102 protein-coding genes and 1 pseudogene (1 of these 103 cut by a window edge) are annotated in these 112,952 nt (G+C 73.4%); 51 read left to right on the top strand and 52 right to left on the bottom strand.

Annotation, left to right across the window (positions count from 1 at the left end):
- Nucleotides 1-853, bottom strand: the 5' portion of a protein-coding gene (locus ACFYSC_RS28550) for an MFS transporter (protein ID WP_389967837.1). Its footprint begins 380 nt before the window's first position; 853 of the gene's 1,233 nt are visible here — the first part of the coding sequence; the start codon lies at nt 851-853; the stop codon falls past the left edge of the window.
- Between the two features lie 85 nt (nt 854-938).
- On the opposite strand from ACFYSC_RS28550, the gene ACFYSC_RS28545 reads away from it, so the two are divergent.
- From ACFYSC_RS28545 to ACFYSC_RS28535, 3 genes are all read left to right on the top strand, one after another.
- Complete coding sequence (locus tag ACFYSC_RS28545) at nt 939-1,406, top strand: winged helix-turn-helix transcriptional regulator (RefSeq protein ID WP_389967835.1); 468 nt, start codon at nt 939-941, stop codon at nt 1,404-1,406.
- A 156-nt stretch (nt 1,407-1,562) separates the two neighbouring features.
- Nucleotides 1,563-2,726: a serine/threonine protein phosphatase gene (locus ACFYSC_RS28540; RefSeq protein WP_389967833.1), complete on the top strand. Its 1,164-nt coding sequence runs from the start codon at nt 1,563-1,565 to the stop codon at nt 2,724-2,726.
- A gap of 36 nt (nt 2,727-2,762) precedes the next feature.
- On the top strand, nt 2,763-4,982 hold the full coding sequence (locus ACFYSC_RS28535; protein WP_389967831.1) for an ATP-dependent RecD-like DNA helicase: 2,220 nt from the start codon (nt 2,763-2,765) through the stop codon (nt 4,980-4,982).
- 9 nt (nt 4,983-4,991) lie between these two features.
- Here ACFYSC_RS28535 and ACFYSC_RS28530 read toward each other — a convergent pair whose 3' ends face one another.
- Nucleotides 4,992-5,519 (bottom strand): MarR family winged helix-turn-helix transcriptional regulator, encoded by a 528-nt coding sequence (locus ACFYSC_RS28530; protein WP_389967829.1) that lies wholly within the window; start codon nt 5,517-5,519, stop codon nt 4,992-4,994.
- A gap of 108 nt (nt 5,520-5,627) precedes the next feature.
- On the opposite strand from ACFYSC_RS28530, the gene ACFYSC_RS28525 reads away from it, so the two are divergent.
- Nucleotides 5,628-6,854 (top strand): amidohydrolase family protein, encoded by a 1,227-nt coding sequence (locus tag ACFYSC_RS28525; RefSeq protein WP_389967827.1) that lies wholly within the window; start codon nt 5,628-5,630, stop codon nt 6,852-6,854.
- 59 nt (nt 6,855-6,913) lie between these two features.
- Here ACFYSC_RS28525 and ACFYSC_RS28520 read toward each other — a convergent pair whose 3' ends face one another.
- Nucleotides 6,914-7,684: a phosphotransferase gene (locus ACFYSC_RS28520; RefSeq protein ID WP_389967825.1), complete on the bottom strand. Its 771-nt coding sequence runs from the start codon at nt 7,682-7,684 to the stop codon at nt 6,914-6,916.
- 205 nt (nt 7,685-7,889) lie between these two features.
- Nucleotides 7,890-8,783: a LysR family transcriptional regulator gene (locus ACFYSC_RS28515; protein ID WP_389967823.1), complete on the bottom strand. Its 894-nt coding sequence runs from the start codon at nt 8,781-8,783 to the stop codon at nt 7,890-7,892.
- Between the two features lie 81 nt (nt 8,784-8,864).
- Between ACFYSC_RS28515 and ACFYSC_RS28510 the strand changes: the two genes are divergently transcribed.
- The gene (locus ACFYSC_RS28510; protein WP_389967821.1) at nt 8,865-10,112 is read left to right on the top strand and encodes an MFS transporter; all 1,248 of its coding nucleotides are present in this window, start codon (nt 8,865-8,867) and stop codon (nt 10,110-10,112) included.
- Nucleotides 10,113-10,900: 788 nt separating this feature from the next.
- Here ACFYSC_RS28510 and ACFYSC_RS28505 read toward each other — a convergent pair.
- Nucleotides 10,901-11,491, bottom strand: a complete 591-nt coding sequence (locus ACFYSC_RS28505; protein ID WP_389967819.1) for a DinB family protein — start codon at nt 11,489-11,491, stop codon at nt 10,901-10,903.
- On the opposite strand from ACFYSC_RS28505, the gene ACFYSC_RS28500 reads away from it, so the two are divergent.
- Entirely contained in the window at nt 11,490-11,624 is a 135-nt protein-coding gene (locus ACFYSC_RS28500; protein WP_389967817.1) for a hypothetical protein, read from the top strand. The genes ACFYSC_RS28505 and ACFYSC_RS28500 overlap by 2 nt on opposite strands.
- 64 nt (nt 11,625-11,688) lie before the next feature.
- Here ACFYSC_RS28500 and ACFYSC_RS28495 read toward each other — a convergent pair whose 3' ends face one another.
- Nucleotides 11,689-12,402 (bottom strand): ArsR/SmtB family transcription factor, encoded by a 714-nt coding sequence (locus ACFYSC_RS28495; protein ID WP_389967815.1) that lies wholly within the window; start codon nt 12,400-12,402, stop codon nt 11,689-11,691.
- A 358-nt stretch (nt 12,403-12,760) separates the two neighbouring features.
- Between ACFYSC_RS28495 and ACFYSC_RS28490 the strand changes: the two genes are divergently transcribed.
- Nucleotides 12,761-14,077, top strand: a complete 1,317-nt coding sequence (locus ACFYSC_RS28490; protein ID WP_389967813.1) for a tetratricopeptide repeat protein — start codon at nt 12,761-12,763, stop codon at nt 14,075-14,077.
- A 270-nt stretch (nt 14,078-14,347) separates the two neighbouring features.
- Here ACFYSC_RS28490 and ACFYSC_RS28485 read toward each other — a convergent pair whose 3' ends face one another.
- Nucleotides 14,348-14,890 (bottom strand): DUF6194 family protein, encoded by a 543-nt coding sequence (locus ACFYSC_RS28485; protein WP_389967811.1) that lies wholly within the window; start codon nt 14,888-14,890, stop codon nt 14,348-14,350.
- Nucleotides 14,891-14,977: 87 nt separating this feature from the next.
- Between ACFYSC_RS28485 and ACFYSC_RS28480 the strand changes: the two genes are divergently transcribed.
- Both ACFYSC_RS28480 and ACFYSC_RS28475 read left to right on the top strand, forming a co-directional pair.
- Nucleotides 14,978-15,685, top strand: coding sequence for a MerR family transcriptional regulator (locus tag ACFYSC_RS28480; RefSeq protein ID WP_389967809.1), 708 nt, complete (start codon nt 14,978-14,980; stop codon nt 15,683-15,685).
- Between the two features lie 108 nt (nt 15,686-15,793).
- The gene (locus tag ACFYSC_RS28475; RefSeq protein ID WP_389967807.1) at nt 15,794-16,219 is read left to right on the top strand and encodes a peptidase inhibitor family I36 protein; all 426 of its coding nucleotides are present in this window, start codon (nt 15,794-15,796) and stop codon (nt 16,217-16,219) included.
- A gap of 150 nt (nt 16,220-16,369) precedes the next feature.
- Here ACFYSC_RS28475 and ACFYSC_RS28470 read toward each other — a convergent pair whose 3' ends face one another.
- From ACFYSC_RS28470 to ACFYSC_RS28455, 4 genes are all read right to left on the bottom strand, one after another.
- A complete protein-coding gene (locus tag ACFYSC_RS28470; protein WP_389967805.1) occupies nt 16,370-17,365 on the bottom strand; it encodes a helix-turn-helix domain-containing protein in 996 nt (331 codons plus the stop codon).
- A gap of 235 nt (nt 17,366-17,600) precedes the next feature.
- Nucleotides 17,601-17,927, bottom strand: a complete 327-nt coding sequence (locus ACFYSC_RS28465) for an STAS domain-containing protein (RefSeq protein ID WP_389967803.1) — start codon at nt 17,925-17,927, stop codon at nt 17,601-17,603.
- Between the two features lie 6 nt (nt 17,928-17,933).
- A complete protein-coding gene (locus tag ACFYSC_RS28460) occupies nt 17,934-18,989 on the bottom strand; it encodes a B12-binding domain-containing protein (RefSeq protein ID WP_389967801.1) in 1,056 nt (351 codons plus the stop codon).
- Entirely contained in the window at nt 18,986-20,740 is a 1,755-nt protein-coding gene (locus ACFYSC_RS28455) for a PP2C family protein-serine/threonine phosphatase (RefSeq protein WP_389967799.1), read from the bottom strand. The genes ACFYSC_RS28460 and ACFYSC_RS28455 overlap by 4 nt, the downstream gene beginning before the upstream one ends.
- 314 nt (nt 20,741-21,054) lie before the next feature.
- On the opposite strand from ACFYSC_RS28455, the gene ACFYSC_RS28450 reads away from it, so the two are divergent.
- Complete coding sequence (locus ACFYSC_RS28450; protein WP_389967797.1) at nt 21,055-22,275, top strand: Ig-like domain-containing protein; 1,221 nt, start codon at nt 21,055-21,057, stop codon at nt 22,273-22,275.
- Between the two features lie 359 nt (nt 22,276-22,634).
- Here ACFYSC_RS28450 and ACFYSC_RS28445 read toward each other — a convergent pair whose 3' ends face one another.
- On the bottom strand, nt 22,635-23,600 hold the full coding sequence (locus tag ACFYSC_RS28445) for a radical SAM protein (RefSeq protein ID WP_389967795.1): 966 nt from the start codon (nt 23,598-23,600) through the stop codon (nt 22,635-22,637).
- Nucleotides 23,601-23,607: 7 nt separating this feature from the next.
- On the opposite strand from ACFYSC_RS28445, the gene ACFYSC_RS28440 reads away from it, so the two are divergent.
- A complete protein-coding gene (locus tag ACFYSC_RS28440; protein ID WP_389967793.1) occupies nt 23,608-24,276 on the top strand; it encodes a GNAT family N-acetyltransferase in 669 nt (222 codons plus the stop codon).
- Between the two features lie 14 nt (nt 24,277-24,290).
- A complete protein-coding gene (locus ACFYSC_RS28435; protein ID WP_389967791.1) occupies nt 24,291-24,608 on the top strand; it encodes a DUF952 domain-containing protein in 318 nt (105 codons plus the stop codon).
- 178 nt (nt 24,609-24,786) lie between these two features.
- Here the strand turns inward: ACFYSC_RS28435 and ACFYSC_RS28430 are convergent, their stop codons facing one another.
- Nucleotides 24,787-25,059, bottom strand: coding sequence for a hypothetical protein (locus tag ACFYSC_RS28430; RefSeq protein ID WP_389967789.1), 273 nt, complete (start codon nt 25,057-25,059; stop codon nt 24,787-24,789).
- A 130-nt stretch (nt 25,060-25,189) separates the two neighbouring features.
- Here ACFYSC_RS28430 and ACFYSC_RS28425 point away from each other — a divergent pair, with 130 nt between their 5' ends.
- From ACFYSC_RS28425 to ACFYSC_RS28415, 3 genes are all read left to right on the top strand, one after another.
- Nucleotides 25,190-25,447: a hypothetical protein gene (locus tag ACFYSC_RS28425; protein ID WP_362937959.1), complete on the top strand. Its 258-nt coding sequence runs from the start codon at nt 25,190-25,192 to the stop codon at nt 25,445-25,447.
- A 370-nt stretch (nt 25,448-25,817) separates the two neighbouring features.
- Nucleotides 25,818-28,694 carry an ATP-binding protein gene (locus ACFYSC_RS28420; protein WP_389967787.1) on the top strand — a complete coding sequence of 959 codons (2,877 nt, stop codon included), beginning with the start codon at nt 25,818-25,820 and terminating at the stop codon, nt 28,692-28,694.
- Nucleotides 28,695-28,911: 217 nt separating this feature from the next.
- Nucleotides 28,912-32,721, top strand: coding sequence for a S8 family serine peptidase (locus ACFYSC_RS28415; protein ID WP_389967786.1), 3,810 nt, complete (start codon nt 28,912-28,914; stop codon nt 32,719-32,721).
- A gap of 451 nt (nt 32,722-33,172) precedes the next feature.
- Here ACFYSC_RS28415 and ACFYSC_RS28410 read toward each other — a convergent pair whose 3' ends face one another.
- Both ACFYSC_RS28410 and ACFYSC_RS28405 read right to left on the bottom strand, forming a co-directional pair.
- Nucleotides 33,173-34,408 carry an epoxide hydrolase family protein gene (locus ACFYSC_RS28410; protein ID WP_389967784.1) on the bottom strand — a complete coding sequence of 412 codons (1,236 nt, stop codon included), beginning with the start codon at nt 34,406-34,408 and terminating at the stop codon, nt 33,173-33,175.
- Nucleotides 34,409-34,858: 450 nt separating this feature from the next.
- A complete protein-coding gene (locus ACFYSC_RS28405) occupies nt 34,859-35,878 on the bottom strand; it encodes a tyrosine-type recombinase/integrase (protein WP_389967782.1) in 1,020 nt (339 codons plus the stop codon).
- A gap of 1,018 nt (nt 35,879-36,896) precedes the next feature.
- On the opposite strand from ACFYSC_RS28405, the gene ACFYSC_RS28400 reads away from it, so the two are divergent.
- Nucleotides 36,897-37,370, top strand: coding sequence for a hypothetical protein (locus ACFYSC_RS28400; RefSeq protein ID WP_389967780.1), 474 nt, complete (start codon nt 36,897-36,899; stop codon nt 37,368-37,370).
- Nucleotides 37,371-37,432: 62 nt separating this feature from the next.
- Here ACFYSC_RS28400 and ACFYSC_RS28395 read toward each other — a convergent pair whose 3' ends face one another.
- Nucleotides 37,433-37,906, bottom strand: a complete 474-nt coding sequence (locus ACFYSC_RS28395) for a hypothetical protein (protein ID WP_389967778.1) — start codon at nt 37,904-37,906, stop codon at nt 37,433-37,435.
- 407 nt (nt 37,907-38,313) lie between these two features.
- On the opposite strand from ACFYSC_RS28395, the gene ACFYSC_RS28390 reads away from it, so the two are divergent.
- Nucleotides 38,314-39,456, top strand: coding sequence for a tyrosine-type recombinase/integrase (locus ACFYSC_RS28390; RefSeq protein ID WP_389967776.1), 1,143 nt, complete (start codon nt 38,314-38,316; stop codon nt 39,454-39,456).
- A gap of 85 nt (nt 39,457-39,541) precedes the next feature.
- Here ACFYSC_RS28390 and ACFYSC_RS28385 read toward each other — a convergent pair whose 3' ends face one another.
- The 4 genes from ACFYSC_RS28385 to ACFYSC_RS28370 all read right to left on the bottom strand — a co-directional run bounded on the left by ACFYSC_RS28385 (nt 39,542) and on the right by ACFYSC_RS28370 (nt 46,300).
- A complete protein-coding gene (locus tag ACFYSC_RS28385) occupies nt 39,542-40,576 on the bottom strand; it encodes a DUF4037 domain-containing protein (protein ID WP_389967774.1) in 1,035 nt (344 codons plus the stop codon).
- Nucleotides 40,577-40,649: 73 nt separating this feature from the next.
- Nucleotides 40,650-41,426 carry a GNAT family N-acetyltransferase gene (locus ACFYSC_RS28380; RefSeq protein ID WP_389967772.1) on the bottom strand — a complete coding sequence of 259 codons (777 nt, stop codon included), beginning with the start codon at nt 41,424-41,426 and terminating at the stop codon, nt 40,650-40,652.
- Nucleotides 41,423-42,853: an adenylosuccinate lyase gene (gene purB, locus ACFYSC_RS28375; protein WP_389967770.1), complete on the bottom strand. Its 1,431-nt coding sequence runs from the start codon at nt 42,851-42,853 to the stop codon at nt 41,423-41,425. Before purB ends, ACFYSC_RS28380 begins: the two co-directional genes overlap by 4 nt.
- Before the next feature lie 156 nt (nt 42,854-43,009).
- Nucleotides 43,010-46,300: an efflux RND transporter permease subunit gene (locus ACFYSC_RS28370; RefSeq protein ID WP_389967768.1), complete on the bottom strand. Its 3,291-nt coding sequence runs from the start codon at nt 46,298-46,300 to the stop codon at nt 43,010-43,012.
- Nucleotides 46,301-46,426: 126 nt separating this feature from the next.
- Here ACFYSC_RS28370 and ACFYSC_RS28365 point away from each other — a divergent pair, with 126 nt between their 5' ends.
- The 10 genes from ACFYSC_RS28365 to ACFYSC_RS28320 all read left to right on the top strand — a co-directional run bounded on the left by ACFYSC_RS28365 (nt 46,427) and on the right by ACFYSC_RS28320 (nt 53,517).
- Nucleotides 46,427-46,885 carry a MarR family winged helix-turn-helix transcriptional regulator gene (locus ACFYSC_RS28365; protein ID WP_389967767.1) on the top strand — a complete coding sequence of 153 codons (459 nt, stop codon included), beginning with the start codon at nt 46,427-46,429 and terminating at the stop codon, nt 46,883-46,885.
- A gap of 40 nt (nt 46,886-46,925) precedes the next feature.
- Nucleotides 46,926-47,723 carry an SDR family NAD(P)-dependent oxidoreductase gene (locus ACFYSC_RS28360; protein ID WP_389967765.1) on the top strand — a complete coding sequence of 266 codons (798 nt, stop codon included), beginning with the start codon at nt 46,926-46,928 and terminating at the stop codon, nt 47,721-47,723.
- Between the two features lie 310 nt (nt 47,724-48,033).
- Nucleotides 48,034-49,212: a glutamate--cysteine ligase gene (locus ACFYSC_RS28355; protein ID WP_389967763.1), complete on the top strand. Its 1,179-nt coding sequence runs from the start codon at nt 48,034-48,036 to the stop codon at nt 49,210-49,212.
- 256 nt (nt 49,213-49,468) lie between these two features.
- The gene (locus tag ACFYSC_RS28350) at nt 49,469-50,011 is read left to right on the top strand and encodes a helix-turn-helix domain-containing protein (protein ID WP_389967761.1); all 543 of its coding nucleotides are present in this window, start codon (nt 49,469-49,471) and stop codon (nt 50,009-50,011) included.
- Nucleotides 50,012-50,014: 3 nt separating this feature from the next.
- Nucleotides 50,015-50,377: a hypothetical protein gene (locus tag ACFYSC_RS28345; protein ID WP_389967759.1), complete on the top strand. Its 363-nt coding sequence runs from the start codon at nt 50,015-50,017 to the stop codon at nt 50,375-50,377.
- Nucleotides 50,374-51,267, top strand: coding sequence for an ABC transporter ATP-binding protein (locus tag ACFYSC_RS28340; protein WP_389967757.1), 894 nt, complete (start codon nt 50,374-50,376; stop codon nt 51,265-51,267). Before ACFYSC_RS28345 ends, ACFYSC_RS28340 begins: the two co-directional genes overlap by 4 nt.
- Nucleotides 51,264-52,061 (top strand): ABC transporter permease, encoded by a 798-nt coding sequence (locus ACFYSC_RS28335; protein ID WP_389967755.1) that lies wholly within the window; start codon nt 51,264-51,266, stop codon nt 52,059-52,061. Before ACFYSC_RS28340 ends, ACFYSC_RS28335 begins: the two co-directional genes overlap by 4 nt.
- 243 nt (nt 52,062-52,304) lie before the next feature.
- The gene (locus ACFYSC_RS28330) at nt 52,305-52,583 is read left to right on the top strand and encodes a hypothetical protein (protein WP_362938005.1); all 279 of its coding nucleotides are present in this window, start codon (nt 52,305-52,307) and stop codon (nt 52,581-52,583) included.
- Nucleotides 52,580-53,026 carry a hypothetical protein gene (locus ACFYSC_RS28325; RefSeq protein ID WP_362938008.1) on the top strand — a complete coding sequence of 149 codons (447 nt, stop codon included), beginning with the start codon at nt 52,580-52,582 and terminating at the stop codon, nt 53,024-53,026. The genes ACFYSC_RS28330 and ACFYSC_RS28325 overlap by 4 nt, the downstream gene beginning before the upstream one ends.
- Entirely contained in the window at nt 52,954-53,517 is a 564-nt protein-coding gene (locus ACFYSC_RS28320; protein WP_389967752.1) for a MarR family winged helix-turn-helix transcriptional regulator, read from the top strand. The genes ACFYSC_RS28325 and ACFYSC_RS28320 overlap by 73 nt, the downstream gene beginning before the upstream one ends.
- A gap of 70 nt (nt 53,518-53,587) precedes the next feature.
- Here ACFYSC_RS28320 and ACFYSC_RS28315 read toward each other — a convergent pair whose 3' ends face one another.
- Nucleotides 53,588-54,253, bottom strand: a complete 666-nt coding sequence (locus tag ACFYSC_RS28315; protein WP_389967751.1) for a LysE family translocator — start codon at nt 54,251-54,253, stop codon at nt 53,588-53,590.
- Between the two features lie 126 nt (nt 54,254-54,379).
- On the opposite strand from ACFYSC_RS28315, the gene ACFYSC_RS28310 reads away from it, so the two are divergent.
- Nucleotides 54,380-55,549, top strand: coding sequence for an NAD(P)/FAD-dependent oxidoreductase (locus ACFYSC_RS28310; protein WP_389967749.1), 1,170 nt, complete (start codon nt 54,380-54,382; stop codon nt 55,547-55,549).
- Between the two features lie 95 nt (nt 55,550-55,644).
- Here the strand turns inward: ACFYSC_RS28310 and ACFYSC_RS28305 are convergent, their stop codons facing one another.
- From ACFYSC_RS28305 to ACFYSC_RS28295, 3 genes are all read right to left on the bottom strand, one after another.
- Nucleotides 55,645-56,748 (bottom strand): winged helix DNA-binding domain-containing protein, encoded by a 1,104-nt coding sequence (locus ACFYSC_RS28305; RefSeq protein ID WP_389967747.1) that lies wholly within the window; start codon nt 56,746-56,748, stop codon nt 55,645-55,647.
- An 84-nt stretch (nt 56,749-56,832) separates the two neighbouring features.
- Nucleotides 56,833-57,375, bottom strand: coding sequence for an MOSC domain-containing protein (locus tag ACFYSC_RS28300; RefSeq protein WP_389967745.1), 543 nt, complete (start codon nt 57,373-57,375; stop codon nt 56,833-56,835).
- Nucleotides 57,376-57,453: 78 nt separating this feature from the next.
- Complete coding sequence (locus tag ACFYSC_RS28295; RefSeq protein WP_389967744.1) at nt 57,454-57,987, bottom strand: GNAT family N-acetyltransferase; 534 nt, start codon at nt 57,985-57,987, stop codon at nt 57,454-57,456.
- 594 nt (nt 57,988-58,581) lie between these two features.
- Here ACFYSC_RS28295 and ACFYSC_RS28290 point away from each other — a divergent pair.
- The 3 genes and pseudogenes from ACFYSC_RS28290 to ACFYSC_RS28280 all read left to right on the top strand — a co-directional run bounded on the left by ACFYSC_RS28290 (nt 58,582) and on the right by ACFYSC_RS28280 (nt 64,435).
- Nucleotides 58,582-59,229 (top strand): lysophospholipid acyltransferase family protein, encoded by a 648-nt coding sequence (locus tag ACFYSC_RS28290; RefSeq protein ID WP_389967743.1) that lies wholly within the window; start codon nt 58,582-58,584, stop codon nt 59,227-59,229.
- A gap of 159 nt (nt 59,230-59,388) precedes the next feature.
- Entirely contained in the window at nt 59,389-61,020 is a 1,632-nt protein-coding gene (locus tag ACFYSC_RS28285; protein ID WP_389967742.1) for a penicillin-binding transpeptidase domain-containing protein, read from the top strand.
- Nucleotides 61,021-61,280: 260 nt separating this feature from the next.
- A pseudogene (locus ACFYSC_RS28280) lies at nt 61,281-64,435 on the top strand (Tn3 family transposase).
- A 118-nt stretch (nt 64,436-64,553) separates the two neighbouring features.
- On the opposite strand, the gene ACFYSC_RS28275 reads toward ACFYSC_RS28280, so the two are convergent.
- A complete protein-coding gene (locus ACFYSC_RS28275) occupies nt 64,554-65,192 on the bottom strand; it encodes a response regulator transcription factor (protein WP_357705956.1) in 639 nt (212 codons plus the stop codon).
- Nucleotides 65,193-65,508: 316 nt separating this feature from the next.
- Entirely contained in the window at nt 65,509-66,636 is a 1,128-nt protein-coding gene (locus ACFYSC_RS28270; RefSeq protein ID WP_389967741.1) for a sensor histidine kinase, read from the bottom strand.
- Nucleotides 66,637-66,801: 165 nt separating this feature from the next.
- Here ACFYSC_RS28270 and ACFYSC_RS28265 point away from each other — a divergent pair, with 165 nt between their 5' ends.
- From ACFYSC_RS28265 to ACFYSC_RS28250, 4 genes are all read left to right on the top strand, one after another.
- Nucleotides 66,802-68,271, top strand: coding sequence for an alpha/beta fold hydrolase (locus ACFYSC_RS28265; RefSeq protein ID WP_389967738.1), 1,470 nt, complete (start codon nt 66,802-66,804; stop codon nt 68,269-68,271).
- A complete protein-coding gene (locus ACFYSC_RS28260) occupies nt 68,268-69,227 on the top strand; it encodes an ATP-binding cassette domain-containing protein (protein ID WP_389967737.1) in 960 nt (319 codons plus the stop codon). The genes ACFYSC_RS28265 and ACFYSC_RS28260 overlap by 4 nt, the downstream gene beginning before the upstream one ends.
- Nucleotides 69,224-69,976, top strand: coding sequence for an ABC transporter permease subunit (locus tag ACFYSC_RS28255; protein ID WP_357705952.1), 753 nt, complete (start codon nt 69,224-69,226; stop codon nt 69,974-69,976). Before ACFYSC_RS28260 ends, ACFYSC_RS28255 begins: the two co-directional genes overlap by 4 nt.
- 285 nt (nt 69,977-70,261) lie before the next feature.
- The gene (locus ACFYSC_RS28250) at nt 70,262-70,846 is read left to right on the top strand and encodes a recombinase family protein (protein ID WP_389967734.1); all 585 of its coding nucleotides are present in this window, start codon (nt 70,262-70,264) and stop codon (nt 70,844-70,846) included.
- A gap of 146 nt (nt 70,847-70,992) precedes the next feature.
- On the opposite strand, the gene ACFYSC_RS28245 is transcribed toward ACFYSC_RS28250, so the two are convergent.
- Nucleotides 70,993-71,361, bottom strand: coding sequence for a VOC family protein (locus tag ACFYSC_RS28245; protein WP_389967732.1), 369 nt, complete (start codon nt 71,359-71,361; stop codon nt 70,993-70,995).
- Nucleotides 71,362-71,394: 33 nt separating this feature from the next.
- Complete coding sequence (locus ACFYSC_RS28240; protein ID WP_389967730.1) at nt 71,395-72,168, bottom strand: oxidoreductase; 774 nt, start codon at nt 72,166-72,168, stop codon at nt 71,395-71,397.
- A gap of 80 nt (nt 72,169-72,248) precedes the next feature.
- On the opposite strand from ACFYSC_RS28240, the gene ACFYSC_RS28235 reads away from it, so the two are divergent.
- Nucleotides 72,249-72,827: a TetR/AcrR family transcriptional regulator gene (locus ACFYSC_RS28235; RefSeq protein ID WP_389967728.1), complete on the top strand. Its 579-nt coding sequence runs from the start codon at nt 72,249-72,251 to the stop codon at nt 72,825-72,827.
- A gap of 220 nt (nt 72,828-73,047) precedes the next feature.
- On the opposite strand, the gene ACFYSC_RS28230 is transcribed toward ACFYSC_RS28235, so the two are convergent.
- Nucleotides 73,048-74,601, bottom strand: coding sequence for an MDR family MFS transporter (locus tag ACFYSC_RS28230; RefSeq protein ID WP_389967898.1), 1,554 nt, complete (start codon nt 74,599-74,601; stop codon nt 73,048-73,050).
- A gap of 149 nt (nt 74,602-74,750) precedes the next feature.
- Here ACFYSC_RS28230 and ACFYSC_RS28225 point away from each other — a divergent pair, with 149 nt between their 5' ends.
- Complete coding sequence (locus tag ACFYSC_RS28225; RefSeq protein WP_389967726.1) at nt 74,751-75,344, top strand: TetR/AcrR family transcriptional regulator; 594 nt, start codon at nt 74,751-74,753, stop codon at nt 75,342-75,344.
- A gap of 78 nt (nt 75,345-75,422) precedes the next feature.
- Here the strand turns inward: ACFYSC_RS28225 and ACFYSC_RS28220 are convergent, their stop codons facing one another.
- Both ACFYSC_RS28220 and ACFYSC_RS28215 read right to left on the bottom strand, forming a co-directional pair.
- Nucleotides 75,423-75,701, bottom strand: a complete 279-nt coding sequence (locus tag ACFYSC_RS28220) for a DUF3040 domain-containing protein (protein ID WP_389967724.1) — start codon at nt 75,699-75,701, stop codon at nt 75,423-75,425.
- A gap of 93 nt (nt 75,702-75,794) precedes the next feature.
- Nucleotides 75,795-76,832, bottom strand: a complete 1,038-nt coding sequence (locus tag ACFYSC_RS28215) for a helix-turn-helix transcriptional regulator (protein WP_389967722.1) — start codon at nt 76,830-76,832, stop codon at nt 75,795-75,797.
- 90 nt (nt 76,833-76,922) lie between these two features.
- Between ACFYSC_RS28215 and ACFYSC_RS28210 the strand changes: the two genes are divergently transcribed.
- Both ACFYSC_RS28210 and ACFYSC_RS28205 read left to right on the top strand, forming a co-directional pair.
- Nucleotides 76,923-77,675 carry an alpha/beta fold hydrolase gene (locus ACFYSC_RS28210; RefSeq protein ID WP_389967720.1) on the top strand — a complete coding sequence of 251 codons (753 nt, stop codon included), beginning with the start codon at nt 76,923-76,925 and terminating at the stop codon, nt 77,673-77,675.
- 213 nt (nt 77,676-77,888) lie between these two features.
- The gene (locus tag ACFYSC_RS28205; protein WP_389967718.1) at nt 77,889-78,383 is read left to right on the top strand and encodes an FBP domain-containing protein; all 495 of its coding nucleotides are present in this window, start codon (nt 77,889-77,891) and stop codon (nt 78,381-78,383) included.
- A gap of 19 nt (nt 78,384-78,402) precedes the next feature.
- Here ACFYSC_RS28205 and ACFYSC_RS28200 read toward each other — a convergent pair whose 3' ends face one another.
- Complete coding sequence (locus ACFYSC_RS28200; protein ID WP_389967716.1) at nt 78,403-79,338, bottom strand: GDSL-type esterase/lipase family protein; 936 nt, start codon at nt 79,336-79,338, stop codon at nt 78,403-78,405.
- Nucleotides 79,339-79,517: 179 nt separating this feature from the next.
- Here ACFYSC_RS28200 and ACFYSC_RS28195 point away from each other — a divergent pair, with 179 nt between their 5' ends.
- The gene (locus ACFYSC_RS28195) at nt 79,518-80,747 is read left to right on the top strand and encodes an isochorismate synthase MenF (protein WP_389967714.1); all 1,230 of its coding nucleotides are present in this window, start codon (nt 79,518-79,520) and stop codon (nt 80,745-80,747) included.
- 38 nt (nt 80,748-80,785) lie between these two features.
- Here ACFYSC_RS28195 and ACFYSC_RS28190 read toward each other — a convergent pair whose 3' ends face one another.
- Together ACFYSC_RS28190 and ACFYSC_RS28185 are read right to left on the bottom strand one after the other, a co-directional pair.
- Nucleotides 80,786-81,955, bottom strand: coding sequence for a sensor histidine kinase (locus ACFYSC_RS28190; RefSeq protein ID WP_389967712.1), 1,170 nt, complete (start codon nt 81,953-81,955; stop codon nt 80,786-80,788).
- Nucleotides 81,956-82,057: 102 nt separating this feature from the next.
- Nucleotides 82,058-82,696 (bottom strand): DedA family protein, encoded by a 639-nt coding sequence (locus ACFYSC_RS28185; RefSeq protein ID WP_389967709.1) that lies wholly within the window; start codon nt 82,694-82,696, stop codon nt 82,058-82,060.
- Between the two features lie 338 nt (nt 82,697-83,034).
- Between ACFYSC_RS28185 and ACFYSC_RS28180 the strand changes: the two genes are divergently transcribed.
- Nucleotides 83,035-84,039 (top strand): RNA polymerase subunit sigma-70, encoded by a 1,005-nt coding sequence (locus tag ACFYSC_RS28180; RefSeq protein WP_389967707.1) that lies wholly within the window; start codon nt 83,035-83,037, stop codon nt 84,037-84,039.
- A 327-nt stretch (nt 84,040-84,366) separates the two neighbouring features.
- Here the strand turns inward: ACFYSC_RS28180 and ACFYSC_RS28175 are convergent, their stop codons facing one another.
- Nucleotides 84,367-84,996, bottom strand: coding sequence for a YigZ family protein (locus ACFYSC_RS28175; RefSeq protein ID WP_389967705.1), 630 nt, complete (start codon nt 84,994-84,996; stop codon nt 84,367-84,369).
- A gap of 31 nt (nt 84,997-85,027) precedes the next feature.
- Complete coding sequence (locus ACFYSC_RS28170) at nt 85,028-85,504, bottom strand: MarR family winged helix-turn-helix transcriptional regulator (protein WP_389967703.1); 477 nt, start codon at nt 85,502-85,504, stop codon at nt 85,028-85,030.
- Nucleotides 85,505-85,570: 66 nt separating this feature from the next.
- Here ACFYSC_RS28170 and ACFYSC_RS28165 point away from each other — a divergent pair, with 66 nt between their 5' ends.
- Nucleotides 85,571-86,815, top strand: coding sequence for an FAD-dependent oxidoreductase (locus tag ACFYSC_RS28165; RefSeq protein ID WP_389967701.1), 1,245 nt, complete (start codon nt 85,571-85,573; stop codon nt 86,813-86,815).
- Between the two features lie 76 nt (nt 86,816-86,891).
- Here ACFYSC_RS28165 and ACFYSC_RS28160 read toward each other — a convergent pair whose 3' ends face one another.
- Nucleotides 86,892-87,752, bottom strand: coding sequence for an inositol monophosphatase family protein (locus ACFYSC_RS28160; protein ID WP_389967699.1), 861 nt, complete (start codon nt 87,750-87,752; stop codon nt 86,892-86,894).
- Nucleotides 87,753-87,875: 123 nt separating this feature from the next.
- Here ACFYSC_RS28160 and ACFYSC_RS28155 point away from each other — a divergent pair, with 123 nt between their 5' ends.
- Both ACFYSC_RS28155 and ACFYSC_RS28150 read left to right on the top strand, forming a co-directional pair.
- Nucleotides 87,876-88,616 (top strand): GntR family transcriptional regulator, encoded by a 741-nt coding sequence (locus tag ACFYSC_RS28155; protein ID WP_389967697.1) that lies wholly within the window; start codon nt 87,876-87,878, stop codon nt 88,614-88,616.
- Between the two features lie 166 nt (nt 88,617-88,782).
- On the top strand, nt 88,783-91,134 hold the full coding sequence (locus ACFYSC_RS28150; RefSeq protein ID WP_389967695.1) for an AAA family ATPase: 2,352 nt from the start codon (nt 88,783-88,785) through the stop codon (nt 91,132-91,134).
- A gap of 63 nt (nt 91,135-91,197) precedes the next feature.
- Here ACFYSC_RS28150 and clpB read toward each other — a convergent pair whose 3' ends face one another.
- From clpB to ACFYSC_RS28115, 7 genes are all read right to left on the bottom strand, one after another.
- Nucleotides 91,198-93,804, bottom strand: coding sequence for an ATP-dependent chaperone ClpB (gene clpB, locus ACFYSC_RS28145; protein ID WP_389967693.1), 2,607 nt, complete (start codon nt 93,802-93,804; stop codon nt 91,198-91,200).
- Nucleotides 93,786-94,106 (bottom strand): chaperone modulator CbpM, encoded by a 321-nt coding sequence (locus tag ACFYSC_RS28140; RefSeq protein ID WP_362944719.1) that lies wholly within the window; start codon nt 94,104-94,106, stop codon nt 93,786-93,788. The genes clpB and ACFYSC_RS28140 overlap by 19 nt, the downstream gene beginning before the upstream one ends.
- Nucleotides 94,103-95,095 (bottom strand): DnaJ C-terminal domain-containing protein, encoded by a 993-nt coding sequence (locus ACFYSC_RS28135; RefSeq protein ID WP_362944717.1) that lies wholly within the window; start codon nt 95,093-95,095, stop codon nt 94,103-94,105. Before ACFYSC_RS28135 ends, ACFYSC_RS28140 begins: the two co-directional genes overlap by 4 nt.
- Nucleotides 95,092-95,715 carry a nucleotide exchange factor GrpE gene (locus tag ACFYSC_RS28130; RefSeq protein ID WP_362944715.1) on the bottom strand — a complete coding sequence of 208 codons (624 nt, stop codon included), beginning with the start codon at nt 95,713-95,715 and terminating at the stop codon, nt 95,092-95,094. The genes ACFYSC_RS28135 and ACFYSC_RS28130 overlap by 4 nt, the downstream gene beginning before the upstream one ends.
- On the bottom strand, nt 95,708-97,627 hold the full coding sequence (gene dnaK / locus ACFYSC_RS28125; protein ID WP_362944713.1) for a molecular chaperone DnaK: 1,920 nt from the start codon (nt 97,625-97,627) through the stop codon (nt 95,708-95,710). Before dnaK ends, ACFYSC_RS28130 begins: the two co-directional genes overlap by 8 nt.
- A 291-nt stretch (nt 97,628-97,918) precedes the next feature.
- Nucleotides 97,919-98,524, bottom strand: coding sequence for a general stress protein (locus tag ACFYSC_RS28120; protein ID WP_362944711.1), 606 nt, complete (start codon nt 98,522-98,524; stop codon nt 97,919-97,921).
- A gap of 226 nt (nt 98,525-98,750) precedes the next feature.
- Complete coding sequence (locus ACFYSC_RS28115) at nt 98,751-99,296, bottom strand: helix-turn-helix domain-containing protein (protein ID WP_362944764.1); 546 nt, start codon at nt 99,294-99,296, stop codon at nt 98,751-98,753.
- Nucleotides 99,297-99,382: 86 nt separating this feature from the next.
- On the opposite strand from ACFYSC_RS28115, the gene ACFYSC_RS28110 reads away from it, so the two are divergent.
- A complete protein-coding gene (locus ACFYSC_RS28110) occupies nt 99,383-100,309 on the top strand; it encodes an SDR family NAD(P)-dependent oxidoreductase (RefSeq protein WP_389967689.1) in 927 nt (308 codons plus the stop codon).
- Between the two features lie 119 nt (nt 100,310-100,428).
- Here the strand turns inward: ACFYSC_RS28110 and ACFYSC_RS28105 are convergent, their stop codons facing one another.
- The 3 genes from ACFYSC_RS28105 to menB form a co-directional block, all read right to left on the bottom strand.
- Nucleotides 100,429-101,076: a DedA family protein gene (locus ACFYSC_RS28105; protein ID WP_389967687.1), complete on the bottom strand. Its 648-nt coding sequence runs from the start codon at nt 101,074-101,076 to the stop codon at nt 100,429-100,431.
- Nucleotides 101,077-101,263: 187 nt separating this feature from the next.
- A complete protein-coding gene (gene menD, locus ACFYSC_RS28100) occupies nt 101,264-102,922 on the bottom strand; it encodes a 2-succinyl-5-enolpyruvyl-6-hydroxy-3-cyclohexene-1-carboxylic-acid synthase (RefSeq protein ID WP_389967685.1) in 1,659 nt (552 codons plus the stop codon).
- 85 nt (nt 102,923-103,007) lie between these two features.
- Nucleotides 103,008-103,853, bottom strand: a complete 846-nt coding sequence (menB, locus tag ACFYSC_RS28095) for a 1,4-dihydroxy-2-naphthoyl-CoA synthase (RefSeq protein WP_362944758.1) — start codon at nt 103,851-103,853, stop codon at nt 103,008-103,010.
- Between the two features lie 131 nt (nt 103,854-103,984).
- Here menB and ACFYSC_RS28090 point away from each other — a divergent pair, with 131 nt between their 5' ends.
- The 3 genes from ACFYSC_RS28090 to ACFYSC_RS28080 all read left to right on the top strand — a co-directional run bounded on the left by ACFYSC_RS28090 (nt 103,985) and on the right by ACFYSC_RS28080 (nt 107,408).
- The gene (locus ACFYSC_RS28090) at nt 103,985-105,172 is read left to right on the top strand and encodes an AMP-binding protein (RefSeq protein WP_389967683.1); all 1,188 of its coding nucleotides are present in this window, start codon (nt 103,985-103,987) and stop codon (nt 105,170-105,172) included.
- Nucleotides 105,173-105,329: 157 nt separating this feature from the next.
- Nucleotides 105,330-105,701, top strand: a complete 372-nt coding sequence (locus ACFYSC_RS28085; protein ID WP_389967681.1) for a hypothetical protein — start codon at nt 105,330-105,332, stop codon at nt 105,699-105,701.
- A 270-nt stretch (nt 105,702-105,971) separates the two neighbouring features.
- The gene (locus ACFYSC_RS28080; RefSeq protein ID WP_389967679.1) at nt 105,972-107,408 is read left to right on the top strand and encodes an RNA polymerase sigma factor; all 1,437 of its coding nucleotides are present in this window, start codon (nt 105,972-105,974) and stop codon (nt 107,406-107,408) included.
- A gap of 98 nt (nt 107,409-107,506) precedes the next feature.
- Here ACFYSC_RS28080 and ACFYSC_RS28075 read toward each other — a convergent pair whose 3' ends face one another.
- From ACFYSC_RS28075 to ACFYSC_RS28065, 3 genes are all read right to left on the bottom strand, one after another.
- On the bottom strand, nt 107,507-108,367 hold the full coding sequence (locus ACFYSC_RS28075) for an SRPBCC family protein (RefSeq protein ID WP_389967677.1): 861 nt from the start codon (nt 108,365-108,367) through the stop codon (nt 107,507-107,509).
- Nucleotides 108,368-108,441: 74 nt separating this feature from the next.
- The gene (locus ACFYSC_RS28070) at nt 108,442-108,783 is read right to left on the bottom strand and encodes a metalloregulator ArsR/SmtB family transcription factor (RefSeq protein WP_362944683.1); all 342 of its coding nucleotides are present in this window, start codon (nt 108,781-108,783) and stop codon (nt 108,442-108,444) included.
- A 224-nt stretch (nt 108,784-109,007) separates the two neighbouring features.
- Nucleotides 109,008-109,406: a hypothetical protein gene (locus tag ACFYSC_RS28065; protein ID WP_362944681.1), complete on the bottom strand. Its 399-nt coding sequence runs from the start codon at nt 109,404-109,406 to the stop codon at nt 109,008-109,010.
- Between the two features lie 147 nt (nt 109,407-109,553).
- Between ACFYSC_RS28065 and ACFYSC_RS28060 the strand changes: the two genes are divergently transcribed.
- A complete protein-coding gene (locus tag ACFYSC_RS28060) occupies nt 109,554-110,141 on the top strand; it encodes a TetR/AcrR family transcriptional regulator C-terminal domain-containing protein (protein ID WP_389967674.1) in 588 nt (195 codons plus the stop codon).
- Between the two features lie 479 nt (nt 110,142-110,620).
- Nucleotides 110,621-110,812 (top strand): DUF5999 family protein, encoded by a 192-nt coding sequence (locus ACFYSC_RS28055; RefSeq protein ID WP_179823793.1) that lies wholly within the window; start codon nt 110,621-110,623, stop codon nt 110,810-110,812.
- A gap of 24 nt (nt 110,813-110,836) precedes the next feature.
- Here ACFYSC_RS28055 and ACFYSC_RS28050 read toward each other — a convergent pair whose 3' ends face one another.
- Nucleotides 110,837-111,442 (bottom strand): alpha/beta family hydrolase, encoded by a 606-nt coding sequence (locus ACFYSC_RS28050; RefSeq protein ID WP_362944754.1) that lies wholly within the window; start codon nt 111,440-111,442, stop codon nt 110,837-110,839.
- A 109-nt stretch (nt 111,443-111,551) separates the two neighbouring features.
- On the opposite strand from ACFYSC_RS28050, the gene ACFYSC_RS28045 reads away from it, so the two are divergent.
- On the top strand, nt 111,552-111,878 hold the full coding sequence (locus ACFYSC_RS28045; protein WP_389967672.1) for a hypothetical protein: 327 nt from the start codon (nt 111,552-111,554) through the stop codon (nt 111,876-111,878).
- Nucleotide 111,879: 1 nt separating this feature from the next.
- Here ACFYSC_RS28045 and ACFYSC_RS28040 read toward each other — a convergent pair whose 3' ends face one another.
- Entirely contained in the window at nt 111,880-112,659 is a 780-nt protein-coding gene (locus ACFYSC_RS28040; RefSeq protein ID WP_389967670.1) for a hypothetical protein, read from the bottom strand.
- Nucleotides 112,660-112,952 lie beyond the last annotated feature (293 nt).

Below are 112,952 nucleotides of genomic sequence, written 5' to 3'. Positions count from 1 at the left end.
AGGAGGCGGCGAGCAGGAGGAGCGCCCCGCCGGTCACGGCGTCCGCGGCCCCGGAGTCGGCCCGGCGACCCGCCCGGCCGGCGCCGAGGGCGCCGGCCAGCCCGGCGAGGCCGAACAGCCCGATCTGCGCCGTGCTCAGATGCCACGGGGCGGCCGCGAGCGGCAGCGCCAGGCCGCTCCACAGCGTCCCGAAGGAGGCGAACAGGAAGAACGCGATCAGCCCGCGCGAGAGGAACAGGCGCTCGCGGAACAGCCCGCCCAGCGACCTCAGCACCTGCCGGTAGGCGGGGCGGGCGGCGCGCGTGTCCGGCGGCAGGACTCTCACGGCGAGCAACCCCAGCGTCGCCAGGAGCACGGCGAGCACGGCGTACACGCCGCGCCAGCCCCACACCGCGGCCAGCGCGCCGGCCGCGACCCGCGCCCCGAGGATGCCGATGACGACGCCGGAGGTCACCGCGCCGAGGTCGCGGCCGCGTTCCCCGGGCGCGGACAGGGCGGCGGTGTAGGCGACCGCCGTCTGCACGACGACCGCGAACAGGCCCGCGACCACCAGGGCGGCGAGCAGCGTCCAGACGCCGGTGGCCGCCGCGGCCAGCGCCGCGCCCGCCGCGGTCAGCAGGAGGTGCCAAGCGATGAGCCTGCGCCGGTCGGCGACGTCGCCCAGCGGGACGAGGACGGCCAGCCCCGCCAGGTAGCCGAGCTGCCCGGCGGCGACGACCCATCCCAGGCGGGCCTGCGGCACGCCCAGGTCGTCCCCGATCCGGGCGAGAACCGGCTGCGCGGCGTAGACGCTCGCCACGGCGGCCGCGCTGAGCACGGCCAGCAGCGTCCTTCGGCCGACGGTCAGGCTCATCCGCCCCACACTCCATAAGTAGCAAATTGCAACCAATGGAGCGTAAGGCAGAATGGTTTCAATCAGCAACTCTCCGGGAGCCGCGATGACCCAGACCGCGATCGGCGCCGTCAGCGCCGAGGAGGTGACCTGGACCGACCCGGCCTGCCCGGTGGCGCGGACCCTCGACCTGGTCGGCGACCGCTGGAGCCTGCTCATCGTCCGCGACGCCATGGACGGCGCGCGGGCGTTCACCGACTTCCAGCAGCGCACCGGCATCGCCCGCAACATCCTCACCGACCGGCTCCGCCGGCTCGTCGAGCGAGGCGTCCTGGACCGGCGGGCCGCGCCGTCGGGCAGGCGGCGGCTCTACACGCTCACCCCCGCCGGGCGCGACCTGTTCACCGTCATCGTGGCCCTGCGCCAGTGGGGCGAGCGCCACGCCTTCGCCCCCGGCGAGAGTCACTCCGTCCTCGTCGGCGCGGACGGCCTGCCGCTCGCCGAGCTCCGGCCGGCCGGCCCGGGCGGCGAGCCCGCCGACGCCGGCACGACCACCGTGCGCAGGAACCCCTGACGCCGCCGGTCACGGCGAGTCCCCCCGGCCCGGCGCCGGAGGCCCCCGGCGGTGGCCGGATCCGCGTGCCGAGGCGGAGGACGACGGAAACGGGCGGCGGCGGTAACGTCTTCACCGGAACGGACAAGATCACGATCTCACCAGGAGGCGGGCACCATGGCGATCCCCGATGAGGATGACGGCGCCTCCCGCCGCGAGCGGCTGCGCCGCCACGGCGAGGTGACCGCCGCGCTGGCGCCGCTCGGCGGCCGGCGGCTCGGCGAACTGCTGGAAGGCGCCGGCCCCCTGGGCGCGGGCGTCGGCGGCGCCGCACTGCTGCTGGACGTCGGCGGCGTGCCGGTGTTCGTCAAACGCGTCCCTTTGACCGACGCCGAGTGCCGCCCGGAAAACGTCATGTCCACCGCCGACCTCTTCGGCCTGCCCGCGTTCTGCCAGTACGGCCTCGGCGCGCCCGGCTTCCCCGGACCGGGCTTCGGCGCCTGGCGCGAACTGGCCGCGCACACCATGGCGACCGGCCGGGTGCTCGCCGGCCACACCGGGGCGTTCCCCCTGCTGCACCACTGGCGGGTGCTGCCCGGAGCGCCGCCGCCGACCGCCGAGCACGACGACATCGACGCCGTCGTGGCCTACTGGCACGGCTCGCAGGCCGTGCGTGAGCGGCTGGAGGCGCTGAAACGCGCCCCGGCGAGCCTGGTGCTGTTCACCGAGTTCATCCCGCACACCCTCGACGCCTGGCTCGCCGCCCAGGTCGCCGCCGGACCCGAGGCCACCGCCGCGGCGTGCGCGATGCTGGAGTCGCAGATGCTCGGCGAGGTGGCCTCCATGAACGCCGCCGGCCTGATGCACTTCGACGCCCACTTCGCCAACCTCCTCACCGACGGCCGGCGCCTGTACCTCGCCGACTTCGGTCTGGCCACCAGCGCCCGGTTCGACCTGTCGCCCCAGGAGGCGGCCTTCCTGGAGCGCAACCGCACCCACGACGCCGGCTACGCCAGGATGCGCCTGGTCAACTGGCTGGTCAGCGACGTGTGCCAGGTGAGGGGGGAGCCGGGCAGGCCGCCGGAGCGGCGCAACGCCTTCATCCGGGCCTGCGCCGCCGACGGCGCCCTGCCCGCCCTGCCGGACGGCGCCGCCACGACGCTCCCGGACGGCGTCGCCGAGACGATCCTGCGCCACGCGCCCGTCGCCGCCGTCATGAACGACCTCTACTGGGAGCTGTTCGGCACCAGCAGGGCCACGCCCTACCCGGCCGAGCAGGTCGAGCGCGCGCTGCGCGCCGCACCCGCACCGGGCACGGCGGGCACGGGGCCGCGGCCCTAAACTGGCGCGCGACGATCCAGCACTGGAGGTGAGGCCGTGCAACCGGAGAAGAACGGTGCCCCCGGTACATCGATCTCGGCGGTGCTGGAGCGCATCACCTACGCCAACGAGGAGACCGGCTACACCATCGCCCGGGTCGCCACCGAACGCTCCGGCGACGACCTGCTCACCGTGGTCGGGCCGCTGCTGGGCGCCCAGCCGGGCGAATCGCTGCGCCTGACCGGCCGCTGGACCTCCCACCCCCGCTACGGCAGGCAGTTCGAGGTGTGGTCGTACGCCACCGTGCTGCCGGCCACCGTCCAGGGCATCCGCCGCTACCTGGGCTCCGGCCTGATCAAGGGCATCGGCCCGAAGATGGCCGAGCGCATCGTCGACCACTTCGGCACCGAGACCCTCACCGTCATCGAGACCACCCCCGAACGCCTGGTGGAGGTCCCGGGCCTGGGCCCCAAGCGCACCAAGATGATCGGCGCCGCCTGGGAGGAACAGAAGATCATCAAAGAGGTGATGATCTTCCTGCAGGGCGTCGGGGTGTCCACCTCCATCGCGGTGCGCATCTTCAAGCAGTACGGCGAGGCCTCCATCTCCGTGGTGAGGAGCGAGCCCTACCGGCTGGCCGACGACGTGTGGGGGATCGGCTTCAAGACCGCCGACACCATCGCCCAGGCCGTCGGCATCCCGCACGACAGCCCCGAACGCGTCAAGGCGGGCCTGCGCTACACGCTGTCGCAGGCCGCCGACGACGGCCACTGCTACCTGCCGGCGCCCAACCTCGTCGCCGACGCCGTCAAGATCCTTTCGGTGCCGGCCGAGCTGACCGCCTCCTGCCTGGAGGAACTCGTCAGCGAGGAGGGCGTGGTCCGCGAGGAGGTGCCCGCCGGCGACGGCGTCGTCCCGGCGGTCTACCTGCTGCCCTTCCACCGCGCCGAGCTGTCGCTGGCCTCCTCGCTGCGCTCCCTGCTGAACTCCTCCGCCGACCGGCTCGGCGCCTTCACCGGCGTCGACTGGGACGTCGCCCTGGAATGGCTGGGAAGGCGCACCGGCGCCGACCTGGCCCCCGAGCAGGCCCACGCCGTACGGCTGGCCCTGACCAACAAGGTCGCGGTGCTGACCGGCGGGCCCGGCTGCGGCAAGAGCTTCACCGTGCGCTCCATCGTCACCCTGGCCCGCGCCAAGAAGGCGAAGGTCGTCCTGGCCGCGCCCACCGGCCGGGCCGCCAAACGACTGTCGGAGCTGACCGGGCACGAGGCCACCACCGTGCACCGGCTGCTGCAGCTGCGCCCCGGAGGCGACGCCACCTTCGACCGCGACAACCCCCTGGACGCCGACCTCGTCGTCGTCGACGAGGCCTCCATGCTGGACCTGCTGCTGGCCAACAAGCTCGTCAAGGCCGTCGCCCCCGGCACCCACCTTCTGTTCGTCGGCGACGTCGACCAGCTGCCCTCCGTCGGCGCCGGCGAGGTATTGCGCGACCTTTTGGCCGCCGCCGAGGACGTCGTGCCCCGGGTGCGCCTGACCCACATCTTCCGCCAGGCCCAGGAGTCGGGCGTGGTCACCAACGCCCACCGGGTCAACTCCGGCCTGATGCCGGCCCTGGAGGGCATGGCCGACTTCTTCCTGTTCCCCTGCGAGGAGGCCGAGGAGATCGCGGCGCTGACCGTGGACGTGGTGGCCAACCGCATCCGGCGCCGCTTCGGCCTGGACCCGCGCCGCGACGTGCAGGTGCTGGCGCCCATGCACCGCGGCGCCGCCGGCGCCGGCAACCTCAACACCCTCCTGCAGGAGGCCCTGACCCCCTCCCGCGAGGGCATGCCCGAGCGCCGCTACGGCGGCCGCGTCTTCCGCGTCGGCGACAAGGTCACCCAGCTGCGCAACAACTACGACAAGGGCGCCGCGGGGGTGTTCAACGGCACCGTCGGCACGGTCGTCGACATCCGCCCCGACGACCACGGACTGACCGTGCTGACCGATGAGGACGAGCACGTCGAGTACGCCTTCGACGAGCTCGACGAACTCGCCCACGCCTACGCCGTCTCCATCCACCGCTCCCAGGGCAGCGAGTACCCGGCCGTGGTCATCCCGCTGGCCACCAGCGCCTGGATGATGCTGCAGCGCAACCTCCTCTACACCGCCATCACCCGCGCCAAGAGGCTCGTCGTCATCGTCGGCTCGCGCCGCGCACTGGGCCAGGCGGTGCGCACCCGCGGCGCCGGCCGCCGCCACACCAGCCTCACCCACCGGCTGCGCCCGGCCTGAGCGGGAGGCTCAGTCCCGCTCGGGCCGGACGCCCGTACCGTCCTCGGCGCTCTCGCCGTCCGTGCCGCCTTCGCCGCCTTCGCGGTCGCGCCGCCCGGCGGACCAGGCTCCGGCGTCCCGGCTGTAGCGGATCAGCGACCGGGCGAACCGCAGGCGCTCGGCCGGCTCCCACGCCGCGGTGATGTGTTCGAAGACCTCACGCTGCGCGGAGGCGAAGCGGCGGCGCTCGGCCTCGCCGGCGGCGGTGAGCTCCAGCACGGTGCGCCGCCCGTCGGCCTGGGAGACGGCCCGCCGCAGCAGCCCGTCGGCGATGCAGGCGGCGACCGTACGGCTGGCGACGGGCTGGGTGACCCCCATCTCCCCGGCCAGGCCGCCGACCGTCATCTCCCCGGCCGCGTCGGCGACCACGTTCAGGACGAGGTTGCGCGTGAGATCCGCGCGCCCGCCCGCGGTGCGCCGCCGCAGCCGCGACAGCGCGGGCCCGACCTGGTCGAGAAGGGCGTCTTCGGCCTCCGGGGACGGTGCGGAGCTGCTCATGCGGCCATCCTAGGGAACACCGGCCGCCACGCATACCCATACCATGAAGCATGCACATAGCTTTAGGTATATATTCGGGGTGTCCGTGCTCAAGGATCGAGGTAGACGATGTCCATGACCGCCATCACCGGCGCCCGGGTCTTCGACGGCGACAAGACGCTCGGCGTGACCACCGTGCTCATCGAGGACGGGCGGATCGCCCGCGTCGGCGGGCAGGCCCCGCCCGGCGCCGAGATCGTCGACGGCCGCGGGGCGACGCTGCTGCCCGGCCTGATCGACGCCCACGTCCACACCGGCCCGGGCACCCTGGCGCTGGCCCTGCGGTTCGGCGTGACCACCGAACTGGAGATGCAGGGCACCCACACCCGCGGCAACCGGGCCCGCATCAGCGACGACGACACCGTCGCCGACGTGCGCTCCAGCGGCTTCGCCATCACCCCGCCGGGCGGCCACCCCAGCGAGCTGTTCCCCGAGGGCTTCCGCCCCGGCCCGCCCGCGGGCACGAAACCGGCAGGGCCGCCCCCGCTCATGCCGTTCTCCACCACCCCGCAGGAAGCCGCCGCGTTCGTCCCCCGGCTCATCGAAAACGGCTCCGACTACATCAAGTTCATGGTCGACGACGGCAGCATCGAAGGCCACCCCGGCCTGCCCATGCTGGACCAGGCCACCCTGAACGCCGGCGTCGCCGAGGCAAAAAGGCACGGCGTGCTCACCGTCGCCCACACCCTGACCGCGCAGACCACCCGCATGGCCCTCGAGGCGGGCATCGACGGCCTGGCCCACCTGTTCATGGACCGCCCCCACACCGAGGAGATCATCGGCCTCATCAGGGACGCCGGCGTGTTCGTCGTCCCCTGCGTCGTGCTGAACGCCTCCATGATGGGCATCACCGGCGCCGCCCTCGCCGACGACCCGCGCGTCGCCTCCCGCCTGGACGCCGGCTGGGACGAGACCCTGCGCTCCTGCTACGGCCACCACCCCCAGGGCAGGATCGACGACGTCCTGGCCACCGTCAAAGCCCTCGATGAGGCCGGCGTGGACCTGCTGGCCGGCACCGACGCCGCCCTGCCCCTGCCCTTCCTCGGCGGCGTCGCCCACGGCGCCAGCCTCCACCACGAACTGCAGTACCTGGTCCGCGCCGGCCTCACCCCCGTCCAGGCCCTGCGCGCGGCCACAGCCACCCCCGCCCGCCGCTTCGGCCTCGACGACCGCGGACGCGTCGCCGAGGGCCTGCGCGCCGACCTCCTCCTCGTCGACGGCGACCCGGCCACCACCATCTCCGACACCCTCAACACCCGGGCCGTCTGGCGCCGCGGCTCCCGTCCGGCGGCCTGACCCCGCCCGCCGTCCCTTCCGGCCGGGCGGCCCGCCGGTGACGCCCCCCACCCGGGCGTCTACGCGTCCGGGAAGCGGGCCAGCTCGTCCACGGCCCTCTCCAGCGCGGCGTGGACACCACGTTCCAGCATGGTCTGATAGGCCGGGTCTCCTGCCGCCGCGATGCGCCGGATGCCCTGCGCCGAGGCGCTCACCCGCTGCCGGACGATGTCGACGAACCGCCCGGCCGGTCCGTTCCAGCCGTAGGCGTCGAGAAACAGCCGCAGCCTCCGGGGCCTGTCCGCGAACGCGGTGAAGCCCTCCGCCGCCACGACGTCGCGGGCGTGCAGCGGCACCCAGGCGAAGGCGGTGAAGGCGAGGTCCCACTCCGGTGTGACGGGAGCGGCGAAATCCCAGTCGAAGAAGCCGGTAAGGCGTCCATCGGCCCAGGCCGCGTTGTAGGGGGCCGCGTCGTTATGGCCGACGATCATGCCGGGCCGCCAGGTCCCTCCCTCGCGCCAGACCGCGTCCGCAGGAGGGACGAAGGTCGCCACGGCCGCGTGGAAGTCACGAAGCCAACGACCCACCTGGCAGAGCGCGTCCTCACCGTGCACCCAGCCGGGCCACGGCCGTACGGTCCCGACCGTTTCGCCGGGCAGGAAGGAGAGCACCTCCCGGCCTCGATCGTCGAATCCCAGCGCGCGCGGAGCCCCGTCGAACCCGGCGGCCTCCAGATGCCGCAGGAGCGCGTGCACGGAGGGCGTCCACGGACCGGCGACACGGCGGACGGTGTCCCCGGCCCGAACCGCTCCGCCGGTGTTCCCTCCGGGAAGGCGATGCTCTTCGATCACGGCTTCATCCTGACGTACGGCGTGACCGCGTTCCAGCCGGGCGGGGGCCGCCCGTCGGCCGGGCGGGCGGCCCCCGCCGCACCCGGCGGGAAAGGAGCCGCCCCCGCCACCGGCCTCACCACGCCGCAGGAGGCCCGCGCCCTGCGCGCCGCCCCGCCCCCGCCGCGGCCGCGCCGCCCGGCGGAGCGGGCTCCGGCGTCCCGGCTCAGCGGCCCCCGGCACCCTCCGCCGCCGCGGGATCGGCGCCGGCCAGCTCCAGGAACGCCGCGGCCGCCGGCGACGGCCGAAAGTCCCAGATCAGGTACTCGGCCCGCGTGGGGGCGTCGCGGAGCCGGACGACGCCCAGATCGGCGAACCGCGGCGCGTACGCGGCCGGCAGCATGCCCACCCCCAGGCCCTGCCGTACCAGGTCCACCATGAACTCCGCCGAGGACACCTCGAACGGCACCTCGCGTCGCACCCCCGCGGCCGCGAACGCCTCATCCGACTGCAGCCGCCCGGCGTGGCCGGCGCGGAAGTCGACGAACGGCTCATCGGCCAGGCCGCGCAGGTCCACCTCACCGCCCGCCAGCGGGTGCTCCGGCGCCACCACCGCGACCAGCTCGCCCGTGCCCAGCCGCAGGCCGCGCACCCCCCGGGGCCGCGCGCGCGGCGGCAGGCCGAGGAACGCCGCATCGAGGCCGCCCCTGCGGACCTGCTCGACGAGTTCCTCGCTGCCCGCCGAGACGAGCGTGATGTGCACCCGCGGGTGGCGCCGGCGGTAGTCCCGCAGCGCGGCCGGCAGGTCGACGGCCGTGACCGTGGGGATCGCACCGACGGCCAGCCGCCCGCGGATCTCCCCGCTCGCGGCCGCCACGTCGGCCCGCGCCCGCGCCGCGGCCTCCAGGCACGCCCGCGCCGCGGGCAGGAACGCCTCCCCGGCCGGCGTCAGCCGCACCCGCCGGCTGGTCCGCTCGAACAACCGGGCGCCCAGTTCCCGCTCCAGGGCGGCGACCTGGTGACTGAGCGCCGACTGCACCACATGGCAGCGCTCGGCCGCCCGGGTGAAGTTGCCGATCTCGGCGACCGCCACGACATACCTCAGCTGCTGCAACTCCACCCACCCATCATGAACCACGATCGATCACGATGAAAACCATGTGTTGGACTCATCGATCGGGTGTCGCGCACCCTTGACCCCATGACGCACACCCCGCGGCACGCCCCCGCCCCCGTCCCCGCTGTCGCGGCCCCCGCCCGGCTTCCCCGCTCCCTGCTGCTGCTGATGTCGGCGGCCACCGGCCTCGCGGTCGCCGGCAACCACTTCGCCCAGCCGCTGCTGGAGGTCATCGGCCGCCAGCTCGGGCTGAGCACCACCATGGCCGCGCTGATCGTGACCGCCGCCCAGGGCGGCTACGCCCTCGGCCTGATCCTCCTGGTCCCCCTGGGCGACCTGGCCGAACGCCGCCGCCTCAGCGTCGGCCTGCTCGCGGCCACCTCGGTGTTCCTCCTGGTGTCGGCCAGCGCGCCCAGCGGCGCGCTGCTGCTGGCCGGCACCGCGCTGACCGCGCTCACCTCGGTGGCCGCGCAGGTCGTCGTCCCCTACGCCGCCACCCTCGCCGCACCCGGCGAACGCGGCCGCGTCGTGGGCACCGTCATGACGGGACTGCTGCTCGGCGGCCTGCTGGCCCGCACCGCGGCCGGCACGGTCTCCGCACTCGGCGGCTGGCGGACGATCTACTGGCTCAACGCGGTCCTCGTCGCGATCGCCGCCGCCCTGCTGTGGCGGTTCCTGCCCCGCCTGCACACCCCCCTCGGGCTGTCGTATCCGGCGCTGCTGCGCTCGACGCTGGCGATGTTCCGCCACGAGCCGCTGCTGCGGTGGCGGGCCGGAATCGGCGCACTGTCGTTCGCCGCGTTCAGCGCGCTGTGGACGGCGCTGACCTTCCTGCTGACCGGCCCGCCGTACGGCTGGCACGAGGCGGCCGTCGGCGCCCTGGGCCTGGCCGGCATCGCCGGGGCGATCGCCACCCCGATCGCGGGCCGGCTGGCCGACCGCGGACGGGTGCAGCAGGTCAGCGGCATCGCCGCCGCGCTGCTGACGCTGTCGTGGCCCCTGATCGCCGCCGGGGCCCTGTCGCCCGTCCCGCTCGTCGCCGGGCTCGTGCTGTTCACCGCGGCCCAGCAGGCGCTGCTGAACGCCGGCCAGAACGTCATCTACGCCCTCGCCCCCGAAAACCGCAACCGGCTCAACTCCGCCCTCATGACCGCGTTCTTCCTCGGCGGCGCCGCCGGCCCGCCCCTGGCCTCACTCGCCTGGACCCACGCCGGCTGGAGCGGCGTCAGCCTGCTCGGCGCCGCCCTGTCGGCCGCGGCCCTCACGCTGTGGGCTCTGGAACGCCTCCGGGCGGCAGCCGGGCGGACAGGCTCCGACCGGCCCCGGGCCTGACCGCGGGGGTGCTGAACGAGATCCAGACGTCAGGAGGCAGGTCCGGCCGGCCTGGTACCCGTCTGCGTTCCTCAGCCCATGCGTCACCGGCGATCTTCGTGGCGACGCGACGCCAGAAGTGCACCGCGGCCGTGTCGGCGTCCTGAAACGCGACTTCCCACGAACTCGGGTGCCTGGCCACGATCTCCTGGACGGCGTGCAGCCCGATCCCCGCCCGCCGTGCGCCGCGCACCACGAAAAGCTGTTCAGCACGCGCGTCGGGCCGGTCGAACCGCGGACGAACGCGAAACCGGCAGGGCTGTCACCGCTCGTCAACAGGTACGGCGCCCAGTCGGGCTCGGAGAAGGCCATATGGAGCCGATCGTTGCGGAAGGTTCCGTCGGCGTCGGGCAGCAGACCATGGAACTCCGACATGTCATGGCGGAACATCAGCCACAGCCGCTCCACCACGGGACGGTCGGCGATACCTGCGAGGCGAACGGACACATCCGGCACGAGACTCCTTTGCAGGGGTGGTCAACTTTGCAGGGGTGGTCAACGAGCGAGCGCCGCATGCCCGGATCGGCGATGCCCGGTCCCGGGAGGACACCCGTATGATCAGCGCCGGTCCCGGATGAGCGGCCCCGGAGCATGAAAAAAGCCTCCCCGGCGGATGGTCGTATCCGGGCCGGGAAGGCTCACTGCTGACGGAGATCTCAGCAGGTGGGTGCGCGGACCCGCCCTTCACGTGCCCACGGGCACGAGTCCGGGCGCGGGGGAGCTGACGTGAGGCCGCCTGACATGCCCGGCTAAGCGTTGATCGACGCGGCCGACCTGGCGGCCTGCTCGACCTTCGCGCGGTAGGCCGCGCGGGCCTCCTCGTCGATCCGCCCCTCGTGTTCGGGGCGCAGCCCGGTCCGGCCGTCGAGTCCTTCGCGCAGGATGTCGGCGTGCCCGGCGTGCCGGGTGGACTCGACGAGGACATGGACCATGATGGCGAACAGGTTCGTGTGCCGGGCCGGCGTCGACTCCGGCCACCACGGCACGCGGCCGGGGGCGTCGAGGGGAAGGCCGTTGATCGTCGCATCCGAGTGTTCCCAGGTGCGCCGGTAGAACCCGATGATCTGTTCGCGGGTCTCGTCCCCGGCCGCCCACAGATCGCCACCGTCGGAGTCCTGCCACCGGGGCAGGGGTTCCGGGGACGGGCGGTCGAAGACCTCGCCGAAGTACCTGGCCTCGATGGTGGCCATGTGTTTGACCAGGCCGAGGAGGTTGGTCCCGGTCGCCGTCAGAGGCCGGCGGGCATCGTATTCGGACAAGCCGTCGAGTTTCCACAGCAGCGCCCCGCGGTCCCGCCGCAGTCTCTCGTGCAGGTTGTCCTTCGCGAATTCACCGATCATGCGGCGTGAGCCTACCCTCACCAGGGTTCGGTCCCCGGCCGCGCCGCTCGACGACGCCCTGGCGATCCCGGCACGGCGCAAGACCCGCCGCGAGTACGTGAACCGCGTCACCGCCCTCGGAACCCCGGCCTGACCACGATCATCTGCTCGGCGTCAACCGCCGTGCCGACGTTCCCCGAGCCGGCCTCCGCCTCCGCCTACGCCTCTTTCCCCGTCTCCAGCCCCAGCAGCTCCGCCAGGGCCCGCCGCCCGCCGCCGGTGACGCGCAGCGCCCGCCCCGAGCCGATCCGCACCACCCAGCCGCGCTCCAGCAGCGCCGAGCACAACGCCGCCCCCGCGGCGCCGGCCAGGTGGTGACGCCGCTCGGTCCAGTCCAGGCACGGCCGGGCCAGCGGCCGCCGCCCGGACCCCGGCAACCCCACCCCCAGACCGGTGACGAACCACTCCAGCCCCTCCCGGGTCAGGGCGAACCCGGCGTCCTGGCACAGCAGGCCCCGCGCGGTCAGCGCGTCGGTGACCGCCACCCCCAGCCGCCCGGCCAGATGGTCGTAGCAGGTGCGCGCCCCGGCCATCGCCCGCGCCGCGGCCGAGGCCCGTAACGTCACCGGCCGCCCCCCGCCCGGCCCGCCGGCGTGGGCGGCCAGGTCCTCGATGAGCTGGGCCACACCGGGATCGGCCAGCCGCACGTAGCGGTGACGGCCCTGACGCTCCTCGGCCAGCAACCCCGCCTCCACCAGCCGCGACAGGTGCTCACTGGCGGTGGAGGCGGCCACCCCGGCGCCGCGGGCCAGCTCCCCGGCGCTCCAGGCCCGCCCGTCCAGCAGCGCCAGGCAGAACCGCGCCCGGGTGGGATCGGCCAGCAGCGCGGCCAGTGCGGCGAGCGGGACGGGACCGGTGACGGTGACACTCATGCCCCCATCATCGACGGCCGGACGCCGTTACGGCGAACCCGCCCCCGCCGCCCGCCGCGACTTCCCGGCCGCCTCCGCACCGGCGCCGGCCGCGACCGTGACACGACCATGACACGACGCGGACGAACCGGGGACCCGGCCGCCCGACAGTGGACGGGACCGGCGACGGACGGCGGCGGACGGGGACGGACGGGGACGGGGACGGCGGGTCCCCGGCCGGGCGGCGAAGCCCGGCGGCATGCCGTGCGCGTCGCCGCCCGGCAACGGCCGGCCCCCGAACCGGCCCGGCCCGGCCGCCGCCGTGGCCGTCCGCCGGGCGCAGGACCCCGGCGAAAGCGATCACGAAAAGGAGAATGCCTTGGTCAACGACGGAGGATGGGATCGGCGCTCGGTGCTGCGGGGCGCCGCCGCACTGGCCGGTGCGGCCGCGGCCGTGCCGCTGCTGGGCAGCACGGCCGCGGCCGCCGCGACGACCGGAAGCGGCGACGCGGACGCGCTGTTCAAGGCCGGCAAGTTCGAGCAGGCCGCCCGCGCCTACGAGGAGATCCTGAAACAGGACCCCGCCAACCTGCACGCCGCGCGCCGGCGCGGCCACATCGCACTGCTGTCCAACCGGTTCCCCGACGCCGAGAAACACCTCAAAACCGCCGTCCAGCTGGCGCCCGGTGACAAGGAGGCCAACCGGCTCCTGGCCGACTGCTACATCCGGCAGGACAAGCTCTCCCTGTCGGCGCCGCACTGGCGGGCGGCCGGCGAGGAAAGCTACGCCACCTGGTTCGCGGCCTTCACCGGCGAGCCGTACCGGATCCACGGCGACACCGCGCGCCTGCCCTGGCAGCAGATGGACCCGATACCGCTGGTAGAGGCCTCGGTCAACGGCGGACCGGCGAAACGCTTCACCTTCTACACCGGCGCCCCCTACCTGCATGTCTCAGCGACGGTGGCCCGCGAGGCCGGGCTGAACCCCATCGTCAGCGAGAAGATCGACTACCTGGACGGCGTCGTCTGGGCGCACTACGGAGCGCTGGACTCACTCAGACTGGGCGGCATCGAACTACGCGACGTCCCCGTGAGCTGGTCGTCGACCGAGTCGGGCGCGGACGTCGACACCGACTCCGACGGCATGATCGGCATATGGGTCCTCTACCACCTGCTGACCACCTTCGACTACGCGGGCCGCCAGCTGATCCTGCGCCGCCGGACCCCCGAGACGGCCGCCGAGGCACGCGCCGCCGCCGCACGGGCGGGCGCCGGACCCCTGCCGATGTGGCTGACCCGTGAGAACTCGCTGCACAGCCGGGGCAGCCTCGCCGGCCTCACCGCCTCCGGCCCGCAGGTGGTGGGCACGCTCTTCGGCGGGCAGGGCGAGGTCGCCGCGGTCGTGCTCGGCGATACGTCCGAGCGGCTGCGGATCCGCACCGACCGCGACCGCCCGGTCGAGACCTTCGCCGGCAGCCACCCGGCCGTCGCCTACCCCTGCTACCCCAAGGAGATCCGCCTCGGCGACGCCACCGCCAGGGAGGTCTACTGCTACGCCAACCCGGACGCGCCGCTGGCCCCCAACGGGTTCGACGTGCCGGTCGCCTTCTTCCACTGCTTCCACAAACCCAGCACCGCCACCCTCGACTTCACCGACATGAACCTCTACTACATCGCCCGCGGCAAGGCCGCCTGAGCACCCCGACCGCACGCAGCGGCGCCTCCTGCCGGTTAGCCCCCCCGGGGGGAGGGGGAGGGAGGGCCGGTACGGCCTCCCCCTCGAGGAGGCCGTACCGGCAAAGAGCGGGAGCCACTCCCGATGCCGGCCACTGTCACCCGGCTCCCCGGCCCGGCCACGGCCGGTCCCGGCCCCGGCCCCGGCCCCGCGGCACGCCGGCCACCGCCGCCGGAGAGCCGGGCGACCCCGGGGCCGAGAGGTCCCTGCCCCCTCGGCCCCGGTGGCGGCTCACCCCGCCGCGGCGCGCCGCTCGTAGCGGGCGCGGGCCAGCCGGTGGGCCTGCGACAGCAGCTCCCGCAGCACCCGCGCGGTACGGGGACCCGGGTTCACCACCGCCAGCCACGACTGGGCCCCGTAGAGCGGGTGGGCGATCACGGTGTCCTCGGCGTCACCGCCACCGCCATCGCCGCCCGGGCCCTCACCCCCGCCGGACCGGGTCCCGCCGCCCGGTCCGGAGTCCGCCCCGGACCGGGCGGCGGGACCCGGCTCGCGCGGCGCGTGACCGCTCCAATGGACGAACGCCTCCCTGCCGGCGGCGACGTTCACCCGGAAGGCGCCCGGCCGCTCCAGGCGGGAGGTCTCGTCCTCGGGGTAGTTCTTCGTCACGATCGTCGCGAAGGGCTGGACGGTCGTCGGCACGACGCCGTCGGGGGAGTAGTAGAAGAACGCATCCCCCCAGACCAGCTCGGGGGTGCCGTCGCCGGGCTGCGGCCTGACGGCCAGGACGCCCTCCAGGCCGCTCACGAAGTCGATGATCTCATCCATGGTCATGCCTTCAAGCGTCACATTAAAGTGCTTGTGGAGACTTCACCGCATGCCACCAGGGGTTCCACGATGCCAAGCCGCGAATCACCCGAAATGCGTACCGTGGACGTCGCGCGGCGCTGCGGCTACTCCGTCCAGCAGGTGCGCAACCTCGAGCGCGACGGCGTGCTGCCCCCGGCGGCCCGCTCGGCCGCCGGCCACCGCCTCTACAGCGGCGTCCACCTCGCCTCGGCACTGGCCTACCGGGCCCTGGCCGCCGGCGCGGGCCCCGCCGAGGCCAGGAGAATCGTCCGGGCCGCCCACCGCTCACCCGCCTCGGAGGCGCTTGCCCTGCTCGACGCGGCGCACGCCCGGCTCGACGCCGAGCGCACCCGGCTGAGGCGGGCCCGCGAGGCCGCCCGGGAGATCTCCGCCGAACCGATCGGCGACGTGCGCGCCGGCGACGCGATGAGCGTCTCCGAACTCGCCGCCGCCCTGGGCGTGCGGGCCTCGACACTGCGGCACTGGGACGCCGAGGGCCTCGTCGTGCCCGACCGCGACCGCGCGGCGCGCCGCTACACCCCCGCCCAGGTCCGCGACGCCCGGATCGTCCACCAGCTGCGCGCCGCCGGATACCGCATCGCGCCGCTGCGGGCCCTGATGCCGCAGCTGCGTGAGCCGGGCGGCCGGCAGGACGTCACCGCCGCGCTGGACGCCCGCGACGCCGCCGTCACCGCCCGCTCCAGGGCCCTGCTCGACGGCGCGGCCGCGCTCGTCACCCTGGTCGCCCCCACCGGGACGCCGCGCACCCTGCCCGCGTGAAGTGCACGCGGACCGAAGGAGCGTGCACTCACGCGTAACGACAGACAGCACCGCGGCAGGCAGCCTTCGAAGGAAGCAGGAGAAACGTTCCGCAAAGGAGAACCGCCCATGTCGCAGCGAACGCAGGCCCGCTCCGCCCGCCGTCTTCCCCGCAACGGGGGAATCCACACGAAGGCCGTCACACCGAGGCGTCTGGCCGCCCTCGGCGCCGCGATCGCGCTGATACCCGTCCTGGCGGCCGGCCCGGCCCAGGCGTCCTCCGCCGGCGCCGCCCGCCACGCGGCGGCGGTCCGTGGCGTCCACGTCTACGACGACACCGGCTTCTCCGGCCCGAACACCTGGCTCAACGGGGACGTCGGCAAGTGCTACTACGTCGGGTCGGGCTGGAACGACAGGATCAACTCCGCCCGCACCGAAAGCAGCCGCCTGGTGGAGCTGTGGGACAACTACGACTGCACCGGGGGAGCGATCGTCGTCGACAGAAGCGGCTACGGATCCATCGGCAACTGGGTCAGCGCCTACCGCATCCGCTAGCCCGGGGATCGGCCGGCCTTCGAGGAGGATCGCACCCGGTCCTCCTCGAAGGCCGCAGAAGGCGCACCGCGCACCGGGGAGCGCGGCCGGGAGGGCGGCGCGGACAGGACGCGGGCCGCACCGCGGCACCGCCGCCGGTCTACCCGCCGGTCAGCCCGGCGGCCCTTCCGCGCGCACCGCGGCGCACCGCTGCCGGAACCGGCGCGGGGACACACCGTAGGCGCCGCGGAAGGCCTGGCTGAAGTGCTGGAGGTTGGTGAACCCCCACCGGGCCGCGATCGCGGTGATCGTGCGCTCGGCCAGCAACGGCTCAGCCAGGTCGCGCCGGCACCGCTCCAGGCGCCGCTCACGGATCCAGCCGGCGACGGTGTGCTCCTCATCGCGGAACAGTTGATGCAGGTAGCTCACCGAGATGTGATGGGCCGCGGCGACCGCGGCCGGGGTCAGACGGGCATCGCCCAGGTTCGCCAGGATGAACGCACGGATCCGGGCGAGCAACACGCGCCGCCGGCCGCCCGGAGGCACCGCGCCGCGGGCCTCCAGGGCGCCGGCCAGCGCGGCGGACACGACGTCGAGGGTCAGGGCGGAGACCCGCATCGCCTCGGCCGGGCTGAACTCTTCCAGGCGCCGGGCCAGCTGCAGCAGGAACTGCGAGGCCAGCGCGCCGACACCCCGATCACCCCGGATGCGCAGCGGGCCGAGCCCCCGCAGGTCCCGCTCGGGCAGCGCCAGCGCCGAACCCGGGAACTGCAGCGACAGCACCTGGCCGCCCGCGGGGCCCTCCGCCCCGAACCCGGTCAGGTAGGGGTGCGAGCTGTCACGGAGCATCAGGTCCCCGACCCGCAGATCCGCCTGCCGGCCGGCCTGCTCGGCGACGGCGTGACCGCGCACGACGCAGGTCACCAGAAAGGTCCCGGGATCGGACCGGCGGATCAGCCGGGGCGTGCGCCGGATCGTCAGCGACGGCGCGGTCAGCACGCTCACCTGAAGGGGCCCGAACCCGCCCAGAGCGACCCGCGCCTGGAACGCCCCTTCCAGACCCGGTTCGCAGTGCGCGTCCAGCGGCATCCACGTCTTCGCGCTCATCTCACGCCAGAAGGCGAACCGCTCCTCCACCGGGACCTCGGCGAAGCCGACCACGTCCATGGTTTCTCCCCATCGAAGCGCCGCTGCGGATCCGACCCAGCATCACCCGGCCAAGCCCCCGCGCACAACACCCGCCTGCGACGCCCGCCACGGCCGTCACGCGGAAAGGCCCGGCCGCGCCCACCCCGCCGGAGCCGATGACACCCGGCCACACGGCCACACCGGCAGCCGGCACCGTGGCCCACGACAGCCATCCACGACAGCCGGCCCGGCCGCCCCCCCGCCGGGGGGGCGCTCACACCGGCAGCTCGAAGATGTGATCCAGCGCCGTCACCTGGAACAGATGCCGCAGATACGACGTCAAAGCGACGATCCGCAGACCCGCCTCCTGCTCCCGCGCGACGTTGTAGACGTTGATCAAAGCGGCCAGGCCGGAGGAGTCGATGAAGTCGAGCCCCGACAGATCCAGGTCGAGCCGGCCCACCCCGCCGCCCAGCGCCTCCTGCGCCGCGGCGACCAGCTCGGCCGCGGTGTCGTAGTCCAGGTCGCCGGTGAGCGCCAGCAGCACGGCGCCCGGCTCGCGGCTTCGCACCTCGGTGCGCAGCGGGGTCTTCTCCAGCATCTGGCGTCAGTTCTCCAACTCGCTGTGGCCGCCGTCCGCGGCGGCGATACCGCACCGCAGGATACGGCGGGCCCGGGGAAAGTCTCGCAGCTCATCGTGGAACAGGCGCAAGCCGCCGCTCAGCGCCCGCCCCGGCACCCCCCGCGCCCCCAGCACCCCGGCCGTCCAGGACACGAACCCGGCGAACAACTCATCGTCATCGACGTACAGGGCCGCTCCCAAAAAGTCCAGGATGTGGGCCAGATCGTCGGCGGTGGCCTCCAGCTGCGCCGGATCGTAGGCCGCCATCGGCGGGAAGGCGGCCACCATCTCGCTCATCACCGTCTGCAGCAGCTGCGCCCGCCGCCGCGTCAGATGCGTGTACTCCTCATCGTCCAGGTGGGCCAGCGCCACCGCGGGGGAGGGGAACGACGGCAGGCACCCCTCGGCCAGCAGGTCGGCCGCGGCGTCGGCACTGGGCGCCCAGGCGTCGGCGCCCAGCAGCCGCGCGAACCGGCCGTCGGCGCCGAACCCCGCCCCGCCGGCCAGCACCGGCACCCCCACCGCCTGGCAGGCGCCGATCATGGCGTGCGCCCGCGGCAGCCGCAGCGCCAGCGCGCACCCCAGCGCCACCGCGTCCGGCCCCGTCTGATGCAGATGGGTGATCAGATGCGGGCCCGGCACCGACGCGCCCAAAAAGTCGACGTGCCAGCCGCGCAGCCGCAGCACCTCCGCCAGCAGCCGCGTGGGCAGCGCGTGGTACTCGCCGTCGGTGCAGGCCACCGTGATGCGCCCCAGGTGCGGCCGGGGCCGCACCCGCGCGGCGACCGCCGCCACCGCCCGCTCGCTGATCGCCGTGGCGGCGTGCTCACGCGCCACCGACCAGTCGTTGGCCGCCCACAGCTCACCCACCCGCCGCTGCGCCGGGGCGATGAGGTCCAGCAGCACCCGCTCGGCCGGCACCCCGGCCTCCAGCAGCTCCAGCACCACATCCACCGCGCCGAACTCGTCGGCGCGGCCGATGTGGCCGAAATAACGCTCACCCGCGGCCCGCAGACCGGGAAAGACGGCAGTGGTGCTCATCGCGGGCCCTCCGCTCGTACGGCCAGCAGAGCCCGGTCGTCCTGGACCCGCCCGGCCAGCCACTCGGTGCTCAGCTGCTCCAGCCGCTCCACCACCGCCGAGGCCGGCATGCCCGCGCACCCGGCCAGCGCCGCCTTCAGCCGCTGCCCGCCGTACATCTCCCGGCCCGACGGGCCGCCGAACGCCTCGGTGATGCCGTCGCTGTACAGCAGGCACACCTCACCCGGCGCCAGCTGCACGGTGACCGGCTCCAGCAGGATCCGGCGCATCGCCCCCAGCATCGAACCGCGGGAGACGACCTCGGTGACCGTGCCGTCGGCGCGCAGCACCAGCGGCGGCGGATGCCCGGCCACCGCCAGCTCCAGCCGCACCCCGCCGCCGCCGTCGGCGGCCAGGGAGCCCAGCACCAGCGTGACGAAGGAGTTCGGCACCGGCGAGGCCAGCAGGCAGCGGTTCAGCAGCTCCACCAGAGGCCCGGGCCGGCGCTCCAGCAGCGCCAGCGCCCGCAGCGACTGACGCACCTGCCCGGCCAGCACCGCCGCCCGCGGCCCCTTGCCGCACACGTCCCCCAGCATCAGCAGCGCCTCACCCCGCGCCGTACCGGCCGGCTCCCCGCCGGGTGCGGCGTCCTCGGGCGGGCAGACGTCGTAGAAGTCACCGCCGACCAGGCTGGTCTGCAGGGCCGCCCGCAGCGACCCCGCCAGCTCCGCCCCGGGCGGCTGCGGCAGATGCGGCGGCAGCAGCCCCCCGGTCAGGATCGCGTTCGTCGCCCCCTGCTCCTGGTACAGCGCCGCCGCCGAGATCGCCGCGCCCGCCCGGGAGGCGAAGACCCGCACCAGCGTCTCGGTCTCCTCATCGAACGGCTCACCGCCTGCGCCGCGGGCCAGGATCAGCGCCCCGGCCGGCACCCCGTTGCCCGGCAGCGGCGTCACCAGCAGGTGCGCGGCGGCGCCGAACCCCTCCGGCAGCAGCCACTGCGGCACCTGCGCCGGATCCAGCCACCGGCTGGGCACCGGCGGGAAACCCGCCAGCGCCTCGGTCAGGCCCGGCACCTGGGCGACCTCGGCCGCCCCGATGACCCCCTCCTGCAGGACCGGCCGGCCCGGCACCGACCGCAGCCACGGCGCCTGACGCCGCGCCGCGGGCGGCAGCACCACCATGGCGACGTCGGCCAGGAACGGCGAGGCCAGCTCCACCGCGGCGCGGGCGCAGCGGCGCGGATTGAGCGAGGAGGCCAGACGGCGCCCGGCCTCCAGCAGGAAACCGGTGCGCCGCCGCTCGGCCAGCAACGCCTCGGTGCGGTCACGCTCGACGGTGACGTCCCGCAGATACCAGGCGCGGTGGCCCATCCCGAAGGACTCGCGCCGCACCAGCAGCCGCCGCCCGCCGTGCACCGCCTCGCGGCCCTCGCCCTCGGGACATCCGGCATCGAACAGGCCGGCCTCCGTGGAGGCGGCCTCCGTCCCCGGCAGTACGGCCGGCAGCAGCCGCGCCGCCGCGGCGTTGCGCGCCACCACCGTCCCCGCGGCGTCGCACAGGACCACCCCTTCGCCGCAGGCGTCCACGACGGCGCGCAGCAGCGCCTCATCCGGCGCCCGCGCCGCGACGTCGTGGAAACCCCCCGGCGGATCGCCGCACACACCGGTGCGCAGGCCGCCACGGGCATCACCGTGCGCGTCGCCGTACAGGCCGGCGGAGGCCTCACCACCTGCGGCGCCGGCGCCCCGGCCGGCGGACCGAGCTGCGGTCATCACCCAGACCTTCCGACAGACCTTCCGAATCGAGCGGTCAAACCACCCTATCCTCCGCACCGTCCCGGCGGGCCCGCCGGCCACCCTCCGTCACCGACCGCCGCACCACCGCGGGCCCCTGTGCACCCCCGCGCACCGTCTCGGCCCCGTGCCCCCGTCACCGTACGGAGACGCCCGCCGCCCTCCACCGATCTTCTGACGGATCGTCGGCACGATATTGACTCCACGAAGTGACGTAAACGTGACCGAACTCGGCTGAACCAGGCAACCGTACTGCGCATCACCTACTAAAGTTTTGAACGCACCTTGCTGCTATGGGGGAGAAAGTCGTGCTAGACGTGGAACGCCGCAGCCTCCGGACGCCACTGGCCGCCATGGCCATGACGACCGCCGCCCTTCTGGCGACCTCCTGCTCCGGTGGAACGGCGGCGCCCGACCCCGCCGCCGAAGGACAGAAGGCACCCGCCAAAGAGACACCCGCCGGGGCCGCCATAAAGATCACCCCGGGACAGGGCAGCGGCACCGTCGCCCCGAACCGGAAGATCGTCGTCACCGCCGCCGGCGGCCCCCTCGAGGAGGTCACCGCCGAAAGCGACGGAAAACCCGTCGAAGGCACCTTCGACACCGGGCGCACCAAGTGGGTCTCCAAGCGGGCACTGAAGCCCTCCACCGCCTACACCGTCTCGGCCCGCGCCGGCGCCACCACCGCGCAGAGCAGCTTCACCACCCGCAAACCCAAGGTCGAACTGAAGGTCTCCGACGTCACCCCCGCCCTCAAGGGCGAGAAGGTCGGCATCGGCGCCCCCATCATCGTGACGTTCAACAACCCCGTCACCAACAAGGCCGCGGTGGAAAAGGCCCTGCACGTCGAATCCGAGAAACCCTCCCAGGGCGCCTGGCGCTGGACCAGCGACACCACCGTCATCTACCGCACCGCGAAATTCTGGCAGCCCCACCAGAAGGTCACCTTCCGCGCCGACATCACCGGCGTCCAGAGCGGCAAGGACGCCTACGGCGTCGAAGACTTCACCAAGACCATCCGGATCGGCGCCGCCCAGACCGCCGTCGTCAACGCCCGCACCCACAAGATGGTCGTCAAACGCGACGGCAAGGTCGTCAAGACCATGCTCATCAGCGCCGGCAACGGCTCCACCCGCGAATACACCACCACCAGCGGCGTCCACCTGACCATGGGCAAGGCCAACCCCGAACGGATGATCTCCCCGGGCCGCAAGAAGGGCGACCCCGGCTACTACGACCTCATGATCAACCACGCGGTGCGGTTCTCCAACAGCGGCGAATACGTCCACGCCCTCAACAACGTCTGGGCCCAGGGCCGCCAGAACGTCAGCCACGGCTGCATCAACGCCCGCCCCGACCAGGCCAAGTGGTTCTACGACCAGGTCCAGCGCGGAGACGTCATCACCATCACCGGCACCAGCCGCAAACTGGAATGGAACAACGGCTGGGGCTTCTGGCAGATGCCGTTCAGCCAGTGGAAGAAGGGCAGCGCCCTGACCGGCGCCGACAGCTGACCCCCCGCCCCCGCGCCGGCCAGACGACCACCGCAAGGCGCAGGCGGGGGAGAAGGACCCCTCCATCAGGGCCCCGCGCGCCGCACCGGCGCACGGGGCCCCGGCCTTTCCCCGCCCTCCCGAGCCCTCTGTACCCGTGTGCGAGCATCGGACGTACCGGCCGACGCGCCACCACCCCCGGCCCCGGCGCTCTCACCGGACGGGCGACGGGCGGCATACGGCGTGATGCCCGGCAGGGCCGCCCAGATCACCAGAGCAGACCAGGACGCGCCACCGGCGAAGCCGGGGGAGGGGAGGCGACCCCACCCGAGCGCCCGGCTCCCGGCACGTTCACCTCCGCCCCGGGGGAGCGCCGCATCTCACAGCAACGGCAGCTGCCGATGACCCGGCAACGCCAGCGGCAAAGGCTGCTCCGGCCGCTCGGCCCCCAGCCCGTAACGCGCCGCCAGCTGCAGCACCTGAGCCGTCACCGCCCGCACATACCCCTCCTCGGCGTCCGCACCCCGCGCGTACAGCTCGCCGTAACGCTCCACCAGCCGCGGATGACGCTCACCCAGCCACGCCAGATACCACTCCCGCGCCCCCCGCGGCAGCCGCAGCACCCGCGGCTCCACACTCACCGCCCCCGCCGCCGCGACCCGCCGCACCGTCGCCGCCAGCTGATCCGCCGAATCGGTCACCAGCGGCAGCACCGGCGCCATCGCCACCCCGCACGCCACCCCCCGCTCACCCAGCTCCGCCACCAGCTCCAGCCGCTTCTGCGCGCTCGGCGCCCCCGGCTCGGCCCACCGCCGCACCTGCTCGTCGACGAACGCGATCGACACCACCACCCCCGCCCCCGGCGCCCCCGCCAGAAGCCCGGCGTCCCGCAGCACCAGCGGGCTCTTGGTGAACACCGTGAACGGCGCCCCCGCCTCCCGCAACGCCGCCACCACCTGCGGCATCAGCCCGTAGACCTCCTCAGCGGGCTGGTAGCAGTCACCCCCCACCCCCACACTCACATGCTCGCCGTCCCACACCGAGGCCAGCTCCGCCCGCAACCGCCGCACGATGTCGGGCCGCACCACCACCGTCGAGTCGAACCCCGCCCCCGCATCCAGCCCCAGCCGCCGATGCGCGCCCCGCGCCGCGCAGTACCGGCACCCCAGCTCACACCCCCGGTACGGGCTCAGCGACCACCCGCCGCCCGAACGCTCCAGCGCCACCCGAGCCGGAGCCTCATAACACGTCAGATCCCCCAGGACACGCCGGACGGCGCTGCGCCCGATCCGCGGCCCGCCCCGCGGCGGCGGCTCCTCCAGCAACGCCGGCGACTCCCATCGCATCCGATCAGTGGAACACGCATTCGACACCACCCGCAAGTCGCCTCCGTCCCCTCCCGCCCCGCCGCCCGCGCAAATCCACTGGCCCGGCATCGCCCGCCACCCCTACGCTGAGCGGATGCTCAACCCCTCCTACCCGCTGCGCACCGAACGCCTCATCCTGCGCCCCTTCACCGAAGACGACCTGCAGGCCCTGCACGCCATCCACCGCCTGCCCGAAGTCGCCCGCCACCTGTACTGGGAACCCCACGACCTGGAGCAGACCCGCACCTCCCTGAAGAAGAAGATCACCTCCTCGGCCCTGACCGACGAGGGCCAGGCCCTCAGCCTGGCGGTGGAGCTGACCGCCACCGGCGAACTCATCGGCGACGCCACCCTGTTCTGGCACAGCCGCACCCACGAAAGCGGCGAGATCGGCTACATCTTCCACCCCGGCCACCACGGCAACGGCTACGCCACCGAAACCGCCCGCATGCTGCTGCACCTGGGCTTCGGCGAACTGGGCCTGCACCGCATCACCGGCCGCCTCGACGGCCGCAACCACGCCTCGGCCCGCGTCCTGGAACGCCTCGGCATGCGCCGCGAAGCCCACCTGGTGGAAAACGAGCTCGTCAAAGGCGAATGGACCGACGAGGTGATCTACGCGATGCTGCACCGCGAGTGGGACGCCCGGCCCTGAGGCAAGGAGACGCGATGACCATCCTGCACCTGGCCCTGGCCGCCGACTGGGACGCCGCCCGCCAGGCGGGGGAGTACCGCGTCTCCACCCTCGGCCGCACCCTGGAGGAGGAGGGCTTCATCCACGCCTGCGCCGACGAGGCCCAGCTGCACGCCGTCGCCCGCCGCCACTACCGCGACGTCACCGTCCCGCTGCTGCTGCTGACCATCGACCCCACGGGCCTGGACGTCCGCCTGGAGGTCCCCGCCGGCGCCCAGGAGGCCTTCCCCCACCTGTACGGGCCGCTGCCGCTCACCGCGGTCGTCTCCGCCGCCCCCTACAGCCGCCCCTGACCCCTGACCCCTGACCCCTCACCCGCCGCGCGCCGGCGGCCGGAACCGCAGGGCGGGGGCGGCCGGAACCACGATCCCGCCGCCCCCGCCCGCGCCTCGCCCCCCGGGGGAGGGGGGGGACACGCCCTCCCTCGGCGACGATCCGTCCGCCGTCCATCACCACCAGCCGGTCGCGCAACTACTCGGCCTCGTCCATGTAGTGCGTCGTCAGCACCAGCGTCACCCCCTGCCTCCGCAGGCGGAACAATCGCTCCCACAGCAGGTGACGCGCCTGCGGGTCCGGCCCCGTGGTCGGCTCGTCCAGCAGCACCAGCGCGGATCGCCCACCATTGGGACCCAGGAAACCGAACGCCTCACCCGGCGCCACGTCCAGATCGGTCCCATCGACCGCGGTGAAATCCCCGAAACGTTTGACCAGGCCCCGCGCGTGAATAAGAGACTGCACAGCCACGAACCCGGACCGTAACAAAAACCCCCGGCAACCCCGAAAGAACCGAACCCCCGCCCACCGGCCCGCCCCGGCGACCCCCCTCGACCCCCGAGCCCCCGAGCCCCCGGCGACCCACCCGCGAAGGACACCCATGTCGGACTCCCTGCTCATCCCTGCCGTGACGATCCTGCTCGCCCTCATCGCCATCGCTCTCATCATCTGGGCCGTCCGCATCACCCAGCGCCCCCGCAACGCCCTGCTGCACGGCGGCCTCAGCCCCGAACTCCTCGCCCGCGCCCTCGAACTCAAAACCACCGGCCACACCGACCAGGCCGTCTTCCTCGTCCGCGGCGAAACCGGCCTCAGCCACCGCGCCGCCACCCGCCTGGTCAGAAGGCTCAAGGCCTGAACGGCGACCCGGCGACCGGCCACGTCGACGAACCCCGCGGACCGATCACCCGCCGCACCCCCGGCGAAGCCCCCCGCGTGAGGTGAAGACCCCTCCACGGCACCAGCCCGCCACCCACCTCCGGGACGGAGAAAGGCACCCCGATCACCCGCCTTCCGGAAGGCGCGTTCGTGGACGTCCTGCTCGGCGGTCCCCTCCGGCGCTCACCGGCGAGCAGTGGCGCGAGGTCCTGGCCTTCACCCTCGCCGCCCAGGAGTCGGCCAGGACGGGCTGCGCGGCCACCCCCGCCGCGACGGCCGAGCCCAATGGGCCGGCCGCCAGGTAAGACAGACGTGACATCTCATGCGGGCGGCGCTTCAATGGCTCGATTATGGACGATGCCGAAATGGCGGTGGAGCGGGTGGTCTCGCCCGTCCTCGTCGGCCGGGACGCGGAGATGTGGCGGCTGCGGGCGGCGGTGCGGCGTCCCCCGGCCGTCGTCATGATCGAGGGCGAGGCCGGCATCGGTAAGACGCGGCTGGTCAGCGAACTGGCCGCCGAGCTGCGTGACCGCCCGCCACCCGCCGCCGAGCAGCCTGACCGGCCGCCGCTCGTCGGCGGGTGCCCGCAGATCCGGGAGCCGTTCCCGCTCGGGCCCGTCATCGAGGCGTTGCGCGGCGCGGCCGGGAGGTTGCCCGAGGGCGGACTGTCGCCGGTGACCGGCGCGCTGCGCCCGCTGCTGCCCGAGCTCGCCGCCGTCCTCCCGGCCGAGCCCGGCCCGCTGGACGACCCCGCCGGGCTGCGGCATCGCGTGTTCCGCGGGCTCGCGGAACTGCTCGCCGCACTCGGCCGGGCCGTCCTGGTGCTGGAGGATCTGCACTGGGCCGACGAGCAGACGGTCGAGTTCCTCGGCTACCTGCTCGCCGACCCGCCGCCCGGGCTCGTCCTCGTGCTCACGTTCCGCGGTGAGGAGGCCGGCCCCGGGCTGCGAGCGCTCACCGCGCGGTTACGTCCTGAGCTCGCCCATGCCCACCTCGTGCTGGCCCCGCTGGACGCCGCCCGGACGAACGAGCTGACGGCCTCGATCCTGGGCACCGCGCAGGTGTCGGACGAGTTCGCCGCCTACCTGTGCGAGCGTACGTCGGGCCTGCCGTACGCCATCCAGGAGCTGGTCGCGCTGCTGCGGGCCCGCGGCGTCCTGGTCCAGCGCGGTACCAGGTGGGCGCGCAAAACGCTCGACGCGCTGGGCGTACCGGCCGGGGTACGCGACTCCGTACTGGAACGGGTGCGCGGCCTGAGCGCGAACGCGCAGGCGGTGGCGGAGGCCGCGGCGGTGCTGCGGGTGGCCGTGCCGGTGCCCGATCTCGTGGCCACCTGCCGCGTACCGGAGCAGGACGCCCACGAGGGCCTGGACGAGCTTCTCGACCGCGGCCTGTTCGCCGAGCACGCCGGCATGGCGGGCTTCAGGCATGCGCTGGCCGTCCAGGCGGTGTACGGGAGCATCCCGCTGCCCAGACGCCAGGACCTGCACGTCCGCGCCGCCAAGGCGGTGGCGCGGCAAAATCCCACGCCGCTCGGCCAGATCGCCCACCACCACCGTCACGCCGGCCGGCACGACGCGTGGGTGGACGCCGCGGAGAAGGCGGCCGACCAGGCCGTGGCCCTCGCCAACGACGCGGAGGCCGAACGCCTGCTGGAGGCGGTCCTGCGGCACGCCCCCCTCGACCCGGAACGCGAGGGCAGGCTGGCGGCGAAACTGGGCTGGGCGGGCGGATACGCGCTGGGCGCCGACGAGCTCATCGGCCTGCTGCGCGCCGCCGCCGCCCGCCAGCCGCCCGGACCGGTGCGCGGCGAGCTGAACTACCTCATCGGGCTGAAGCTGGAGGCCGGAGGCGCCGCGCCGGAGCTCACCCGCGGGGCCATGATCGAGGCGGTCGCCGATCTCGCCGACCGCCCGGTGCTGGCCGCGTACGCGATGGCGGGCCTGGGCATGCCGAGAACCCCCGGTGTCCCGCTCGCCGAGCACCTGCGCTGGCTCGACCTGGCGCTCGAACGGCTGCCCGAGATCGCGGAGCCGGAGCGGCGCATCTCCGTGCTCGGCAAGGTCGCCATGGTGCTGACCCTCGTCGGCGACCCGCGCGGGGCGAGCCTGACCGGGCAGGTCGTGGCGCGGACCGGCGGCCGGCCGACGAACCGGTGGGAGGTGGTGGCCTACGACTCGATCGGCGAGGTCGCCTGCCTGGCCGGGCATCACGACACCGCGTACCGCCTGCTGGACGCCGCGCTGGCCAAGGCGGCCGAGCACGACGTCACCGGCCTGATCGAGTCCAGGTGCCGGTTGAACCTGGCGACTCTGGCGTACTGCCGGGGTTCCTGGGACGGCGTGGCGGACGAGCTCGAAGCGTTGCGAGTGCGTTTCGCCGACCTGCCCAGTTTCCGCCTCACCGCGGACACCGTGTCCGGCTGCCTGGCCCTCGCGCGCGGGCGGGCCGACGCCGCGCGGCTCGACGACCTGGTACGCGCGAACCTGGAGACGGGCGCGGCCGACGTGCTCGCGCTGCCGGTGAGCGCGCTGCTGCGGCTGGCCGCCGCACAGGACAGGGCAGGGGAGGCCGTGGCGCGTACCGGCGAGGCGTTCTCGTTGTGGGCGGCCAAGAGATTGTGGCCGGTGGGTGTTCGGGCGGTTCCCGCACTGGTCGAAGCCCTGATGGGGCTGGGCAGGGCCGATGAGGCCGGGGAGCTGGTGTCACGTCTCGAAGGCGAGCTCGCCGCGCTGGACGCGCCGCTCGCGCGGGCGGCGCTCGGCCATGCGCGGGGCCTCCTGTCCGCCGACGCCGTGCGCTTCATGGACGCGGCGGCGTCGTACGACCGGCTGGGGGCACCGTACGAGGCGGCACAGGCGCGCGAGCACGCGACCGGGCTGCTGCTCACCGCCGGTGACGAGCGGGGGGCGCCGATGCTGGAGGCCGCCCTGCACGCCTACGGCGGGCTCGGCGCCGCCTGGGACCTCGACCGGGCCGGCCGGCTGAGCAGGCGCTGGGGCCTGCCCGTACCGGCCCGGCATCGCGGCGGCCCGCGTGGTTACGGGTCCGCGCTCTCCCCCAGGGAGGACGCGGTGGCCAGGCTGGCCGCCACCGGCCTGACCAACAAGGAGATCGCCAAGGAGCTGTTCCTGTCGGCCAAGACCGTGGACAAGCACCTGGGGTCGGCCATGCGCAAGCTGGGCCTGCGGTCCCGCGCTGGGCTGGCGCACCGCCTCGACGCCTGACTATTGGGGTGTTTGCCCCATAGGTAGCCATCTATCGCTCCTGTGACGCTAGGCGCATGCCCGAAGAACCCGATCCGAAGGACGAGCACGACACTCCCCAGGACACCCCCGAGCCCGAGGCCGAACCCGAGGACGAACTCGAAGAGGGCTGGGTCGACGCATGAGGAAAGAGGCAGAACCCCCGATGCCAACCACCAGAAGGCGGCCGTGGCCGCGCGTGTCAGCGGCCGCGGCCGTAGCGGCACTGGCCTCGGGCCTGCTGACCCCGGCGACGGCCCTCGCCGCGCCCGACGAGGGCGACACCGGCGTCGTCACGCTCCCCGGCACCGCCGGCGGCGCATGGAACCTCACCCTGATCACCGGCGACACCGTCCACCTCACCAGAGACGCAGACGGGCGCTACACCGCGACCCCCGAGGCCGCCCGCCGCCCCGACGGTCACATCCCGCTGTTCCGCAGCGAGGCCGGACCGGAGGGCATCTTCGTGATCCCGGACGACGCCCAGCCCGCCCTCGACGCGGGCCTCCTGGACCTCAAGCTGTTCGACGTCCGCTACCTGGCCGAGAACGGCTACGCCGACGGCACGGCCGACCGCCTGCCGCTGATCGTCCAGTACCAGGGCGCCCGGAAGAGCGCCGCCCGCGCCCTGCCCGACAGCACCGCCACCCGATCCCTGCCGAGCATCCACGGCGCCGCGCTCACGGTCGACAAGGCGAAGGCGGACGACTTCTGGGCCACCCTGCGCGACTCGGCCAACGGCAGGACGAAGCTGGCCGGCGGCGTCGGCAAGGTCTGGCTGGACGCCAAGGTCAAGGCGGACCTGGCCGAGAGCGTGCCGCTGATCGGCGCCCCCGAGGCGTGGAAGGCCGGCTTCGACGGCTCCGGCACGACGGTCGCCGTACTGGACAGCGGCGTCGACGCCACCCACCCCGACCTGGCCGGCCGGATCACCGACAGCCACAGCTTCGTCGAGGGCCAGGAGGTGACCGACCACCACGGCCACGGCACCCACGTCGCCGCGACCGTGGGAGGCTCGGGCGCGGGCTCGGACGGCACACGCAAGGGCGTCGCCCCCGGCGCCAGGCTCGTCATCGGCAAGGTGCTGGACGACTCCGGCTCGGGCGACGCCTCCGACATCATCGCCGGCATGGAGTGGGCCGCCACCGAGGAGAAAGCGAAGATCATCTCGATGAGCCTCGGCGGCAACCCCACCGACGGCACCGACCCTCTGTCCCAGTCCGTCAACGACCTGAGCGCCTCGACGGGCGCGCTGTTCGTCATCGCCGCGAGCAACAGCGGACCCGGCAAGGAGACGATCGGCACACCCGGCGCCGCCACCTCCGCGCTGACGGTCGCCGCCACCGACAAGTCCGACCGGCTCGCGGACTTCTCCAGCCGCGGGCCCAGGGCCGTGGACGGCGCGCTCAAGCCGGACATAACCGCCCCAGGCGTAGGCATCATCGCCGCCCGCGCCGCCGGAACCTCACTGGGCAGCCCGGTCGACACCCTCCACACCAGCCTGAACGGCACCTCGATGGCGACCCCGCACGTCGCGGGCGCGGCCGCACTGCTGGCCCAGGAACATCCCTCCTGGGACGGCCAGCGGCTCAAGGCGGCACTGATGTCGACCGCCAAGGACGCTGGATACTCCGCCTACGAGCAGGGCGCCGGCCGCGTCGACGTGGCCAGGGCCGTCTCCCAGGCCGTCGTCTCCACCACGCCGAACCTGGACTACGGCATCATCCCCGTAGACGTGAACGACACGGTGGACAAGACCGTCACCTACGCCAACGACGGCGCCGCCGAGGTGACGCTGACCCTCACCGCCACCCTGGGCGAAGCCAAGGACGCACTGACGTTCAGCACCCCATCGGTCACCGTCCCGGCGGGCGGCACCGCGTCCGTCACCGTCACCCTCCGCCCGGACGGCCTGCCCAAGGGCGGCTACACCGGCGCCGTGGTCGCCACAGGCCCGTCCGGTACGCACGTCACGACCCCGGTGGGGCTGCGCCGAGGGCCCAAGAAGGTGCCGCTGACCGTGCACCTCATCGACAGATACGGCAACCCGGCCTCACCGACGGTGACCTGGGTGGCCGCGAGCGCGGTCGACGTCCCCGACACCTACGGCATCAGCTCGGGCGACTTCGTCAGCGACGGCGTCTACCGCTTCATGGTCGAGGCGGGCACCTACAGCGTCCAGGCCGGCGTCCAGCACAACACGATCGACAGCGGGCCCGGCCCGGTCGCCCTCCTGTTCAACCCCGAGGTGGCCGTGCCGGACGGGGGAGCCGAGATCACCCTCGACGCGCGCGAAGCCGCGCTGCTGAGCGTCAAAACGCCCAAGCCGATCGACTGGCGCCACGCCAGAGGCACCTTCTCCTTCGTGCGCACGGCCTGGGACGGCACCCCGCTGACGACCGGCCACATGGGCGCCATCGGCATGAACGACTGGTACATCAGCCCCACCAAGAAGGTCACCAAGGGCAAGCTGCTGTACTCGATGCAGGCCACGGCCGCCAACCCGCAACTGGCCGTGCGCGCCGTGTCCCCCCGGAAGTACGCGATCGACGCCAGAACCTATGAGTACTTCGACCGCGGGCTGAGCTTCGACCTCGGCTGGGACATGCCGTTCCCGGCCGGCACCCACCGCTACAACCTCGCCGATGTCGGCGGCGGCGCGAACCCGCAGGGCGACCTGCGCGGCAAACTCGCGCTGATGACGATCGACCCCGATGACACCTGCCTCATCGAACTCGACCGTCTCCAGGCGCTGAAAGCCGCGGGCGCCGCCGGGGTCGTGCTCTTCGCCGACCGCGTGTACCCCGGCTGCTCGATCCCCACCTGGCCCGGCGGGGACGGAAAGCCGGCACTGCCGGTGATCCAGATCTTCAAGGCCGTCGGCGACCAGCTCCGCGCCCAGCTCGCGAACGGCCCGGTCACACTGGAGATCACCAACAACCCGATCGTCGACTACACCTACCAGCTCCAGGAGTACAAGGACGGCCGGATCCCCGACCCCGTCTACCACTTCACCAACGACCGCCTGCGGACCGTGGACACCGCGTACCACACGCCGATGAGCCTCGACGACCAGATGGAGATCTGGCACAGCCGCAAGCCGCTGGAGCGGGTCACGTTCGCGACGGCGTTCCACTTCGCCGCCCCCTCCAGGCGGACCCAGTACTTCAGCCTGTCCTCGGCGGACACGCTGCGGCAGGGCAGCGTCAGCGGCACCGACGGAAAGACCTGGGAACTGGACACGACGATCGACAAGCCCGGCAAGGAGACCAGGCGCTGGGGCACCGGCCCGGCCACCCCGGGCGCCATGGTGATCCCGGAGATCCCCGGCGTCGAGAACAAGGTGCTGTGCGCCATGTGCCGGCGCGGCGACACGTTCCTGCCCGCCTACACCTTCGTGACCGGCGACGGGCGGCCGGCCATGCCCGGCGGCAGCGTCAACACCAACGCCAAGCTGTTCAAGGACGGCAAGGAGATCCCACGCGTCGCCGGCGCCGCGTTCCCGATGTTCACGCTGACCAAGCAGGAGGGCCTCTACCGGCTCGAACAGAGCGGCTCGGGCTCCGTCAACGCCTGGACCTTCCACTCCAGGGCCCGCGACGAGGACACCATCCCGCCCACGACCGACTGCCACCCGATCATGGGCTCGTCCGGTTCGTGCAACCCGCAGCCGCTCGTGTTCGTCGGCTACGACCTGGCTGACACCCAGGCCCCGGACACCTCCGTACGGGCCGGTGGCCGGCACACGTTCCAGATCGACGTGACCCACTCCCCGTCGGCCGAGCGGATGCCGGCCGCCGCGGGGCTGAAGCTGGCCTACAGCACCGACGATGGCCAGACCTGGAAGAACGCCAAGGTCCGCCGGATACGTACCGGCGTCTACACCACCACACTCACCTACCCCGCCCTCGCGGATACGAAGGGCGCCGTCACCCTCAAGGCCGAAGCCTGGGACACCGAAGGCAACAAGGCCGAACAGACCACCACCCGCGCCTTCCCCCTGCGCTGACGGAAGCCACCGGGTCGGCCGATCAGGCAGACCCGATGCCCGGTAGCCACCGGTGAGTGAGCACTTTCGTCCGCCGGACCGATGGTGGAGTCCTGGGGTCAGACCGTGCCCTCACCGGTGGTCAGGAGCCTTGATCACCGATGGGATGTCGTGCCCGCCCTGGTGGTGTGAGTACTGGTCCATCAGCACGCCGACCGGCTCCTGCGGGCTGCCTGACCGCGCAGCCCGGGGGCGGAGGATCCGGGTGCCGTACGTCGTACGTCGGTGACGACCGGGCCGAGGATCACCACGATGGGGAGGTCCAAGACGAGCAGCGCCGGGCACTCAAGCGGGCCCGGCGCTGCGGGACTACTTCCCCGCCGCACTGACGGCCTACACGCCCCTCGGCCTGACCGGCCCGGCCGTCTTGACCCTGCCGGCCAAGGCCCCCGCCCCGGACCCGGAAGACCCCTCAGGGCCTGCGGCCACGGAAGGTACGGCGCAGATCACCCACCCAGGCCTCCGGGTTCTCCCACGGGATGAAATGACCCCCGCGATCATGGGCGCTGACGTTGACATGGTTGAACCAGCCGGCCTGCGGACCGTCCAGGAACGCCCGCACCCGCTCATCGGCGCCACGCACACCGGGCGGATTCTCATACGTCACCAACGTCACACCCACCGGAGCCTGCACGACCGGGACACGGTCATGAGCCGGAACCCACGGATAGCGGTTGGCATTGGCGTAATACCGCATCGACGTGGCGATGGAATTGTTCACCCAGTAGATCGTGGCATGCGTCAGCAGATCATCCCTCGTGAAGACCGACTCGACGTCACCACCGTTGTCACTCCAGGCGTTCCAGCGCTCCAGCAGCCAGGCCAGCAACCCCGCGGGGGAGTCACTCAGCCCGTGCGCCAACGTCGCACCATCGAGCATGTGCACCGCCAGATGAGACGCCGAACGCCGATCCAGCTCCACGATCCGGGCACGCACCTCGGCGGGCTGATCCTCGGTGAGAGGCCGATTCCGCGCGAAATCCCACGCACGGGGACCTGTGAAGAAATCGAGCGGCAACCCCGACCCGATATGAACCCCGTACAGCTCATCGGCGTACTTGTGACCCAGCTGACTGGAGACGATCCCGCCGATGTCACACCCCCCGGCACCGTACCTCTCATACCCCAGAACCTCCGTCATCAGGACATGCCACAGATCGGCGACCTTCCAGAAGTTCACCTCCGGGAAACCGGTCAGCGGCCCCGGGAAACCGAAACCCGGCAGGGACGGCACGATCACATCGAACGCATCGGCCGGATCACCACCGAACGCCCCCGGATCGGCCAGCGGACCGATCACCTTCGACCAGTGCCAGAACGTCCACGGCCACCCATGGGTGAGGATCAACGGAATCGGGCGAGGACCACGGCCGGCCTTGCGCATGAAATGCACCGGAACACCCGCCACACTCACCTCATAATGCTCATGAGCGTTGATCGCCGCCTCGGCCACACGCCAGTCATAGCCATCCCGCCAGTAGGCGACCAGCTCACGAAGATAACCATCCGGAACACCGTAGAACCAGTCCTCATTACCCTCATCCACCGGTGAACGCCGCAACACCAGACGAGCCCGCAGATCATCGAGGACCTCACCGGGCACACGGATCGAAACGGGCTCCAACGGGAACGCATGCGAGACGGTCACGAAGCGGCTCCTTCTGAACAGGGAACGAAACGGGGGAGAAGCGGCGCCCCCGAACAGGGCCGAAGCGATCTCAGCCGGCCGACCGGCGGAACCACGGCACCGACCACGGACGACACCACCGGAACCCGCCGGCCGCACGAGCCGGCCAGGACCGCCCCGGACGACCAGACAACCGGCGCACCCCCTCCGCCACGACCCGGCCACCCCGGCACCGGCCCGGACACCCAACGACTCCGACACGATAGAACAACCCCCGCACCCACCCCCGAACCGGCACCCCCGGATCCCCGCCCCCGAAACCCCCACCCGGGCACCGGCACCGGCCGAAAACCGGGGGAGCGCGGCACAACACCCCGGGTCACACCGGCGGCAGGACCCCGGCCGGCGCGAGCCCCCGGCCGCCCAGGGGAGGGGAGGACCGGCCCCCACCACCCTCACCCCGCCCCGCCGCTACGGCTCCCGCCGCTTTCCACCCTCACCCGTCAGCCGCTCCAGCACCCCGTACGCCGGATTACCCCGCGCCGCCCGCCGCACCTCCCGCGCCGTGGAAGCCACATACGCCTGACCCGTCACGATCGAGGCATGCCCCAGCAACTCCATCAGCTCATGCGCCGAAGCCCCCCGCTCAGCCAGCCGCGTGGCGAACTCATGCCGCAACGCGTGCACCAGCGTCCCCCGCTGCACCCGATCATGCACCCCCGCATACCGGTAACACTGCCGCACCAGATACTGCAGCCCACCCCGCCGCAACGCCTCACCCCGGTTGTCCACCAGCAGCGGCGCCGACCGGGGGAGCGCAGCCAGCCCGAAACGCCGCATCCTGCTCTCCAGATACCGCTCCACCAGCAACTCCACCGGCGCCTCGATCGGCAGCGAACGCGTCCGCCCGCCCTTGCCCACCACCTGCACCCGCCGATCCCCGGCCGAACCACCCACCGACCCCAGCGTCAACCCCAAAAGCTCCGCCGACCGCATCCCCGTCACCAACGCCAGCGCCAGCACCACCAGATCCCGCTCCACCCACGGATCCCGCGCCTTACGCGCCCCCGCGGCGATCCGCTCCAGCAGCAACCCCGACGCCTCCCCGTCACCCAGCAACGGCTTGGGCGCCTTGGCCGGCTGCCGAGGCCGGGGGACCGCCGCCATCGGATTGCCCTCCAGGAGCCCCTCCGCCACACAGAACGTCAGAAACTGGTTCCAGGCGCTCCAGGCCCGGTTGACGCTCGCCGCCGACCGCGGCCCGGCGAACTCGGCGAACGCCGTCCGCACCAGCCGCCCCGACAGGCCGCCCACCGCGAGCTCACCCGGCGCGCACCCCGCCTGAGCGGCCGCCAGCACCGTCACCGCCCGCAGATCCCGGGCGTACCCGGCGATCGTGTGCGCCGACAGCTTCTTGACCCGCAACGAGAACAGGAACTCCTCGGCCGCCCCGGTCACGCTCATCGGCCCACCGGCCTCACCCGCGCCCATCACGCACCTCCCGCCCGCCGACAGGGGACCACCCACAAATGATGCATAAGTGCGATTATGCATCAAAAACCTCGGCAACCACGCCCGACACCCCGGAAGAACCCGCCACCGACCCACCGGTCCGGTACGGCCCGCACCCGCACCACCCGGCCACCGGCACCCGCCCGCCTGTGGCGTACGGCGGACACGAACCCGCCACAGACCCCGGAAACCCGCAGGCAGGCACCGGCAGGCACCGGCAGATGCGGCACCCGGCCACCGCGGCGACGGCCACGGGAAGAACCCGGCGCACCCCGGCCGCCACACCGGACGGACACGACCGATGCGTCCCGGCCGCCACCGCACCGCGCCTCATCGACCGGCCCCCGGACGCAGGCCGCGAAACGATCATCGGATGCGTCCCGGCCGCCTCCCGCCGGCCGGGACGATCTCGCAGGGCGCGGCGCCGGGCCCACCCGGGCTCACCGGCCCGGCGCCGCGACCCCGGGTGATCCGCTCGCGTCCCGGCCGCGCCGTGGCCGTCGCAGGCCGCTGCGGCGTGCGGGACGCCCGCACGCCCATCCGGCCTTCCCCACACTCTCAAAACGGACAATAAATGTCATACCAGACAGAAGCTGAATTCTGTTTGGTATAGATTCGACCATTCTGACCGTATTCCTTAGCTCACGATCACCCATGATCGCCGCGACACGGCCCCCGTACGGCGTCCACGCCGGGCCGCCCCCGGCGTTTCAGTCCGCGCCGGGGCCGAAGCCGCGCAGCATGGCCTCCAGCACGGAGCCGGAGCGGGTCCGCGGCTCGGAAGGCCATCCGGGCCCGGGTGGCCTCGGCCGGCGAAGGGGTCCGGGCGGGGTCCACACCGCGGTGCCGTCCCTTCTCCCCCGGGGCCGCGGCGTCGCCCGCCGCGGCCCCGGGGAGGCGGGCGGAGGGCACGGCGGCACGCCGGGCGTCGCGGTTCCCCCGGAATTGTCGGTGGCGGGTCCTACCATGAGCGGTCTCACCGAAGGGATGCCCGCTGATGCTGGATTCGCTGGTCGTGCCGCTGCTGGTCACCACCGATCTGCCGCCGGAGGCGGACCTGGCGGAGTTCGGCCGGGTGGTGGCCGACGCCGTGCGGGTGCTTCCGCACGGCGAGGGGTCCTGTGCGGGTTTCCTGCGTGGCGGGGTGTTCTGGCTGGACGGGCCGCGGGCGGCGGGCGGTGAGGGTGGTGGCGTGGTCTCGCCGATGGAGGGTGAGCTGCGGTTCGCGGCGTTGCTCGGTCACCTGTGCGCCGCGGGGGCGCCGATGTCGGCCAGGGGTGTGGCCGGCGCCGCCCGGGTGGTGATCGCCGAGGCGGTGGCCGCCCGTTACGGTGAGCTGGGGAGCCCGGCGGCGGTGATGGCGATCAGGTCGCAGGACGTACGGGAGCGCACTCCGGAGTCGGCGGTCGTCGTCGTCACCTCCGGCGCCGATGCCCGGCTGGTGGCGGCGGCTCGCTCCCGCGTCGTGTGACCCGGGGTCCGGGGGCGGGCCGCGCGGGAGGTCTGCGGCGGCCGGGGGCGGCGCGGGGGGTGTCAGGTGAGGGAGTCGACGAATCGCCGGGCGTCGGCGTCGTTCATGCCGGTCTCTCCCCTGACGAGGAGAACGGCCTGCTCGGTGTGGCCGGTGGCTTTGAGGTGGCGGACGCGGCCGGCGAGGTCGGCGGCGGGCTGCGGGGCCGCGGTGTGGCCGGGCGCGGTGGTGTGGCCGGGGTGGGGGAAGGCGGGGTACGGCGGGCGGCCGGCGGCGAGGTCGTCGGTGTAGCGTTTGGCGTCGGCCAGGCCGAGGCCGGTCTGCTCCCGGACGAGTTTGACGGCCTGGATGGTCTTTCCGGCGGTGATCAGGCCGGTGGCCTGGCGGTGCAGTTCGGCGGGGTCGAGCCGTGGCCGGGGCGCGGCGGAGCCCCGGGAGCCGCGGGTGGCCAGGCGGATCACTCCGATGAGGAAGAGGGCCGCCACGGCGAGCAGTACGGCGAGGACGAGAAGTTCGGTGGGTCCGATGTTTCTCATGGCGTGATCGTACGTCCGGGTGCGGGGCCGCAGGCGGGGTGCGGCCGGGTGCCTCTCCCCCGTTTCGAAGGCCTGCCGCCGCGGGGGAAGCGGCTCTTCCCGACTAGGACATAGCTGTCAGACAGTGCTGCTATATGTCCACATCTCTTCCATTTTTCCGCCTTCCATGCGGATCAGCCAGATCATGCCGAACCGTTGTGCTCCCATCGGCTGATGAGCCCACCCTATGACGGACACGTCCACGATGATCTTCTGACTGTCGTCCGCCCCGCCCGCCGTCCGGGCGCGTCCATGAGGGCACGACCGGCGGGCCGGGAGGCGCAGGAGCCTTGGGGGGATGCCCGGCGGGCGTCGTCGCCGCCCGGTACGGTCAGAGGTGATCACGGGAAGGGGTGCCTGCGAAGACCATGCGGCCAGCGGAGCTGAATCGTCTCACCGTCCAGGAGTCGGCCGACCGGTATGTGGAGCTGGTCCGGGCCAAGACGTCGACGGGCGCGCTGTCACCGGCGACGGCGGAGGTGTACGCGCGCGACGTCGCCACGTTCGTGCGCCTGGCCGGTGAGGAGGTGGTGCTGGACGACCTGACGGGCGAGGACCTCGACGCGGTGCTGCTGGCCTTCGCCCGTAAACCCGACGGGCGGCGCGCCGAGCCGGACGGCAGGCTGCAGTCGGCCTCCTCCCAGGCGCGGTTCCGCCGGTCGGTGTCGGCGTTCTTCAAACACGCCGCGCTGGCGGGGTGGGTGCAGGTCGACCCGATGACGTCCTCGACGGTGACGGCCCGGGAACGCGGCGGGCTCGCGGCGCAGCGGCGGGCGCTGACGCGTGAGCAGGCCCAGGGGCTGGTCGGCGCGGCCCGGCTGCTGGGCGCACCCGGCGGGCAGGCCGCCGAGCCGTCCACCGGTCCGGGCGGGCGGCGGGTCCGGCGCGACCAGCGCACCGAGCTGCGCGACGCGCTGATCGTGCTGCTTTTGACCGCGGTGGGGCCTCGGGTGTCGGAACTGGTACGCGCCAACGTGGAGGACTTCTACACCAACGACGGCGTGCGGTACTGGCGGATCTTCGGCAAGGGCGGCCGGACGCGGGACGTGCCGCTGCCCGATGATGTGGCCCGGACGCTGGAGGGGTATCTGGCGCACGGCCGGCCCGCGACGCAGGAGAAGGCGCTGCTGCTGTCGTGGCGGGGGCGGCGGCTGGCGCGGGGCGACGTGCAGGCGGTGATCGACCGGGTGCAGCGGCGGGTGGAAGACGACCGGCGCCGGTCGGTGACGCCGCACGGGCTGCGCCACACCACCGCCACGCATCTTCTGGCCGACGCGGTGGACATGGACGCGGTACGGCGGGTGCTGGGGCACAGTGACCTGGCGACGCTGGGCCGCTACCGCGATGAGCTGCCCGGGGAGCTGGAGGTGGCGATGCGTTCCCATCCGCTGCTGCGTCCGCCCGGCCGTGGTGGCGCGGGGTCCTCCCCCGCCGCGGCTCCCCCGTCTCCGGCCGCCGGGCCCCCGGAGGGTCCCGCCGGTGTGGCGGAACAGGATCGGCGGCCCCTTTAGGGTTCTTCCGGAGCCGGTCCGGTGCGGGCGGCGCTGCGGCGGCGGTGCCCGGTGAGCTGCCGCCGGTGGGCGGCGTCCGGCCGCGTCACAGGCCCAGGGCGGCCCGGGTCAGTGCCCGGCAGCGGGCCGGGTCGGTGAGCACCTCGGCCGAGCCGGTGAGCTGGTCGACCGATCCGCCGGGCGGCAGCGCCCGTACCCGCGGATCGGTGATCGCGGCGGTGAGCGTCTCGGCGAGCCCTTCGGCCTCCCGCTGCGGTGAGGACCGCCCGGCCGTGGTCGCGGTACCGGTTCCGGCGGCGGCCGTCGTGCTGGGAGGCGGTGCGGCGGGTGAGCGTTCACGCAGGGCGGTCACCCGCCGCCAGGCCCGCTGCAGATGCGCCTGGCGCAGGGACGGGTCTGCGGCGGCCAGCGCCGCCGCCAGGGCGTCGGCGGTCTCGGCCGAGCCGGGCAGCCGGGCGAACGCGCCGCTCAGCCACCTGTCGTACGGGGGCCAGCGCCGCCGCGTCAGCAGCGCCAGGCGCATCAGGTCGCGGGCCAGGCCGGCGGTGAGCGTCGCCGCTCCCAGCTCGTCGCCGACCTCGGCGCAGCGGGCGGCGTGGCCGTAGCCGGCGGCCAGGCGCCGCCACTGGGCGGCCAGCACGTAGCGCTCCACGTCGGGCGGATATCGGCGCAGCGTCTGCCGGGCGCGTTCCAGCAGGCCGGCGTCGTCGTGGAAGACCTCTCCGCCGCAGGTTCCGGCCAGCCGCTGCCAGGGGGTGGCCAGCCAGTCCAGCACACCGGCCGGCTCCAGCGGGTCGAAGCCGAGCCGGGCCTCAAGCCACGTCCTGGTTTCGCTGACCTCCACCCCGTCGGCGCCGAAGGTGACGGGGCGCCCGGCGTGGCGGGGCGGCAGGGTGCGCCGCAGCAGGGCGCGCACCGGTCCGGCCTGGCCGGGGGCGGTGAGCACCAGCAGGCGGACTCCGCACCGCGGGCCGGCGGAGGCGGCGGTGTCGAAGGACAGGACCTCCGAGCCCTCCCCCAGCAGGGCCGCGGCGTGCGGCACGCCCGCCAGTGCGGGACCGGCGACCTGCTCGTAGAAGCCGCGGGAAAGCCGCAACCCGGGAACGAAATCGAACATCATTTCGTCTACTCTGCCTGTTCGCGGCACCGTCCGCACCGGGTTTTCCCCGCCCCCGCCCCCGCCGTCCTGTCCTTCACGCGATGAGAGCTGAGGCGGCCACCGGGCGGCGCCGCAGGCCGAGCCGTTCATAGATGCCGATGGCGACCGGGTTGTCGCTGTCGACCATCAGCGCGGCGCGGCCGCAGCCGGCGGCCAGCTCTTCCAGGACGAACCGGCAGACCCGTTCGGCGTGGCCGCGGCCGCGGTGCGCCGGGGCGGTGGCCACGCCGGCGACGAAACCCACCTGCGGGCAGGACCAGGCGTCGGCGGCGGTGGCGATCAGACGTCCCCGCTCGTCCCGCAGGCCCGCCCAGCGGCGGACACCGGCGACGCCTGGTCTGGCCCACGCCGACGGTGAGGCCTCGTCCAGCAGCGCGGTGACCTCGCCGTCGGCGTCGCCCAGCCACCGCACCGGGCCGTCACCGGTTTCCCCACCGGAGGCGGGCAGGGGCGGCCGGTCGGTGTCCATCCACTCGAAACCCACCGGCTCCACCCCCAGCGGGCCCGCCAGCTCGTCCATCAGCGGCCGCTCCCCCAGCAGCCGCCAGGAGGGCCCCAGCTGCGGCGCCAGGGACCGTACCAGGGAGGCGACCTGCGGCGCCGGGCCCCGCACCGCCATGCGGTCGCGCCGGTTGAGGTCCGGGCACGCCACCGCCAGCGCCTGGCCCCACGTCCAGGCCCGCACCCCCGCCCGTACGCCCTGCGCCGCCCACAGCAGCAGCGCGTCGGAGCCGCAGGCGGCCAGGACGTCGGCGGGGCGGATCAGCTCGGTGGCGGAGCCGGTCTGCCCGGCGGCGCCGGTGAAGGTCACAGGATCGCGCCGGGCCGGTAGGCGGCGGCGTGCGGATACCGGGTGGTGATCTCCTCGATGCGGGTGACGACGGCGCCGGTCTGCCCGGCGGCGGCGCCGGTGAACGCGATCCGCTCCGACAGCAGCCGCCGCAGCTGCGGCGCGTCCAGCGGGAAACGCTCGTCGGCGCCGAGGCGTTCCAGGAGTTCGTTGGCGCGGCCCCGCTCACGCATGGCCAGCGCCGAGGCCACCGCGTGTTCCTTGATGACCTCGTGGGCGCTCTCGCGGCCCATCCCGGCCCGCACCGCCGCCATCAGCATCCTCGTCGTCGCCAGGAACGGCAGGTAGCGGTCCAGCTCGGCGGCGATGACCGCCTCGAACGCGCCGAACTCGCCCAGTACCGTCAGCATCGTCTCGGCCAGGCCGTCGAACGCGAAGAACGCGTCCGGCAGCGCGACCCTGCGCACCACCGAGCAGGAGACGTCGCCCTCGTTCCACTGGTCGCCGGCCAGCTCGGCGGTCATGGAGGCGTAGCCGCGCAGCACGACGGTCAGGCCGTTGACGCGTTCGCAGGAGCGGGTGTTCATCTTGTGCGGCATCGCCGAGGAGCCGACCTGCCCGGGTGCGAAGCCCTCGGTGACCAGCTCGTGGCCGGCCATCAGCCGGATCGTCTTGGCCAGCGACGAGGGTGCGGCGGCCAGCTGCACCAGCGCGGTCAGCACCTCGTAGTCCAGGGACCGCGGATACACCTGCCCCACGCTTGAGAAGCGGCGGGAGAATCCCAGGTGGGAGGCGACGGCGTCCTCCAGGTCCGCCAGCTTCTCCTCATCGCCGCCCAGAAGGTCCAGCATGTCCTGGGCGGTGCCGACCGGTCCCTTGACGCCCCGCAGCGGGTAGCGGGCGATCAGTTCCTCCAGCCGGTCGAACGCCACCAGCAGTTCCTCGGCGGCGGAGGCGAATCGTTTGCCCAGGGTGGTGGCCTGGGCGGCGACGTTGTGGGAGCGGCCCGCCATCACCGTCGTCTCGTGTTCGGCCGCCCGCGCCGCCAGCGCCGCCAGCAGCGCCACGCAGCGGTCGCGCACCAGGAGCAGGCTGTCGCGGATCTGCAGCTGCTCGACGTTCTCGGTCAGGTCGCGGGAGGTCATGCCCTTGTGGACGTGCTCGTGCCCGGCCAGGGCGTTGAACTCCTCGATGCGGGCCTTGACGTCGTGGCGGGTCAGGCGCTCGCGGGCGGCGATGGAGTCCAGGTCCACCCGGTCGAGGACCTTCTCGTAGTCGGCCACGACGCCGGGCGGCACCGTGACGCCGAGGCGGGCCTGCGCCGACAGCACCGCCAGCCACAGGCGCCGTTCGGCCACCACCTTGTACTCGGGGGACCACAGCCGCACCAGTTGCGGTGAGGCGTAACGGGCGGCCAGGACATCGGGAATGGGCGGCTTCACAGTCACGGTGCCTCAGTGTATTGGCCCCCGCCGCGCCGCCCGGCGGCTCCCCCCGCCCCAGCTCCGGCAGGAGTCGACCGGAAAAACGGAAAAGCAGCGCGGCGGAGCCCCGCCGAAAAAGACGAGGCCCCGCCGCCGGGCCGCCTGGCGGCCCGGCCGCTCTCAGCCCTCCCGCGTGGCCGGCTGCAGACCGGCGGCGTCGTAGACCTTCAGCTCACCCCGGCCCCCGCTCTCACCGCCGCCGCGGCGGCGGCCCAGCCGCTCCTTGGCCCGCTCCAGCATCACATACAGCGTCGGCACCAGCACCAGCGTCAGGATCGTCGACGACACCAGCCCGCCGATCACGACGATCGCCAGCGGCTGGGAGATGAACCCGCCCGACCCGGTCAGCCCCAGCGCCATCGGCACCAGCGCGAACACCGTCGCGACCGCCGTCATCAAAATCGGCCGCAACCTGCGCCGGCCCCCCTCGACGACCGCCTCGACGACACCCAGGCCCTGGGCGCGATACTGGTTGATCAGGTCGATCAGCACGATCGCGTTGGTCACCACGATGCCGATCAGCATCAGCATGCCGATCAGCGCCGGAACGCCCATCGGCGTGCCGGTGGCCACCAGCAGCCCGATCGCGCCGGTCGCGGCGAACGGCACCGACACCAGCAGGATCAGCGGCTGGGCGAAACTCCGGAACGTCGCCACCATGATCATGAAGACGATCGCGATCGCCGCGAGCATCGCCAGGCCCAGCTGCCCGAACGCCTCCTCCTGGTCGGCGCTGACACCGCCCAGGCTCCACTGCGCGCCCGCCGGCAACGTCAGCCTGCCCAGCCGCTCGTTCAGCGCCGCCGTCACCGCGCCGACGTCCTGGCCGGTGGCCGTGCCCGACACCGTCGCGCTGCGCTTGGAATCGATCCGGGTGATCTGCGTCGGCCCCGCCGCCCGCACCACCCGCGCCACGTCGGAGACCTTCACCACCCCCGAAGCGGTCGGCAGCTTCAGCGCCCCGATCTCCTTCAGGTCCTCCGGGGCGTCACCGGAACGCAGGATCACATCCTCGCTGCGGCCCTCCACCGTGACCTGACCCATCGGCGCGCCCCGGAACCGCTGCGCCACCAGCTGGCCGATCTGCGTCTCGCTCAGCCCGCGCGCCGCGGCCTTCTGGCGGTCCACCCGCACCTCGACGCGCTCACCGCCGGCCTGCAGGTTGGACGAGACGTCCCGCAGCCGCCCCAGACCCGCCATCGCGGCGCGGACCTGCTCGGCCGCCGTCCTGAGCGCCTCGGTGTCGGGCGCCTGCACGATCACCTTCAGCTGGTCCGCCGAACCGCCCATTCCGCCCTGGGAGGCGCCGACCGTGACGTCGCCCGCGGCGTCGCCGAGACCGGCCAGCCGCTCACGCAGCGTCTCCTGCACCGCCTCGGCGTCGGCGTCCTCACGCAACGTCAGCGAGTAGGAGGCGCCGTCGCCCGACCCGCCACCGGCCGCACCGCCGAGGAACCCGCCGCCGGAACCCACCGTCACCTGGTACGACTCCACCTGCGGCAGCGATGTGATGACCTTCTCCACCTTCCTGGCCGCCGCGTCCGTGGTCGCCAGATCGGTGCCGGGCGGCATCTTCTGGCTCAGCGACACCGCGTTCCCGCCCGAGGCGCTCAGGAAGTTCGTCTCCAGCCGCCCCGCCAGGCCCATCGTGGCCGCGAACACCAGCAGGCCCACCACCAGCGTGATGAGGCGGTGCCCCGTGGCGAACCGCAGCACCGGCAGATACGCCCGCTGCAAGGGGCTGCGCAGCTCCTTGGCCTCGGCCTCCTCGCGCAGCCGCGCAATCTGCTGCGGATCGGCCTTCGGCGCCTTGAGGAACCAGTAGGCCAGCACCGGCACCGCCGTCAGCGACACCAGCAACGACGCCAGCAACGCCACCGTGACCGTCACCGCGAACGGCGCGAACAGCTGCCCCACCATGCCGCCGACCACCGCGATCGGCACGAACACCGCCACGGTCGTCAGCGTCGAGGCCGTCACCGCGCCGCTGACCTCCCGCACCGCCGCCAGCACCGCCTCCCCCTTGGGCTCGCCGTACTCCAGGTGCCGCTTGATGTTCTCCAGCACCACGATCGAGTCGTCCACCACCCGGCCGACCGCGATCGTCAGCGCGCCCAGCGTCAGAAGGTTCAGCGAGTAGTCCCCCAGCCACAGCGCGATCAGCGCGATCACCACCGACAGCGGGATCGACACCGCCGTCACCAGCGTCGAGCGGACCGACAGCAGGAACACCAGGATCACCAGGACCGCGAACGCCAGCCCCAGCAGGCCCTCGGTCGTCAGATCCTCGATCGAACGCTCCACGAACGGCGCCTGGTCGAACACCACCGTGATGGCCGCGGCGTCACCGACCGCCCGCACCAGCTCCGGGATCCTGTCACGCACCTCATGGGAGATCGCCACCGCGTTGCCGTCGGGCGCCATGGTGACCGACACCCCCAGGCTCGGCTCACCGCCGGTACGCGTCAGCGACGTCGCCGACTCCAGCGCCGGTTCCACCGTCGCCACATCCCCCAGCCGGACCGGCTTCGGCCGCGCCTGCGGAGCCGCCGCCGCACCCCGCTGAGCGCCCTGCGCCCCCTGGACGCCCTGCGCGCCGCCCTGCGTGCCCTGCGCCCCAGGGGGGACCGCCGTACGGCCCTGCGGCTGCGCCTGCTGCGGAGCCGCCGCGGCCGGCGCCAGATACAGATCCCGCAGATCCTCGATCGACGATAGGCGCCGGCCCACCTGAACCGTCATCGACCGCCCGTCCGCCACCAGGCTGCCCGCCGGGATCGGCTGGCCGTTGGCCCGCAGCGCGTCGGCGATCGCGGTCGCCGCGACCCCCCGGACCGCCAGCTTCACCGGATCGGGCGTGATGACCACCGTCTCCTTGCGCGTGCCCGTCACCGTCGCCTGCCGCACCCCGGCGATGCCCTGCAGCCGCGGCACCACCAGCCGCTCCAGCTTCTCGGTCATCGCCTGCTCGTCCCCGCCGGTGCCCACCGCCAGCGTCATCACCGGGATGTCGTCGGTGCCGCCCGACAGCACCTGCGGATCGACGCCCTCCGGCAACCGCGCCGAGATCCGCGACAGCGCCTGCTGCATCTTGGCGACCGAGTCGTCGACATCGGTGCCGTAGGCGAACGACACCTGCACCTGCGCCGACCCCTCCCGCGAGGTCGACGTCACCTCCTCCACCCCCGCAAGACCCTGGAAGGCGTCCTCGACGGGCGCGGTGACCTGCTCCTCCACGATCTCCGGGGACGCCCCCGGATAGGAGGCGACCACGAACGCCCCGGGAAACGACAACGACGGCAGCAACTGCTGCTTCAACGACGGGATCGCGAAAGCGCCGAACGCGCTCAGCACGACCGCGATCAGGATCACGAGGCTGCGGTTGGCGAGGCTCAACCTGGCCAGGGCGGTCATGGAGGACGGCTCCTAGGGGAAGATCACGGAGGTCACAGGGGAAATCCCGCCCCACACTAACACTTAGCCTCAGACGAATATTCAGCCCCATCCGATGTTCCTGATAACCTTCTCAGGAACCGAGAGGTGCACGTGAACGACGAACGCGACCAGCTGATCGACCGCATCGGCGCCACCCAGCGCGACCTGGGCCGCCTGATCACCCGGCACCACCACTCCCCCCTGTTCGACTCCAACCTCACCATGCGCCAGCTCAAAGTCGTCCTCATCCTGTCCTGCCAGGACTCCGCCTCCGCCCAGGACCTCGCCCACCACCTCGGCGTCGGCCCGGCCACCGTCACCGGCATCGTCGACCGCCTCGTCACCCACGGCCTGGTCACCCGCGGCGAAGACCCCCACGACCGCCGCGTACGCCGCATCCGGCTCACCCCCAGCGGCCGCGCCCTCACCGAGCAGATCGCCGACACCGGCCTCGCCGACTTCCACCGTCTCCTGCAGCGCCTGGACACCCCCACCCTCCACGACCTGGCCGCCGTCCTGGCCAAACTCCACACCGCCGCCCGCGCCCTGGCCACCGGCCACTGACCCGCCCCCTCCCATCCCGTCCGCCCCCGGAGAAAGAGCCATGCCCGCCTACCTGGAAACCCTCTTCTCCCTCACCGGCCGCACCGCCCTCGTCACCGGCGCCAGCTCCGGCATCGGCCACGCCATCGCCGAAGCCCTCGGCCGCGCCGGCGCCCGCCTCCTCATCACCGCCCGCCGCCCCGCCCCCCTCACCCGCGCCGCCGGCCGCCTCACCGCCCTCGGCATCCCCACCACCGCCATCCCCGCCGACCTCGCCGACCCCGCGGCCATCGACGAACTGTGCCGGCGAGCCACCGAAACCACAGCCGCCACCGCCGGCGACGGAGACGGCGGCGTCGACATCCTCGTCAACAACGCCGCCAACAACATCCGCCTCCCCCTCGACGACCTCACCACCGGCGACTACGAACGCACCCTCGCCGTCAACCTCACCGCCCCCTACCTCCTGAGCCGCTTCTTCGGCCCCCGCATGGCCGAACGCGGCTGGGGCCGCATCATCAACATCGGCTCCCAGCAGTCCCTGCGCGCCTTCGGCGACAGCGGCGCCTACGGCATCGCCAAAACCGCCGTCACCGGCCTCACCCGCTCCCAGGCCGAGGCCTGGTCCCCCCGCGGCGTCTGCGTCAACACCCTCATCCCCGGCTTCACCCTGACCCCCCTCACCCGCCCCGCCCAGGCGATCCCCGGCCGCGTCGAAGCCCTCGCCGCCCGCACCATGAACCGCCGCAACGCCGTCCCCGGCGACTACGCCGGCATCGCCGTCCTGCTCGCCTCCCCCGCCGGCGCCCACATCACCGGCCAGGCCATCTGCGTCGACGGCGGCTTCTCCGTCCACTGAGCGCGCGCCCGCCGGGCCGGCCCTCCGCCCTTACTGCTTATTTGTCCTTTTGTGTTGGATTTTTCATTATCCGATTGGCTTTACGAAGTAGATCACTTAATGCCTTCGAGGGAGCACCGGCCGCCCAGGTGTGAGACGCCCGCTGACGGGCAGCCATTCTGCGCAGCTCAGCGCCGCACGGCCGCAACCGCGCCCCCGCCGGGGATGCGGGCGGGACCCCGCGGCGCCGCGCCCCGCCCGCAGACCGCACCGTCCCCGGGCGGCGGGACTCCCCCGCCGCCCGCGGAACCCGCACCAGAAAAGAGGCACGGTGACCCAGCAAGGAAGCATCGACTCATCCGCCCGCCCGGATGCGGCGCCCCGGACGCGGCCCTCCTCCACCCCCGCCGTCCTGCCCGTCGGCGTGGAGGAGGAGTTCTTCCTCATGGATCCCGACACCGGGCAGACCGCGCCGCGCGCCTCGGCCGTCCTGGCGACCGTACGGCCCCGCCAGCGCGAGCTCACCCAGCGGGAGTTCACCACCTGCCAGGTCGAGATCGCCTCCAACCCCCACACCGACCTCGGCCTGCTGCGCGCCGAGCTGACCGACCTGCGCACCGAGCTGGCCCGAGCGGCCCGCGACGCCGGCTGCCGCCTCGTCGCCTCCGGCTCGGCGCCGCTGGAGCACTCCGCCAGCGGCGCCCGCCTCACCGACAACCCCCGCTACAAGTGGATGGCCCACGAGTACGGCGCCATGGCCCGCGGCGAGAACTGCTGCGGCTGCCACGTCCACGTCGAGGTGCCCGACCGCGAGGAGGCCGTCCAGGTCTGCAACCACCTGCGGCCCTGGCTGCCCACCCTGCTGACCCTGACCGTCAACTCCCCCTTCACCGGCGGCGCCGACAGCCACTACGGCAGCTGGCGGGCGATGGCCTTCTCCCGCTGGCCCAGCGCCGAGCTGCCGCCCTACTTCGAGACGGCCGCCGACTACACCGCCACCCTGCAGGCCCTCATCACCTCGGGCGCCATCCTGGACGAGGCGATGGTGTACTGGCTGGCCCGCCCCTCCCACCACCTGCCCACCGTCGAGGTGCGGGTGGGCGACGTGTGCGCCACGGTGGAGGAGTCGGTGGCCTTCGCCGCCCTGGTGCGCGCCCTGGTGACGACCGTGCTGGGCGACATCCGCGCCGGGGTGCCCGCTCCCCGGCCGCACGAGCCGCTCCTGCACGCCGCCTACTGGCGGGCCGCCCGCGACGGCCTGGAGGGCCAGGGGCTGGAGCTGACCTCCGCCACCCTGGTGCCGGCCGGGCGGCTGGCCGAGCAGCTCCTGGAACGCGTCCGCCCGGCCCTGTCGGCCGCCGGCGACACCGACACGGTCGTGGACTACCTCTCCCGGCTGCGCGAGACCGGTTCCGGGGCGGCCCGGCAGCGGGCCGCCTTCGCCGAGCGCGGCAGCTTCGCCGACGTCGTGGCCGCACTGAGCCGGCAGACCGCGCCGCTGGCCGGCTGAGCGCCACCGCCCGGGACGATGACCGGGGGCGATGGCCGGCCGGCCATCGCCCCACCCTGGGCCGGGGCGGCGGCGGGGGTTCACGCGGCCCCGGGGACGACCTCCGATCCCCCGATGATCAGGGCGATGCGGCCTCCCCCGGCCGGGGCCCGCCGCCGGACGCCCCAGGCCGTCCCGCGGGCCGTACAGGCCCGCGGGACGGCCTGGGGGCCGCACCTTCTTTCATTCTCATTATCGATAGTGATAACGTCTTAGGGTGAGATCTTCTACAGAGCGCTGGGCCGAGCTGGCGCTTCACCCCGTGCGCATCCGCATCCTGGGCGCCGTGGCCGGCGGACGCCGCACGGCCACCGATCTGGCCGGCCTGCTGCCCGGCGTGCCGCAGGCCACGCTGTACCGGCAGATCGGCACGCTCGCCAAGGCGGGCCTGCTGCAGGTGGTGGAGGAACGCAAGGTCGGAGGGGCGACGGAGCGGGTGTACGCGGTACCGCAGGACGGGGTGACACTCACCGCCGAAGCACTGGCCTCGGCGACCCCGGAAGATCACGCACGGTACTTCACCGCGTTCGTCAGCAGCCTGCTGTCGGAGTTCTCGCGCTACCTCGCCAGGGAGCACATCGACCTGGCGGCCGACGGCGCCGGCTACCAGCAAATGGTGCTGCACCTGAACGACGAGGAGTTCATCCGCTTCGCACAGGGATTCACCGAGCTGGTCCGGCCCCTGCTCGCGAAAGAGCCGCAACAGGACCGCACGCCCCGGCTGCTGGCGACGATCCTCCTCCCCCTGACGAAAGGCTGACCCATGGCGGCAGTAATGATCACCGACCGTTCGATCACCATCGAGTTCGGCCCGTGGGAGCGGTTGTTCACCGGCCGCGCCCGGCACACGATCCCCGTGACGGCGGTGCGCCGGGCGAGTGCCACGGACCACCCGCTGCGCGTCCCGCGCGGGGCGAGGAAGGGCCTGACCGTCTCGGGCCACACCAAGATCGGCACGTGGGGCCTCTTCGGCGGCCCGCGGCAACTGGTGTCGGTCAGCCGCCGCCTGCCCGGAGTGCACCTGCTGCTGGACCGCGGGAGCTCCGGCGGCGAATTCGACGAGGTCGTCATCTCAGCCCCCGACGCCGCCCATCTCGCCGAGACCATCAGGGCCGTGGCCGCATGAGCGGCATCGAGGTCCGCGACCTGACCAAGCGATACGGCTCGCTCACCGCCGTCGACGACCTCAGCTTCACCGTCAGACCGGGAGCGGTCACCGCCTTCCTCGGCCCCAACGGGGCCGGCAAGACCACGACCATGCGCATGATGATCGGCCACGTCGCGCCCACCCGCGGCGATGTGACGATCGGCGGACGACGCTACCGCGACCTCCCCCGCCCGACCACCGTGGTGGGCGCGGCCTTCGACTCCGCCTCCTTCCACCCGCGGCATTCGGCCAGGGACCACCTGAACATCTACGCCGCGATGGGCGGATATCCCACCGGCCGGGCCGAGGACCTGCTCGGCCTCGTGGGCCTGACCGGATCCGCCGGACGCAGGACGGGCGGCTTCTCCACCGGCATGCGCCAGCGGCTCAACCTGGCCACCGCCCTGCTGGGCGACCCCCGCGTCCTGCTGCTGGACGAGCCGGGCAACGGCCTGGACCCCCAGGGCATGGCGTGGCTGCGCTCGTTCCTGCGCGCCCTGGCCGACGAGGGCCGCACGATCCTGGTCTCCAGCCACGTGCTCAGCGAGGTGCAGCAGGTCACCGACGACGTGGTGGTCATCGGGCGGGGACGGCTGCTGGCCGCCGGCCCCCTGCACGAGCTGTCCGGTACGGCGCAGGACGTCCTGGTGCGCACGCCCGACGCCGCCGAACTGCGCCCGATCCTGTCACGCCAGGCCCACCGGGTGGACACGACCGGCCCGCAGGACCTGCGCGTCCGCGGCCTCGGCCCGGACCGGATCGCCGCACTGGCCGCCGCTCACGGGTTACGCGTCCACGGCCTGACCGTCGAGCACCGCACCCTGGAGGAGATCTTCCTCGACCTGACCGGCGAACGGACGGATGCATGAAACCCCTCATCAACGCCGAGTTCCGCCGGCTGCTCGCCACCCGGCTGTGGGTCGCCACCCTGCTCGCGGCCGCCCTCCTCGGCGGCGGCCTGATCGGCCTGCTCGCGCTCATCGGACCGGAGAACTTCGACCCCCCGATGCCGGGACTGCACACTGAGGCCGGGGTACGGGCCGTCCTCGGCTTCCTGGGGTTCACCACCTTCGTTCCCGCCGCGATCGGCACCCTGGCGCTGACCTCGGAATACCGGCACCGGACCGTCGGCTTCACGTTCCTGTTCGCCCCGGACCGCCGGCGGGTGCTGGCCGCCAAACTCCTCACCCACGGCCTGGCGGGCATGATCTACGGGCTCGTCCTGTCGGGCACCGCCGCTGCGGCGCTGTTCGGCGCGGCCGCCGCCCGCGGCGTCGATCTGGGACTGCCCGCCGGGACCATCGCCGGGCTGCTGGCCCGCCTGGCGGTCGCGATGGCCGCCTACACGCTGCTCGGCGTGGGCATGGGCGCGCTGATCCGCCACCAGGTCGCGGCGTTGTGCGTGGTGATCGGCTATCTGTACGGCGCGGAGCTGCTGCTCATCATGATCCCTGGCGTCCGCGGCCTGTACCCCTGGCTCCCCGGCGGCGCGACCGCGGCCCTGACCGACTTCACCGCCGTGACCGACGCACTGGCCCAGCAGCTGTCCAGCGAGCCCGTCCGGCTGCTGCCCCCCGTGGCCGGTGCGCTGATCCTGCTCGGTTACACCGCGCTGGCGAGCACGGCCGCGCTGCTCAAGCCCTTGCGCCGCGACATCTCCTGAAAGGGGTCGCGCCGGCTCCGCCGCCCCGGTCCCGGGCCGGAGGCGACCGGCGGCCCGGGACACGTCCGCCTCGACGCGGCCCCGGCGAGCCCGGTGGAGGTCCTCCCCGGGACCGCCTGAGTCCCGCCCGGACCCCACCCGGAGACCACACCGCGCATTTTGCACCCTTTGACCGAGAATCTCCGTATGCCTCCGGGGATCTCCCGGTGGACGAGGAGAGTATGACTGATCTACCCTTCCGGTATGACCAAGCGGATCACCATCTCCCTCCCCGACGACCTCGCCGACGAGGCCCAGGGCTCCGGCAACGCCTCCGGCTACATCGCCGGCGCCCTGCGCGAACAGCGCCGCATCCGCGACGGCATGGCCGCCCTGGAACGCCTGTGGGGACCCGGCTGGGCCGACGGCATCAGCGACGCCGACCGCACCCGCGCCAGCCGCCTGTTCGACACCCCGCCCGACCAGCCCCGCACCACAGCCGCACCCCACACCACCCGCCGCCCCTCCCAGGACGTGGCGTGAGCACCGAACCCGAAGGACTCACCGGCCACGTCCTCGACTACGACGCCCTCTGCCACCTCCTGGACGGCAAAAGCGACTACGGCCGCGAGATCGTCCGCCAGTCCGTCCTGCGCAACACCACCCTGCTGCTGCCCGCACTGGCCGCCCAGTGCGCCGCCGCCCTGCGCCCCGCCCAGACCGAGGCACTGCTGGCCGTACCCGTCATCACGATCGGCGCCCTCACCGCCGCCGACGTCGCCGCCACCACCCGCCTCGGCCCCGCCCTCACCGCCCCCTCCCACCGCCGCCCGCCCGCAGGCGAACGCGACGCCGCCCTCGTCGCCGCCCTCACCGCCGTCCACGCCGTACTGCTGGCCGAATCCCGCGGCGGATGGCGCATCGTCACCCCCGCACCCCACCTGTACGACGGCGCCCCCGGCGTCCGCCTGGAGATCCTCCCCTGAACACCACCCCACCCACAGCGCCCGCCGACCCGCCGGGATTCGAGCTGCCCCTGCGGCTCCTCCTCGGCTTCCGCGTCCTCATCGACGACCTGCACGCCGAACTCGCCCGCCAGGGCCACCCCGACCTGCGGCCCATGCACGGCTTCGTCCTGCAGGCCATCGGCCGCGGCCCCACCACCGCCGCCGACCTCGGCCGCATGCTGGGCATCTCCAAACAGGCCGCCGGCAAGACCATCGAGGCCCTGCGCACCCTCGGCTACGTCGAACGCGGCCACGACCCCGGCGACGCCCGCCGCAAAGTCGTCCGGCTCACCCCGCGCGCCATCGACGGCCTGACCCGCTCGGAACGCATCTTCGACGAACTACGCGCCCGCTGGGCCGCCGTCATCGGAGCCGAACGGCTGCGCGCCCTGGAGAGCGACCTGCGCGCCCTGACCCCCGGCGACCTCTTCCGCCTGGACGTCCCCGGCTGGTTCGGCGACCGGCACTGACCCGCACTCACCCGCACCGGCCCCACGGCCGCCGCCACCCACCGCCCCGCCTCCGGCCGCCCCCGGCCGCTCACGCCGCGGCGGCCACCGGGCCGGAACGGTCGACCGCCACCCGCACCGCCACCGCGGCCAGCACCGTCCCCGTCAGATAACGCTGCACCCGCGCCCACACCGGCCGCCGCCCCACGAACCCCGCGATCGACCCCGCCGACACCACGAACAACGCGTTCACCGACACCGCGACGGCGATCTGCACCAGCCCCAGCACCAGGCTCTGCGCCGCCGCCCCACCCCGCGCCGGATCCACGAACTGCGGCAGCAACGACACGTACAACACCGCGATCTTCGGATTGAGGAGATTCGTCACCAACCCCCCGGAGAACAACCGCCCCGCCCCCTCGGCCCGCACCGCCTCCCCCTGCGCCACCGCACCGCCCAGCATCGGCGCCGCACCGGGCCGCACCACCCGCCACGCCAGCCACAGCAGATACGCCGCCCCCGCGAACTTCACCGCCGCATACAACGCCGGCACCACCGCGAACACCGCCGCGATCCCCGCCACCGCCGCCACCAGATACACCCCGAACCCCGCCGCGACCCCCGCCAGCGCGATCAGCCCCGCCCGCCGGCCCTGCGCCACCGACCGCGACACCAGATGGACCATGTTCGGCCCCGGCGTCAGCACCATGTCCAACGCGACCCCCGCGACCCCGATCACCGCACCCGTGGAAACCATGACCGCATCCTCCCCCGCCCCCACCACCGGCGAGAACGGCCAATCCCGCCAAGTGGCCCGCCCCGCCGCACCACCCGGCCCCGTCCGGCGGTTTCACCCACGCCCCGCCGTGGCAGGCTCACTGCCATGGACGAGGAATGGGACCTGGTGGTCATCGGAGGCGGCCCCGCCGGCTCGGCCGCGGCCCTGCAGGCCCGCGCACTCCGGCCCCGCGCACGCATCCTGCTGCTGGACCGCGACGACTTCCCCCGCGACAAGGCCTGCGGCGACGGCATCGCCGCCCACGCCCGCGACGAACTCGCCCACCTCGGCCTGGCCGGCCTCATCGACGACTACCGCCCCACCCCCCGCCTGGCCGTCATCTCCCCCGGCGGCGCCCGCGTCGAAGCCACCGCCGCCCGCCCCAACCACGTCGTGCCCCGCACCGTCTTCGACGCCCGCCTCATCGACGCCGCCCGCGCCCGCGACATCGACGTCCGCCGCCACCGCGTCCGCACCCTCACCACCCGAGACGGACTCCCCCTCATCGACGGCGCCATCACCGCCCGCACCGTCATCGCCGCCGACGGCGCCAACTCCACCGTCCGCCGCCTCCTCGGCCTGCCCGCCTCCCCCGACCGGCACACCGCCCTCGCCGTACGCGGCTACGCCGACGTCCCCCCCGACGACGACACCCAGCTCATCGCCATGCAGAAAGACGGCTGGCCCGCCTACGCCTGGTCCTTCCCCATCGGCGACGGCACCGCCAACGTCGGCTTCGGCATGCTCCTGCCCCGCCTGCGCGCCACCGGCCTGCCCGGCCGCCAGGTGCTCCACGGCCGCCTCGCCGAACTCCTGCCTCACCTGCCCGCCCGCGACCTGCGCGCCCACCACCTGCCCCTGTCCCCCGGACGCCCCCGCCCCGGAGCCGGCCGCGTCCTCCTGGCCGGCGACGCCGCCGGCCTGATCAACCCCCTCACCGGCGAAGGCATCTACTACGCCCTCGCCTCCGGCCGCCTGGCCGGACAGGCCGCCGCCCACGCCGGCACCGACCCGCTGACCGCCTACCGCCGAGCCCTGCGCACCACCCTCGGACGGCACCTGCGCACCACCGACGCCCTGTCCCTGGCCGCCCAGTCACCCGCCTTCATCGACGCCGCCGTCACCACCGCCGCCCACCGCCCCGAAGTCTTCGACCTCCTCGTCGAGGTGGGCCTGGGCGCAGGCACCGTACCGGCGCCACTGGCCTGGGCCGTGGCCCGCCGCTGGCTGGCCGCATCCCTGCCCCTGCCGGGGCGGCGCCACCGCGCCTCCTGACCGGCCCGCACCCGGCACGGACGACCCTCCCCCACGGCCCACCCGGCCGTCACCGGGAAAACCACGGCCCGTACAGGACCTCCCGCGCCGGAGGCTCACAGCAGGCGCACCTCACGCGACACCGCCGCCGGGGCCAGGAAATCCAGCATCCGCATCCCCTCCCCCTCCAGCTCCGCCCGCGCCGCCGCCGGCACCGGCCCGAACAGCTCCACCTCCAGCACCGCCGCACCCCGCGACCGCCGCACCGCCCACATCCCCCGCACGAACCCGTCCACCAGCACCGTCGCCCTGATGATGCCGTTGACGGTGAACACCCGCCCCCGATGATCCTCGGCCATCATCCGCGTGCGCGTCCGCTCGGCGAACGACAGCAACGTGTTGTCGAACTCCGCCAGATAACGCACCGGCGCCACCACGTCCGGATCGGGCCGCGGCGCCTCCGGCAGGTCCACCAGCCGCGCCCCGTCCACGGTCACGAACGACCGCAGCCCCATCCCCTCCACCACCTCGCCCAGCCGGGTCAGGCCCGACCACTGCTGCAGGTCCATCACCGTGGCCGGGCCGTAGGCGGCGAGATACCGCCGCACCATCCCCGCCAGGGCCTCCCGCCCGCCGGCGCCCTCCAGCGGGCGGCCCAGCCACGCCTCGGCACTGGTGTGCGCGGGCTTGCCGCCCACCCCCCAGATCCCCCGCGGCGGCACCTGCACCAGCGCCACCCTCGCCCGCACCAGATGCACCAGATCCGCCGCGGCCACCTGCGGCCACCGCTCCCGCAACAGCGACCCCAGCTCGGCGAAGGTCAGCGGCCGCTCCTCCACCAGAGCCCGCCCCGCCTCCTCCGCCTCCGCGACCTCCAGCCCGGCCAGCCTCCTGCCCACCGGGCCGCGCAGCACCCGGTCCAGCACCGGCTGCAGCAGCGGACGCAACGCCAGGCAGTCCTCGGCGGCGACCAGATGAATGGTCGAGCGCATCAGCGCCAGCCGCACCACCCGCCGCTCCCGCAGCAGATCCGACAGCTCCTCATGGGTGAACCCCGCAAGCCGCGACCACAGACCCACGTACGGCGGATCCGGCGCCTGCGCCTGCATGCCGTACAGGTGCCGCACCGCCTCCAGCGCCGTCAGCGGCGAGCGGCGCAGCAGCAGCTGCCGCTCCAGCGTGGCCCGGTTCAACGCGCGGACGCCGAGCACCTCGGGCATGGAAGGCCCCTTCTCCGTCGGAGGACACGAAACCCGCACCCTACCAGAACGGAATAATTCGTTCCAATATGGGCGCCTCACCCCTCACACCGGCCCCAACGCCCGATACAGCGGCGGCGACTCCACCACCACCCGATCACCGGCCCGCACCAGCCCACCGGCCACCACCACACCCATCACCCCCGCCCGCCGCACCACCCGGCCCTCCCCGTCCCGCCCCACCACCCGCGCCAGCAACCCCGGCCTAAACGCCTCGATCTGCGCACACGGATTACGCAACCCCGTCACCCGCACCACCGCCTCCTCCCCCAGCCGCAGCAACGCCCCCTGCGGCAACCCCAGCAGATCCACCCCGCGCGTGGTGACGTTCTCCCCCAGCTCACCCGCCCCCACCGAGAACCCCGCCGCCCGCAACTCCTCGTGCAACTCCGCGTGGATCAGATGAACCTGACGCAGATTCGGCCGGGAAAGATCCCGCGCCACCCGGGAGCGATGCCTGACCGTCACCCCCAGATGCGCGTCCCCCTCCACCCCCAGACCCTCCAGCAGCCGGATCGCCGGCTCACACCCTTTGCTGAAGGTGTGCTCCGGACCACGGCTCACCGCGGTCACGCACGCCTCGCCCATCGCCCGCTCCTCTCGTGGAGGGTCTTTCCGCTTTTCATGATCATTTTTACACGGAAGCCGCTGCCTTTACGATGTAGATCAGAAAGAGTCGCGGCCGATCCGGTACAGCACATGGCGGCGCAGCGGGCTGCCGGCGGGGACGTTCGGATGGTCGAAGTCGTCGGCCGCGTCCCGCCTCATGCCCAGCCGCTCCATCACCGCCCGCGACCGCAGGTTCCCCTCCGCCGTCATCGACACGATCTCCCGCCGCCCCGCCGGGCCGAACCCGTACGCGAGCGCCGCCCGCGCCGCCTCGGTGGCGTAGCCGTGCCCCCAGGCCCGCCGGGCCAGCCGCCAGCCCACCTCCAGCGCCGGGGTGAAGTGCGCCTCGAACCGCTGCCACGCCAGCCCGGTGAACCCGATGAACTCCCCCGTCGCCCGCACCTCCAGCGCCCACAGGCCGTAGCCGTGCTCGTCGAACGCCGCCTCGATCCGGCCGACCATCGCGTCGGACCGCTCACGCGTCAGCGGCGCGGCAAACCACCGCATCACCTCGGGGTCGGCGTTCAGCTCCGCGAACGGCTCCAGATCCGCCTCCCGCCACCTGCGCATGACCAGCCGTTCCGTCTCCACGTGCCCCTCCCCCGCTCCGGCGGCGTCCTCGCGGCCGCACAGCGCAGGAGCATACGCACGCCCGCCCGCACCGGTCGGCGCGCGCTTTTCACGGACCGCCGCACGCACCCCGCCGGCCCGCCGGCACCGTGCCGACCTGCGGACACGGGGCGGACACGCGGCGGACGGCGATCCGGCCCCGACACGCCACCGCATCATCGCGGAATAACCTCCGCCGGACGTCGGTTACAGTAATCGTGCCGATGTGGTTTGTGTCCCCCGGGCCGCAAATTACCGCCTTCACGGAATACCGTTCGGCTGGAGCCGTGTTGTGCCTCTCGCCGAGGAGGCGACCGCCACATCGGCACCAAACGTCCCGCCCCGCGAGCGCTCCGGCGCCGCGGGGCGGTTCCTTTTCCCCTCACCCCCGCGTTCCCGGACCACACGCGGCCCTCCTCCCATCCGCGACGCGCGGCGGAGAAGGACGGATGGCTTTGCCTGCGCCCTTGGAGAAGGGCTACAAACATGGGGACCCCGCTTGTGCGGGTGCGCACAGCCGCCGGCCGCCGGGACACCGCCTAGGGTGGTGAAACCCGTCCTGCAAGAGGAGAGCCCGTGCTCTACCGCCTGACCAAGATCGTCAGCGCCCCCTTCCTGCACCTGCTGTGGCCGACCACGGTCACCGGGGCAGAGCACGTACCCGCCTCCGGGCCGGCCATCCTGGCCTCCAACCACCTGTCGGTCCTCGACTCCACCTTCCTGCCCCTGGTGCTGCCCCGGCAGGTGCGCTTCGTCGCCAAGGCCGAGTACTTCACCGGCAACCCCGTCACCGCCGCCTGGATGCGCGCCACCGGGCAGATCAGCATCGACCGCCAGAGCCCCACCGCCGCCCAGGACATGCTCGACGCCGCCGCCCGGGTGCTGCGTGACGGCGAGCTGTTCGGCATCTACCCCGAGGGCACCCGCTCGCCCGACGGCCGCCTGTACCGCGGCAAGGTCGGGGTGGCCTGGCTGGCCCTGGAGACCGGCGCGCCGGTGGTCCCGGTGGGCATGACCGGCACCGACAAGGTGCTGCCCATCGGCGCCTCGGTGCCCAAGCTCGGCCGGATCGGCATCCGCATCGGCAAGCCGCTGACGTTCACCGGCTCGGCCGCCAGCGCCCGCGACCGGCGCCGGGTGACCGACGACGTCATGGCGGCCGTCCAGGAGCTGTCCGGGCAGGAGTACGCCGGCGGCTACGCGCCCAGCCGCAGCGCCGGCTGACCGGCCCCGCCCGCCGCCGCACCCCTCCCGCTCCGCCGTACCTCCGCCGCGCCCGCGGCGGCGATCTCCGGGGCGGGGCCCGTTCACGGCCGGGCCCGCCCGCGCCGGACGATAGGCTGTGGCCCCCAGGAAACCGGATCCGACGGGGGGTGGCCGAAGGTGCCACGCGGCAGGACGATCGCGATCACATCGGCGGCGGCGGTTCTGGTGGCCGCGGGCGGCGGTGCGGGCGCCTGGTGGCTGCTGCACACCCGCGGCACCCCGCAGGAGACCGCGCAGCGCTTCACCCGGGCCTGGCAGGGCGGTGACCTGGCCGCCATGCGCGCCGAGCTCGGCAAGGCCGACCCCGCCTTCGAGGCGACCTACCGCGCCATGGCCGACAAGCTCGGCGCCGAACGCACCGAGGTACGGCTCGGCCAGGTCAGCCGGACCGGCGACGAGACCGGCCGGGCCGGCTACACCGCCACCGTCACGCTGAAGAGCGGCGGCCGGTGGAGCTACTCCGGCGCCCTGGAGCTGGCGGTCGTCGACCGCAACTGGCGGGTGGCGTGGTCGCCCGCCGCCGTCCACCCCGATCTGGCCTCGGGCCGGTCGTTCGCCCTGGCGGCCCGCTGGCCGAAGCGGGCCGGGATCACCGCCGCGGGCGGTGAGCGCATCGACGACGGCTCGGCGGGCGGCTCGGTGCAGCAGCTCGTCGGCTACCTCGACAAGGCCACCGCCAAGGAGGCCAAGGCCCTCGGCGCGCCGTACGCCGCCGGGGACACCGTCGGCAAGGACGGTCTGCAGCTCGCCTTCCAGCGGCGCCTGGCCGGCGTTCCCGCCACCGAGATCCGGATCGTCGACTCCGGCGGCAAGACCGTCAAGAAGGCCGGTGAGATCGCCGGCCGCGACGGCGAGCCGCTGCACACCAGCCTGGACCTGCGCGTGCAGCGCGCCGCCGCCGACGCGGTGCGCGACCTGAAGAAGACCGCCTCCCTGGTGGCGGTCAAACCCTCCTCGGGGGAGATCCTCGCCGTCGTCAACAACCAGGGCGGCTTCAACCGCGCCCTGATGGGCAACTATCCGCCCGGCTCCACCCTCAAGGCGGTCACCGCGGTGGCGCTCCTGGCCGAGGGCATGAACCCGGGCGACCGCACCACCTGCCCCAAGGACGTCAAGGTCGGCGGCCTGCCGATCCGCAACTCCCACCACGCCGGCTACGGCTCGGTGACCCTGTCGGACGCCTTCGCCTACTCCTGCAACACCACCTTCGCCCCGCTGGCCGCCCAGCGGCTGGGCGCGGCCAAGCTGCTCAAGACCGCCGAGCTGTTCGGCTTCAACACCCCCCTCGACATCGGCGTCCCGGCCGCCAAGGGCTCCTTCCCCCGGGCGGCGAGCGACGCCGAGCTGGCCGCCGAGTCCTTCGGCCAGGGCCGCGTCACCTCCAGCCCGCTCATGGTCGCCTCGGTCGCCGCGGCCCTGGCCGACGGCTCCTGGCGTCCGCCGACGCTGGTGCCCTCCGTCAAGCAGGAGGCCGCGCCGCGCGAACTGCCCGACGGGGTCGTCCCCGGCATGCACAAGATGATGTCGGCGGTGGTCACCAAGGGCACCGCCAAGGACGCCCGGCTGCCCGCCGGCACCCGCGGCAAGACCGGCACCGCCGAGTACGGCCCGCAGGACGACCTGAAGACCCACGCCTGGTTCATGGGTTTCCGCGGTGACCTGGCCTTCGCGGTGATCGTCGAGGAGGGCAGCGGCGGCGGGACCGTCGCCGCCCCGGTGGCGGCCCGCTTCCTGCGCGCCCTGGACTGAGCCCATCTGAACCCGGCATGGAGCCGCTGGAGCCGCCGCCCCTTCCCCTGCCCAACGCCATGGCCGGGCGGATGACCGCACGACGGCCCGGCACCGTCCCCGGGGTTGAGGAACCCAGGAACAGCCATTGGCGCCGAGAATGATCTTGCTCGAAGTGTGACGTCCGGCTTCGGTGTGTGATCGGGCCAGCTTCGAGATCCGGGCATCTGGCGCGATCGTCGCTTTGACGGTGATCAGTGACATGTCTACTGTTGTCGCCCATGCCGGTGGGGTTTTTGTCTGATGACCAGGTCAGGGCGTATACGGCGCTCGATGAGCTGCCGTCACTGTCGGACCTGGAGAAGTTCTTCTTCCTAGACGCGTTCGATCGGGACGTGATCGCGAAGTCACGCCAGGACTCGCATCGCCTGGGCGTGGCCGTTCAGATCGGGACGGTCCGGTACAAGGGGCTGTTCCTAGAGGATCCGCTGGCGGTGCCGTGACCGGTGGTGGACTATCTGGCCGCGCAGTTGGGAATCGGCGATCCGTCGCAGGTGAAGAGGTACGGGGAGCGGCTGAAGACGGCGTATGAGCACGCGTGGATGATCCGGGACGCTTACGGTTACCGCGACTTTGATGATCACGAGCCGTGGGAGGGGCGGGTGCTGGCGAGGCGGTTCCGGACGTTCCTGCATGGTCGGGCGTGGACGCATGCCGAGGGGCCGACGGCGTTGTTCGATCAGTCGGTGGCGTGGCTGCGCAGGCACCGGGTGTTGCTGCCGGGGGTGACGGTGCTGGAACGCCTGGTAGCCAGCGTCCGTGAGCAGGCCGATGAGCGTTTGTATGCCACGGTGGCGCGTCAGGTAGACCGCGCTGATGCGGCGTTGCGGCGGGAGCTGTCAGGGCTGCTGGTGGTTCCTCCCGGGGCGCGGATGTCGGAGCTGGAGCGGCTGCGGCAGGCGCCCAAGAGGCAGTCGGGCACGGAGATGGCGCGGGCGCTGCAGCGGGTGGACGACATCGCCCGGTTCCGGCTGGGGCGGGTGCGCATCGACAAGGTGCCGGTCCGGCGACTGAAGACGCTCGCCAAGTACGGGGCAGGCAGCAAAGCGCCGCTGCTGGCCCGTCTGCATGAGCCGAGGAAGACCGCGACGATGCTGGCGGTGACCCGGTCACTGGAGGCCGAGGCGATCGACGACGCCCTCGATCTGTTCGCGCTGCTAATAGCCTCGCGGCTGATCTCGCCGGCGCGCCGCAAGTCCTCGGGTGACCGGCTGGCGATGCTGCCGAAGCTGGAGAAAGCCTCCAGGCTCCTGTCCCGGGCGGGCCGGGTGCTGGTTGAGCAGCTCGACCTGGTCGCCGAGGCGGGCGCCGACCTGGACCCAGCGGCGCTGTGGACGGCTGTCATCGCCGAAGCCGGGGCGAGCAAGGAGCAGGTCCTGGCCGCGCTGGAACAGGTCGACCAGCTCGTCCCCGACGACGACGGCGCGGCCGAGGCGGCCCTGCGCGCGGCGCTGGTCGACAAGTACAACACCGTCCGGCCGTTCTTGAAGCTGCTGGGGAGTCCAAGGCCCTGGGCGCGGCGGCCGGAGGCCGCAAGGTCCTGGCCGCGGTGCGCGCTCTGCCGGAGCTGACGCGCCGGCACGTCTCCCGCAAGCCCCTCATCCCGAAGGAGATCGACGCGTCCCTGGTGACCGCGGCCTGGAAGCGGCCGGTGTTCGCCAACCCCGACCTGCCCGAAGGCGCGGTGGATCGCGACGCCTATGTGGTCTGTGTCCTCGAGGGGCTGTTTCGGGCACTCCAGGTGCGCGACGTGTTCGCCGCGCCGTCGCTGCGGTGGGCCGACCCGCGCGCCCACCTGCTGGACGGCAAGGCGTGGGAGGCGATCAGCGAGGACGTGCTCGCCTCCCTGTCGCTCACCGACCCCGTCGAGACCCACCTCGATGCCAAGCTGCTGGCGCTGGACGCGGCGTGGCGGCAGATGGCCGGCCGACTCGAAGAAGCCGGCGACGACGCCCTGGTCCGTGTGGTCACCCCGTCTGACGGACACGCCCGCTTGTCGGTGGAGAAGCTCGGCGTGCTGGGCGAGAGCCCGTCGTTGAAGTGGCTACGTGCGGCCTGCCAGGCGATGCTGCCCCGCATCGACCTGCCCGAACTGCTGCTGGAGGTGCACTCCTGGACCGGGTTCCTGGACGCCTATGTGCACCTGGCCGACATCTCCACGCGCATGCACGACCTGCCCCGATCCCTGGCCGCTCTGCTGATCAGCGAGGCCTGCAACGTCGGCCTCACCCCGGTGATCAAGGACGGGGACGAGGCGCTGACCCGCGGCCGGCTCTCGCACGTCGACCAGAACTACGTGCGGGCCGAGACGCACGCCGCGGCGAACGCGATCCTGATCGAGGCCCAGCGCGGCGTGCCGATCGTGGCGCTGTGGGGCGGCGGGCTGCTGGCCTCGGTCGACGGGCTGCGGTTCGTCGTCCCGGTCCAGACGATCAACGCCGCCCCCTCGCCGAAGTACTTCGGCTACAAACGCGGCCTGACGCTCTTGAACGCAGTCAATGATCAAGTGATGGGGATCGGGCAGATGGTCGTGCCCGGGACGCCGCGCGATTCGCTGTACATCCTCGACACCCTGATCAACATCGACGCCGGTCCGCAGCCCGAGGTCGTCACGACCGACCAGGCGTCCGATTCGGACACAGTATTCGGCATCTTCTCCATGCTCGGCTACCGGTTCGCGCCCCGCTTCGCCGACCTGGGCGATCAGCGGTTCTGGCGCTCGGAGGTGCCCGGCAGCAACACCCCGGGCGACTACGGGCCGTTGGAGGCGATCGCCCGTAACAAGATCACCCGGCAGAAGATCTGCACCCAGTGGTCGGATATGACCCGGGTTGCCGGGTCGCTGGTGACCAACCAGGTCCGCGCCTACGACCTGCTGCGCATGTTCGCCCGCAGCGGGCGTCCGACGCCGCTGGGGCAGGCGTTCGCCGAGTACGGCCGGATCGACAAGACGTTGCACCTGCTTTCCATCTTGGACCCGATCGACGACACCTACCGCCGCAAGCTGAACAAGCAGCTCACCGTCCAGGAGTCCCGGCACCGGCTCGCCCGTAAGATCTGCCACGGCAGCAACGGGCAGATCCGCAAGGCGTACCGTGAAGGACAAGAAGACCAACTAGCCGCGTTGGGGCTGGTCGTCAACGCGGTCGCGCTGTGGAACTCGAAGTATCTGTCGGCCGCGGTGGACCGGCTGCACGCCGAAGGCGTCCCGGTCAAGGATGAGGACGCTGCCCGGCTGTCCCCGCTGGACCACGCCCACCTCAACGTCCTGGGCCGCTACTCCATCTCCTCCTCCGCCCCGGCCGAAGGGCTGCGGCAGCTCGGCGAGATCCCGGACCTCCCCGATGGTGGCGGCGTGAACGAGGAGGGGGTGTAGATGCCCGGGCTCGCGGGCCACGACATGCGTCCTGGTCCCGATGCCTTCCTCGCATGCCCGGTGTGCGGGCCGGCGTGGTGGAGCGCTGACGCCGCCGGCGGTCACGGCGCGCGGCCGGCTAACGCGGCGTGACCAGGCGGGCCTCGTAGGCGGCGATGACGAGCTGGGCGCGGTCGCGGGCGTTGAGCTTGGCCAGCAGACGGCCGATATGCGTCTTGACGGTCCCGGGACTCACCTGGAGCTGCACGCTGAGCTCGGCGTTGGACAGTCCGTGGGCCACGAGGGTGAGCACTTCGCGCTCCCGGTCCGTCAATGTGTCGAGCCCGTGAAAGGGCTGCTGGGGCGGCCGCTGTACGAACTCCGTGATCAGTCGGGTGGTGACGGTCGGCGCGAGCAGCGTCTCACCCGAGGCCACCACTCGGATCCCCTTCAGGAGGTCGTCCGGAGGCGCGTCCTTGAGCAGGAACCCGCTGGCGCCCGCGCGCAGCGCCGAATAGACGTATTCATCGAGGTCGAACGTGGTCAGGATGAGGACCCGAGTGTCCGCGGCGATCTGCCCGGTCGCGGTGATGCCGTCCATCTCGGGCATTCTGACGTCCATGAGCACCACGTCGGGTGACTCTGTACGCGCGAGCGCCACCGCCTCCCGCCCGTCGGCCGCCTCTCCGACCACGGTGAGATCGTCCTCCGAGTCGATCAGCAGGCGGAAACTGCCGCGCAGGAGCGCCTGATCGTCGGCGATGAGCACCCGAATCACGAGCCTCCCCCTGCCGCACCCACCCGGAGCAGGCCCGGCCCGGTCCGCGGACGTCCTGTCCGGACCCGCCGACTCCGCTTCCTCCGGCTCATGCTCGTGATCCTCGTCATCACGTCCATCATGACCGATCCGCGCCTACCGCTCGCACCACGTCGATGCTTTCTCGGAACGCCGGCCGTACGTACATCCATCATCCATGCGCCACTGCGGCGCTCTGTCGGATGGACCTGCCGTTCGCGCACGCACGCGCTCGCCGGAAGGTGTCCGGCGCCGCACCCCCTCCCTCCGTCGAGAGAGAGTGGAACTCCCAGGCGGGTCACGGGATCTCCCATGACGCGTGCACGCCGAACCCCCGTCCCGGGAGCGGGCCGGCCTCGAAGGTGCCGCCGTACAGCAGCGCCCGTTCGCGCATTCCGGCCAGCCCGTGCCCACCCGGCCGCTCCGGCAGCACCCTCTGCCCAGGCCCATCGTCGAGCACGGAGATCCGCAACCTTCCATCGGCGACCGACACGCTGGCCTGGCAGTGGGCGGGAGCGGCGTGCTTGACGACGTTGGTGATCGCCTCCTGGACGATGCGGTAAACGGCCAGCGCCATGCTGTCGGGCACGGCTCCGTCCACCGACAGATCGACTTGCACGCGGGCCTCCGCCGCCTGGCGCGCCAGGGACGGCAGGTCGGCGAGCCGGGGGAGCGGTGTGCTGTCGGGCGCGCTGCCGGGTGCGCGCAGCACGCCGAGAAAATGGCGCATCTCCGCGAGCGAGCTACGCCCGATCTCCTCGATGGCCCGCAACGCCTTGCGCTCTTCCTCTGGGTGCTTGTCCAGGACCTTGGCCGCCACCCCCGCCTTGACGGTGATCATGCTCATCGAATGGGCGACGACGTCGTGCAGCTCGCGCGCGATCCGCAGGCGTTCGTCGGCCGCCGCCTTCTCGGCCTGCATCCTGGCCTCGCGGGCGGCGAACTCGCGGCGGGTGCGCGCCGCCGTGCCAAGACTCCAGCTCGCTGCGAGGAGCAGCCAAGCCGTACCGAGGATGAAGACGGGGTCGGGCCAGCCGTTCGAATATCGTGCTGGGCCCGGCATCGAGACCAGCAGCGACCCTCCGTTGACGAGCAGGCCCGACACCAGGGCGATCGCCGATCGCCACACCGGCCGGCCGGCCGCCACCGGGTAGATGGCCAGGGCCATCACGGCCGTCGCCATCAGCCGGTTGCTCTGCAGCGCCAGCACGGCAAGGCCGATCAGGAGCGCACCGTAGTAGGCGGGCTCCGGCCATACCCGCCGCACCGCCACGGGCACCGCGAGCAGCCAGCAGAGCACGGTGGTCACGGCGTTCGTGGTCAGTTCCGGCGGACTCGCCGTGGACGCCAGCGCGAGCAGCACCGCGACCACGGTGTCGGCCAGGATGAGCAGCCAGGGCGGAGGCCGTCGGGCGAGCAGATTCACAGCCCGACGTTATCGAGGAACGGCCGGGGGCGAATCGGAGCACGGTCCGTCAGACCAGGGTCATACTCCGCCCACATACGCCCGCACCGTATGACCCTGGTCCAATCCCAAAGATCGGATCTGGCTCCGATGTGCGGCCCACCGCCGTACAGCATCGTTGTCGCCATGAACCGACGCAGACTCATCGCCCTGTGCCTGGCGGCCTGTCTCGCCGTGCCGCTCGGTGGTGTCGCGCTGGCCTCGGCGCAGGCCCACGGCCTCGTGTGGAAAGACTGTGGTGACGGCCTGCGATGCGCCGAATTGGTCGTTCCCGTGGACTGGGCCGATCCTGGCGGGCCCAGAACCTCGGTGCACGTGGCCAAACTGCCCGCGACGGGCAAGAGCATCGGGCCGCTGATCGTCAACTTCGGAGGGCCCGGCACCAGCACGTCGATGCTCAGGCGGAAAAGCCAGCCCGATGCTCCGGCGGAGCTGCCGAACCTGCTTGATGAGTTGCAGAGGAGCTTCGACGTCATCGCCATCGATCCGCGCGGGATGTCGGAGCCCGCGGGCGGCAAGAGAGTGAGCTGCGCGGAGCCCGGGGCCTCCATCTTCGGACTGCTCCTGGCCAGGACGAAGCAGGACTGGGACGCCCACGCCGCAAAGAACGCGGCCCACCAGGCAAGTTGCCGCAAAATGGCCAAATCGGCCTGGCGCGGGATAACGGCATGGAACGTGGCGCACGACATCGACGCCCTGCGCGCCGCACTCGGCCAGGACAAGGTCATCTACGCGGGCAACTCCTACGGGACCGTCTACGCCCAAGCCTACCTGGAGCTGTTCCCGCAGCGGGTCGGCCGGATGTACTTCGACGGCACCGCCGATCACACCCAGCAGGACTTCGAGCCCTGGATCCGCAACTACGCGCTCACGCAGGAGCGCCATCTCACTCGCTTCCGCGACTGGTGCGCCCGCCGCACCGACTGCGCCCTGCACGGCAGGGACGCGGGCAAGGCATGGGACGAGCTCGTCGCCAGGGTGCAGCGCGCGCCACTGCCGGCGTCGGCCGGACGGACGGTGACCGAGGGGCAGCTGTACGCCGGCGCGGTCAAAGGCATGAATCCGGCGCTCTGGCCCCAGCTCGCCACTGCCATCCGCAAGGCCCTCGACAGCGACGCCGGCGGCTTCCTGGAGGGGGAACTGCTCCCGGATGAGGGCGGCACGTCCGTGAGCCAAGACTCCTTGTGCAACGACTTCATGCCGAAGCCGCCGACGTACGAAGAGTTCCAGGGCATCGAGGCCAGACTCCATGAGATCGCGCCGAGGTTCGGCTGGCTGGAGGGACGCTTCGAGCTCGGGCGGTGCTGGGGCCGCAGCGGGGGCGCGTCCTGGGCGCCGCACCCGTTGCGTGTGAAGGACGCCCCGCCGATCCTCTTCGCGATCGGGGAGCTCGACAACAACACCAACTATCGCGGGCAGGCGCACGTGGCCGAGCAGATCCCGTCCGCGCGCGTCCTGTGGCACGGCGACGGCCACGCGTCGTGGGCAGCCAACATCTGCCTGCGGCGGCACGTCAATGCTTACCTGACCACGGGGGGGCTGCCCGCGCCGGGCACGCGTTGCCCGGCCGAGCGGATTCAGAAGGTGGGCAAATGATCGAGGTCACAGACCTGACGAAGCTGTACGGCTCCACCCGCGCGGTGTCCGGGCTCACGTTCGACGTCAAACCCGGACAGGTCACCGGCTTCCTCGGGCACAACGGCGCCGGCAAGTCCACCACCATGCGCATGATCCTCGGCCTCCACACGCCCACCTCGGGCAAGGCGTTGATCAACGGCGTCCGCAAACACGACCTGCGCGACCCCATGCGCGAGGTCGGCGCCATGCTCGACACGGCCGAGGTGCAGGGCGGGCGCAGCGCGTTCGCTCACCTCCAGGCGCTGGCGCATGCCGGCGGGATCGGGCGCCGCAGGGTCGTGGAGGTGCTGGAGGAGGTCGGCCTGGCCGGGGCGGCGCGCAAGCGGATCGCCGGGTTCTTTCAGGGGATGCGCCAGCGCCTTGGTATTGCGGCGGCGTTGCTCGGTGACCCGGGCGTGCTCATTCTCGACGAGCCGGTCAACGGTCTCGACCCCGACGGCATTCGCTGGCTCAGGACACTGCTCAGATCCCTGGCCGCCGAGGGGCGCACCGTCCTGCTGTCGAGCCACCTCATGACCGAGATGTCCCTTACCGCCGACCGGCTCATCATCATCGGCCAGGGCCGGCTGATCGAGGACACCTCAACGGCGGACCTGCTGGCCCGTTTCCAGAGCGGCGTACTGGTCCGATCCCCCCACGCGGCCCGCCTGTCCAGGGCACTCGAAGCGGCCGGCGCAACCATACACCCCGCTCAGGACACCGACACCGATGAGGAGCCGGTGCCTGGCCGGCCCGCAGCGGCTGGAGTCGATACGCGCCCCGTGCGGGACGCCCGGGCCGGAGAGGAATTGCTGGTGACCGGCCTGACCGCAGCCGCCATCGGCGACATCGCCCTGGCGAACGGCTGCGCCGTTCACGAGTTGGTGTCGCGCCGGACATCACTAGAGGAAGCCTTCATGGAGATCACCCAATGATCAACGTCGTCGCATCGGAATGGCTCAAGCTACGCTCGCTCCGAGCCACCTACTACGTCCTGGCCTCCACGCTCTCGGCCCTTGCGCTCACCGGCTTCGCCGCCTACTCGATCTCGCGCAACTTCGACACCAACGGCCCCGGCGGCGATCCCGTCGGCACGGGTATCAGCCTCAGCGCCGACATTCCGCCTGTGCTGTTCGGCATGCTGGGCGTGTTCACCATCTCCGGCGAGTACGCCACCGGCATGATCAGACTCACGCTGACCACGATCCGGAGCCGGTGGACGCTCCTTGTGGCCAAGGCCGTTGTGGTGGCCGCCGTGGCCGCTGTCGCGGGCCAGGTGCTGGCGTTCGCCACCTACTTCACCGCACAGGCCGTGGTGGCCGGGCGTCCGATCGGTGCCTCGTTCGCCGAACATGCGGCCCTGGCCGAGGTTCTGACTACCGGCGCCGGCTCCGCCGTCGCCGGAGTGATGGGGCTGGGCCTGGCCACGGTCCTGCGGTCGACACCGGGAGCGCTCATCGTGCTGGTCGTCCTCCCGCTGTCCCCGACCGTGCTCGAGCGCTTCCTCCCGGCTCCGTGGAACGACTGGATCAGCTCCTTGACGATTCCGTCGCTGGCCAGGCAACTGGCCACCGTACCCGACGCAGGAGCCTTCGATCCCTCAACGGCCGCCGTCATCCTGGTGGGTTACGTCGTGGTGTCCCTCCTGCTGGCAACCCTGGCGATCAACCACCGCGACGCCTGACCGGACACTTATGGGCGGCCATGTACGTGGAAGGACAGCTATCACGTACATGGCCGCCCGCCGCTTCGCTACGGGTCGGGGCCGCGCCCGAGGTATGTGGGGTGAGTGCCACCACAGCCGCGCACAAGGGAGATCCAGAACGTGGCCGGGATGAATTGACGTTCCGTAAGAGGATCCTCAACCGGAACACCCACCAGCCGAGACAGACACCCAGGTCGAGGTGTTCCGTATAGGTGTTCCACACACTGCTCCGGTGAAGGCCCCCTATCCGGAACACTTGGGCACGTGAACGGAACCCGCGTCGGCTACGCCCGCTGCTCCACCGACGAACAAGACGTCATCATCCAGACCGAGCAGCTCCTGGCCCTCGGCGTCCCCGAGGATCGCATCTACATCGACCGCGGCTTCTCCGGAACCACCCGACGCAACCGCGCCGGCCTCGACCAGGCCCTCGCCGCCGTCTGGGACGGGACGGTCTTCACCGTCACCAAGTTCGACCGGTTCGCCCGCAACATGGCCGAGGCCAACGAGACCCTGACCGGCCTGTCCGGACGGGGCGTCCTGTTCGGACTCGGCGCATCCGTCTACGACTGGAACGACCCGTTCGGCCGGCTGTTCCTGCAAACCCTCGCCATGGTCGCCGAGTTCGAAGCCAGCCTCGGGCACCTGCGTACCCGCGAGGGCATGGCCCTGGCCAAGAAGAACGGCAAGCTCAAGGGCAAGCAACCCAAACTGCCTGAACCCGCCCGGCGCTCCATCCGCCGGCGCTACGCCGAGGGCGAGGTGTCCCTGGCCGACCTTGCCACCGAGTACAGCGTCGGCCGCTCCACCATCCACCGCATCATCCACGGGCCAGAGACCTCCAGGTAGAGCGATCACGCACCGAAGCTGGACGTCACACTTCACCCAAGATCATTCTCAGCGCCAACGGCTGCTCCTGGGTTCCCCGACCCCGGTCCCGCCGGAGCCGGCGGCCACGTCGATCCCGGCCCCGCGCACGGTGAGAAGTGGCGGCCTCAGGCCGCGCGCAGGCAGAAGGGATGTCCGGCCGGGCTGGCGTAGACGCGGCTGCCGGTGCGGGTTTCCGGGGTGATGTCCCCGCTGGGCCGCAGCCGGGTGGCGCCGGCGCCGGTGGCCACGCGGTCGGCGGCCGCGAGATTCCCGACGCCGAAATCGAGGTGCATCTGCTGGGAGGTGCCGTCCGGCCAGCTCGGGGCGACGTGTTCGGGGGCGGACTGGACGACGATGACCGGGAGGCCGGGAGCCTGGATGAAGTGATGGGTGGGCGTGCGATGGATCGAGCCACCGAGCAGCCGGTGCCAGAAGGCTCCCTCCGTCTCGATCTCAGCGGCGTCGATGATCACGGAACTCAGGGTGATGGACATGGTGACGGTCCTGTTCCTGGTGCTGGTCGGTGCTCAGACGGTGGGGAGGATGCCGCCGTCGACGCGGAACTGGGCTCCGGTTAGCCACTTCGCGCGACTGGAGGCGAGGAAGGCGATCATCTCGGCGACGTCCTCGGGGTCTCCGGGGCGGCCCATGGGGACTTTCAGGTGGTCCACGATCTGGCGCGTGATCTCGTCCGTGGTCACGCCCTGCTGCTCGGCCATGTGCCGCAGGTGGGCGGTGGCGCCGTCGGTGACGACGAAGCCGGGCAGCACGCAGACCACGCGCACCCCGTGCTCGCCGACCTCGGTGGCCAGTTCGCGGCTGTAGGCGTTCAGCGCTGCCTTGGCGGCGGCGTAGGAGGCTTCCGTGCGCTGGGGCAGCCGGCTGGCGATCGAGGAGACGTGCACGACGACGCCGGAGCCCCGCTCGACCATCCCCGGCACCAGGACCCGGTCCAGGCGCACGGCGCTCAGGAGGTTCATCCCCAGGTCCGCCTGCCAGGATTCGTCCGACCGGCTCAGGGTCGGCGTCGGGGGGCTCGCCGCACCGGCGTTGTTCACGAGGACGTCCACGCCTCCCATGTGGTCAATGGCGCGGCGGCCGAGTCCGGCCACCCCCTCCGGCGTGGAGAGGTCCGCCGGAATGAACGTGGCGCCGCCGTCCTCCTCGGGCCGGCTGCGGGAGGCCGTCAGCACGGTCGCGCCCGCGGCGACGAAGCGGCGCACGATCGCCGCGCCCAGACCCCGGCTGCCGCCGGTGACCAGCACTCGCAAACCGTCCAGGCCCTCGTCGGCGTTCGCCATGGGAAATCCCCTCCGTAAGATGAACCTGACTCCGGAAACGATACATGCAAACGGAACCGGACTCACCTTATGGAGGTTCCTTGCCGTCATCACGCCCGCTGCGCGCCGACGCGCGCCGCAACCGCGAGGCACTGCTGTCCGCGGCCCGCCAGGCGTTCCTCGGCGGCGACACCGACGCGCACGTGGAAGACATCGCCCGCAGCGCCGGCGTCGCCGTGGGCACGCTCTACCGGCACTTCGAGACCCGCGAGGCGCTGATCGAGGAGGTCTACCGCAAGGAGGTCGACGACCTGTGCGCCGCGCCCGCCGACCTGCTGACCCGCCACGCCCCGGAAGAGGCCCTGCGGCGCTTCCTGCTGCTGCTCGTGGACCACGCGGCCGTGGGCAAAGGGATGTCCGTCGCGCTGGAGAGCATCATGGCGACGGACTCACCGGTCTTCGACGACGCCCGCACCCGCATGGCGAACGCCCTCACCCGGCTGCTCGACGCCGGCAGCACGGCCGGCACCGTCCGCGGCGACGTCACCGGCCCCACTCTGCTGCGAGCCCTGGGCGGCATCTGCGCCATGCGCGTGTCCGAGGGATGGCTCGACGAGGCCCGGCAGGTCACCGCCCTCCTCCTCGACGGCCTGCGCCACGGGGCCCCGCGCGCGAGCTGAGCCGAAGGACGCGCGTGCCCGGCGCGTTACCCCTGCCCGCTCCCGCCGTCGCTCCCGTCCGATTCCGCGGTGTCCGGATCACGCGGCGTGCGCAGGACCGCGGCGACCGGGGTGGAGACGGTGAGGCCGTAGCGGCCGGGTGCGCGGAGAAGGGCCGCGCTCCCCCGGGCGGTGCGAGGGGCGCGGCCCTTTCCGGCCCCGGCCGGACAGGCCGGGCGGGTCAGGAGGCGCTGACCTTTTTCCCGGCATCCTCCCCGGCCTCCCCGGCCTGTGCGGGCAGGTCGAGGCTGTCGCGCAGCCGGGCGGGCCGCAGGAACGCCGCGGCGACGAGGCCGACGGCGGCGATGCCCGCCGAGATCAGGAAGATGTGGCCGGTGGCGTCGCCGTAGGCGGCCCGCACGATCGTCCTGACCGGCTCGGGCAGGGCGGCGATGTTGAGGCTGCCGCCGGCCGCCGAGGCGCCGCGGACCTGGACGCCGGCCTTGGCCAGTCCCTCGGTGATGCCGGTGGCGACGCGGCCGGCCAGCACGGCGCCGAGCACCGAGACGCCGACGGTGCCGCCGAGGGAGCGGAAGAAGGTGATCGCGCCGCTGGCGGCGCCGATCTCCCGCAGCGGGACGGTGTTCTGCACGACCAGCACGAGATTCTGCATGGACATGCCGACGCCGACGCCGACGGCGAGCATGTACGCCGAGATCAGCGGCATCGCGGTCCGGTGGTCGATGGTGGCCAGGCCGGAGAAGCCCGCCAGCAGGACGACGAGGCCGATGAGGATGTAGGGCTTGGTGCGGCCGCTGGCCGAGACCATGCGGCCGCTGATGGTCGACGACAGCAGCACGCCGAGCATCATGGGGATGGTCAGCAGGCCGGCGGCGGTGGGACCGTAGCCGCGGCCGATCTGGAAGTACTGGCCGAGGAAGACCGAGCCGCCGAACATGGCCATGCCGACCGCGAGGCTGGCCAGGATGGCCAGCGCCGGGGTGGCGCGCCGCAGGACGTGCAGCGGCACGACCGGCTCGCGGACCTTCGACTCCACCCAGGTCGCCACCGCCAGCACCAGCACGCCGCCGCCGGCCATGGCCGCGGTCTGCCACGACAGCCATTCGAAGGAGTTGCCGACGAAGGTGACCCAGATGAGCAGGACGCTGACGCCGGCGGCGATGAGGGTGGCGCCCCAGTAGTCGATGCTGACGTCCGTACGGCGCACGGTCGGCAGGTGCAGGGTCTTGGCCAGCAGCGCGAACGCCGCGACGGTGAACGGCACGGCGATGAAGAAGCACCAGCGCCAGCCGAGCCAGGAGGTGTCGGCGATGACGCCGCCGAGCAGGGGGCCGCCGACCGTGGCCACGGCCATGACCGCCCCGAGGTAGCCGTTGTAGCGGCCGCGCTCCTTGGGGGAGATCATCGCGGCGATGACGACCTGCGCCAGGATCTGCAGGGCGCCCATGCCCAGGCCCTGCACCGCGCGGAAGGCGATGAGCTGCCCGGTGTTCTGGGCGAGACCGCAGGCCAGCGAGCTCACCATGAAGATCACGATGGAGATCTGCAGCAGCAGTTTCTTGTCGAACAGGTCGGCGAGCTTGCCCCAGACGGGGGTGGAGGCGGTCGAGGCCAGCAGGGAGGCGGTGACGACCCAGGTGTACTGCGACTGGCTGCCCTCCAGCGCGCCGATGATCTGCGGCAGCGCCACCGAGACGATGGTGCCGCTGATCATGGCGACGAACAGGACGAGCAGCAGGCCGCTGAGGGCCTCCAGGACTTGGCGGTGGGTCATCGGCTCCGCCGCGGGCGGCGCCGCCGGCTGTGCGCTCACGCGCAACCTCCGATCAGGGGATGAGGGGATGCAACCCGGACACCATACATGCCCAATGGGAAACTTTGCGCATTGGGCACTTATTCCCATTGGGTAAGCTCTTCCGCATCATGGACAGCACACCGGGGTTGCGTGAGCGCAAGAAGGCCGAGACCCGCCAGGCGGTGCACGAGGCCGCGCTGCGGCTCACCGTCGAGCACGGCCTGGACAACGTCACCGTCGAGGCCATCGCCGACGCCGCCGGCATCTCCCGCCGGACGTTCTCCAACTACTTCGACGGCAAGGAGGACGCGCTGCTGTACGGCGACGAGCAGCGCCTGGGCACGCTGGTGCGGCGCGTCCGCGAACAGCCGGCCACCGACTCCGCCTGGCAGGCGCTGCGCGGCGCACTGGAGCGGCTCCACGACGAGACCGGTGAGGACGGCCGCTCCGACCGGGAGCTGCACCTGCGCACCCGCCTGGCCATGCGCCACCCCTCTCTGCTGGCCAGGCAGCTGGCCGGCAGGGTCAGGCTGGAGAGCGAGCTGAGCCGGGCGGTGTCGGCACGGGCGCGGCCGGACGGCGTCGGCCCCGAGGTGGTCACCGCCGCGTTCCTGACCGCGCTGCGCATCGCCATGCAGTGGTGGTGCGCCGAGCAGGAGAGCCGGACGCTGCGCGAGCTGATGGGCAGGGCGCTGGACCAGATGGCCCGCCCGTTCGCCTGACCGTCCCGCGGGACGGCCCCCGCCGGATGGAAGGAGAACCCTCCCGGACGGGGAGCGGCCGGACGGCGCAGGGAACGGTCAGAGCGGCAGCGCGGCCGCCTCGTGACGCAGGACGAGGATGAGCAGCGTGGCGATCAGCGTCGCGATCAGCAGCCAGCTCGTCATGAGGACGACCGTCGAGCGGCGCGGCCGCCGCGACGGGCGCTCGCGCCGCCGCTCACGCCTGCGGCGGCCCTCCTCGTGGCGCCGCACACGCCTGTCGAACGACTCCAGCCGAGCCGCCAGCTTCGGGTCCTCATCGACGAGGTGGCGCTCGATCCGCAGCAGAATCCGCTCCTCCTCCTGCGACCAGGCCATGCCGCACCTCCCCGGAACGCAAGGCGTGTGCGAGTTTCCTGCCCAATCATGATGATCGTTATCCATTCCCGGGGCTGTTGATTTACGGGTTCTTTACACCGGCGGACGGTCCCCGGGGCCGGGCACGGCGTCGGCGCAGCGGGCCAGCCGCCCCGCCAGGGCCCGGACCTCCTCGCGCAGCCCGTCGGGGGTGACGACGGTGAACGGCCGGCCCAGCCCGGCCAGCATCAGCGCCATGCCGTCCAGCCGCTCGGCCCGGGTGCGCAGCAGGACGCCCCGCGGCGCCGGTGTCAGCGTCGCCACCGACGCCGGCACCCGCTCGCGCGCCTCCGCGAGCGGCATCTCCAGCAGCACCTCCACCTCGTGCCGGTACGGCACGGCCGCCAGCGAGGCGACCACGTGCGCGACCGGGTCGAACCCGTCGGGCACCTCGAAGGATCTCCCGGCCGGCTCCCCCCGCCCCGGCCGCCCGGCCGGCTCCCCGGACCCGGAGACCGGCGCGGCCGGCTCCACGCGTCCCACCCGGTCCACCCGGAAGGTGCGCACCTGCCCGCTGGCGTGGTCCAGCCCGGTGACGTACCAGCGGCCGGAGTGAAAGACCAGCCCGTAGGGGTCGAGGTCGCGTTCGGAGGACTCCCGCCGCCAGGAGCGGTAGGCCAGCCGTACCGTCCGCCCGTGCCGGGCCGCCTCGGCCAGCGCCAGCAGCGGACCGGCCTTCGGGTGGGCGGCGGCCGGAGCGGCGTCCCGGGTGTGGCCGAGCGTGGCCTGGACCGCCTCGACACGTTCGCGCAGCGCCCGCGGCAGCACCCGCTGGATCTTGGCGAGCGCGCTCTCCGTCGCGGCCTCCCCCACCGCCAGCCCGGTCCGCCGCCCGGCCAGCAGCCCCAGCACCACGGCGGCGGCCTCGTCGTCGGTGAACATCAGCGGCGGCAGCCGGTATCCGGGCAGCAGGCGGTAACCGCCGTAGCGGCCCCGCTCGGCCTGGACCGGCACCCCCAGCTCCGACAGCCGCACCGCGTAGCGGCGCACCGTGCGCTCCTCCACCCCCAGCCGCGCGGCGAGCTCGGGCCCGGTCAGGCCGGGGGCGGCCTGCAGCAGCTCCAGCAGGGCGAGCACCCGGGTGACGGTCATGGAAACTCCCCGCGAATCAGGACCGGTTCTGTCCGGATTCGATCCTACGGTGGAGCCGTTCCGGAGAACGCCCCGGCTAAGGAGAAAACGATGAGCACATACGTCCTGGTACCCGGCTTCTGGCTCGGCGCGTGGGCCTGGGAGGAGGTCGCCGGGCCGCTGCGCGCGGCCGGGCACGACGTCCACCCCCTCACCCTGACCGGCCTGGGCGACCGCTCCCACCTGGCCGGTCCCGGAGTGGACCTGGAGACCCACATCGACGACATCGTCCAGACGATCGTCCACGCCGGTCTGCGGGAGGTGATCCTGGTGGCCCACAGCGGCGCCGGCGCCCCCGTCACCGGCGCGGCCGACCGGATCCCCGAGCGCATCGCCCGCGTCGTCTACCTCGACAGCGGCCCGGTGGCCGACGGCCTGACCCAGCTCGACCTCTGCGACCCGGCCCAGCGGGAGTACATCGAACGCAGCGCCGCCGCCTGCGGCGGAACCGCCTACCCGCCGCCCTCCTGGGAGCACTTCGAGCGCTCCGGCGTCAGCCTGGAGGGGATGGGAGCCGCCGAACGCGCCCGCTTCACCGCCGGCGCCACCGCTCAGCCGTACGGCACGCTCACCCGGCCGCTGAAGCTCGGCGGCGGCGCCGACCGGCTGCCCAAGACGCTCATCACCTGCTCCTACCCCCTGGAGCAGGTCCGCGCGATGATCGAGGCCGGTCACCCCTACTTCGCCGCCCTCGCCGGGCCCGAGTGGAGCTTCGCGGCGGTGCCCACCGGCCACTGGCCGATGTTCTCCGCGCCCGCGGCCACCGCGGCGGCCCTCGCCGGACTCGGCGAGCCGCGCGGCTGACAGCCCGGCACGGCTGACAGCCCGGCGGGGCCGGACAGGAGACGGGGTCCGGAAGGCCGGGCATGGCCGGAAAACGGGCGCGGGGCCGGCGGGGTCCGGAGGGCCGACGCGGAGGGCCGACGGGGCCGGTGGAGCCGGGGATCCGGCACCCCGCCTTTCCTAGGGAAATTAATCCTTTGCCTACAACATTTAGGCAAGGTAGCGTTCCGCGGCATGAAAGCAGTAACCGAACAGGAGATCCGCGGCTCGTTCGTCAACTGTTCCAAGGGGGAGACCAAACGGCTGACGCTCCCGCGGGACCTGTCCGAACGCCCCTGGGACGACCTGGACTTCCTGGGATGGCTCGACCCCTCGGCCCCCGAACGCGGCTACCTCGTCGCCGAACACGGCGGCGAGGTCGTCGGCGTGGCCCTGCGACTGGCGGCCCGGCAGCGCGGCGGCGCGCACCGCGGCATGTGCTCCCTGTGCCTGACCATGCACCCGGGCACCGGCGTCTCCCTGATGACCGCCCGCAGAGCCGGCCCCGCCGGCCGCGACAGCAACTCCGTCGGCCTGTACGCCTGCACCGACCTGGACTGCTCGCTGTACCTGCGCGGCAGGAAGCTGCCCGGCCTCGGCGGCCGGCTGCAGGAGTCACTGACGCTGGAGCAGCAGATCGACCGCACCCGGACCCGGCTCACGGCGTTCCTGGACAAGGTCCTCACATGAAGGGCCCCGCCGGGCCCGCTCAGGCGGCCTGCTCTCCGGCCGGCTCGCGCAGCCAGTCCTCGACCAGCGGGAACGTCAGCTGGGCGATCACCCGCTGCCCGGAGGCGCTGGGGTGGAAGAAGTCCCACTTGCTCAGCTGGTCCCGGGTGAAACGGCACCCGAACAGCGCGCCGCCGTCGAACCGGCAGGCCGGGCCGTAGGCGGCGCACACCTGCGCCAGCGCGGAGTTGTAACCGGCGACCCGGTCCCGCACCCGCTCACGGCGCTCCCGGTCGGCCGGCGCCGTCGAGCGCGGCCGGGCCAGCATGCTCTGGCAGATACGGCCCACCGCCCAGAACGCCCGAGCCGCCACACTGTTCCTGCCCACCTGCCACAGCCGCTTGAGGTCGGGGACGCTGACCAGGAGCACCCGCGCGTCCGGCCGCCCGGCCCGCAACGTCTCCAGCGCCCCGGCCACCCTCCTGCGGTAGACCTCCACCGGAGTCATCCGCCGCTCCTCGGCCACGCACGCGTCCTGCGCGCCCACCAGCACCGTGACGTAGTCGGCGCGCCGGGCCACCGCCCCGGCCATCTGCCGGGCCAGATCGGCGCTGGTCGCCCCGGGCACCGCGAGGTTGACGCCGTGCCCGCCGACCGGGGCGCCATCGCCCAGCAACCGCAGGTAGTGACTGCGCACCCGCTCGTCGTCGCCCGTCGACCAGGACCGCGCCGGACACGGCACATACCAGCCGCAGGCGTTGAACCCCGAACTGATCGAATCCCCCACCGCCGCCATCACCGCCGGCCGCCACCCGGCGACCGGCGCGGCCCCTGCACCCCCTGCCTGCCCCGCCACGCGCGACTCCGCCGGGCGCGACCCCGCCGCCGGGGTCTCCCCGGCCCTCTGCCCGGCCGCCCGCGCCGGCGCCGCCGGGCAGAGGGCCACCAGCGTCACCACGCCTGTGAGCACTGTCACAATCCTGCCGGCCATGACACCTCCGAACGGTCGCACCCCTGCCAAGGGATGTATCACCGCAGGACGACGCGGCGCCCTTCATTGACCGGGCACCATGGCTTTCTTGACGGAACGTGGCGGAGGCACCGATACCGGGGCCGTCGTCGAACACGTTCAGTTTCCGGCATAGAGTGTTCCGGGTGAGTGTCGCGCTCGGACTGACCCGCCCCCTCGTGGTGAGAACCACCCTCGTCGGTGACCCCGGCGACCTGCTCGCGCGACTTCCGGAGGCCGCCCCCTACGCCTGGATCAGGCGCGGAGAGGGGCTGGTCGCCTGGGGTGAGGCCGCGCGCGTGGCCGTGCCACCCGGCCCCGGCCGCTTCGACTGGGCCCGCCGATGGCTCTCGGCGATCCTCGGAGAGGCCCACACCGACGACGAAGCCGGCGTCCCCGGCTCCGGACCGGTCGCCTTCGGCTCCTTCACCTTCGACCCCGACGCCCACGGCTCGGTCCTCGTCGTCCCCCAGGTCGTCCTCGCCCGCCGCGACGGCCGCGCCTGGCTCACCACCGTCGGCGACGAACACCTCGACCTCGTCACCCCGCCCGCCGACCCCGGCCGGATCCGCTACGGCGACGGCAGCCTCACCGCCCCGGAGTGGGAGCACGCCGTGGCCCTCGCCGTACGGCAGATCAGATCCGGGCGGCTGGAGAAGGCCGTGCTGGCCCGCGACCTGACCGCCGTCGCCGAACGGCCCATCGACGTCCGGCTGCTGCTGTCACGCCTGGCCTCCCGCTACCCCGAGTGCTACACCTTCTCCTGCGCCGGCCTGGTCGGCGCCACCCCCGAACTGCTGGTCCGCCGCACCGGCGAGACCATCGAGTCGCTGGTGCTGGCCGGCACCGTCTCCCGCGGCACCAGCCAGGCCGACGACGACGCCCGCGGCGCCGGCCTGTTCGCCTCCGACAAGGACCGCTACGAGCACACCTGCGCGGTGGAATCGGTCCGCGAGGCCCTCGCCCCGCTGTGCGCGGAGCTCACCGTGCCCACCGAACCCGAACTGCTCGTCCTGCCCAACGTCCAGCACCTGGCCAGCCCGGTCACCGGCCGCCTCGCCGACGGCGCCTCGGTCCTGGACGTGGTCGCCGCCATGCACCCCACCGCCGCCGTCGGCGGCACCCCCACCCGCACCGCGCTCGACGTCATCCGCGAGCTGGAGGGCATGGACCGCGCCGGATACGCCGGCCCGGTCGGCTGGATCGACGCCCGCGGCGACGGCGAATGGGGCATCGCGCTGCGCTGCGCCCAGATCGAGGGACCCCGGGCCCGGCTGTTCGCCGGCTGCGGCATCATGGGCGACTCCGACCCCGCCTCCGAACTCGCCGAAGCCCAGGCCAAACTACGCGTCATGCAGTACGCCCTGGAAGGCTGAGCGCCCCTTCCGGGACGGCCGCCGGGTCCCGGAAGGGATCACCCCCACGGCAGCCTCGCGGTCACCACCGTCGGCCCGCCCGGCGGGCTCACCACCTCCAGCCGCCCGTCCAGCGCCGCCACCCGCCGGGCCAGGCCGGAAAGCCCCCCGCCCGCCGGATCCGCGCCGCCGCACCCGTCGTCCCTCGTCCGCACGACGACCGCCGCCCCCTCCCGGACGACCTCCACGGTGACCGAGCGCGCCGCCGCGTGCTTGGCCGCGTTGGTGACCGCCTCGCAGACCACGAAGTACGCCGCGGTCTCCACCGGGCCGGGCGGCCGCCCGTCCAGGCCGTAGCGGACCTCCACCGGCACCCCGGCGCGCTCGGCGACGGTGTCCAGTGCCTCCCGCAGCCCCAGGGAGTCCAGGCCCGCCGGATACACCCGCCAGGCCACCTCCCGCAGGTCGCCCAGCGCCTCCTGCGCCTCCCGGTGCGCCTGGCGCAGCAGTTCCTCCAGCATCTCCGGCGATCGGCCCCGCCGGGCACGGCCGATCAGCATGGCCAGCGCCACCAGCCGCTGCTGCACCCCGTCGTGCAGGTCACGCTCGATACGGCGCCGCTCCTGGTCGACCGCCGCCACGATCCCCGACCGGGTCTCGGCCAGCTCGGCGATCCGCCGCTCCAGCCGCTCCGTCGGGCTGGGTCCCAGCGCCGAACGCGCCAGCCGCCGCTCCAGCGCCGCCACCCCCATCAGGCCCGTGACCTCAAGGAACAGCAGCACCACCCCGGCCACCGAGGCGTACGACACCAGAAGGACACTGGGCGTCATGCCGTCGAACGGCTCACCCCGGCTCCAGCTCCAGGCCAGCGGCACCGCCACGGAGACCCCCGCGGCCAGCAGCGTGAGCACCAGTGCGCCCAGCACCCCGACCGGCCAGCGCAACGCCAGATAACGCAGCGCCCGCCGCCCGTCGTGACCGCCGGACCGGCCCCCCGCACCCCCGGCGGCCTCCGCCCCGCCGAGCAGCTCCAGCCGCCAGACCTCGATCCCGGCCAGCCGTACCGCCACCGCCAGCACGCCCTTCCGGGCCCGGGGCACCCACAGCAGCGGCCCCGCCACCAGCAGGAAGAGCAGCTGCACCACCGCCGCCGGGACCCCCAGGGCGATCCCGGCCAGCACCCGCGCCGCCCGGACCACCGCGCCCGCCGCGTCCACCGCCACACTCACCGCCGTGCCGCTCTTCCGCCGACGGCCGGAGGACCGCCGGAGCGACCGGGCCGCGACCCGGCCGCCGCCCCGCTCGCCACGGCGGCCACCTCGGCGGCCACCTCAGCGCTCCGCGTGGTGCCTGCCCCGGCGCCGCACCCGGACCACGACGAACACCACCGCGGCCAGCGCCACCGCGCCCAGCACCACCTTGGACAGAACCCCGGCGTAACCCTCCACCAGATCCCAGTTCTCCCCCAGCAGATACCCTGCCATCACGAAGACCGTGTTCCAGATGAGACTGCCCAGCGTCGTCAGCACCAGGAACACCGGAACCGGCATCCGCTCCACCCCCGCCGGAATGGAGATCAGGCTACGGAAGATCGGGATCATCCGCCCGAAGAACACCGTCTTACGGCCATGCCGGGCGAACCACGCCTCCGTCTTCTCGATGTCGGACACGTCCACCAGCGGCAACCTCCGTGCGATGGCCACCACCCGCGCCCGCCCCAGCAACGCCCCGACCCCGTACAACGCCACCGCCCCGACCACCGACCCCAACGTGGTCCAGAAGATCGCCTCGAACAGCGACATGTCCCCCTTGCTCGCGGTGAACCCCGCCAACGGCAGGATCACCTCGCTCGGCAACGGCGGGAACAGGTTCTCCAGCGCGATCGCCAGCCCCGCCCCCGGGGCTCCCAGGGTCTCCATCAGGCCGATCGCCCAGCCGGCGACTCCATCGACAGTCGTTGAGGTGCTCATGACCCGAACCCTACGAAGCCCCGCGCACCCGCGAGAATGCGGAGACCCACCCGCCCACCGCGGCCCGGCCGCACCCGGAGGCTGCGGAAAACCACAGCCCCGCGCCGACCGGCCCGGCCGCACCTCCACCGGAAAAGTTCCGGCGAACCCTGTGATCCATCCCACATCTTCCAGGTGGCCGAGCCGGTCGACGCCCAGGCCGTCGGCCGGCTGGATCCGCCCGGTGAGGAACAAGCCCGCGAATCCGGCGGTGAGGGCCTCGTTCTCACCGCTCAGAAATCCCCCGCCACGTCGTCAGTTCTGGTGGCCCCTCGCCACCCACGGAAGGATCGACCACCATGACCCACACCAGACTGCCAGGCGACGAGGCCGCGTTCATCGCGGCGGCCCGCTCGAACGACGCGGCACGGTTCGCGCTCATCACCGAGCGCCACCGGCGTGAGCTGCAGGTGCACTGTTACCGGATGCTCGCCAACTATGAGGACGCCCAGGACCTGACGCAGGAGACGTTCCTGCGGGCGTGGAACAAACGGGAGTCTTTCAAGGGCCACGCCGCGCTGCGGACCTGGCTGTACCGGATCGCGACGAACGCCTGCCTCGACTTCCTGGACAAACGCAACGACCGCACACCCGTGCCCGCCGAGCTTCCGGACGCGGACTCGGAAGTGCGCCACCTGCAGCCCTACCCGGACCGGATGCTCCCGGAGGACCCGCAGGAATCGGTGGTGGCGCGGGAGACGATCGAGCTGGCGTTCATCGCCGCCGTCCAGCACCTGCCACCGCGGCAGCGGGCGGTGTTCGTCCTGCGCGACGTCCTCGGCTGGCCTGCGTCGAAGGCCGCCGACGCCCTCGATCTGACCGTCGCATCGGTGACCAGCGCGCTGCAGCGGGCGCGCGTGACGATGCGCGAGCGGTTGCCCGGCCGCCGCCTCGACTGGCGGAGCCCCGCCACGCACGAGCTGTCGGATGACGAGCGCGGCGTGGTGAGGTCGTACATGGACGCCCATGAGCGCAACGACCTCAACGGCCTGATGGCCCTGCTGCGCGACGACCTGCGCTTCGCGATGCTGCCCGAGCCGGGCACCTTGATCCTCACGGCTGAGGACGCGGTGGACGGCTGGATCTCCGGCGGGCTCTTCCAGCGCGGCCACGACGACTGGCGCTGCATCGCCACGACGGTCAACCGCATGCCCGCCGCCGCGCTGTACCTCCGCACCCCCGGCGGCCCGGAACACCGCCTGCTGAACATCGCGGTCCTGCACATCGTCGACGGGAGGATCGCCGAGCTCACCGGATTCGACGCCACCGGCAAACCATGGCTGGGCCTGCCCTCGACGCTGTGATCGGACCCGTCACCGTCGTCCCATCTTCAGCGAGTCGCCGGGCGCGGCGATGTAGCCGTCGAGGGTGACGTTCATGGCGAAAATCAGTTTCCGCATCGTGCAGCCTCTCGTGAGTCGATCTCACACGTACAGACGGGCGCGGCGCGGAAACCTGATCGGTGCGCGATCCGCTCCGCGGGCGGTCCCCACGTCCCGGACCCGGAACAGCGCACCCGGCGGGCTCGGACACCACCGGCCGGATCTCGACCTCACCCTCGCGAACGCCTGGCCACACGGATGCAGCGCCGGGCCCGCTCACCGCGCCACCGCATCCCCGCCACCCGCGCGTCACCCGGCCCGCAGATGGACCGCCTCCCCCTCCTCGACCTCCGCCCGGCCCGCCGTCAGCGTGGCCACCCAGTCACCGAACACCGGCAGGTCCGCCTCCCGCACCGCGACCGTGAACCGGACCCCCGCCCCGTACCCCACCTCCCGCACCTCGTACGGCGAGCCCCGCAGATCGCTCTCCAGCCGCCCGGCCCGCACATGGTCCACACTCACCGCCACCAGCCGCGCCGGGACCATCTCCACCAGACGGGCCCGATCGAGCGCCTTGCCCACCGACGAGCCGTAGGCCCGCACCAGACCGCCCGCACCCAGCTTCACCCCGCCGAAGTACCGCGTCACCACCGCCACCACGTCCGACAACCCCCGGCGCAGCAGCGTCTCCAGCATGGGCGTGCCGGCGGTGCCGCCGGGCTCGCCGTCGTCGTCGGCCCTCTGGATCCCCCGGTCCCCGCCGATCACGTAGGCCGAGCAGTTGTGGGTGGCGTCGCCGTGGGAGCGCCTGCGCCCGGCGACGAACTCCCGCGCCGCCTCCTCCGAACCCGCTGGGGCGACCGCGCACAGGAATCGCGATCGCTTGACCTCCGTCTCGTGCTCGGCGAGGTCTTCCAGGGTCAGGTACGGCTGGGTCATCGGACCAGACTAGTCGCCTTTACAATGTAGATTAATAAAGGGTCTCCGGTGGATTCCCGTCGCCGCCCGGAGATCCGGCGTCCAGATTGGCCAGCATCCGGCCCAGCAGACCGGTGAGATGCTCGACCTCCTCCGCCGAGAACCCGTCGAGCAGACGGCGGGCGACCCGGCCGAAGACCGGGGCGAGCGCCGGGACGAGTTCACGCCCCTCCGCCGTCACCTCGACGACGACCGCCCGGCGGTCCTCCGGGCTGCGCCGCCGCCGGACGAGGCCCTTGACCTCCAGCCGGTCCAGCAGCCTCGTCATCCCGGCGGTGTCGGTGCCCAGTTCGGCGGCGAGCCGGCCCGGACCCGCCTCCCCCCGGGCCGCGTGCAGCAGGAGCGCCGCCTGCTGGGCGGTCACACCGAACGGCGCGAGCCGGGCCTCGACGGCCGCGCGCAACTCGCGGCCCACCTGGTTGACCAGCGAGCCGCCACCGAGGACGAGCCGCAGATGCCGGGGATCCATGCCGACATGCTACTGGTAACTGTCCAGCCATTTACTGTCATGACAGCTATCTGTTAGCGTCCCGGCATGGACCACATCCGCCCCGAACCGCCGAGGAGACCCCCGCACGTCCTGATCATCGGTGCCGGGCTCGGCGGCCTGTGCCTGGCCCAGGGCCTGACGACGGCCGGGATCGGCGTCACCGTCTTCGAACGCGACGACTCCCCCCGCACCACCGGGCAGGGCTACCGCATCTCCCTCAAACCGGACGGCACCCGTGCCCTGCGCGAATGCCTGCCCGAGCACCTGTTCGGCCTGTGCCTGGCCGCCTCCCTGCGGCAGGCCACCCGCCTGACCGCCCTGGACCACCGGCTGAACCCCCTGTTCGGCAAGCCCCTCCCCCGCCTCGACGAGACGGCGTACTTCGGGATCAACCGGCTCACCCTCCGCGAGATCCTGCTGACCGGCCTGGACGGCGCCGTACGCTTCGGCGCGGCCTTCCAGCGCCTGGAACGGCTGGGCGACGGCCGGATCCGCGCCCGCTTCGCCGACGGCACCCACGCCGACGGCGACCTGCTGGTCGGCGCCGACGGCACCGGCTCGGCGGTCCGCCCGTTCGTGGCGCCCGGCGCGGCCTTCGACGAGCTCGGCACCCTGCTGTACGGCAGGACCCTCGTCGGCGAGGACGTCCCGGGGTGGGTCCCGGAGGCCCTCGTGGACGCCTTCGCCACGCTGACCGGCCCGGACGGCGTCTCAATGACCGTGGCGACCTGCCGCACCCGCGGCCCGCTCCCCGCGGGCCTGACGGAGATCCCCGGCTACCTCGCCTGGACGATCTCCACCGGCTCCGCGGGATCGACGGGCCCGGCGGATTCGGCGGGTTCCATGGGAGGGCGGCCCGGCGGCACGCGCCCGCCGGACGGCTCCGGCGGCGCGGACCGGCCGGAGCGCCTGGACCCGGCCGGCCTGCGCCGGCTCGCCCTGGACCTGATCCGCGACCGGCCCGCCGCCGTCCGGCGCCTCGTCGAGGAGGGCGAGGCGCCCTTCCCGGTACGGCTGCGTTCCGCCCGGCCCGTCGAGCCGTGGCACGTGCCCGGCGTGACCCTGCTGGGCGACGCGATCCACACCATGTCCCCCGGCCGGGGCGAGGGCGCCAACGTCGCGCTACGCGACGCCGGGCTCCTGCGCCACGCGCTGGTCTTCACCGCCCGGCACGGCGTGCCGCTGGAGACGGCCGTCGCCGAGTACGAGTCGGCCATGCTCCGCCACGGCTTCGCGGCGGTGGCCGCCTCCAGGGAACGGCCGTTCCTGCGCCGCCCCCGAACTCCCTGACCGTCACCGGGCTCCGGGAGAGGCCCGGTCCCGGGAGGGGTCCCCGGAAAGGGGGACGGCCGTTCCCGCGCCGGGCCTACGCCGTCGGCGCGGGGCGGCACACCTCGGCCATGACCGAGCCGGCCAGGTCGAACCCGCCGACGTGGGCGAGGTAGCCGCCGGGGGCGAACAGGGACTCCCCCAGCGGCAGGTAGACGCCGCCGGCCTGCCGGATCAGCAGCACCCCCGCCGCGACGTCCCACGGCTTGACCCCCGAGCCGTAGGCCACGTCCGCCCAGCCCGCGGCGACGTGCGCGAGGTTCAGCGCGGCGCTGCCCGGCCGGCGCACCGAGGCGAACGCCTCCAGCATCCGGCCGAACGCCTCCAGCGACCCCTGGCGGTCGGCGGCCACGTCACCGGCGGTGGGGAAGCCGCTCAGCAGCATCGCCTCCCGATCCCCCGCCGCGCCCCGGCTGCGCAGCCGTACGCCGTTGCACCAGGCGCCGCCCAGGTCGGCGCGGAACTCGTCGTCGCGCACCGGGTCGTAGATCACCCCCGCCACCGGCTCCTCCCCCACGACGGCCGCCACCGACACGCAGAAGAACGGCAGCCCGGCGGCGAAGTTGGCCGTCCCGTCGATCGGGTCGACGTACCAGCGCAGCTCGCCCGACCCGGTGGTGCCGCCCTCCTCCCCGATGATCGTGCTGTCCGGGAAACGCCGGGAGATGACCTCCCGGATGGTCTCCTCGGCGGCGCGGTCGTGCTCGGTCACCGGGTCGTGGAAGTCGCGCTTGGTCTCGACCTCGGGCCGGGACCGGAACGCCTTGCGGAGCCGCTCGCCGACCGCGCGGGCGGCCTCCGCCGCGACGTCGCACAGTTCGCGCGAGGTGCTCAGGTCCATCGAATCCTCCAGCGGCGTCTGCGGGCCGCGCCGGCCTTCGGCACCCGCGGTGGTCATCCCATTTTCCCTGATATGCCGCTTTCACTCCGCACGGACTCCCCCGAGGCCCCGGAGGCGGAATTGGTCATGACATCCTGATGTCCACCACCCCGATCAGGAAGACGTCCACGGGAGGGCGGCATGAGCGCCGAGCTCGGCATCGAGCTGGACCGATCCAGCCCGGTCCCGCTGTACTTCCAGGTCGCCCAGCAGATCTCCGACGCCATCGGGCGCGGCGACCTGGCGCCGGGGACGCGCCTGGACAACGAGATCGTCCTCGCCGGCCGCCTGGGCCTGTCGCGGCCGACGGTCCGCCAGGCGATCCAGTACCTCGTGGACAAGGGCCTGCTGGTGCGCAAGCGCGGCGTGGGCACCCAGGTCGTGCACGGCCGGGTCAACCGTACGGTGGAGCTCACCGGCCTCTACGACGACCTGCGCCAGGCCGGTCAGGAGCCCGCCACCCGGGTCCTGGCCCTGGAGGCGGTCCCGGCCGGCGCGGACGTCGCCGCGGCCCTCGGCCTCCCGGCCGGCGCCGAGGTGCTGCGCCTGGAGCGCATCCGCTACGCCGCCGGGGCGCCGCTGGCGCTGTTGCGCAACTGGCTGCCCGCCGGGGTCGCCCCGCTGACCGCCGAGCGGCTCGCCGAGCGCGGCCTGTACGAGCTGCTGCGCGCGGCGGGGGTGCGGATGCGCGTTGCCGACCAGCGGATGGGGGCGCGGGCGGCCACCGCGGCCGAGGCCAGGCTGCTGGACGAGCGGCGCGGCGCCCCGCTGCTGACGATGCTGCGCACCACCTACGACGACCAGGGCCGGGCGGTGGAGCACGGCTCCCACGTCTACCGCGCCTCGCGCTACTCCCTGGAGGTCACGCTCATCGAGCGCTGACGGCCCGGTCCTGTTCCGGCAAAAAGACCATTGATCTGGGTATTCATCCATCTAAATGGGTTTTTCCGGATGGTCCGGGGCGCAGGAACCGGTTCATGGGAGAGCGGCCGCGTGCCGCGAGGTGATCTCGAGGTGACCTGCGATTCCGGAGACGCTGGGAACGCCGATGCGCGGCCGGGAGCCCGAGCGGGCGGAGGTGCTCCGCCTGCTGGAGGGCGTCGCCGGTCCGGGGACGCACGTGCTCCTGGTGGAGGGCGAACCGGGGATCGGCAAGAGCCTCCTGCTGGCCGAGGCGGCGGCAGCGGCGGCCGCCCGCGGGACGGACGTCGCCGCCGGCCGGGCCGACGAGCTGGAACGCATGATGCCCCTGGCGCCACTGCTGTCGGCGCTGGAGGAGGCCACCACCCGCGCCGCGGTCGCGCGGAGCGCCTTCCCCGGGGAGCCGGGCCTGCTGATGTGGCTGGCCGAACGGGTGCGCACCACGCTGGAACGGCGCGCCGCCGCCGGGCCGCTGCTGGTGGCCCTCGACGACCTGCAGTGGGCCGATCCCGTCACGCTCATGGCGTTGCGGACGCTGCCGGCGCGGCTGGCCGGCCGCCCGCTGGCGTGGCTGCTGGCACGCCGCGCCACCGGCGACGACGACGGCGCGCGGCTGTTCGGCCTGCTGGAGCAGGAGGGGGCCGCCCGGATCGCGCTGCGCCCGCTGGACGGGGTCTCCGCGGCGCGGGTGTCCGCCGACGCGCTGGGCGCCGCGCCGGACGCGGAGCTGACGGCGCTGACGGCCCAGGCCGCCGGAAACCCGGCGCTGCTGCTGGCGCTGCTGACCGGGCTGCGTGAGGAGGGCGCCGTCCTGGTGGACGCCGGCGTGGCCGGCTCCGTGGGAACGGCGGAGTCCCGAAGGACGGCGGAGCCCGGGGGGACCGCGCGCCTCAGAGGAACGACGGGGTCTGCGGGGTCTTCGGAGCTTTCGTGGGCCGCCGGGTGCGGCCCGGCGGCGGGGGTGCTGCCCCGGAGGCTGCACACCGCGGTCCGGCGGCGCCTGGACGAGGTGAGCCCCCGGACGCGCCACCTGCTGGAGGCCGTCGCGGTGCTCGGGCGGTCCTTCTGCCCGTCCTACGCCGCCGAGCTGCTCGGCGAGTCCCCGGCCGCGCTGCTTCCCGCCCTGGACGAGGCCCTGGCCGCCGGGCTGCTGGTGGCAACGCCCGAGGAGCTGGCCTTCCGCCACGAGCTGCTGTGGCGGTCGGTCCTGGAGACGGTCCCGCCCCCGGTACGGCAGGCACTGCGCCGGCAGGCCGAGCGCCTCGCGGCACCCGCCGCGCCGGTGACCGCGCTGCTCGCCTGGGACGAGGGCCGCCTCTCACGCGGCCTGGAACTGGCCCGCGAGGCCGCCGAGGCGCCCCCCCGGACCCCCGGCCCCCGGGATCCCCAGCCGCGGGCCGTACTGGCCGCGATGCTCATCGACCTGGGGCTGCTCGACGAGGCGGAGAAAACCGCCACGAACGCCGCGGCCGAGGCGGCGGACCGGCCCGCGTGGGCCGCCGCGGTCCTGGTGCTACGTGCCCGGCTCGACCTCGCCGCAGGCCGGCCCGGCGAAGCGGCCGAGCGGGCCGAGGCGGCGCTGGCGGCCGCCGTCGGCCTGGACGTCCCCGACCTGGCCTGCCTGGCGCTGTCGGCGCTCGGCACCGCGGCGCTGCGCGCGGGCGACCTGCCGCGGGCGGCGCGGGCCCTCGCCTCCGGCCGGGCCACGCGGGCGCCGGGCACGCCGTACGGGCGGCTGCGCGCCGAGCTCGCGGCCGGGCGGATCATCGAGGCGCGGGACGGGGCGGAGGCCGCGATGGCGCCGCTCGGCGGGCTCTACGACGGCCTGGCCGGGCACACCGGGGTGCTGACCGATGAGCCCGCGGCGGCGGCGTGGCTGGTGCGCACCGCCCTGACCGCCGGGGACGGCCGGCGGGCCGACGCGGTGGCGGCCGCCGCCGAGGACCTGGCCGGGCGCAACCCCTGCCTGCCCGGCCCGCCGGTGGCGGCCGTCCACGCCCGCGGCCTGCGCGACCGCGATCCCGCGGCGCTGGGCCGGGCCGCCGCCGGGTACGCCGACCCGTGGGCCAGGGCCTCGGCCGCCGAGGACCTAGGCGTGCTGCTGGGCGCCGTCCCCGGCGACCGCGACGCGGCCGTGGCGACCCTGAACGGCGCCCTTTCCGGCTACGACGGCGTGTGCGCGCGCCGCGACGCGGCCCGGGTGCGGCGCAGGCTGCGCGAGCTGGGCGAGCGGCGGCGCCACTGGGAACGCGTCGACCACCCCGACTCCGGCTGGTCCAGCCTCACCGCCACCGAGCGCGCCGTCTGCGACCTGGTGTCCCAGGGGCTGACCAACCGGCAGGCCGCCGAGCAGATGTTCGTCAGCGAGCACACCGTCGCCTTCCACCTGCGCCAGATCTTCCGCAAGCTCGGCGTCCGCTCCAGGGTCGAGCTGGCCAGGCTGGCCGCCCTGTCCGCCGCGGGTCCGGACGGGCGCTGACCCGGCGGCTCCCGGTCGCCGGCCGGCTCCGCGGCCGCCGCCGGAGACCGGGCACGAGCCGGGTCAGCCGAAGGAGACGGCCAGCTCCCCGCCGGACAGGCCGACCCGCACCACCGTGCCCTCGCCCACGTCCCCGGTCAGCAGCGCCCGCCCGATGCGGGTCTCCACCTCCCGGGAGATGAACCGGCGCAGCGGCCGCGCGCCGTACACCGGGTCGTAGCCGCGCTCGGCGATGTGGCGGCGCGCCTCGGCGGTCAGCTCCAGCCGGATGCCGCGCTCGCCGAGGCGCACCCGCAGCTCGGTGAACATCAGGTCGACGATGTGCTCGATCTCCTCCATGGTGAGCGGCTTGAAGACCACGATGTCGTCGACGCGGTTGAGGAACTCCGGGCGGAAGTGCCCGCGCAGCTCCCCCATGACCCGTTCCTTCACGTCCTGCTTGATCTCCCCCTGGGGCGTGACGCCCTCCAGCAGGTGCATCGAGCCGATGTTGGACGTCATGATCAGCACGGTGTTGCGGAAGTCGACGGTCCGGCCCTGGGCGTCGGTGAGCCGCCCGTCGTCCAGGACCTGCAGCAGGGTGTTGAAGACGTCGGGGTGGGCCTTCTCCACCTCGTCGAACAGCACCACCGAGTACGGCTTGCGCCGCACCGCCTCGGTGAGCTGCCCGCCCTCCTCGAAGCCGACGTATCCCGGCGGCGCGCCGACCAGGCGGCTGACGGTGTGGCGCTCCTGGTACTCGCTCATGTCGACGCGGACCATGTTGTCCTCGGTGTCGAACAGGGCCTCCGCCAGCGCCTTGGCCAGCTCGGTCTTGCCGACGCCGGTCGGCCCCAGGAAGATGAACGACCCGATCGGCCGGCGCGGGTCCTTGATGCCGGAGCGGGCCCGGATGACGGCGTCGGCCACCAGCCGCACCGCCTCGTCCTGGCCGACGACCCGCTCGTGCAGCACCTGGTCCAGGTGCAGCAGCTTCTCGCGCTCGCCCTCCTTGAGCCGGCTCACCGGGATGCCCGTCCACCGGGCGACGATCATGGAGATCTCGTCCTCGGTGACGACCTCGCGCAGCAGCCGCCCGGCGTCCTGCTTGGCGCGCAGGCTCTCCTCCTCGGCGCGCAGCCGGCGTTCCAGCTCGGGCAGCCGGCCGTGGCGCAGCTCGGCGGCGCGGTTGAGGTCGTAGTCGCGCTCGGCCCGCTCGGCCTCGGTGCGGACCCGCTCGATCTCCTCGCGCAGCGCCTGCACCCGGCGCAGCGCCTGCCGTTCGGCCTCCCATCGGGCGCGCATCGCATCGGCCTCGGCGCGCAGGCCGGACAGCTCCCCGCGCAGTTCCGCGAGGCGGGCGGCGCTGGCGGCGTCCTCCTCCTTGCTCAGCGCGGCCTCCTCGATCTCCAGCCGCGTCACCCTGCGGGTCAGCTCGTCCAGCTCGGCGGGCATCGAGTCGATCTCCGTACGGAGCATCGCGCACGCCTCGTCCACCAGGTCGATGGCCTTGTCGGGCAGGAACCGGTCGGAGATGTAGCGGTGGCTCAGCACGACGGCGGCCACCAGCGCGGCGTCCTGGATGGTCACCCCGTGGAAGACCTCCAGCCGCTCGCGAAGGCCCCGCAGGATCGAGATGGCGTCCTCCACCGACGGCTCGTCGACCATCACCGGCTGGAAGCGCCGCTCCAGGGCGGCGTCCTTCTCGATGTGCCTGCGGTACTCGTCGAGGGTGGTCGCGCCGATCAGGTGCAGCTCGCCGCGGGCCAGCATGGGCTTGAGCATGTTCCCGGCGTCCATCGCGCCCTCGGCGGCTCCGGCGCCGACGACCGTGTGCAGCTCGTCGACGAACAGCAGGATCCGCCCCTCGGCCGCGGCGACCTCGGTGAGCACCGCCTTGAGGCGTTCTTCGAACTCGCCCCGGTACTTCGCCCCGGCGACCAGAGCCCCCATGTCGAGACTGAAGATCGTCTTGTCCCGCAGTCCCTCGGGCACGTCGCCGTCGGCGATCCGCTGGGCCAGTCCCTCGACGATCGCCGTCTTGCCGACGCCGGGGTCGCCGACCAGCACCGGGTTGTTCTTGGTCTTGCGCGACAGGATCTGGACGACGCGGCGGATCTCGGTGTCGCGGCCGACGACGGGGTCCAGCCGCCCGGAGGCGGCGGCGGCCACCAGGTCCTGCCCGTACTTGGCCAGCGCCTCGTAGGCGGCCTCCGGCATGGCGGAGGTGACCCGCTGGTGGCCGCGGATCTCGGTGAGCGCCCGCAGGAGACGTTCCCGATCGAGCCTCTGGGCGGCCAGCAGCCGCCCGACGGAGGTCTCCGGCCCCTCCTCCAGCAGGGCGGCCAGGAGGTGCTCGACCGAGACGTACTCGTCCTTCAGCCGGTCGGACTCCCGCCTGGCCGTCTCCAGCAGGCGCGACAGCCGCTGCGTCACCCGGATCTGGCCCGGCTCGACGCCGGGCCCGGCGACCCGGGGGCGGCGGAGGAGCTCGGCCTCCACCTCCTCCCGCAGCCGCGCGGGGTCGGCTCCGGCGCGTGAGACCAGCCGGGGCACCAGCCCGTCGGACTGGTCCAGCAGCGCCAGCAGCAGGTGCTCGCCGTCGACGTCCTGGTGGCCGTGGCGCAAGGCGGCGGTCTGCGCGTCGTGCAGCGCCTCCTGCGACTTCTGCGTCAGCCGGTTGAGATCCACGGCGTGCCTCCTACGGGCCGGGAACGGGTGCGGGCGGCGGCCTCCAGCTCGGCGATCCGGTCGAGCAGGTCGATCACCAGGCCGAGGGCGGCGTAGTTGAGGGTGAATCCGGCGCGCAGCCGCTGGATCCGCGCCATGGCCCGCAGCTGGGACTCCTCGAACCACAGGGTCCCCGACGGGTCGGTGCGGGCCTGCAGCACGCCGAGGACGACCAGGCGGCGCGGCAGATCGGGGTGGACGCCCGCGGCGCGGGCGAAGGTCTCCAGGTCCAGCCGCCGGGGACGGGCCAGGGCGTAGGTCACCGCCGCCTCCTCGGGTCGTAGGACGAGGAGGCGGCCAGCCGCTCGAACAGCTCGCGCTCCTCATCCGACAGGTGCGGCGGGACCATGATCCGCACTTCGGCGAACAGGTCTCCCGGCGTGCCGCGGGGGTCGGGCATCCCCCGGCCGCGCAGTCGCAGCCGCCGCCCGCTGGAGGTGCCCGCCGGCACCTTGACCTTGGCCTCGCCGCCGGGGGTGTCGACGGCGACGGCCGCGCCGAGCGCCGCCTCCCACGGGGCCACCGGCAGCCGGACGTGGAGGTCGCGCCCCTCGACCCGGTAGCGGGGGTGCGGCGCGATGGAGACGGCCAGGTAGAGGTCGCCCGGCGGCGCGCCGCCGGTGCCCCGGCCGCCCTGCCCGGCCAGCCGTACGCGCTGCCCGTCGGTCACCCCGGGCGGGATGTCCACCTGGAGGGTACGGCCGCCCACGGCGATGGACCGGCGGCCGCCGCGGTAGGCGTCCTCGACGGTCAGCTCGATCCCGGCCTCCTGGTCGGCGCCCGGGATCGGCCCCCAGCCCCGGCCGGCCCGGCCGGCCTGGCCCGTGCGGCCCGCCCGCCCGGCGCGGCCCGCCCGCCCGGAGAACAGCCCCTGCAGCAGGTCGTCGAGGTCGATGTCCTCGCCGAACTCCACGCCGGGACCGAAGCCCTCCGGTCCGAAGCCACCGGCGCCCGCCCGGGTGCCCCGCCCGGCGCGGGCCGCCCTGGCGCGCGCCCAGGTCTCCGGGTCCACGTCCTCGGGCACCTGGCGGAACTCCGGTCCGAAGGCGTCGTAGCGGCGGCGGGTCGCCGGATCCGACAGCACGCTGTAGGCCTCGGCGATGTCCTTGAACCGGTCCTCGGCCGCGGGGTCCTTGTTGACGTCGGGGTGGTTCTCCCGGGCCAGCCTGCGGTAGGCGCGCTGGATCTCCTCCTGCCCCGCTCCCCTGGGGAGGCCGAGGATCTCGTAGAAGTCGCGGGCGGGCGGCATCATTCCGCCTTGGAGACCACGACCTGGGCGGGCCGCAGCTGCCGCTCGCCGTCGCCGTAGGCGGGCAGCACGACCGCGAGGACCGTCCCGGCGGGCACGTCATCACGCGGGACCACCGCCACCGCCTCGTGCCGGGCCGGGTCGAACGTCTCCCCGGTGTCGTCCCGGCGTGGGAACCCCAGATCTGTGAGGACGGTCAGGCCCTGCTGCAGCACCGCCCGCAGGCCCGCGGCGAGGGAGGCGGGGTCGCCCTCGGTGTGTTCCAGGGCCCGTTCCAGGTTGTCCAGCACGGGCAGCCACTCCCCGGCCGCCCTCGCCCGCTCCTCCAGCCGGACCCGCCCGGCGTCGCGGCTGACGCGTTTGCGGAGGTTGTCGAGGTCGGCCAGGGCGCGTTTCCAGAGGTCCTCCAGCTCGGCGACCCGGGCCCGCAGCCCGGCCGCCTCCGCCTCCGCCCCGGTCTCCGCTCCGGCGGCCGGCCCTCCGGCCCGCTCCCCGGCCCGGACCGCGTCCTGATCAGCACTCTGACCGGCGTTGTGACCGGCGTTGTGACCGGCGTCCTGACCCGCCGCCCGGTCCGCGGACGGCCCCGCGGCGGTCCTCTCCCACTCCGGCGGGTCACTCATCGGTCGTGAACTCCGCGTCGATGACGTCCTCGTCCCCGCCCGCACCCGTGCCCGCACCGGCGCCCGCAGCCGCGCCGGCCCCGGCGGTGCCCGTGCCGGCCCCCGGCCCCGCCCCGGCCCCGGCCGTGCTCAGGCCCTGGTAGACCTGCCGCAGGTCCTCGGCCAGCGACCGCAGCCGCTCCAGCGGGGTGTCCTGCCGTTCGATCGCCTCGCGGGCCTCGGTGACGAGCATGTCGGCCCGCGCCTTCTCGTGCACCGGGGCGGCGTCCCCCAGCTCCCGCAGGCGGCGCTCCACCTGGTAGGCGGCGCTGTCGACGGCGTTGCGGGCGTCGACCGCCTCGCGCAGCCGCCGGTCCTCGTCGCGGTGCTGCTCGGCGTCGCGCACCATCCGCTCGATCTCGCCCTGGTCGAGGGTCGAGCTCTCGCTGATCGTGATGCGCTGCTCGGCGCCGGTGTCCTTGTCGCGGGCGGAGACGTTCAGGATGCCGTTGGCGTCGATGTCGTAGGTCACCTCGATCTGCGGCTCACCGCGCGGCGCGGGCCTGATGTTCTCCAGCCGGAACCGGCCCAGCACCCGGTTGTCGGCGGCGCGCTCGCGCTCCCCCTGCAGCACCACCACGTCCACCGCGCTCTGGCCGTCCTCGGCGGTGCTGAACACCTCGGTACGGCGGGCCGGGATCGTCGTGTTGCGGTCGATGACCTTCGTCATGATCCCGCCGAGGGTCTCGATGCCCAGCGACAGCGGGGTCACGTCGAGCAGGACGACGTCCTTCAGCTCGCCCTTGATGACGGCCGCCTGGACCGCGGCGCCCAGCGCCACGACCTCGTCGGGGTTGACCGTCATGTTGGGCTCCTTACCGCCGGTCATGCGGCGCACCAGCTCCTGCACGGCGGGCATCCGGGTCGAGCCGCCGACCAGGATCACCTCGTCGACGTCGGCCGCGGTGAGCCTGGCGTCGGACATGGCCCGCTCCACCGGCCCCCGGCACCGTTCCAGCAGGTCGGCGGTGATCTCCTCGAACGTCGCCCGCCGCAGCGTGGTGTTCAGGTGCTTGGGCCCGCTCGCGTCCGCGGTGATGAACGGCAGGCTGATCTGCGTCTGGGTGACGGCCGACAGCTCCACCTTCGCCTTCTCCGCCGCCTCGAACAGCCGTTGCAGCGCCTGGGGGTCCTCCCGCAGGTCGATGCCGGTGTCGCGCTGGAACTCGTCGGCCAGGTGGTCGACGATGCGCCGGTCGAAGTCGTCGCCGCCCAGGTGGGTGTCACCGGCGGTCGCCCGTACCTCGACGACGCCCTCGCCGACGGTCAGCACGCTGACGTCGAACGTGCCGCCGCCCAGGTCGAAAACCAGCACGGTCTCGTTCTCCTTGCGGTCCAGGCCGTAGGCGAGCGCCGCCGCGGTGGGCTCGTTGATGATCCGCAGCACCTCCAGGCCCGCGATCCTCCCCGCGTCCTTGGTCGCCTGGCGCTGGGAGTCGTTGAAGTAGGCCGGGACGGTGATGACCGCCTCGGTGACCTTCTCCCCCAGGAACTTCGAGGCGTCGTCGACGAGCTTGCGCAGGATCTGGGCGGCGATCTCCTCGGGCGCGTACAGCTTGCCGCGCACGTCGAAGCGGACCGCGCCGTCCGGGCCGGACACCACGTCGAAGGAGACGGCGTTGATCTCGCTGGAGACCTCGTCGTAGCGGCGGCCGATGAACCGCTTGGCGGAGGAGATCGTCCCCTTGGGGTTGAGGATCGCCTGCCGCCGGGCCAGCTGCCCGACCAGGCGCTCGCCCTCGGGGGTGAAGGCCACGACCGACGGCGTCGTCCGTGACCCTTCGGCGTTGGGGATGACCGTGGGCGTGTCGCCCTCCATCGTGGCGATCACCGAGTTGGTGGTCCCCAGGTCGATCCCGACTGCTTTGGCCATGCTGACCTCCGACGAGTGCGCTCTGACCTCCGGCGGGCGCCCCACGGGCCGCCGCGGGGCCGGGTCTCACCCCATGCGGCCCACGTTCGCCCCGTACGGCCCGCCGCCACATCCTCAGACCTGACGGTTCCGGCGGTTCCGCCGCCGGCCTGTCACGGGGACGCCGCCCCGGAGAGGCCGTCCGTGGGGGCGCGATCCCGGGAACGCCCTCTCGTGCCCCGTCCCGGGCCCCTCGCCTCCGGGCCCCTCTCAGGACCTCTGTCTCAAGGACTCCGTCTCAATGGCTCCGTCTCAGGGGCGCGGCGGGACGGCGCCGGGCGGCATCGTCCCCGGAGCCCCGGGCGACGCCGGGGGCATCCCCCCGGACACCGGAGGGGAAGCACTCCCGCCGGGCGTGGCCGAACCGGGCGGCATCGTCCCGACCGACGCCCCGCCCGGGGACATCGTCTCCAGGACCCTGCGCGCCTCGACGACGTGCGGCGCCGTGGCCAGCACCTCATAGTGGTCGGCGATCAGCTCGCTGGAGGAGACGAAGTCGCGCTTGCCTCCGGTGAGCGCGTGACCGACCAGGCCGAAGATCACGCCGGCGATCACACCCCATATCAGGCCCCACAAGATCAGCAGGAGGCCGGACCGCCCGGGAACGAAGATCGCCAGGAACAGTCCGACCAGCAGCCCGATCCAGGCGCCCGACGCCGCGCCCATCCCGGCCGCGCGCAGGTAGGTCAGCCGTCCGAGCACCTTCTCCACGAGCCGCAGGTCCACCCCGACGATCGAGGTGTTCTCGACCGGGAACTTCTGGTCCGACAGGTAGTCCACGGCACGCTGGGCCTCCGCGTAGGTGCGGTAGTTCGCCACCGGCTCGCGGGCGGCGGGCGGCGTCTCGGCGGGTCGCATGTGGCCCTCCTCAGATAGGTCGTACACCCACCGTGACCGGGCCGCGACGACGCCACATCCCCAGACCTGGTAGTCGGACGCCGGGTACGGCCCGCAAGCGGCGAGACGGCGGGCGGACCCCCACTACCCGGAGCCGGCAGCCCACCGTTCGCGGCTCACGGCCCGCGACCTGTGGCCTGCGGCCTGTGGGCGGGCGGGTCCGGAGGCGGCCGGCCCGTCCCGGGGGCTACGGCCGGAGGCCGCGCAGCAGGATCTCCAGGTAGCGGTCGGTCACGACGCCGTCCTCGTCCTCGCCGCCGCGGATCGCGTGCTGCAGCCCGCACGTCAGCCGGCGCACGTCGTCCGGGACGACGTCGGCGCGGACGACCCCGGCCGCGCGGGCGCGGTCGAGCACGCGCGCCGACAGCGCCTGGAGTTCGCCGGCCAGGGCCAGGGTCTCCGCGCCCCGGCACTCGGGCGTCGACAGGGCCTCGGCGAGTGCGGGGTCGGTGAGCTGGTGGCGCAGGGCGGCGCGCAGCAGGTCGCGCAGGCCGCCCGCGATGTCCGGATCGGCGGCGGCCGCGGCGGCCGCCGCGACGAGTTCCCGGTAGCCGTCCGCCGCCAGCGCCTCCAGCAGCGCCTGGCGGCCGGTGAAGTGCCGGTACACCGTTCCGACGCCGACGCCGGCGTCCTTGGCGATGGCGTTGAGCGGCAGTTCGAGGTCACCGGCGGCGACGCGTGCGCGCGCGGCGGCCAGCATCCGTGCCCGTACGCGGGCGGAGTCGGCACGCATTGTCACACCAAGAGGATAAACCATCCGCTAGCGTGGTACCTTGAAACGGATAATCTATCCCCTAACTCGAACCCGGGACGGCGAACATGGCATTGACCTGGTCCTTCGACGACATCCCCGACCAGAGCGGCCGGACGACACTGATCACCGGCGCGAGCAGCGGACTCGGCCTCGTGGTCGCCGACCGGCTCGCCCGCCGCGGCGCGAGCGTCATCATGGCCGTACGCGACCCCGCCAAGGGCGAGCGCGTCCGCGCCGGCCTGCGGGGCGACATCGAGGTCCGCCAGGTCGACCTGGCCGACCTGGACTCGGTGCGGCGCCTCGCCGACCGCATGCACGCCGACGGACGCCGCATCGACGTGCTGCTCAACAACGCGGGCATCGGCGTACGGACGCCCGCCCCGACACCCCAGGGGTACGAGAACGTCTTCGCCGTCAACCACCTGGGCCCGTTCGCCCTCACCGGCCTGCTGCTGGAGCTGTTCCGCCCGGACCACGACCCGCGCGTGGTCACCGTCGGCTCGAACCTCTACCGCCGCGTGCGCCCCCGCACGGACTTCGAGGACCTCACCGCCGAACGCCCGATCTCCTCCGGCGTCGCCTACGTGAAGTCCAAGACCGCGAACCTGCTCTTCGGCGCCGAGCTGGACCGCAGGCTGCGACGGGCGGGCAGCCCCGTGCGCAGCTTCCTCGCCCACCCGGGCATGGCCTCCACTCCGATGCAGGACAACGCCCGGGGCTTCGCCCAGAAGGCGGTGCTCGCGGTCGTCAAGCCGCTGTTCAGCCGTCCGGCGGAACAGGGCGCGCTGCCGCTGGCGTTCGCCGCCACGAGCCCGGAGGCACGGACCGGGCGCTTCCTCGGCTTCTCCAGCCGCCGCACGGACCCCCGCATCCACTTCGAGGCGCTCGTCCCGCCCGCCGACGACCCCGCCCTGGCCGAGCGCCTCTGGCGGCTGTCCGAGGACGCGACCGGCGTCCGCTACCTGAACGGCGACCTCGCCGGACGCCCCTGACCGCCGGGATCACCCCGTGAGACCCGGGAAAGGCCGATGCGACGCGGCGTCCGCGCCGCACCGGCCCCGGAGAACCGAAAGCCCCGGGAAATCCGGAAGACGTCCCCGGCCGGTCCGGCTCAGGAGGCGCCGACCGCCTTGCCGTGCTCCCCCTCGGCCGCCTCCGCGGCCGCCCTGGTGGCCCGCCGCTTGATGAAAACCGTGGTGGCCAGGCCGAACAGCACCGCCACGGCCAGCCCCACCCAGGAGAAGCCCTTGAGCCACTGCTCGGCGACCCGGCCCACCGAGTAGACCGCGGCGGTGGTGCCGCCCGCCCACACGATCCCGCCCAGCACGTTGGCGATCAGAAACCGCCAGTACGGCATGCGCAGCGCGCCCGCCAGCGGCCCGGCCAGGATGCGCAGCAACGCGATGAACCGGCCGAAGAACACCGTCCACATGCCGTAGCGGTGGAAGTAGTGCGCCGCCCTGGAGATGTGCTCCGGACCGAAGTGCTTGGGGAACCTGCGTCCCAGCCGGTCGAACAGGGGCTGGCCCCCCTTGCGGCCGATGGCGTAGCCGATCGAGTCGCCGACGATCGCCCCGGCACTGGCGCAGACGCCGACCCACACCGGGTCGACGACCCCCTTGGCCGCCAGCAGCGCGGCGCTGACCAAGACGATCTCCCCCGGAAGCGGGATGCCCAGGCTCTCCACCCCGATCACCAGCCCGACGATCAGGCAGACCCACAGCGGCGGAATCGACTGGAGCAACGCGTCGACATGCATGGATGCCACCCTATTGGTCCGATGCCGCGATCTTCGCCATCCGGACCGTCCGGGCACGGCACAGCCGGACGCGCCGGTCAGGGCCTGAAGACAGGCGGGCCGCCCCGGCCGGACGAGCGGAGCCGGGCACGCCGTACCGCACCGCCGTACCCGGATCCCCCGGCACGGATCGCCGGCGCCGGGAGCGTCAGACGGCCCCGCGGATCGCGGTGTGGGCCGCCTCGCGCATCGCGGCGTGCAGCGCCGCGTTGGGCTCCCGCTCGGTGCGGGCCTCCACGATCCGGACCCCCTCCCCTCGCAGCGCCTTGGGCAGCTGCCCCGCCTCGTCCACGAAGGTGTACGGCGTGCCGGTCGCCGCGGCCACGTGCGCCAGATCCACCCCGTGCGCGGTGCCGAAGAGCCGCTCGAACGGCTCGCGCAGCGCGGCCTGGGGCAGCAGCGAGAAGATCCCGCCGCCGTCGTTGTTCACCACGACCAGGCACAGGTCGGGGCGGGGCTCACGGGGCCCCAGGATCAGGCCGTTCTGGTCGTGCAGGAACGTCAGGTCACCTAGCAGCGCGTAGGCGGGGCCGTTGTGGGCCAGCGCCGCGCCGATCGCGCTGGAGACCACGCCGTCGATCCCGGCCGCACCCCGGTTGGCCATGACCCGCAGACCCCGGCGGGGCCGCATCGCCTGGTCCAGGTCACGGATCGGCATGGAGGAGCCGGAGAACAGCAGCGACCCGTTGGGCAGCGCCTCGGCCAGGTCGCGGGCCAGGAGCGGCTCGCTGAACCCGGAGCCGTCCAGCACCTCGTCGACCGCGGCGCGGGCCGCGGCGTCGGCGCGCCGCCAGGAACGCAGCCAGTCGTCGTCGCCCGCCGCGACCGGGATCTCCACCGCCTGCGCCACCTGGGTGGCCGAACGGGTCGGATCCGGCCAGCGGGTCAGGTCGCCGGTGACCACGATGTGCTCGGCGGCCTGCCCCAGCCACCCCAGCAGCGGCCGCGACAGGCTCGGCCGGCCCAGGGTGACCACCACGTCGGGCCGGTGCCCCTCGGTGAACTCCGGGGCGCCGAGCAGGAAGTGGTACGCCGGCATCGCGTGGTCGCCGTAGCGGGCGTTGCCGTGCGGCTCCGACAGCACCGGCCAGCCGGCCATGCCCGCCGCCGCGACGTACCGCCGCACGTTGGCCGCGCCGTCTCCGACGACGAGCACCCCGCGCCGGGTCGGCGGCAGGTGCAGCGCCGACGCCGGGGGCGCCACCCGGGCACGGACCCACGGCCCGGCGGAGCCGCCGCCGTCCAGGGGCTCACACCAGGAGGCGTCGCCGTCGGGGACGAGCGGCTCACGGAAGGGGACGTTCAGATGGACCGGGCCGGGGTCGTAGGGGCCCAGGGCGCGCTGGTAGGCGCGGCAGGCCAGCGAACGCCAGTAGGCGACCTGACCGGGGCGGTTCTCCGGCACGCCGACCTCGCCGAACCAGCGGACCGCCGTGCCGTACATCTTGATCTGGTCGACGGTCTGGCTGGCGCCGGTGTCGCGCAGCTCGGGCGGCCGGTCGGCGGTGAGCACCAGCAGCGGCGCCCCCGACTCGTGCGCCTCGATCACCGCGGGGTGGAAGTTGGCCGCGGCGGTGCCGGAGGTGCAGACCAGCGCCACCGGCCGCTCCCCGCGGCGGGCCAGGCCCACCGCCAGGTAGGACGCCGACCGCTCATCGACGCGCACGTGCAGCCGCAGCCGGCTGTCGGCGTGCACGGCCAGCGCGAGCGGGGTAGAGCGGGAGCCGGGCGCGAGCACCACGTCGGTCAGGCCGCAGCGGGCCAGCTCGTCCACCAGCACGGTCGCGAGCGCGGTGGCCGGGTTCACCGCGCCACCCGCCACGACCCGCGGGCGCGGCGCCCCGCCGTGCCCGCGGCCCGGCCCACCGGGTCCCGCGGCAGCGTCTCCCCCATTACGGCCGGCGCGGGAACTGGCCGAAGTCGGGGCTGCGCTTCTCCTTGAAGGCGTCGCGGCCCTCCTGCGCCTCCTCGCTCATGTAGAACAGCAGGGTGGCGTCCCCGGCGAACTGCTGCATGCCGGCGGCGCCGTCGCTGACGGCGTTCAGCGCGCCCTTGAGCATGCGCAGCGCCAGCGGTGACTTCTCCAGCATCTCCCTGGCCCACTTGACGGTCTCGGTCTCAAGCTCGGCCAGCGGGACGACGGCGTTGACCAGACCCCAGTCCAGGGCGGTCTTCGCGTCGTACTGGCGGCACAGGTACCAGATCTCACGGGCCCGCTTCAGGCCGACGGTCTCGGCCAGCAGCCAGGAGCCGTAGCCGCCGTCGAAGGAGCCGACCTTCGGGCCGGTCTGGCCGAAGACGGCGTTGTCGGCGGCGATGGACAGGTCGCAGCAGACGTGCAGCACGTGGCCGCCGCCGATGGCGTAACCGGCGATCATCGCGATGACCGGCTTGGGGCAGCGGCGGATCTGCACCTGGAGGTCCAGCACGTTCAGCCGGCCGACGTGCGGGGTGGACTTGTCGACGTAGCCGTCGTCGCCGCGGATCTTCTGGTCGCCGCCGGAGCAGAAGGCCCGGTCGCCGGCGCCGGTGAGAATGATCACACCGACCTCGCCGTCCTCCTGGGCGACGTCGAAGGCCCGGCGCAGCTCGAACAGCGTGGTCGGGCGGAAGGCGTTGTGCCGCTCGGGCCGGTTGATCGTGATCTTCGCGATGCCCTCGCCGGTCTCGTAGACGATGTCCTCGTAGTCGCCCGACCGCTTCCAGTCGACCGCGCGCTTCTGGACGCTCTCCGGCAGGGGACGCCCCTCGCCCGCCGCCGCCTCGTTGCCGCCCGGCTCGGCCCGCTCGGTGCTCACGATCGTCTCGCCCCTTCCTCACCGGGGTCTCCCCCGGTCCTCACTCGGCATTCGGCACTAACCTTACGACCGTGACGACCGGACCCGCACACCTGGAGCCCCCTCCCGGGGGGCGGGAACTGCACGCCCTGACGCTGCCCCCCGGCCCCCGGCTGACCGCCGCCGTCGCCACCGCGCTCGGCGGGGACGGCCCCGCGGTCCTGCCCCTGCCGCCCGCCCTGCCCGCCCCCGCGTTGCGGGCGACGCTCACGGCGCTGCGCCCCACCCACCTCGACGGCGCGCCGTACGCCGGCGGCGTCCCGGTGGCGGCGGAGACGGCCGTGGTCATCGCCACCAGCGGTTCCACCGGCGTCCCCAAGGGGGTGCGGCTCACGGCCGCCGCGCTGCGGGCCTCGGCCTCCGCCTCGCTGCGCCGGCTGGGCGCCCGTCCCGGCGAGCGCTGGCTGTGCTGCCTGCCGCCCTCCCACGTGTCGGGCCTGCAGGTGCTGGTGAGGTCGCTGCTCGGCGGGACCGAGCCGATCGTGCACGAGGGCTTCTCCCCGGAGGCGGTGCTGGCCTCCGGGGCCGAGCACGTCTCGCTGGTGCCGACCCAGCTGCGCCGCCTGCTGGCCGCCGACCCGGCCGGTCCGGCGGCCTTCCGGACGATCCTGCTGGGCGGCGCCGCCGCCCCCGCGGCCCTGCTCGCCGACGCCCGCGCCGCCGGCGCCCGCGTCGTCACCACCTACGGCATGAGCGAGACCTGCGGCGGATGTGTCTACGACGGCGAGCCCCTTGACAATGTAGATCTCAAAATCGGCGGCGACGGGCGGATCCGCCTCGCCGGGCCCGTGCTGTTCTCCGGTTACCGCCTGCGCCCCGACCTCACCGCCGCCGCCCGCGACGGCGACTGGTTCCTGACCTCCGACCTCGGCGAGGTGACCGGCGGCCGGCTGCGGGTGCTCGGCCGGGCCGACGACATGATCAACACCGGCGGCGAGAAGGTCGTCGCGGCGCAGGTCGCGGCGGTCGTGGCCGCGCACCCCGCGGTGGCCGACGCCGCGGTCGTCGGCCGCCCCGACCCCGAATGGGGCGAGCGGGTGGTCGCCGTCGTGGTCTCCCCCGCCCCGCCGTCCCTGGCCGAGCTGCGCGACTTCGTCAAGGAGCGCCTTCCGGCCCACGCGGCCCCGGCCGAGCTCGTCGTGCTGCCGGAGATGCCTCTTCTGCCCAACGGGAAGCCGGATCTCACCGCCCTCCGTTATGGTCGTCATCCGGAACCCTGACGGTCCGGCGTCACGGCCGTGGCCCGGAACCGTTACGGGGCGGCGCGCGTCAATAGGGAAGAAACCGGCATCCGCCGGGTGCCCCGGGCGGACATCGGCGGGCCGGTGCGCGTCACCGGAGACGACCGGCACGGCCGATACGGAAGGGACGATAACCATGAGGATCGACCGCAGGACACTGGTCTCGGCGGCGGTCGTCGGCGTGGTCCTGGCCGGCGGCGCGTCCGTCGCGGCGGCCGCCTCGGCGGGCAGGCTCGGCGGCGGCACCGGGCCCGCGAGGACCGGCGAGCCCGTGGAGACCCTGGATCCGGGCGATGTGGCTCCGGCGGATCCCCTGAAGCCGGGCGAGACCGCCCGGCCCCTCCCCTCCCCCACGGAGGCGGCGCCCTCCCCGGAGGACTACGTGGTCTCCCGCCGGGTCAACCCCGACCCGCGCAAGGCCGCGGAGTACTGGACCGAGAGCCGCCTGGAGCAGGCGGAGCCGTTCCCCATGCCCGCGGCCGAGGGCCCGGTGAACGTGACGGAGTAGGCCTGGGGCGGGCCGGGAGGAGGCCGTCGCCTCGCGGGCCGCCGGCCCGCCGACGGGCCTCGATCCGGCCGGGAACGGGCCGCCGTACGGGCGCCCGGGACCGCGCGCCACGACGGGCCGTGAACTGCCCATCATATTTTCCCCGTCAAGTCGGGAACAGAAAGTTCTTGGACGGGGTTATTGGTACTGGTGCGCTGAGCGGCCCCCACGCCGCCCCACCCAATAGACAATCCGTATTGCAGACGACTCCGTGATGGAGGAGGTGTCCTCATGCCCCCAACCGCCGCCGCGACCTCTCCTGAGGCCCCGACGACCCTCGACCAGCTCCTCGACCGAGGGCGAGTCCAGGGTCACCTCTCCCTCGCGGAGCTGCGCCACGCGTTCGCCGAGACAGGGGTCAGCCCGACCGAGGGAAGGGCCATCCTGCGGGAGCTCACCGAGGCGGGCGTCAGCCTGTCGGCCGAGGACGAGCCCACGCTCGCCAAGGCCACGGCCAGGCCCACCCGCAAGACCGGCGCGCGTAAGACCAGGGCGGCGGCGAAGACGACCGCCGAGCCGGCCGCGGATCGCGCGGAGCCGGCGTCCGGGGACGACCCCGAGGCGGCCGCCCCCAGGCCCAGGGTGACCCGCGCCTCGAAGACCACCAGGGCGCCGAAGGGCGTCAGGGCGAAGACCGCCGCCAAGGACACGTCCCAGGCCGGCGCCGGGGAGTCCGACGAGGACGAGTGGACCGCCCCGGACGACGCCGAACTGGAGGCCGAGGCCGAGCAGGCGCTCGACCTGGACGACCAGTCCTCGGTCATGGGCGACTCGGTGCACACGTACCTCAAGTCCATCGGCCGCCGCACGCTGCTGACCGCCGCCCAGGAGGTCGAGCTGGCCAAGCGGATCGAGGCGGGCCTGTACGCCGAGGCCAAGCTGGAGGCCGAGCCGGGCATGTCCGCCGCCATGCGGGACGACCTGGAGTGGGTCGCCGAGGACGGCCGCCGGGCCAAGGACCACATGCTGGAGGCCAACCTCCGCCTGGTGGTCTCGGTCGCCAAGAAGTACACCGACCGCGGCATGGCCCTGCTGGACGTGGTCCAGGAGGGCAACCTCGGCCTGATCCGCGCGGTGGAGAAGTTCGACTACACCAAGGGCTACAAGTTCTCCACCTACGCCATGTGGTGGATCCGGCAGGCCATCCAGCGCGGTTTCGCCGACTCCGCCCGCACCATCCGCCTGCCGGTGCACGTGCTGGAGATGCTGTCCAAGCTGTCGCGCGTCGAGCGTGACATGCACCAGCGTCTCGGCCGCGAGCCCACCCCCGAGGAGCTGGCGGTGGAGCTGGACAGGTCCCCCGACCAGATCGAGGAGCTGCTGCGCACCAGCCGCCAGCCGATCAGCCTGAACGCCACGATCGGCGAGGACGGCGAGACCACCATCGGCGACCTCATCGAGGACGTCGACTCCCCCGAGGCCTCGGAGGTCGTCGATCGGCAGCTTCTCGGCGAGCAACTGCGCGGCGTGCTGGGCAACCTCTCCCCCAGGGAGGCGAAGATCATGGCCCTGCGCTTCGGCCTCGTCGACGGCAAGCCCCACACCCTCGACGAGATCGGCAAGCACCTCGGCCTGACCCGTGAGCGCATCCGGCAGCTGGAGAAGGAGTCGCTGTCCAAGCTGCGCCACCCCAGCAACACCCGGCCCCTGCTCGACTGGGCCAGCTGACCGCACGAACCGAAAGACGCCGCCCCCGGATCCTCCGGGGGCGGCGTCTTTCGGTTCTCCGGCTTCGTCCTCGTCGCCGCCCGGGTGCTCCGGCCGCCTCAGGGGGCGGTGTCCAGGAGCCGCTTGGCGAGGTCGGCGATGTGGGCCCGCCAGGCGGTGAGGGCCGCAATGCGGGCCCCGGGCAGGTCGTGCGGGCCGGTCTGGGTGACGACGAGGCGGGCGCCGTGGCCGGTGCCGGGCCCGAGCTCCCAGCGGACGGTCCCGGCGGGCCGGTCGCCGCGGTGCCAGCCGTACTCCAGCAGGGCGGGGACGCGGGCCTCGGTGACGGTCCCCGGGGCGAACTCCGGGACGGTGAAGCCGGGCGGCACGGCGTCGCCGGGCGCGGGGACGGCGTCCGGGTGCAGCTCGGCCCAGACCCGTTCGGCCGGGCGGACGAGCTGGCGCTCGAACCGCACCCGCCAGCCCCCGGGAACGTCCTCGCTCGTCCCCTCGTCCAGCCCGAACCTCGCGACCAGCGCCTCGTGCAGGTCGTCGGCGCGGCCCGGCGCGGTGGCGGGCCCGCCGCCGAGGATCTGGGTCAGCGTGCCGGTGCACATCCGCCAGCCCGCGGCGAAGCTGGCCGCGCCGAAGCGGTCGGCGAAGGTGTGGGTGAGGACCAGCAGGCTGCCGTCGCCCCGGGGCCGCACCTCCCAGCGCAGCAGGTCGTCGCCCCAGGTGTAGGCGATGGCCCGCGGCGGGTCGAACTCGGTGACCACGCCGTCCACCGGCGGGTGCCCGCCGCCGAGGTCGAAGCCGATCCTCCCGCCGGCCCGCAGGTCCGCCTCGACACGGGCGGGGAACCACTCGGCGAGGTGCGCGGGGTCGGTGACGGCCCGCCAGACCTTCTCCGGCGGGTGTCCGAGGCGGCGCTCCATCCGCAGGACGGTCCGGTCGCCGTCCGCGGCCAGGGTCTCGCTCACCGGAGATCCCGGGGACTCGGAGAGCTCCGAGGACTCCGGGGATGTGGGGGGCGTCCAGGGTGTCTGGGATTCGTTCACGGGGACTCCTTCGGGCGGTGCTCGCCGTCCTCGTCCGGCATCGCGTCGAGGTGGCCTTCCAGCGCGTCCAGACGACCGGCCCACAGCCGCCGGTACGGCGCGAGCCAGGCGTCGAGCTCGCTCAGCGGCTCGGGGCGCAGCTCGTACCACCGGCGCTGGGCGTCCCTGCGCACCGTCACCAGTCCGGCCTCCCGCAGCACCCGCAGGTGCTTGGAGGTGCCCGGCTGGGTCAGGCCCAGCTCATCGGTCAGCTCCCCCACCAGTCGGGGGCGCTCCAGGAGCAGGTCGAGGATGCGGCGCCGGACGGGTTCGGCGAGCACGTCGAGTGGTGATGACACCTCCTCAACATACTCTTTCAGCTATATAACCGCAATGGAATCAAAGGGTTTCCCGGAACGACCCGGCACACGAAGGCACCCGCCGCGGAGAACGCGACGGGTGCGGGAGGCGGCGGGCCTTACCGGGGAACGGACGGCCTTCGCAGGGCCGTACGGCCGCACGGGAGACGGGCGGCCGCACGCACGACGCCCGGCCGCACGGAAGGAGGCCGGGCGCGCGGGCGTCAGCCCACCCAGCCGGCCGGCCGGGGGACGCGGATGAGACCGGTGAGGCGGTTGCGCTCGCGCAGGGTGCGCAACCGGTTGACCTCGTCGGTCCACACGGAGCCCTTGGGGGTCGCCTTGGCCTTGCGGCGGCGGATCCGGTCGTCGTAGGCCCGGACGCCGAACGTCGCCCGCTGGTTGGCCTCGGCGGCCCGCAGCGCCTCGGTGAGCGCCATGTCGAAGGAACGGGCCGCGACCCGCAGCTCCTCGGTGGAGGCCCCGGCGGCCTGGACGCGCCGCAGCTCGGCCTCGGCGGCCCGCGCCTTCCCCAGGAGCTCGGGGAAGCTCTTCCCGACCTCCTGGTCAGCGTGGTAGCGAACCTCCGCCTCCCGGCTCACGCCCGGTCGGAAAAACGCCATCGTCTGCCCTCTCTCTACCGCCGGGCGTTCCCCGGCTGATCACGGCTCGTAGCCTACGCGGTTCACGTCCGCCCCACACATCCAGGGACCGGCGTCACGGCGCGCCTGCCTTTACGCAGTAAGGTCACGGCTGGCAGGATGGCCGCCATGCCAGCGAAACGACCGCCCATTCCCCTGTCCCGCGAACGCATCATCGACGCCGCCCTGCACATCGCCGACACCCAGGGCCTGCGGCGGCTGACGATGCGCCGGCTGGGGGACGCCCTGCAGGTGGAGGCGATGGCCATCTACCACCACCTGCCCCGCGGCAAGGACGCCCTCATGGACGCCCTGGCCGAGCACGTCACCGCCGTCCACGTGGACCCCTCCCCCGACTGGCGCGAGGGCGCCCGGCAGTGGTGCCGGACGAGCCGGGCCCTGCTGCGGGAGCATCCGGGGGTGCTGGCGCTGGCGCTCACCAGGCCCCCCAAGGGGCGGGCGGCGATGGCGCTGCGCGAGCAGACCGACCAGCTCGCCGAAGCGGGGCTGCCGGACGCGCCGCGAGCCGTCCGGGCGCTGCGCGCCTACGTCTTCGGGGCGGTGGCGGTGGAGGTGCAGCAGTCGGGCTGGGCCGAGCCGATGGGCGAGGACGACGAGCCCTGGCGCCCGCCGTCGGCGGGGGGAGGCGACCCGGCGTCCGACGCCGACTTCGAGACCGGCCTGGAGGCGCTCCTGACCGGGCTGGCCGCCCGCTGACGCCGCCCGGCCGGAGACGCGCGGCCGGGCGGAAGGACGGCGTGCACGTCCGGCCACCGGGCCCGGTCACCGCCCTCCGGACGGCCGGGGACGAAGACCGTGTCAAGGCGGCGTCAAGGCGGCACGGCGCCCGCAGGCCGTTCCGTCTCCCGGGCGGCCCGGGGATTTTACCCGGCATCGGGCGTGTCGAGGTTGGCCGGGTATCTTCCTATAAGGCATGCTGTGTCATAGAACACACCCTCAACATGCTGGCGGGGCCCACTCCTGTTCAGGGTGCAAACAGTCCTAACGGGCTATGTCGCCTGGGGCGTGCGGATCGCACACTTGATCTGCCTGATGTGCGCACCTCAGCGCCGAGACGCGCACGACCATACATGTCCACCAGAAGCTCGCCCCGCATGCGCGGGGATCGGGCCCGACGCCGGTCGCCCGGCGGAACGGTCCCGGCGAGCCGAAGAGAGAGATCCGGAGGCACGCCGATGTGCCCGCATGAGCCGTCCTGTCCGTCCGCCGACGCGCAGAACCGCGAGGCCGCCCGCACGCTGGCCTCGCACCCCGAGCAGGGCTGGTCCCTGCTGTGCAACGGTGTGGTGCTGTTCGAGGACACCGGCGAGCTCCTTCCCGACGGCGCCGTCATCGAGCCGCATCGGCCGCTGGCCGGGGTGTCCTGATCGTCCGGGCTCCCGCATCGGGAGTCACACCGGGGCCGGCCGCATCCTCGCGCCGAGCCACTCCGCGACGACCTCGCCCACCCGGCCGGGATCCTTCCTGAACTCGTGCCCCTCACCCGGCAGCACCACCAGCCGGGCGGTGTCGGCCGCCTCCGGCACACCGAACGGGTCGCGGTCGCCGCTGACCGCGAGGACGTCCACCCCGGCGGCACGCAGCTCCTCCGCGCGGGAGCGTTCCGGCCTGCCCGGCGGGTGCAGGGGGAACGCCAGCGCGACGACCGCCTCGGCCCCGGCCTGCCGCGCCGTACGGCAGGCGACCCGGGCGCCGTTGCTCCGCCCGCCCTGCACGAGCGGCAGGCCCGGATGACGGGCGCGGAGCGCGGCCACCAGCGCCGTCCACGCCTCGTCCTGCTTGACGGCCGAACCCGGCGCGCGGCCGCCCCGCACCCGGAACGGCTGCGTCACCCGGACGACCAGGCCGCCGATCGGCGTCACGGCGTCCCGTACGGCCAGCAGGTCGGGAGCCTCCACCCCGCCGCCCGCGCCGTGCGTGAGCACCAGCAGGAAGCGCGGACGGGCGACCTCGCCGATCTCGGCCAGGGCCGGGCCGTGCGGGGTCGGGATCTCCAGGGCGGTCGCTTGACGCGGGGACACAGATGTCGTCCTAAAGGCCGATCCCGGGAGCCGGGATCAGGTAGAGAATCAGGGTGTGCAGGAGCATCACGATATCCGACAGGACATGCGCGCCACCCTGGAGGCCCGCCGCGATCTGGGCCCCGAGTACGAGGCCGCGCTGGTGGAGTCTTTCGTCGACCGGATCGACGCCACCATCACCGCCCGCGTCCGGGCCGAGCTACGCGCCGCGGACGCCGGCCCTCAACCTCCCGGGAACCGGCGCAGGGGCGACGGCTCGGTGTCGATCGCACTGGGCTCCCTGGGCATCGGCGTCCCGCTGACCGCGATCGCCGCGGGCGAGGCGGGGACGGCGGGCCTGCTGCTCGCCTGGGGCGGCATCATCGCGGTGAACCTCGCCCACGCCCTGGGCCGCCGCCGCCCCCACACCTGACCTATATATCGCGGTCGTGACGGAGGCGGACCTCGTCGGCGAGGTCGGCGTCGCCGTCCAGGCCGTAGCGCCACACCCGCTCGGCGTCCTCGTCGCGGCCGCGGAGCGGGAGCGTGCGGGCCAGCAGCTCGATGGCCAGCGCGCCGGTCTCCACGTCGCCCTCCTCCTCGACGGCGGCGGCGAACTCCGCGCACGCCAGGTCGAGGTGCGCCATGCCGAGCAGCACCCGCAGCCGGGCGGCGTCTGCGACGTCGGGTACGGCCAGCGCGGTGAGGACCGCGTCGGCGGCCTGCCCCGCCTCACCCTCCTGGAGGAAGAACTCCGCCAGCCGCTGGGCCGCCCGGGAGGCGATCTCCGGGTCCCCGGTGGCCAGGGCGGCGCGCAGCGCCTCCTCGGCCTCCTCCTCCCCCGTGGCCAGCCGGGCCAGGGCCATGTGCGCCAACGGCACGTAGGCCGGGTTGCCGATGCCCAGGGCGGCCTGCCAGGCGGCCCGTGCCTGGTCCGGCAGCTCCTCGCGCTCGAAGCTGCGGGCGAGCAGGCAGGCGGCCTGGGCGGCGAACTCCGGATGCCCGGTCGCCAGCGCGGTGCGCGCGGCCGATCGGGCGCCGGCCACGTCGCCGCGTTCCTCCAGCACCACCGCGAGTCCCACCGCCGCCTGGGCGCGATCGGGCCCCGCGGAGTCGGCGGCGAGATCCGCGAAGATCGCCGCAGCGGCGTCCAGGTCGCCGTCCTCGGCCAGTCTGCGGGCCGTTTCCAAGGGACGCGTGTCCACCTCTGGCATGCGGGGTCCTCTCCGGGTGAGGGAAACGCCCCGAGCCTAACGACTCGGGGCGCCCCGCGGTGCTCATTGCGATGCTTCGCTTCGCAATGAGCATGCTCGGGGGCGCCGGTGTCTGGACTGAGGAACGCAGCCGCGAAGCGGCGGAGCGACGAGGGAAGACACCGGCTCAAGAGCCCCCGAGCCGCGACACGCAGTGTCGCAATGAGCATGCTCGGGGGCGCCGGTGTCTGGACTGAGGAACGCAGCCGCGAAGCGGCGGAGCGACGAGGGAAGACACCGGCTCAAGAGCCCCC

This window comes from Streptosporangium sp. NPDC004379 (assembly GCF_042873875.1).
Taxonomy (GTDB): Bacteria; Actinomycetota; Actinomycetes; order Streptosporangiales; family Streptosporangiaceae; genus Streptosporangium.
The sequence above is the reverse complement of the archived record's forward strand: the minus strand, read 5'-3'. Positions and strand labels throughout refer to the sequence as shown.

What these genes read in the sequence shown, in the direction of transcription:
- ACFYSC_RS28545 (WP_389967835.1), top strand. Translation starts at nt 939, where the DNA reads ATGACCCAGACCGCGATCGGCGCCGTCAGCGCCGAGGAGGTGACCTGG.
- ACFYSC_RS28540 (WP_389967833.1), top strand. Translation starts at nt 1,563, where the DNA reads ATGGCGATCCCCGATGAGGATGACGGCGCCTCCCGCCGCGAGCGGCTG.
- ACFYSC_RS28530 (WP_389967829.1), bottom strand. Translation starts at nt 5,519, where the DNA reads ATGAGCAGCTCCGCACCGTCCCCGGAGGCCGAAGACGCCCTTCTCGAC.
- ACFYSC_RS28525 (WP_389967827.1), top strand. Translation starts at nt 5,628, where the DNA reads ATGTCCATGACCGCCATCACCGGCGCCCGGGTCTTCGACGGCGACAAG.
- ACFYSC_RS28510 (WP_389967821.1), top strand. Translation starts at nt 8,865, where the DNA reads ATGACGCACACCCCGCGGCACGCCCCCGCCCCCGTCCCCGCTGTCGCG.
- ACFYSC_RS28500 (WP_389967817.1), top strand. Translation starts at nt 11,490, where the DNA reads ATGCGGCGTGAGCCTACCCTCACCAGGGTTCGGTCCCCGGCCGCGCCG.
- ACFYSC_RS28505 (WP_389967819.1), bottom strand. Translation starts at nt 11,491, where the DNA reads ATGATCGGTGAATTCGCGAAGGACAACCTGCACGAGAGACTGCGGCGG.
- ACFYSC_RS28495 (WP_389967815.1), bottom strand. Translation starts at nt 12,402, where the DNA reads ATGAGTGTCACCGTCACCGGTCCCGTCCCGCTCGCCGCACTGGCCGCG.
- ACFYSC_RS28485 (WP_389967811.1), bottom strand. Translation starts at nt 14,890, where the DNA reads ATGACCATGGATGAGATCATCGACTTCGTGAGCGGCCTGGAGGGCGTC.
- ACFYSC_RS28480 (WP_389967809.1), top strand. Translation starts at nt 14,978, where the DNA reads ATGCGTACCGTGGACGTCGCGCGGCGCTGCGGCTACTCCGTCCAGCAG.
- ACFYSC_RS28475 (WP_389967807.1), top strand. Translation starts at nt 15,794, where the DNA reads ATGTCGCAGCGAACGCAGGCCCGCTCCGCCCGCCGTCTTCCCCGCAAC.
- ACFYSC_RS28470 (WP_389967805.1), bottom strand. Translation starts at nt 17,365, where the DNA reads ATGGACGTGGTCGGCTTCGCCGAGGTCCCGGTGGAGGAGCGGTTCGCC.
- ACFYSC_RS28465 (WP_389967803.1), bottom strand. Translation starts at nt 17,927, where the DNA reads ATGCTGGAGAAGACCCCGCTGCGCACCGAGGTGCGAAGCCGCGAGCCG.
- ACFYSC_RS28460 (WP_389967801.1), bottom strand. Translation starts at nt 18,989, where the DNA reads ATGAGCACCACTGCCGTCTTTCCCGGTCTGCGGGCCGCGGGTGAGCGT.
- ACFYSC_RS28455 (WP_389967799.1), bottom strand. Translation starts at nt 20,740, where the DNA reads ATGACCGCAGCTCGGTCCGCCGGCCGGGGCGCCGGCGCCGCAGGTGGT.
- ACFYSC_RS28450 (WP_389967797.1), top strand. Translation starts at nt 21,055, where the DNA reads ATGGGGGAGAAAGTCGTGCTAGACGTGGAACGCCGCAGCCTCCGGACG.
- ACFYSC_RS28445 (WP_389967795.1), bottom strand. Translation starts at nt 23,600, where the DNA reads ATGCGATGGGAGTCGCCGGCGTTGCTGGAGGAGCCGCCGCCGCGGGGC.
- ACFYSC_RS28435 (WP_389967791.1), top strand. Translation starts at nt 24,291, where the DNA reads ATGACCATCCTGCACCTGGCCCTGGCCGCCGACTGGGACGCCGCCCGC.
- ACFYSC_RS28425 (WP_362937959.1), top strand. Translation starts at nt 25,190, where the DNA reads ATGTCGGACTCCCTGCTCATCCCTGCCGTGACGATCCTGCTCGCCCTC.
- ACFYSC_RS28420 (WP_389967787.1), top strand. Translation starts at nt 25,818, where the DNA reads ATGGACGATGCCGAAATGGCGGTGGAGCGGGTGGTCTCGCCCGTCCTC.
- ACFYSC_RS28405 (WP_389967782.1), bottom strand. Translation starts at nt 35,878, where the DNA reads ATGGGCGCGGGTGAGGCCGGTGGGCCGATGAGCGTGACCGGGGCGGCC.
- ACFYSC_RS28400 (WP_389967780.1), top strand. Translation starts at nt 36,897, where the DNA reads ATGCTGGATTCGCTGGTCGTGCCGCTGCTGGTCACCACCGATCTGCCG.
- ACFYSC_RS28395 (WP_389967778.1), bottom strand. Translation starts at nt 37,906, where the DNA reads ATGAGAAACATCGGACCCACCGAACTTCTCGTCCTCGCCGTACTGCTC.
- ACFYSC_RS28390 (WP_389967776.1), top strand. Translation starts at nt 38,314, where the DNA reads ATGCGGCCAGCGGAGCTGAATCGTCTCACCGTCCAGGAGTCGGCCGAC.
- ACFYSC_RS28385 (WP_389967774.1), bottom strand. Translation starts at nt 40,576, where the DNA reads ATGATGTTCGATTTCGTTCCCGGGTTGCGGCTTTCCCGCGGCTTCTAC.
- ACFYSC_RS28370 (WP_389967768.1), bottom strand. Translation starts at nt 46,300, where the DNA reads ATGACCGCCCTGGCCAGGTTGAGCCTCGCCAACCGCAGCCTCGTGATC.
- ACFYSC_RS28360 (WP_389967765.1), top strand. Translation starts at nt 46,926, where the DNA reads ATGCCCGCCTACCTGGAAACCCTCTTCTCCCTCACCGGCCGCACCGCC.
- ACFYSC_RS28345 (WP_389967759.1), top strand. Translation starts at nt 50,015, where the DNA reads ATGGCGGCAGTAATGATCACCGACCGTTCGATCACCATCGAGTTCGGC.
- ACFYSC_RS28340 (WP_389967757.1), top strand. Translation starts at nt 50,374, where the DNA reads ATGAGCGGCATCGAGGTCCGCGACCTGACCAAGCGATACGGCTCGCTC.
- ACFYSC_RS28335 (WP_389967755.1), top strand. Translation starts at nt 51,264, where the DNA reads ATGAAACCCCTCATCAACGCCGAGTTCCGCCGGCTGCTCGCCACCCGG.
- ACFYSC_RS28330 (WP_362938005.1), top strand. Translation starts at nt 52,305, where the DNA reads ATGACCAAGCGGATCACCATCTCCCTCCCCGACGACCTCGCCGACGAG.
- ACFYSC_RS28320 (WP_389967752.1), top strand. Translation starts at nt 52,954, where the DNA reads ATGGCGCATCGTCACCCCCGCACCCCACCTGTACGACGGCGCCCCCGG.
- ACFYSC_RS28315 (WP_389967751.1), bottom strand. Translation starts at nt 54,253, where the DNA reads ATGGTTTCCACGGGTGCGGTGATCGGGGTCGCGGGGGTCGCGTTGGAC.
- ACFYSC_RS28310 (WP_389967749.1), top strand. Translation starts at nt 54,380, where the DNA reads ATGGACGAGGAATGGGACCTGGTGGTCATCGGAGGCGGCCCCGCCGGC.
- ACFYSC_RS28305 (WP_389967747.1), bottom strand. Translation starts at nt 56,748, where the DNA reads ATGCCCGAGGTGCTCGGCGTCCGCGCGTTGAACCGGGCCACGCTGGAG.
- ACFYSC_RS28300 (WP_389967745.1), bottom strand. Translation starts at nt 57,375, where the DNA reads ATGGGCGAGGCGTGCGTGACCGCGGTGAGCCGTGGTCCGGAGCACACC.
- ACFYSC_RS28265 (WP_389967738.1), top strand. Translation starts at nt 66,802, where the DNA reads ATGAACCGACGCAGACTCATCGCCCTGTGCCTGGCGGCCTGTCTCGCC.
- ACFYSC_RS28260 (WP_389967737.1), top strand. Translation starts at nt 68,268, where the DNA reads ATGATCGAGGTCACAGACCTGACGAAGCTGTACGGCTCCACCCGCGCG.
- ACFYSC_RS28255 (WP_357705952.1), top strand. Translation starts at nt 69,224, where the DNA reads ATGATCAACGTCGTCGCATCGGAATGGCTCAAGCTACGCTCGCTCCGA.
- ACFYSC_RS28245 (WP_389967732.1), bottom strand. Translation starts at nt 71,361, where the DNA reads ATGTCCATCACCCTGAGTTCCGTGATCATCGACGCCGCTGAGATCGAG.
- ACFYSC_RS28240 (WP_389967730.1), bottom strand. Translation starts at nt 72,168, where the DNA reads ATGGCGAACGCCGACGAGGGCCTGGACGGTTTGCGAGTGCTGGTCACC.
- ACFYSC_RS28230 (WP_389967898.1), bottom strand. Translation starts at nt 74,601, where the DNA reads ATGACCCACCGCCAAGTCCTGGAGGCCCTCAGCGGCCTGCTGCTCGTC.
- ACFYSC_RS28225 (WP_389967726.1), top strand. Translation starts at nt 74,751, where the DNA reads ATGGACAGCACACCGGGGTTGCGTGAGCGCAAGAAGGCCGAGACCCGC.
- ACFYSC_RS28220 (WP_389967724.1), bottom strand. Translation starts at nt 75,701, where the DNA reads ATGGCCTGGTCGCAGGAGGAGGAGCGGATTCTGCTGCGGATCGAGCGC.
- ACFYSC_RS28215 (WP_389967722.1), bottom strand. Translation starts at nt 76,832, where the DNA reads ATGACCGTCACCCGGGTGCTCGCCCTGCTGGAGCTGCTGCAGGCCGCC.
- ACFYSC_RS28210 (WP_389967720.1), top strand. Translation starts at nt 76,923, where the DNA reads ATGAGCACATACGTCCTGGTACCCGGCTTCTGGCTCGGCGCGTGGGCC.
- ACFYSC_RS28205 (WP_389967718.1), top strand. Translation starts at nt 77,889, where the DNA reads ATGAAAGCAGTAACCGAACAGGAGATCCGCGGCTCGTTCGTCAACTGT.
- ACFYSC_RS28185 (WP_389967709.1), bottom strand. Translation starts at nt 82,696, where the DNA reads ATGAGCACCTCAACGACTGTCGATGGAGTCGCCGGCTGGGCGATCGGC.
- ACFYSC_RS28180 (WP_389967707.1), top strand. Translation starts at nt 83,035, where the DNA reads ATGACCCACACCAGACTGCCAGGCGACGAGGCCGCGTTCATCGCGGCG.
- ACFYSC_RS28175 (WP_389967705.1), bottom strand. Translation starts at nt 84,996, where the DNA reads ATGACCCAGCCGTACCTGACCCTGGAAGACCTCGCCGAGCACGAGACG.
- ACFYSC_RS28170 (WP_389967703.1), bottom strand. Translation starts at nt 85,504, where the DNA reads ATGGATCCCCGGCATCTGCGGCTCGTCCTCGGTGGCGGCTCGCTGGTC.
- ACFYSC_RS28165 (WP_389967701.1), top strand. Translation starts at nt 85,571, where the DNA reads ATGGACCACATCCGCCCCGAACCGCCGAGGAGACCCCCGCACGTCCTG.
- ACFYSC_RS28160 (WP_389967699.1), bottom strand. Translation starts at nt 87,752, where the DNA reads ATGACCACCGCGGGTGCCGAAGGCCGGCGCGGCCCGCAGACGCCGCTG.
- ACFYSC_RS28155 (WP_389967697.1), top strand. Translation starts at nt 87,876, where the DNA reads ATGAGCGCCGAGCTCGGCATCGAGCTGGACCGATCCAGCCCGGTCCCG.
- ACFYSC_RS28150 (WP_389967695.1), top strand. Translation starts at nt 88,783, where the DNA reads ATGCGCGGCCGGGAGCCCGAGCGGGCGGAGGTGCTCCGCCTGCTGGAG.
- ACFYSC_RS28135 (WP_362944717.1), bottom strand. Translation starts at nt 95,095, where the DNA reads ATGATGCCGCCCGCCCGCGACTTCTACGAGATCCTCGGCCTCCCCAGG.
- ACFYSC_RS28130 (WP_362944715.1), bottom strand. Translation starts at nt 95,715, where the DNA reads ATGAGTGACCCGCCGGAGTGGGAGAGGACCGCCGCGGGGCCGTCCGCG.
- dnaK (WP_362944713.1), bottom strand. Translation starts at nt 97,627, where the DNA reads ATGGCCAAAGCAGTCGGGATCGACCTGGGGACCACCAACTCGGTGATC.
- ACFYSC_RS28120 (WP_362944711.1), bottom strand. Translation starts at nt 98,524, where the DNA reads ATGCGACCCGCCGAGACGCCGCCCGCCGCCCGCGAGCCGGTGGCGAAC.
- ACFYSC_RS28115 (WP_362944764.1), bottom strand. Translation starts at nt 99,296, where the DNA reads ATGCGTGCCGACTCCGCCCGCGTACGGGCACGGATGCTGGCCGCCGCG.
- ACFYSC_RS28110 (WP_389967689.1), top strand. Translation starts at nt 99,383, where the DNA reads ATGGCATTGACCTGGTCCTTCGACGACATCCCCGACCAGAGCGGCCGG.
- ACFYSC_RS28105 (WP_389967687.1), bottom strand. Translation starts at nt 101,076, where the DNA reads ATGCATGTCGACGCGTTGCTCCAGTCGATTCCGCCGCTGTGGGTCTGC.
- ACFYSC_RS28085 (WP_389967681.1), top strand. Translation starts at nt 105,330, where the DNA reads ATGAGGATCGACCGCAGGACACTGGTCTCGGCGGCGGTCGTCGGCGTG.
- ACFYSC_RS28080 (WP_389967679.1), top strand. Translation starts at nt 105,972, where the DNA reads ATGCCCCCAACCGCCGCCGCGACCTCTCCTGAGGCCCCGACGACCCTC.
- ACFYSC_RS28065 (WP_362944681.1), bottom strand. Translation starts at nt 109,406, where the DNA reads ATGGCGTTTTTCCGACCGGGCGTGAGCCGGGAGGCGGAGGTTCGCTAC.
- ACFYSC_RS28060 (WP_389967674.1), top strand. Translation starts at nt 109,554, where the DNA reads ATGCCAGCGAAACGACCGCCCATTCCCCTGTCCCGCGAACGCATCATC.
- ACFYSC_RS28055 (WP_179823793.1), top strand. Translation starts at nt 110,621, where the DNA reads ATGTGCCCGCATGAGCCGTCCTGTCCGTCCGCCGACGCGCAGAACCGC.
- ACFYSC_RS28045 (WP_389967672.1), top strand. Translation starts at nt 111,552, where the DNA reads ATGCGCGCCACCCTGGAGGCCCGCCGCGATCTGGGCCCCGAGTACGAG.
- ACFYSC_RS28040 (WP_389967670.1), bottom strand. Translation starts at nt 112,659, where the DNA reads ATGCCAGAGGTGGACACGCGTCCCTTGGAAACGGCCCGCAGACTGGCC.